General features: G+C 60.5%; 97 protein-coding genes and 2 pseudogenes (1 of these 99 only partly in view). 50 read left to right on the top strand and 49 right to left on the bottom strand.

The features are described 5' to 3' along the window. A protein-coding gene (locus tag FY528_RS06970) for a PorP/SprF family type IX secretion system membrane protein (protein ID WP_168681819.1) crosses the window boundary here: on the bottom strand, window positions 1-857 show its 5' portion. It extends 181 nt beyond the left edge of the window; the window shows 857 of its 1,038 coding nt (coding positions 1-857); the start codon lies at window positions 855-857; its stop codon lies beyond the left edge, outside the window. 161 nt (window positions 858-1,018) lie between these two features. Between FY528_RS06970 and FY528_RS06965 the strand changes: the two genes are divergently transcribed. Both FY528_RS06965 and FY528_RS06960 read left to right on the top strand, forming a co-directional pair. After that, a complete protein-coding gene (locus FY528_RS06965) occupies window positions 1,019-4,072 on the top strand; it encodes an AsmA family protein (RefSeq protein ID WP_149070272.1) in 3,054 nt (1,017 codons plus the stop codon). Between the two features lie 115 nt (window positions 4,073-4,187). Next, window positions 4,188-4,988: a DUF4382 domain-containing protein gene (locus FY528_RS06960; RefSeq protein ID WP_149070271.1), complete on the top strand. Its 801-nt coding sequence runs from the start codon at window positions 4,188-4,190 to the stop codon at window positions 4,986-4,988. Between the two features lie 75 nt (window positions 4,989-5,063). Here the strand turns inward: FY528_RS06960 and FY528_RS06955 are convergent, their stop codons facing one another. The 6 genes from FY528_RS06955 to fumC all read right to left on the bottom strand — a co-directional run bounded on the left by FY528_RS06955 (window position 5,064) and on the right by fumC (window position 9,444). Then, on the bottom strand, window positions 5,064-5,672 hold the full coding sequence (locus FY528_RS06955) for a thioredoxin family protein (protein ID WP_149070270.1): 609 nt from the start codon (window positions 5,670-5,672) through the stop codon (window positions 5,064-5,066). Window positions 5,673-5,772: 100 nt separating this feature from the next. Beyond that, on the bottom strand, window positions 5,773-6,276 hold the full coding sequence (locus FY528_RS06950; RefSeq protein ID WP_149070269.1) for a DinB family protein: 504 nt from the start codon (window positions 6,274-6,276) through the stop codon (window positions 5,773-5,775). A gap of 104 nt (window positions 6,277-6,380) precedes the next feature. Beyond that, window positions 6,381-6,851, bottom strand: a complete 471-nt coding sequence (locus tag FY528_RS21520) for a DUF6970 domain-containing protein (RefSeq protein ID WP_262383936.1) — start codon at window positions 6,849-6,851, stop codon at window positions 6,381-6,383. A gap of 93 nt (window positions 6,852-6,944) precedes the next feature. Further along, a complete protein-coding gene (locus tag FY528_RS06940; RefSeq protein ID WP_262383935.1) occupies window positions 6,945-7,343 on the bottom strand; it encodes a diacylglycerol kinase family protein in 399 nt (132 codons plus the stop codon). Then, window positions 7,336-7,932, bottom strand: a complete 597-nt coding sequence (locus FY528_RS06935) for a GNAT family N-acetyltransferase (protein WP_149070268.1) — start codon at window positions 7,930-7,932, stop codon at window positions 7,336-7,338. The genes FY528_RS06940 and FY528_RS06935 overlap by 8 nt, the downstream gene beginning before the upstream one ends. A 105-nt stretch (window positions 7,933-8,037) precedes the next feature. After that, window positions 8,038-9,444 (bottom strand): class II fumarate hydratase, encoded by a 1,407-nt coding sequence (gene fumC / locus FY528_RS06930; protein ID WP_149070267.1) that lies wholly within the window; start codon window positions 9,442-9,444, stop codon window positions 8,038-8,040. A 194-nt stretch (window positions 9,445-9,638) separates the two neighbouring features. Between fumC and FY528_RS06925 the strand changes: the two genes are divergently transcribed. Then, window positions 9,639-9,878: a hypothetical protein gene (locus tag FY528_RS06925; protein WP_149070266.1), complete on the top strand. Its 240-nt coding sequence runs from the start codon at window positions 9,639-9,641 to the stop codon at window positions 9,876-9,878. A gap of 91 nt (window positions 9,879-9,969) precedes the next feature. Here FY528_RS06925 and FY528_RS06920 read toward each other — a convergent pair whose 3' ends face one another. Then, a complete protein-coding gene (locus FY528_RS06920; protein WP_149070265.1) occupies window positions 9,970-11,259 on the bottom strand; it encodes an energy transducer TonB in 1,290 nt (429 codons plus the stop codon). Further along, a complete protein-coding gene (locus FY528_RS06915) occupies window positions 11,246-11,869 on the bottom strand; it encodes an RNA polymerase sigma factor (RefSeq protein ID WP_149070264.1) in 624 nt (207 codons plus the stop codon). Before FY528_RS06915 ends, FY528_RS06920 begins: the two co-directional genes overlap by 14 nt. A gap of 204 nt (window positions 11,870-12,073) precedes the next feature. Between FY528_RS06915 and FY528_RS06910 the strand changes: the two genes are divergently transcribed. Next, window positions 12,074-14,014: a vWA domain-containing protein gene (locus tag FY528_RS06910; protein WP_149070263.1), complete on the top strand. Its 1,941-nt coding sequence runs from the start codon at window positions 12,074-12,076 to the stop codon at window positions 14,012-14,014. A 450-nt stretch (window positions 14,015-14,464) separates the two neighbouring features. Here FY528_RS06910 and FY528_RS06905 read toward each other — a convergent pair whose 3' ends face one another. Further along, window positions 14,465-15,235 (bottom strand): porin family protein, encoded by a 771-nt coding sequence (locus FY528_RS06905; protein WP_149070262.1) that lies wholly within the window; start codon window positions 15,233-15,235, stop codon window positions 14,465-14,467. A 420-nt stretch (window positions 15,236-15,655) separates the two neighbouring features. Between FY528_RS06905 and FY528_RS06900 the strand changes: the two are divergent. After that, a pseudogene (locus FY528_RS06900) lies at window positions 15,656-17,257 on the top strand (vWA domain-containing protein). A 72-nt stretch (window positions 17,258-17,329) separates the two neighbouring features. Here FY528_RS06900 and FY528_RS06895 read toward each other — a convergent pair. After that, window positions 17,330-18,385 (bottom strand): tetratricopeptide repeat protein, encoded by a 1,056-nt coding sequence (locus FY528_RS06895; RefSeq protein ID WP_149070261.1) that lies wholly within the window; start codon window positions 18,383-18,385, stop codon window positions 17,330-17,332. Window positions 18,386-18,458: 73 nt separating this feature from the next. Further along, complete coding sequence (locus FY528_RS06890) at window positions 18,459-19,655, bottom strand: tetratricopeptide repeat protein (RefSeq protein ID WP_149070260.1); 1,197 nt, start codon at window positions 19,653-19,655, stop codon at window positions 18,459-18,461. A gap of 455 nt (window positions 19,656-20,110) precedes the next feature. On the opposite strand from FY528_RS06890, the gene FY528_RS06885 reads away from it, so the two are divergent. The 5 genes from FY528_RS06885 to FY528_RS06865 all read left to right on the top strand — a co-directional run bounded on the left by FY528_RS06885 (window position 20,111) and on the right by FY528_RS06865 (window position 25,921). After that, on the top strand, window positions 20,111-20,995 hold the full coding sequence (locus tag FY528_RS06885; RefSeq protein WP_149070259.1) for a prephenate dehydratase: 885 nt from the start codon (window positions 20,111-20,113) through the stop codon (window positions 20,993-20,995). A gap of 26 nt (window positions 20,996-21,021) precedes the next feature. Then, window positions 21,022-22,212 (top strand): pyridoxal phosphate-dependent aminotransferase, encoded by a 1,191-nt coding sequence (locus tag FY528_RS06880; RefSeq protein WP_149070258.1) that lies wholly within the window; start codon window positions 21,022-21,024, stop codon window positions 22,210-22,212. Next, a complete protein-coding gene (locus tag FY528_RS06875) occupies window positions 22,209-23,054 on the top strand; it encodes a prephenate dehydrogenase (RefSeq protein ID WP_149070257.1) in 846 nt (281 codons plus the stop codon). Before FY528_RS06880 ends, FY528_RS06875 begins: the two co-directional genes overlap by 4 nt. A 166-nt stretch (window positions 23,055-23,220) precedes the next feature. Further along, on the top strand, window positions 23,221-24,327 hold the full coding sequence (locus FY528_RS06870) for a chorismate mutase (RefSeq protein WP_262383934.1): 1,107 nt from the start codon (window positions 23,221-23,223) through the stop codon (window positions 24,325-24,327). A 202-nt stretch (window positions 24,328-24,529) separates the two neighbouring features. Beyond that, complete coding sequence (locus FY528_RS06865) at window positions 24,530-25,921, top strand: lysophospholipid acyltransferase family protein (protein ID WP_149070256.1); 1,392 nt, start codon at window positions 24,530-24,532, stop codon at window positions 25,919-25,921. A gap of 10 nt (window positions 25,922-25,931) precedes the next feature. Here the strand turns inward: FY528_RS06865 and FY528_RS06860 are convergent, their stop codons facing one another. The 9 genes from FY528_RS06860 to FY528_RS06820 form a co-directional block, all read right to left on the bottom strand. Next, complete coding sequence (locus tag FY528_RS06860) at window positions 25,932-26,585, bottom strand: hypothetical protein (RefSeq protein ID WP_149070255.1); 654 nt, start codon at window positions 26,583-26,585, stop codon at window positions 25,932-25,934. Beyond that, window positions 26,585-27,406 carry a metallophosphoesterase family protein gene (locus tag FY528_RS06855; protein ID WP_149070254.1) on the bottom strand — a complete coding sequence of 274 codons (822 nt, stop codon included), beginning with the start codon at window positions 27,404-27,406 and terminating at the stop codon, window positions 26,585-26,587. Before FY528_RS06855 ends, FY528_RS06860 begins: the two co-directional genes overlap by 1 nt. A gap of 236 nt (window positions 27,407-27,642) precedes the next feature. Then, window positions 27,643-29,298: an FAD-dependent oxidoreductase gene (locus FY528_RS06850; protein WP_149070253.1), complete on the bottom strand. Its 1,656-nt coding sequence runs from the start codon at window positions 29,296-29,298 to the stop codon at window positions 27,643-27,645. 344 nt (window positions 29,299-29,642) lie between these two features. Then, on the bottom strand, window positions 29,643-31,037 hold the full coding sequence (locus FY528_RS06845; protein WP_149070252.1) for a sensor histidine kinase: 1,395 nt from the start codon (window positions 31,035-31,037) through the stop codon (window positions 29,643-29,645). 75 nt (window positions 31,038-31,112) lie between these two features. Next, window positions 31,113-32,576 carry a T9SS type A sorting domain-containing protein gene (locus tag FY528_RS06840; RefSeq protein ID WP_149070251.1) on the bottom strand — a complete coding sequence of 488 codons (1,464 nt, stop codon included), beginning with the start codon at window positions 32,574-32,576 and terminating at the stop codon, window positions 31,113-31,115. Between the two features lie 36 nt (window positions 32,577-32,612). Continuing rightward, entirely contained in the window at window positions 32,613-34,052 is a 1,440-nt protein-coding gene (locus tag FY528_RS06835) for a phage tail-like protein (protein ID WP_149070250.1), read from the bottom strand. A gap of 58 nt (window positions 34,053-34,110) precedes the next feature. Further along, window positions 34,111-35,745, bottom strand: coding sequence for a phage tail-like protein (locus FY528_RS06830; protein WP_149070249.1), 1,635 nt, complete (start codon window positions 35,743-35,745; stop codon window positions 34,111-34,113). A 132-nt stretch (window positions 35,746-35,877) separates the two neighbouring features. Next, window positions 35,878-36,282, bottom strand: a complete 405-nt coding sequence (locus FY528_RS06825) for a helix-turn-helix domain-containing protein (protein WP_149070248.1) — start codon at window positions 36,280-36,282, stop codon at window positions 35,878-35,880. Between the two features lie 216 nt (window positions 36,283-36,498). Next, window positions 36,499-36,945, bottom strand: coding sequence for a DUF2846 domain-containing protein (locus FY528_RS06820; RefSeq protein WP_149070247.1), 447 nt, complete (start codon window positions 36,943-36,945; stop codon window positions 36,499-36,501). A gap of 252 nt (window positions 36,946-37,197) precedes the next feature. On the opposite strand from FY528_RS06820, the gene radA reads away from it, so the two are divergent. Next, window positions 37,198-38,589, top strand: a complete 1,392-nt coding sequence (radA, locus tag FY528_RS06815) for a DNA repair protein RadA (protein ID WP_149070246.1) — start codon at window positions 37,198-37,200, stop codon at window positions 38,587-38,589. Window positions 38,590-38,628: 39 nt separating this feature from the next. Here radA and FY528_RS06810 read toward each other — a convergent pair whose 3' ends face one another. Then, window positions 38,629-39,024 carry a T9SS type A sorting domain-containing protein gene (locus FY528_RS06810; RefSeq protein WP_149070245.1) on the bottom strand — a complete coding sequence of 132 codons (396 nt, stop codon included), beginning with the start codon at window positions 39,022-39,024 and terminating at the stop codon, window positions 38,629-38,631. Between the two features lie 56 nt (window positions 39,025-39,080). Between FY528_RS06810 and FY528_RS06805 the strand changes: the two are divergent. Continuing rightward, window positions 39,081-39,758: pseudogene (locus FY528_RS06805) on the top strand (IS1595 family transposase). Between the two features lie 123 nt (window positions 39,759-39,881). Here the strand turns inward: FY528_RS06805 and FY528_RS06800 are convergent. Beyond that, entirely contained in the window at window positions 39,882-40,517 is a 636-nt protein-coding gene (locus FY528_RS06800; protein ID WP_149070244.1) for a hypothetical protein, read from the bottom strand. Window positions 40,518-40,770: 253 nt separating this feature from the next. Between FY528_RS06800 and FY528_RS06795 the strand changes: the two genes are divergently transcribed. The 3 genes from FY528_RS06795 (at window position 40,771) to FY528_RS06785 (ending at window position 43,748) form a co-directional block, all read left to right on the top strand. Beyond that, entirely contained in the window at window positions 40,771-40,959 is a 189-nt protein-coding gene (locus FY528_RS06795; protein WP_187632033.1) for a hypothetical protein, read from the top strand. A 204-nt stretch (window positions 40,960-41,163) separates the two neighbouring features. Next, window positions 41,164-42,615, top strand: coding sequence for a TlpA family protein disulfide reductase (locus FY528_RS06790; protein WP_149070243.1), 1,452 nt, complete (start codon window positions 41,164-41,166; stop codon window positions 42,613-42,615). A 110-nt stretch (window positions 42,616-42,725) separates the two neighbouring features. Continuing rightward, entirely contained in the window at window positions 42,726-43,748 is a 1,023-nt protein-coding gene (locus tag FY528_RS06785) for an SPASM domain-containing protein (RefSeq protein WP_149070242.1), read from the top strand. 94 nt (window positions 43,749-43,842) lie between these two features. On the opposite strand, the gene FY528_RS06780 is transcribed toward FY528_RS06785, so the two are convergent. The 7 genes from FY528_RS06780 to FY528_RS06750 all read right to left on the bottom strand — a co-directional run bounded on the left by FY528_RS06780 (window position 43,843) and on the right by FY528_RS06750 (window position 48,545). Continuing rightward, the gene (locus FY528_RS06780; RefSeq protein ID WP_149070241.1) at window positions 43,843-44,184 is read right to left on the bottom strand and encodes a hypothetical protein; all 342 of its coding nucleotides are present in this window, start codon (window positions 44,182-44,184) and stop codon (window positions 43,843-43,845) included. 127 nt (window positions 44,185-44,311) lie between these two features. Further along, window positions 44,312-44,506 carry a FeoB-associated Cys-rich membrane protein gene (locus FY528_RS21205; RefSeq protein ID WP_168681844.1) on the bottom strand — a complete coding sequence of 65 codons (195 nt, stop codon included), beginning with the start codon at window positions 44,504-44,506 and terminating at the stop codon, window positions 44,312-44,314. A 105-nt stretch (window positions 44,507-44,611) separates the two neighbouring features. Next, on the bottom strand, window positions 44,612-45,409 hold the full coding sequence (locus FY528_RS06770; protein ID WP_149070240.1) for an inositol monophosphatase family protein: 798 nt from the start codon (window positions 45,407-45,409) through the stop codon (window positions 44,612-44,614). Window positions 45,410-45,411: 2 nt separating this feature from the next. Next, window positions 45,412-45,762, bottom strand: coding sequence for a hypothetical protein (locus tag FY528_RS06765; RefSeq protein ID WP_149070239.1), 351 nt, complete (start codon window positions 45,760-45,762; stop codon window positions 45,412-45,414). Beyond that, window positions 45,759-47,444, bottom strand: a complete 1,686-nt coding sequence (gene lnt / locus FY528_RS06760; RefSeq protein ID WP_262383933.1) for an apolipoprotein N-acyltransferase — start codon at window positions 47,442-47,444, stop codon at window positions 45,759-45,761. The genes FY528_RS06765 and lnt overlap by 4 nt, the downstream gene beginning before the upstream one ends. After that, window positions 47,431-48,159: a 16S rRNA (cytidine(1402)-2'-O)-methyltransferase gene (gene rsmI / locus FY528_RS06755; RefSeq protein ID WP_149070238.1), complete on the bottom strand. Its 729-nt coding sequence runs from the start codon at window positions 48,157-48,159 to the stop codon at window positions 47,431-47,433. The genes lnt and rsmI overlap by 14 nt, the downstream gene beginning before the upstream one ends. 83 nt (window positions 48,160-48,242) lie before the next feature. Further along, complete coding sequence (locus tag FY528_RS06750) at window positions 48,243-48,545, bottom strand: 4a-hydroxytetrahydrobiopterin dehydratase (protein WP_373281607.1); 303 nt, start codon at window positions 48,543-48,545, stop codon at window positions 48,243-48,245. Between the two features lie 57 nt (window positions 48,546-48,602). On the opposite strand from FY528_RS06750, the gene FY528_RS06745 reads away from it, so the two are divergent. Further along, on the top strand, window positions 48,603-48,860 hold the full coding sequence (locus FY528_RS06745; RefSeq protein WP_149070236.1) for a hypothetical protein: 258 nt from the start codon (window positions 48,603-48,605) through the stop codon (window positions 48,858-48,860). On the opposite strand, the gene ybiA is transcribed toward FY528_RS06745, so the two are convergent. Next, a complete protein-coding gene (gene ybiA / locus FY528_RS06740) occupies window positions 48,850-49,419 on the bottom strand; it encodes a riboflavin biosynthesis intermediates N-glycosidase (RefSeq protein ID WP_149070235.1) in 570 nt (189 codons plus the stop codon). The genes FY528_RS06745 and ybiA overlap by 11 nt on opposite strands. A 119-nt stretch (window positions 49,420-49,538) precedes the next feature. On the opposite strand from ybiA, the gene FY528_RS06735 reads away from it, so the two are divergent. The 7 genes from FY528_RS06735 (at window position 49,539) to rpiB (ending at window position 57,169) form a co-directional block, all read left to right on the top strand. Further along, window positions 49,539-50,039 carry a hypothetical protein gene (locus tag FY528_RS06735; protein WP_149070234.1) on the top strand — a complete coding sequence of 167 codons (501 nt, stop codon included), beginning with the start codon at window positions 49,539-49,541 and terminating at the stop codon, window positions 50,037-50,039. 70 nt (window positions 50,040-50,109) lie between these two features. After that, entirely contained in the window at window positions 50,110-50,322 is a 213-nt protein-coding gene (locus FY528_RS06730) for a hypothetical protein (RefSeq protein ID WP_149070233.1), read from the top strand. Between the two features lie 78 nt (window positions 50,323-50,400). Continuing rightward, entirely contained in the window at window positions 50,401-51,105 is a 705-nt protein-coding gene (locus tag FY528_RS06725) for a metallophosphoesterase family protein (RefSeq protein WP_149070232.1), read from the top strand. Between the two features lie 533 nt (window positions 51,106-51,638). Continuing rightward, window positions 51,639-54,131 carry a T9SS type A sorting domain-containing protein gene (locus FY528_RS06720; RefSeq protein ID WP_149070231.1) on the top strand — a complete coding sequence of 831 codons (2,493 nt, stop codon included), beginning with the start codon at window positions 51,639-51,641 and terminating at the stop codon, window positions 54,129-54,131. 159 nt (window positions 54,132-54,290) lie between these two features. Beyond that, window positions 54,291-55,583: a serine hydroxymethyltransferase gene (glyA, locus tag FY528_RS06715; protein ID WP_149070230.1), complete on the top strand. Its 1,293-nt coding sequence runs from the start codon at window positions 54,291-54,293 to the stop codon at window positions 55,581-55,583. Between the two features lie 147 nt (window positions 55,584-55,730). Continuing rightward, on the top strand, window positions 55,731-56,588 hold the full coding sequence (gene tatC / locus FY528_RS06710) for a twin-arginine translocase subunit TatC (protein WP_232066229.1): 858 nt from the start codon (window positions 55,731-55,733) through the stop codon (window positions 56,586-56,588). Window positions 56,589-56,737: 149 nt separating this feature from the next. Beyond that, window positions 56,738-57,169 carry a ribose 5-phosphate isomerase B gene (gene rpiB, locus FY528_RS06705; protein ID WP_149070229.1) on the top strand — a complete coding sequence of 144 codons (432 nt, stop codon included), beginning with the start codon at window positions 56,738-56,740 and terminating at the stop codon, window positions 57,167-57,169. 8 nt (window positions 57,170-57,177) lie between these two features. Here the strand turns inward: rpiB and FY528_RS06700 are convergent, their stop codons facing one another. Next, on the bottom strand, window positions 57,178-58,590 hold the full coding sequence (locus tag FY528_RS06700; RefSeq protein ID WP_149070228.1) for a hypothetical protein: 1,413 nt from the start codon (window positions 58,588-58,590) through the stop codon (window positions 57,178-57,180). Window positions 58,591-58,699: 109 nt separating this feature from the next. On the opposite strand from FY528_RS06700, the gene FY528_RS06695 reads away from it, so the two are divergent. From FY528_RS06695 to FY528_RS06680, 4 genes are all read left to right on the top strand, one after another. Further along, a complete protein-coding gene (locus FY528_RS06695; RefSeq protein WP_149070227.1) occupies window positions 58,700-59,128 on the top strand; it encodes a ribosome-binding factor A in 429 nt (142 codons plus the stop codon). A gap of 83 nt (window positions 59,129-59,211) precedes the next feature. Next, window positions 59,212-60,021 carry a class I SAM-dependent methyltransferase gene (locus FY528_RS06690; protein ID WP_149070226.1) on the top strand — a complete coding sequence of 270 codons (810 nt, stop codon included), beginning with the start codon at window positions 59,212-59,214 and terminating at the stop codon, window positions 60,019-60,021. Between the two features lie 127 nt (window positions 60,022-60,148). Further along, the gene (locus tag FY528_RS06685) at window positions 60,149-61,378 is read left to right on the top strand and encodes an ABC transporter permease (RefSeq protein ID WP_149070225.1); all 1,230 of its coding nucleotides are present in this window, start codon (window positions 60,149-60,151) and stop codon (window positions 61,376-61,378) included. 163 nt (window positions 61,379-61,541) lie between these two features. Then, complete coding sequence (locus tag FY528_RS06680) at window positions 61,542-64,511, top strand: DEAD/DEAH box helicase (protein WP_149070224.1); 2,970 nt, start codon at window positions 61,542-61,544, stop codon at window positions 64,509-64,511. Window positions 64,512-64,561: 50 nt separating this feature from the next. Here FY528_RS06680 and galK read toward each other — a convergent pair whose 3' ends face one another. Together galK and FY528_RS06670 are read right to left on the bottom strand one after the other, a co-directional pair. Then, complete coding sequence (gene galK, locus FY528_RS06675) at window positions 64,562-65,740, bottom strand: galactokinase (protein WP_149070223.1); 1,179 nt, start codon at window positions 65,738-65,740, stop codon at window positions 64,562-64,564. A gap of 309 nt (window positions 65,741-66,049) precedes the next feature. Further along, a complete protein-coding gene (locus FY528_RS06670; protein WP_149070222.1) occupies window positions 66,050-67,846 on the bottom strand; it encodes a glycosyl hydrolase 53 family protein in 1,797 nt (598 codons plus the stop codon). 333 nt (window positions 67,847-68,179) lie between these two features. Between FY528_RS06670 and FY528_RS06665 the strand changes: the two genes are divergently transcribed. The 4 genes from FY528_RS06665 (at window position 68,180) to FY528_RS06650 (ending at window position 71,531) form a co-directional block, all read left to right on the top strand. Then, entirely contained in the window at window positions 68,180-68,641 is a 462-nt protein-coding gene (locus tag FY528_RS06665; RefSeq protein ID WP_149070221.1) for an SRPBCC family protein, read from the top strand. A 427-nt stretch (window positions 68,642-69,068) separates the two neighbouring features. Then, window positions 69,069-69,290, top strand: a complete 222-nt coding sequence (locus FY528_RS06660) for a hypothetical protein (RefSeq protein WP_149070220.1) — start codon at window positions 69,069-69,071, stop codon at window positions 69,288-69,290. 114 nt (window positions 69,291-69,404) lie between these two features. Beyond that, complete coding sequence (locus FY528_RS06655; protein ID WP_149070219.1) at window positions 69,405-70,592, top strand: class I SAM-dependent rRNA methyltransferase; 1,188 nt, start codon at window positions 69,405-69,407, stop codon at window positions 70,590-70,592. Window positions 70,593-70,778: 186 nt separating this feature from the next. Further along, on the top strand, window positions 70,779-71,531 hold the full coding sequence (locus tag FY528_RS06650) for a hypothetical protein (RefSeq protein WP_149070218.1): 753 nt from the start codon (window positions 70,779-70,781) through the stop codon (window positions 71,529-71,531). 18 nt (window positions 71,532-71,549) lie between these two features. On the opposite strand, the gene FY528_RS21200 is transcribed toward FY528_RS06650, so the two are convergent. The 3 genes from FY528_RS21200 to FY528_RS06640 form a co-directional block, all read right to left on the bottom strand. Next, entirely contained in the window at window positions 71,550-71,723 is a 174-nt protein-coding gene (locus tag FY528_RS21200) for a hypothetical protein (protein ID WP_187632032.1), read from the bottom strand. Window positions 71,724-71,923: 200 nt separating this feature from the next. After that, window positions 71,924-72,814: a prohibitin family protein gene (locus tag FY528_RS06645; RefSeq protein WP_149070217.1), complete on the bottom strand. Its 891-nt coding sequence runs from the start codon at window positions 72,812-72,814 to the stop codon at window positions 71,924-71,926. Next, window positions 72,798-73,052, bottom strand: a complete 255-nt coding sequence (locus FY528_RS06640) for a hypothetical protein (RefSeq protein WP_149070216.1) — start codon at window positions 73,050-73,052, stop codon at window positions 72,798-72,800. The genes FY528_RS06645 and FY528_RS06640 overlap by 17 nt, the downstream gene beginning before the upstream one ends. 275 nt (window positions 73,053-73,327) lie before the next feature. On the opposite strand from FY528_RS06640, the gene crtD reads away from it, so the two are divergent. The 3 genes from crtD (at window position 73,328) to FY528_RS06625 (ending at window position 76,225) form a co-directional block, all read left to right on the top strand. Then, entirely contained in the window at window positions 73,328-74,824 is a 1,497-nt protein-coding gene (gene crtD / locus FY528_RS06635; protein WP_262383932.1) for a 1-hydroxycarotenoid 3,4-desaturase CrtD, read from the top strand. 15 nt (window positions 74,825-74,839) lie between these two features. Further along, window positions 74,840-75,532 (top strand): carotenoid biosynthesis protein, encoded by a 693-nt coding sequence (locus FY528_RS06630; protein WP_149070215.1) that lies wholly within the window; start codon window positions 74,840-74,842, stop codon window positions 75,530-75,532. Window positions 75,533-75,610: 78 nt separating this feature from the next. Continuing rightward, on the top strand, window positions 75,611-76,225 hold the full coding sequence (locus tag FY528_RS06625) for a TetR/AcrR family transcriptional regulator (RefSeq protein WP_149070214.1): 615 nt from the start codon (window positions 75,611-75,613) through the stop codon (window positions 76,223-76,225). 120 nt (window positions 76,226-76,345) lie between these two features. Here FY528_RS06625 and FY528_RS06620 read toward each other — a convergent pair whose 3' ends face one another. Both FY528_RS06620 and FY528_RS06615 read right to left on the bottom strand, forming a co-directional pair. After that, on the bottom strand, window positions 76,346-76,588 hold the full coding sequence (locus FY528_RS06620) for a DUF6952 family protein (RefSeq protein WP_149070213.1): 243 nt from the start codon (window positions 76,586-76,588) through the stop codon (window positions 76,346-76,348). A gap of 11 nt (window positions 76,589-76,599) precedes the next feature. Further along, window positions 76,600-76,917 carry a thioredoxin family protein gene (locus FY528_RS06615; protein ID WP_149070212.1) on the bottom strand — a complete coding sequence of 106 codons (318 nt, stop codon included), beginning with the start codon at window positions 76,915-76,917 and terminating at the stop codon, window positions 76,600-76,602. Between the two features lie 187 nt (window positions 76,918-77,104). On the opposite strand from FY528_RS06615, the gene FY528_RS06610 reads away from it, so the two are divergent. The 3 genes from FY528_RS06610 to FY528_RS06600 all read left to right on the top strand — a co-directional run bounded on the left by FY528_RS06610 (window position 77,105) and on the right by FY528_RS06600 (window position 81,568). Next, on the top strand, window positions 77,105-77,683 hold the full coding sequence (locus FY528_RS06610) for an arylesterase (protein ID WP_149070211.1): 579 nt from the start codon (window positions 77,105-77,107) through the stop codon (window positions 77,681-77,683). Window positions 77,684-77,818: 135 nt separating this feature from the next. Beyond that, on the top strand, window positions 77,819-80,320 hold the full coding sequence (locus FY528_RS06605) for a TonB-dependent receptor (RefSeq protein ID WP_149070210.1): 2,502 nt from the start codon (window positions 77,819-77,821) through the stop codon (window positions 80,318-80,320). A gap of 105 nt (window positions 80,321-80,425) precedes the next feature. Next, a complete protein-coding gene (locus tag FY528_RS06600) occupies window positions 80,426-81,568 on the top strand; it encodes a PepSY-associated TM helix domain-containing protein (protein ID WP_149070209.1) in 1,143 nt (380 codons plus the stop codon). Window positions 81,569-81,629: 61 nt separating this feature from the next. Here the strand turns inward: FY528_RS06600 and glgP are convergent, their stop codons facing one another. Continuing rightward, a complete protein-coding gene (gene glgP, locus FY528_RS06595) occupies window positions 81,630-83,279 on the bottom strand; it encodes an alpha-glucan family phosphorylase (RefSeq protein WP_149070208.1) in 1,650 nt (549 codons plus the stop codon). 265 nt (window positions 83,280-83,544) lie between these two features. Here glgP and FY528_RS06590 point away from each other — a divergent pair, with 265 nt between their 5' ends. The 6 genes from FY528_RS06590 to FY528_RS06565 all read left to right on the top strand — a co-directional run bounded on the left by FY528_RS06590 (window position 83,545) and on the right by FY528_RS06565 (window position 92,947). Beyond that, entirely contained in the window at window positions 83,545-84,981 is a 1,437-nt protein-coding gene (locus FY528_RS06590; protein WP_149070207.1) for a hydrolase, read from the top strand. A gap of 463 nt (window positions 84,982-85,444) precedes the next feature. After that, the gene (gene pgmB, locus FY528_RS06585; protein WP_149070206.1) at window positions 85,445-86,113 is read left to right on the top strand and encodes a beta-phosphoglucomutase; all 669 of its coding nucleotides are present in this window, start codon (window positions 85,445-85,447) and stop codon (window positions 86,111-86,113) included. A gap of 40 nt (window positions 86,114-86,153) precedes the next feature. Further along, on the top strand, window positions 86,154-88,457 hold the full coding sequence (locus FY528_RS06580; RefSeq protein WP_149070205.1) for a glycoside hydrolase family 65 protein: 2,304 nt from the start codon (window positions 86,154-86,156) through the stop codon (window positions 88,455-88,457). 132 nt (window positions 88,458-88,589) lie between these two features. Next, the gene (locus tag FY528_RS06575) at window positions 88,590-89,297 is read left to right on the top strand and encodes an SDR family oxidoreductase (protein WP_149070204.1); all 708 of its coding nucleotides are present in this window, start codon (window positions 88,590-88,592) and stop codon (window positions 89,295-89,297) included. A gap of 134 nt (window positions 89,298-89,431) precedes the next feature. Beyond that, window positions 89,432-91,270, top strand: coding sequence for an alpha-amylase family glycosyl hydrolase (locus FY528_RS06570; RefSeq protein ID WP_149070203.1), 1,839 nt, complete (start codon window positions 89,432-89,434; stop codon window positions 91,268-91,270). Window positions 91,271-91,324: 54 nt separating this feature from the next. Next, complete coding sequence (locus FY528_RS06565) at window positions 91,325-92,947, top strand: MFS transporter (RefSeq protein WP_149070202.1); 1,623 nt, start codon at window positions 91,325-91,327, stop codon at window positions 92,945-92,947. A gap of 79 nt (window positions 92,948-93,026) precedes the next feature. On the opposite strand, the gene FY528_RS06560 is transcribed toward FY528_RS06565, so the two are convergent. Continuing rightward, window positions 93,027-93,440 carry an STAS/SEC14 domain-containing protein gene (locus FY528_RS06560; RefSeq protein ID WP_149070201.1) on the bottom strand — a complete coding sequence of 138 codons (414 nt, stop codon included), beginning with the start codon at window positions 93,438-93,440 and terminating at the stop codon, window positions 93,027-93,029. A 305-nt stretch (window positions 93,441-93,745) separates the two neighbouring features. On the opposite strand from FY528_RS06560, the gene FY528_RS06555 reads away from it, so the two are divergent. Next, entirely contained in the window at window positions 93,746-96,811 is a 3,066-nt protein-coding gene (locus FY528_RS06555) for a M16 family metallopeptidase (protein ID WP_149070200.1), read from the top strand. A 277-nt stretch (window positions 96,812-97,088) separates the two neighbouring features. After that, window positions 97,089-100,166 carry an excinuclease ABC subunit UvrA gene (gene uvrA / locus FY528_RS06550; protein WP_149070199.1) on the top strand — a complete coding sequence of 1,026 codons (3,078 nt, stop codon included), beginning with the start codon at window positions 97,089-97,091 and terminating at the stop codon, window positions 100,164-100,166. Between the two features lie 77 nt (window positions 100,167-100,243). Here uvrA and FY528_RS06545 read toward each other — a convergent pair whose 3' ends face one another. Next, complete coding sequence (locus FY528_RS06545) at window positions 100,244-100,909, bottom strand: DUF4142 domain-containing protein (RefSeq protein WP_149070198.1); 666 nt, start codon at window positions 100,907-100,909, stop codon at window positions 100,244-100,246. A 49-nt stretch (window positions 100,910-100,958) separates the two neighbouring features. Further along, entirely contained in the window at window positions 100,959-101,552 is a 594-nt protein-coding gene (locus FY528_RS06540; RefSeq protein WP_187632031.1) for a DUF4142 domain-containing protein, read from the bottom strand. 160 nt (window positions 101,553-101,712) lie between these two features. On the opposite strand from FY528_RS06540, the gene FY528_RS06535 reads away from it, so the two are divergent. After that, window positions 101,713-102,561, top strand: coding sequence for a hypothetical protein (locus FY528_RS06535; protein ID WP_149070196.1), 849 nt, complete (start codon window positions 101,713-101,715; stop codon window positions 102,559-102,561). A gap of 74 nt (window positions 102,562-102,635) precedes the next feature. On the opposite strand, the gene FY528_RS06530 is transcribed toward FY528_RS06535, so the two are convergent. The 3 genes from FY528_RS06530 to queA form a co-directional block, all read right to left on the bottom strand. Continuing rightward, window positions 102,636-103,436, bottom strand: a complete 801-nt coding sequence (locus FY528_RS06530) for an enoyl-CoA hydratase-related protein (protein ID WP_149070195.1) — start codon at window positions 103,434-103,436, stop codon at window positions 102,636-102,638. A 54-nt stretch (window positions 103,437-103,490) separates the two neighbouring features. Next, window positions 103,491-104,216 (bottom strand): 2-C-methyl-D-erythritol 4-phosphate cytidylyltransferase, encoded by a 726-nt coding sequence (locus FY528_RS06525; protein ID WP_149070194.1) that lies wholly within the window; start codon window positions 104,214-104,216, stop codon window positions 103,491-103,493. A gap of 124 nt (window positions 104,217-104,340) precedes the next feature. Next, window positions 104,341-105,390: a tRNA preQ1(34) S-adenosylmethionine ribosyltransferase-isomerase QueA gene (gene queA / locus FY528_RS06520; protein ID WP_149070193.1), complete on the bottom strand. Its 1,050-nt coding sequence runs from the start codon at window positions 105,388-105,390 to the stop codon at window positions 104,341-104,343. Between the two features lie 187 nt (window positions 105,391-105,577). On the opposite strand from queA, the gene FY528_RS06515 reads away from it, so the two are divergent. The 3 genes from FY528_RS06515 (at window position 105,578) to FY528_RS06505 (ending at window position 109,320) form a co-directional block, all read left to right on the top strand. Beyond that, window positions 105,578-106,840, top strand: coding sequence for an ABC transporter permease (locus FY528_RS06515; RefSeq protein ID WP_149070192.1), 1,263 nt, complete (start codon window positions 105,578-105,580; stop codon window positions 106,838-106,840). A gap of 231 nt (window positions 106,841-107,071) precedes the next feature. Continuing rightward, a complete protein-coding gene (locus FY528_RS06510) occupies window positions 107,072-107,935 on the top strand; it encodes an LOG family protein (protein ID WP_149070191.1) in 864 nt (287 codons plus the stop codon). Window positions 107,936-108,126: 191 nt separating this feature from the next. After that, window positions 108,127-109,320, top strand: coding sequence for a lycopene cyclase family protein (locus FY528_RS06505; RefSeq protein WP_187632030.1), 1,194 nt, complete (start codon window positions 108,127-108,129; stop codon window positions 109,318-109,320). Window positions 109,321-109,342: 22 nt separating this feature from the next. On the opposite strand, the gene FY528_RS06500 is transcribed toward FY528_RS06505, so the two are convergent. From FY528_RS06500 to FY528_RS06490, 3 genes are all read right to left on the bottom strand, one after another. After that, entirely contained in the window at window positions 109,343-110,086 is a 744-nt protein-coding gene (locus FY528_RS06500; protein ID WP_149070189.1) for an ABC transporter ATP-binding protein, read from the bottom strand. Between the two features lie 77 nt (window positions 110,087-110,163). Then, the gene (locus FY528_RS06495) at window positions 110,164-110,385 is read right to left on the bottom strand and encodes a DUF2795 domain-containing protein (RefSeq protein ID WP_019948259.1); all 222 of its coding nucleotides are present in this window, start codon (window positions 110,383-110,385) and stop codon (window positions 110,164-110,166) included. Between the two features lie 120 nt (window positions 110,386-110,505). After that, window positions 110,506-111,822, bottom strand: a complete 1,317-nt coding sequence (locus FY528_RS06490) for a DUF349 domain-containing protein (RefSeq protein ID WP_149070188.1) — start codon at window positions 111,820-111,822, stop codon at window positions 110,506-110,508. Window positions 111,823-112,151: 329 nt separating this feature from the next. On the opposite strand from FY528_RS06490, the gene ettA reads away from it, so the two are divergent. Next, window positions 112,152-113,819, top strand: coding sequence for an energy-dependent translational throttle protein EttA (gene ettA / locus FY528_RS06485; protein WP_149070187.1), 1,668 nt, complete (start codon window positions 112,152-112,154; stop codon window positions 113,817-113,819). Window positions 113,820-114,471: the final 652 nt, after the last annotated feature.

The following is a 114,471-nucleotide window of genomic DNA, read 5'->3' as shown; positions in this document are numbered from 1 at the left end:
CCGACGATGGTGGTGAGAACAGCCGCAGGCCTGGGTGCGCCGGGCAAAGGAATGCCCCGGTACACCAGCCCCACCGTGAGCGGCGTGATGGTACCGTAGATACCAGCTTCGGCCCGCTGGCTACGGCCCTGGCGGGTGTAGGCAAGCGTGGGCGAAATGCTGGCTTCGCGGTAGTGCTGTTTAACGGTAGTTTCGGAGAAAAAGTGCTTTACTCCAGTGGTAAAAGTGAACCGCGTGGGCAAGGTTCCGGCAGCCTGAGTTCCCAGATTGGGGCGGTTGAGGTGGTAGGTGCTTAGCCCCACCCAGGCGTTTTTGGTGTAAAGCAGTCCTCCCAGGCCCACGCTCAGGTAGTGCACCGGGTCGAAAGGCACGGCTTCGGACGTGGGGCCGGTCGTAATTCCTTCGTCGGATAGTTGGTCGCCAAACACCAGGTTACTGTAGCTAATGCGTTGATTGCCATATGTAACCTGCGCGCCCCCACTCAGGTATACGCCGGCCGACAGGCGGGCATGGTAGGCATACAGCGCCGCCGCCTCCAGCCGGGTGTAGCCGATAGCGCCCAACCGGTCAAGATTCAAAACCACTCCAACGGCGCTACGCTGCTCGTTGAAGCGGTAGTCGGCGCCGAGGTGGGAGCTTTGGAACGAGCCAGCCAGGGAGGGGAACTGGTCGCGGTAGGCCAGCGTAATGCCGTAGTCGTGCTGGAGGCCCGTGAAAGCCGGGTTCAGCTGCAAACGGGTAGCGTAGGGCTGCGAAAAATACAAGTCCTGGGCCCCGGCCGATGCAACGCTAGCCGCCCATAAGCTCATCGTAGCCAGGAGCAGGCGCAGGCAAAGCATCGGGGGCAGTGGCATCATGGGCCATTCTAACGGCATTGGGCCTGATTTTGGTGTACGCGCCAGTGGCCGGCGGCTCGAAAATGGGGAAATCCCGGCATCTTTACCGGGTCGGGCGCCCCGCTTACGTACCTATACCAGCTCCCGATTCGTTTTGAGTTTTCTTTTTCAGCTGTACGGTTATGCGAAAAGTTCTTTTAGGAGCGCTGATTTTTCTGGTCGTGCTGGTGGCCGCGGTGGCCCTGGCTCCGGTTCTGTTCAAAGACAAAATAAAGCAGGCCCTCGATAAGCAACTGGCCCAGCGGGTGGCCGCGAAAGTGGAGTACAACCCCGACAATGTGAGTCTGAGTTTGCTCCGCTCCTTCCCCGATCTGTCCCTGGGCATCGATGGGTTGCGCATCATCGGGCAGGATTCGTTTTCGCGCGACACGCTGGCCTTTCTACCCTCCTTCCGGGTGGGGCTGGACTTGATGAGCGTGGTGCGGGGCGATGAAATCAAGATCAAAACCATCCAGCTCGACCAGCCCGACCTGAGTTTGCGGGTGCTGAAAAGCGGCCGGGCCAACTGGGACATTTTCCTTTCCGACTCGGCGGCCGCGGCCAAGGGCCAGGACACCAGCCAGGTGCGGGTGGCTATTAAGGGCTGGGAAATCAACGGGGGCAAGCTGCGCTACGAAGACCTGACCATTCCGTTTGCCATGCAGCTGCGCGGCATCGACCACACCGGCTCCGGTGACTTCGAGCAGAACGTGTTCGACATGGTCAGCCAAACTACGGCCCAGAGCTTTTCCATGCAGTTCGACGGTACCGAGTACGTGACCAACAAAAAGCTGACCGGCAACGTGACCCTAGCCATGGACCTGGGCAAGATGCTGTTCACCTTCAAAGACAACAAGGTGCAGCTGAACGACTTTCCCGCCGCTTTCCAGGGCACCATTGGCCTGCCCAACGACACCGACATTACCTACGACCTCACCTTCAAGGCCCTTGAAACCGACTTCAAGAACATCCTGAGTTTGGTGCCGGGCGCCTACAACGAGCAGTTCAAAGACATGGAGGCTACCGGCAAAGTGGCCTTTGATGGTTACTTCAAGGGCGTACAGAATGAGGTGAAGATGCCCGGCTACGGCGTGAACCTGCAAGTGAAGAATGGCACTTTCCACTACCCGCAGCTGCCCCAGGAGGCCCGCAACATCAACGTGGACATGCAGGTAGACAACCCCTCGGGCTTTACCAACAACGTGAAGGTGAACGTGAAGCAGTTTCACCTGGACCTGGGCAAAAATCCCATTGACGGCAACGTGCTGATTGACGGGCTGGAGCCGATGAAAGTGGACGGGCGCGTGAAAGCCAACGTGGACCTGGCCGAGATGATGAAAGTATACCCCGTGCAGGATTTGATCCTGCGCGGTTTGCTGGCCGTAGATGCCACTGCCAAGGGCACCTACTCCAAAACCCAGATGCCCGTGACCCAGGCGGCCCTGCGCCTCACCAACGGCTACGTGAAAAGCAAGCAGTTCCCGGCCCCCATCGAAAACCTGACCCTAAACGGTACCGTGACCAACACCACCGGCCAGGTAAACGACACACGCATCAACATTCCGCAGTTTCGGATGCTGCTGGACGGGGAGCCGCTGGAAGGCCGCATAGCCGCCCAGAACCTCGAAAAGCCCGTATTTGACGCCGACGTAAAAGGCATTATCGACCTGACCAAAATCACCAAGATCTTCCCGCTGGAAGGCATGACGGTGACGGGCCGCCTGAACGGCAACGTGGCCGCCAAGGGCAACATGGCCGATGTGGAAGCCGGCCGCTATCAGAACATTGTGGCCTCGGGCACGGTGCAGGCCAAAAATGTAACCTACAAAAGCACCGACCTGCCCCAGGGCGTGAAAGTCACCCAGGCCACGGCTACGTTCAACAACGCCAACATCGTGCTGAAGGACATGCAGGGCTTCGTGGGCTCGTCGGACATTGCGGCGTCGGGCACCATCAGCAACTACATGGGCTACCTGTTCACGCCCGGCCAGCCCTTGCGCGGCAACCTCACGGTGAACTCCCGCCGTTTTAACGTGAACGAGTGGATGGTGGACGAGGTGACGGCCAAGCCTACCGCAACGGCCAAAACCGCCGCCCCCGCCGAGGCCCAGGGCGTGCTCCAGATTCCCAAGTTCTTCGATCTGACCCTGAACTCCAACGTGGGCGAGGTGCAGTACGACAACCTCAAGCTCCAGGACGTGAAAGGCACCGTGGTGGTGCGCGACGAGGCTGCCCGCATGGACGGCCTGACGTTTAACACCCTGGGCGGGGCCTTTGCCACCAACGGCTCCTACAGCAGCAAGGACCTGCAGCACCCTAAGTTCAACTTCGGGCTGAACATCAAAAACCTGAATTTCCAGAATGCTTTCCGGGCGTTTGAGTCGGTGAAGAAGTTTGTGCCGCTGGCCTCGCAGGTAGAAGGCATTTTCTCCACCAACTTCAACGTGAGCGGGGAAATGGGACAGGATATGCTGCCCGTGTACAGCTCCCTCACCGGCAAGGGCGTGTTCGAGGTGGTGCGGGCCGCCGTGGGCAACTCCGGCGTGCTCAACAAAGTGAGTAACCTCACCCAGCTAAATGAGCTGAAGAAGTTTGTGGTGGAAAACAAAGACGTGGCGGCCGAGATGCTGAACGGCAACTTCATCGTGAAGCCCTTCGACTTTACGGTGGGCCAGATCAAAACCACCGTGGGTGGCTCCAGCAACGTAAATGGCAGCCTGGAATACGTGATGGCGCTGGATGTGCCCACCGGCAAAGTTGGCAACGCCCTCAACGCCAAGCTCACTCAGCTCAGCGGCGTGCAGGACATCAAAGGCACTGAGCGCGTGACCATGGGCCTGAAAATAGGCGGCAGCCTCACCAACCCCGACGTGAGGCTGACCACTGCCGGCGCCAAGGCCCAAGCCAAGGACTTGGCCAAAAACCTGGTGACCAGCGTGGTGCAAAGCAAGGTAGACGATGCCAAGCTCAAGCTGGCTTCCAAGGCTAAAGTAGCTCAGGACAGCCTGCAGAAGGAAGCCCAGCGCAAGCAGCAGGAACTGGCCGACAAGGCCCGCCTGGAGCTGGAAAAGAAGCGCCAGGAAACTCAGACCAAAATACAGGACAAGGCCAAGGATAAGCTCAACGGTATCCTATTCGGCAAAAAGCCCAAAGCTCCCGCCCCGGAACCAGCCAAAGCCGACACCACCAAACCATAGGACAAAAACCCATACAATAGGAATCATCTAAGCCCCGTTGGTGTCTGTACGGTACGTTAATTGCTTGGCATTCTACGCTCCTTAATCAGTCGTTTTTCTTCAATTTCCCCTTTCTATGAAATTTCTTCGTTTTCTTCCTTTAGCGCTGGCCAGCCTGGTTTTCACGGGCTGCAACGACAAGGATAATGCCTCTGATGCCGCGGGCATCCAGGTACTGCTCATAGATGCCCCCGGCGACTACAAAGCCGTGAACATTGACTTGCAAAAAGTGCAGGTAAATGCCACCGACGCCGCTGGTGAAGAAGGTTGGCAGGACCTCGACGTGACAGCCGGTAAATACGACCTACTTAAGTTGGTAAATGGCACCTATGCACCAATTGTTGCCGGCCAAAACTTTCCGGCTGGCCGCATCCAGCAGATTCGGCTGGTACTCGGTCCCAACAACACCCTGACGCTGAAAGATGGTACAACGGTAGACCTGAAAGTACCCAGCGGTCAGACTTCGGGCCTGAAAGTCAACGTGAATGAGGATCTGCAGGTCGGCACCTACTACACGTTTGTGCTGGACTTCGACGTAGCCAAATCGGTGGTGGCCCGTGGCAACGGCGAGTACAACCTCAAGCCCGTTATTCGGGCCGTGCCTTTCGCTCTGACTGGCAACATCGTAGGTAAGGTGATGCCGCTGGCGGCCCGGCCCCAGGTAATGGCTATCCGCACCGATATTGCCAATGGCGATACTGTGAATACCTACACCGATGCCACTGGCGGCTTCAAGCTTCTGGGCGTGAAGGTTGGTACCTACCGGGTAGAGTTTAAGGCCGCTGCTCCCTACAAGGACACCCAGCGGGAAAACGTGACCGTGGTAGCTAATTCCAGCCAGCCAACCGATCTGGGCCTGATTACCCTCACGGAGTAGCTAGTCCTCTTTTCTGGTTTACACAAAAAGGGCCTTCTGCTGACAGCAGAAGGCCCTTTTTGATTGCAACGAAACCTAGCTCAGCTGCCGGATCAGGGCCAGCAGCTCTGCCTGGGTAGTGCGGGTTTTATCTTTGGCGTACCAGGCGTGCACCTGCTCGGCGTAGGCTTCATGGGAAAGTCCCTGGCCTTTCAGATCCAGAAAAAGGGCCTGCGCAGGCGCCGGCCTGGGGCCCCAATGGGCTACTTCCTCTAGGGTAATAGCATCAAGCATAATAAGCTTGGGAATGGCCCGGCCGCCATTGGTGAGGTAGCGGTCCATAAGGTCCAGGTTTTCGTCGCGCAGCAGGTAGCGGGTGGTGAGCTGGCCCTGGCTGGCCTGCGCTACGGCTTCCAGCGTCGGCACAATCTGGGCCGCGTCGCCGCACCAGCCCTCCGTGAGCACCAGCCATACATAGGGGCGCGGCAGCTCCTGCGCGGCTACCAGTAGCTCCGGCAGCACCTGTACGGTCTTATCTATCCGCTCCATGCGCTGCACGTTCAGGCGGGCGTAGTGCGTGAGGGCCTCCGACTGATTTGGACCAGTCGTAAGCCCTTGAGCCAGCAGCTCGTTGATGAGCTGACGGTAGGCCGGGTAGGAATACGCCGCGCTTAGGCGCTCAGCAGAAAGAACAGACAGAGCCATAAGAGAAAATTCAGAAGGTAGAATGAAGCACGAAAAACCCTTTCCGGCAGCAGATGTTTGCGCCGGAAAGGGTTTACGGAAAGCAGACTAACGTCAGGCGTTACAGGCTGGGTACGTCGGCCGTAGCTGCCTTGGCGGCCAGTTCGCGGCAGTAGGTGATGAAGTCGGTGTTGATGGGCTCCAGGCCGTGCTGGCGCAGGTCACGGGCTACCTGGGCGCGGTGGTAGTTGGCGTGCACGGGCACGTGGGTGAAGATGTCAGCTACTTGGCTGGTGTATCCCTCCCCGATGGAGTTGGTATAGGTAATCAGGCGGTTCAATTCATTTTCGTCCGCCGTGGCTACGTAGTCGTAGAAGCGGGCCGAGGTTTGCTCGTGCCAGTGATGCAGACCGGCCAAGTCGTGCTCCTGCCACACTTTTACAGGGCTGGGCGTGGCGGTGAGGCGGCCCAGCCAGATGGCTTGGGCGTTAAGCACGTGGCTGAACAGGCGCAGGCTGCTGGCCGGGAGGGTAGCGCCGGCGGCTACGAGGCCATCGAGATGACGGAGCAGGGTTTCGTTGGCCCACACGTTGTAGGCCCCCAGCTTTTCGTTGGTGTTAATCATAGGTAAAAAAGGAAACAGGACTAGATGAGTAAACCAGAGCGCGAAGGTGCTACGGCCGCGTAAGCGCCCCAGCCATCAAACGGCCTGATCTACACTTTCAAACGCTAGCGGGGGTCTTCCCACACGAGACGCTCCTCGGTGCGGCTCTTCTCAAAATCGGGGCATTTGCCGTCGCCGCGGCCCGTAAAGCCCCCATCGGGGTGGCAGAGCACGGTGCCCTTGGCGGAGTACAGCGTGGAGTACTGGTCGCAGCAGGGAGCGTTGAAATAGTACACCAGTTGGCCATCCAGGCGGTAGCTCAGGATGCGTGCCTTGGGGTTCTGGGGCTTTTCGGAAGCGCCCAGTTCGGCGATGCGCTTTTGCAGCCAGGCCGGGCGGGCAGTGGTGTCGAACATAGCCACGGTGGAAGAAGCCGGTCGGGTGGTGGTAGGATTCACGGTAGACGGCGACGAAGTGGCCTCCGATTGTACTTCCCGGGGGGTGTCGTTGGCGGGCGTACTCACCTCGGGGCGGCGGGTGCAGGCGCCGGCCAGCAGCAGGGCACCTAGCGGAGCAAGCGAAAAGATCAGGCGCATAGGGAAGAAAAACAGAAACGAGGGGCGAAAGTAAGGAAGAGCCGCCAACTTACGGGCTTACGCCAAACCAGCAGCGGAGTTGGCCTCGGCTGGCTACCAGCCCAGCAGCGCCCCTATGCGGGGCCCAAATACCAGCAGGCCTACCGCCAGCGCCGCCACGGCTCCCACCAGCACGGCTCCCGCGGCTACGTCCTTGGCCCGGCCCGCCAGGGGGTGGTACTCCGGCGACACCAAGTTTACTACCGCTTCAATGGCCGTATTCACCAGCTCCAGTGACCAAACCAGTCCTACGGCCAGCGCCACCAGGGCCCATTCCCCGCGAGTAAGTTCAAAGTACCAGCCCAGCCCCAGCACTACCACCGTGGCCACGGCATGAAACTGCAGGTGTACCTCGGTACGCATAGCTGCTGCTACCCCCCGGAAGGCGTAACCAAAGCTGGCGGCGCGCTGGCGCAGCAGGGCCGGAAAGCGGCGAGGTTGGGGGTCAGCCACGGTTGGTATCGAAAGCGCCGAAGATGGTTTGCCGCAGGGCTGCCCACTCCGGCCGGATGATGCTGAAGATGATGGTGTCGCGCCGGATGCCGCCCTGGGTGGGGCGGTGGCTGCGCAAGGTGCCTTCCTGGGAGGCGCCCATCTGCCGCATAGCGTTCTGCGACTTGTGGTTCCGCGCATCCGTTTCCAGCTCTACCCGCTCGTAGCCCAGCTCATCGAAGGCGTAGCGTAGCAGCAGGTGCTTGGCGGCCCGGTTGAGGCCCGTACGCTGAAAGTCGGTACCGATCCAGGTGTACCCGATGCTCAGGCGCTGCTCCTCCGGTACCACATTATAGTAACTGCTGCTGCCCGCGGCTTGACCCGTTTGCTTGTCGATAATGATAAACGGGTAGCGCCGGGCCTGCTCCCGACCAGCCAGCGCAGCTTCCACGTAGGTTTCCAGCTCCGGGCGGCTGTCGGCACGGGTGAGGGTATACAGCCACAGCGCCGGGTCGGCGGCGGGTTCCTGCAGCAAGTCGATGTCGGTGGCCAAGAGGGGGCGCAGCAAAGCCCGGTCGTTTTCGAGCAGAATGTCGCGGGTGAAATCCATGCAGGCAGGGGAAATACAGTATAACGCGTAAAGATGCCCGAAAAACCACAACGCCGCTGCTCCGGGGCGGAACAACGGCGTTGAAAAGCAATCTGCTAGCTAGCGCTACTTCTTGATTTCGCCGACCATGTCTTCGGGTTTCAGCCACTCGTTGAACTGCTCTTCGGTGAGGTAGCCAAGCTGGAGGGCGGTTTCCTTCAGCGTCGAGCCGTTTTTATGGGCTGTTTGGGCAATTTCGGCGGCTTTGTAGTAGCCAATGTGGGGGTTGAGGGCCGTTACCAGCATCAGCGAAGAGTCCACGTGCTTCTTGATGTTGGCTTCCAGCGGCTCAATGCCCACGGCGCACTTGTCGTTGAACGACACGCACACGTCGCCAATCAGGCGGGCCGAGTGCAGGAAGTTGTAGATCATGACGGGCTTGAACACGTTCAGCTCGAAGTGGCCGTTCATGCCGCCAATGTTGATGGCCACGTCGTTGCCCATCACCTGGGCCGCTACCATCGTCATGGCTTCGCATTGGGTAGGATTTACTTTGCCGGGCATGATGCTGGAGCCGGGCTCGTTATCGGGAATGTGCAGCTCACCGATGCCGGCGCGCGGGCCCGAAGCCAGCAGACGGATGTCGTTGCCGATTTTCATCAGCGAAGCCGCTACCGTTTTCAGGGCGCCGTGGGCTTCCACAATGGCGTCGTGGGCGGCTAGGGCCTCAAACTTGTTTTCCGCCGTTACGAAGGGCAAACCCGTCAGCTCGGCAATGTGCTTGGCCACGTTCTCAGAGTAGCCGGGAGGCGTATTGATACCGGTGCCCACGGCGGTACCGCCTAAAGCCAGCTCCGAGAGGTGCGCCAGCGTGTTTTTGATAGCGCGCAGGCCGTGGTCGAGCTGCGACACGTAGCCCGAAAACTCCTGTCCTACCGTCAGCGGGGTAGCGTCCATGAGGTGGGTGCGGCCGATTTTGACGATGTGCATAAACTGCTCCGACTTGCTTTTCAACGTGTCGCGCAGCTTCTCGATGCCGGGGATGGTGGTTTCTACCAGGATCTTGTAGGCTGCAATGTGCATGGCCGTCGGGAACGTGTCGTTGGAGCTCTGGCTCTTGTTCACGTCGTCGTTGGGGGCCAGCACCTTCTTCTCGTCCTGGAGGCTGCCGCCCTGGAGCACGTGGCCGCGGTAGGCTACTACCTCGTTTACGTTCATGTTGCTCTGGGTGCCTGAGCCGGTCTGCCACACCACTAGGGGAAACTCCTTGTCGAGCTTGCCTTCCAGGATTTCGTCGCACACGCGGCCAATCAGCTCAGCCTTGTCGGCGGGCAATACGCCAGCGTCGCGGTTGGTAAGGGCGGCGGCTTTCTTGAGGTAGGCAAAGGCACGGATGATTTCCTTGGGCATCCGGTTGATGTCCTGGGCAATCTGGAAGTTGTCGATGCTGCGCTGGGTCTGGGCGCCGTAGTAGGCGTCGGCCGGCACCTGCACGGTGCCCATGGTGTCTTTCTCGGTGCGGAACTGCGTCATGCTTCTGAACGTGGGATGAGAAGAGGAAATAACGGCGAAACGGGCCCCAGCCGGGGCTGCGGGGCAAAAGTACACAACCCCGCCCCGCCAGCTACCGAAATCCCCAAATTCTGCGGAGGCTGCCAGTGGCTGCGGGCGGCGCGGCTGCGTATAGCCTCTACTTGAGTATCTCACCTGCACTTTTTGCCTGCACCATGAAAAAGACCTTCGAAGACGAGTCCGACGCCTTATCCACTTCCCCAAGCACCCCCACCACGGCTCAAAACGCCGCTACTTCGCCTACCGCCGAAAACGCGCCCCCGGTGCCTACCGCTGGCAATGGCGCCCCCGACTATAGCCAGGTACACCTGAACACTGACCCTGGCCTCCCTGCTCCCGATGGACCCGGCGGCAGCGCCACGGCCCCCGAAAGCGGCGGCGGTTATAGCGGTTAGCAGGTGTAATTGAATAGCCATTTACCATGCAAAAGGGCCCCGGCAACCAATTGAGTGGTTACCGGGGCCCTTGTCTTCAGGTCATGTACGGTTATTCCAGCGGGTTGAAGGTGACGGACACGCGCATAACCGTGGGCACGCGCTTGCCGCGCACAATGGCGGGGTACCAGGCGGGGCCCTCCTTGAGCAGACGAATGGCCTCCGCATCGCACGCTTCCGACACCGGGCTGACGACTTTTATATCCTGCAAAGAGCCATCTGCAGCCACTACAAAGCGTAGCTTCACCACGCCTTCTACGCCTTTGGCCCGGTCAGCTTCGGGGAATTTCAGTTCCTTCTTGAGGTAGCGCCGGAACGCGGCGTGGCCTCCCGAGGGTACGGAGGCCAGATCCGGAGAAGGAGGCATCCGCATGGCTGAGCGGCCTTCGGCACTGGTTGCCGACTTCACAGGCGCCAAGGCCGGGGAACTGCTGGCGCGGACCTTATCACCCGGAATGGCTACTTCGGCCGCCTCCGTGGGCGTATCGATGCTAGCCAGTACCACCGTAGATACGGGTACTGCCGCTAGCACCGGGCTGGGCAGTTCTTTGGTTTCCAGAACTGTACTGGCTCGGGGAGCCATGGCCGTTACAGCATCCGCTGTGGTGGCGGGTAGCGGAGAGGTTTCGGCGGTACTACTTGTGGAAGCAGAAGCAATTGGGGTAGCAGTAGCGGCAGAGGCAAGTGTAGGAGAAGAAGATGAAAGTCCGCTGGAGATGGGCGCGGCTGATTGCTTAGTGGTAGCTGCCCGGACGGCAGCTGCTACCGCCACCCTGGCTGGCTGCGCAGAAGGCCGGTAAGTGCCTTGCGCAGGTGTAAGCCCGGTTTCAGCTCCAGCGGCACGGGCCGCCCCGGAGGTTTCCCGTGCTGCCGACGCTAGCGGCTTGGTTGGCCCGGCCTGTACCTGATCAGGAATAGGCGCGGAATCGACGGGTGGGGCGGCCTTGGGGGCCGCGGCCGAAGTGGCAGCCACCCGATTACGTTGTTGCGGCGGGTGCTGCAGATTCAGCCAGAACACACTGGCCGCTACCGTGAGCAGCAGCAAGGTGGCGGCCACGCCGGCCCAGGCGGCATAGCGGTGCGAGTGACGAGCCGCATCAATGGCCAGGCGGGCGTGCAAACGGCCCTGCACTGTGCGCAGCGCCGTTTCGGTAGTAGCGTAGTCTGTAGCGGAAAGGCCATCCAGTATTTCACCACAGTAGGCACAGTCGATGGTGTGCGCCTCCACGAGGTGCTGTTGGGCGGGCAGCAGCGTGCCGGCCGCGTATTGACGCAGCTGCTCTACCGATATGTGCTGATCGGGGGTGGCCGGGGGCACAAGCGAGAGGTTACGAGGCGGCATCGGTGGGGTAAGATTCAAGCATGCGTTTCAGGTTGCGTTTGCCATTCTGCAGGTAGCTTTTCACCAGACTAAGCTCATACCCGGTAGCATCGGCAATGTCGCGGTAGCATTTCTGCTGGAGGTAAAACATTTCCAGGCACTGGCGCTGCCCGTCCGGCAGTTCGGTAAGGGCGTGCTCCAAGTGCCGGAGGCGGGCTTCGGTAGAGGCGGCTTCATCAGGGTCATCGGAGGGTAGATGCCGACTGGCCGCCGATTCCATATCCGTGGCATCAGGAAAATGCAAAATAAGGGGCCCACCGTCGGGACTCGTCCGTTGCCGGGCCCGCAAGACCATCAGGCAATGGTTGCGGACGGTAGTGTGCAGCCAGGCCGTGAAGTTGCCTACCTCGTGCTTTTGCAGCTTGTCTACCAACTGCTCAAACAGCTGCATCACGGCGTCCTGGGCGTCCTCGTCGGGGCGCAGGTAGCGCCGGCAAATGGCAAATACGGCCGTCAGGTGCCGCTCGTAGAGCACGCCCAGGTCCTGCACGTCGCCATACTGGCGGTAGCGCAGCAGCAGTTCCTCATCGGAAAGCTCAGCGGGCAGCGTAGGACGGCGGCGAAAAAACATAGAACCCAGGGCCAGGCATAATCTTTCCTAAGCTACGGTTTTCGCTGGTAAAAAGAATATTCGTCTAAAAATCAACTTATACCCGGCCGCCTTCGCCGCGCGGAGGTTACCAGCGCGGTGGTCTTAACAATTTGGGTCTGGCAGTGTGCAATTTGACGAGAGGCGGCATCAACAGGGTATCCGTTCACCTTAGCCCATGTTTGTATGAAATGCCACTATGTATTGCTGGTTGCCAGTCTGCTGGCCGCCGCGCCCACGCTGGCCCAGTCGGTAGTGTCACTGGGTCCTGCTGCCCCCACCGTGCCGGCCACTTATTCCGTGCAAGGGCGCGTTACGGAGGCCGCCGGGAAAAAAGGCGGGGGCCTGCCGGGCGTGACGGTGCTGGTGAAAGGCACGACCATCGGGACCAGCACCGCCGCCGACGGGCGCTATACGCTGCAGGTGCCGGCCGGAAGCAAAGCACTGGTTTTTAGCTTTGTTGGGTACGTCACAAAAGAAATAAAGCTGACGGGGCAGACCGTGGTGGATGTAGCCCTGGTGCCGGACACCCGGCAGCTCAGCGAAGTGGTGGTGACTGGCGGGAAGGGCAAAGTGGCGGGAGTAAGAATCAGGGGAGTTGCTGCGGGGCCGCCGAGCAAACAACACCAAATAGGAGCCTACAAGAGCTACGATGCTGCCGGGTACCTGCCTCCGGCGCCCGAGCCTGGGGCCGGCGAAACCTACGCCGCTATTGCCGAGAATGGCTTCCGCGCCGTGGGCAAAGAGCCCCTGAGCACGTTCAGCATTGATGTGGACGCGGCCAGCTACAGCAACGTGCGGCGCTTTCTGCAGCAGGGGCAGTTTCCGCCCCGCGACGCCGTGCGGGTAGAGGAAATGCTCAACTACTTCCAGTACAACTACCCCCAGCCGGCGCCAGCTGCACCGGAACCCTTCTACCTCATCACCGAACAGGCCCAGTGCCCCTGGAACCCAGCCCACCAGCTGGTGCAGGTAGCGCTGCAGGCCCGCAAAGTGGCTACTGAGAAGCTGCCCCCCGCCAACCTGGTTTTTCTGGTGGATGTGTCGGGCTCCATGCAGGGCGAAGACCGCCTTGGCTTAGTGCAGCAGGCGTTGCGTCTGCTCGCCAAGGAGCTGCGCCCCCAGGATAAGGTAGCTCTGGTAGTCTATGCCGGTGCGGCTGGTACAGTATTGCCGCCTACGGCCGGCAGCAAGCGCGCCGATATCCTGGCCGCCATCGAGCAGCTGGAAGCCGGGGGCTCTACGGCCGGGGGCGCGGGCCTGCGCCTGGCCTACCGCGTGGCGCGGGAAAATTTCAACCGCGAAGGCAACAACCGCGTGATTCTGTGCACCGACGGCGACTTCAACGTGGGCGAGCAAAGCGACGAGGCCATGGAGCGGCTCATCACCGAGGAGCGCGAATCCGGCGTGTTTCTAACGGTGCTGGGCGTGGGCCAGGGCAATTACCAGGATAAAAAGATGGAGCTGCTGGCCGATAAGGGCAACGGCAACTACGCCTACCTCGACAACCTGGACGAGGCCCGGCGGGTGCTGGTGCAGCAGTTTGGCGGTACGCTGTTCACCCTGGCCAAAGACGTAAAGCTGCAGGTGGAGTTCAACCCGGCCCGGGTGCGCGAATACCGCTTGGTAGGCTACGAAAACCGCCTGCTGGCCGCCGAGGACTTCAACAACGACCGCAAGGATGCCGGCGAGCTGGGCGCCGGACACACCGTAACGGCCCTCTACGAAATCGTGCCCGTGGGCGCTCCACCCACCGTCGATCCGCTGAAGTACCAGCCGGCCCCACCCATAGCCCCGGCCGCAACCGCGGCCGAGCTGCTCACCGTGAAGCTGCGCTACAAAGAACCCCAGGGCCTCACCAGCAAGCTGCTGACTCACTCCCTCGACGGCGCCGCCCGCCCGATAGAAAAAGCCAGTGAAAATCTGCGGTTTGCGGCGGCGGTAGCGCAGTTTGGAATGCTGCTGCGGCAAAGCGACTACCGGGGCACTGCTACCTGGGACGCTACAGCTCAGCTGGCCGGGCAGGCCAAAGCCTTCGACCCCGACGGGTATCGGGCAGAGATGGTGCGCCTTATCCGGCTGGCGGAAGGAATTCGGTCCGCCCCCACCGACTACGGCAGCCGCTAAATCGGAACCTCAAAAAAATAATTTAAAAAAATTGAGCGGCGCGTGTGGAATCGTCGGTGGGCCGGCATCTTACCAAGTACCAGCGCCTGCATAAGGCAGCTAGGAGCTCATTTGCTACTTATCACCCCCGCGTTAAAGGCATGCGGTACCGGCTGGGTAACACCCGGTTGGCGCCGGGGCAGGCCGGGAAACTCGCTCACTCACCGACCTAGCCACCGTTTCAAAGCGTCTGTTTGCAGATAGATGCTTCCCCTTACTTGAAACGGTGGCTCCCGGTCTGTCCTGCTTAGTTTATTTTCAGGTATATAGCTAGTTAGCCGTATGTGTTAGTCGTTAGGATTATATCCAAGGGGCCGGCGAAAGCAGGAGAGGCGGAGGCCGGCCTCTGGAACCGCGCAAAAAAAGCCCGCTACAGCTGTAGCGGGCTTTTTTGTAGGGAAAAAGGGAGAGTTAGAAGGAGAAGTTGAGGGCCGCCTTAATCACGCGGTTCTGCGCATCGAAGCGGTTGTTTTTATCCAGGGACGACAAGCCGTAGTCATAGCCGGCGCTCAGGCCGAAGCCGCTGTCGAACTGGTAGCCCAGGCCGCCGGTTACGGCAAAGTCCACGGGACGGAACTGGCTTTTGATGTCGAAATCATGCTGATAAGCCGAGAAACCGAGGGCGCTGGCTTCTACGCGGGCCTTGTTGCTGAGCAGGACAGACGCCTGGGGGCCGGCATACAGGTACAGGCCGGGCGTGAGGTGGGCTTTGGCAATCAGCGGAATATCGAGGTAAGCCATGCGGGCCGTGGCCGTCACCTTAGCGTTCAGGAAGTCGAGCTGCTCGAAGGGCAGGGTGCCCGTCAGGCGCATGCCCTTCTCGGAATACTGTACGCCGGGCTCAATGGAGAACTTGTCGCCCAAGGGCAGGGTGGCATACACCCCGGCGTGGAAACCAGGCTTCATTTCACGGGTCACGCTGCCTTGGCTCAGATCGGCCAGGTTTTGCAGGCTTTCCACCGCGTCTCCCGACCAGTCGGCTACGTTCAGGCCCGCTTTGATACCAAACTTAACCCCGGTACTGGTGCCAGCCGATGAATACGTAGAGCGGGCCGCCGGGCGGGGAGCCGGGTAGCCGACGCGGTGGGTTTGTACGGGGCGGGTCTGGGCTTCGGCGGCGGTAAAGGAAGCCGCAACAAAAAGGCAAGCAGCGGCCAGGCGGCCGAAAAGACGCGTGTTCATGGCAGTAAGATCTAGGAGTTCCGGGGAAGTGGAAAAGCGCCGGGGCCGCGTGTGCACGAGCAGCCGGTCGGCGTCGGATAGGTACTAATGGAAAACCGTGCCAAAAATGAAAAACCGCCTCGGCGAAGGTAAAACCGCTATAACAGCTTGAATAGTCGGGTAACGAGCAAAAGAAGTTAAGAAAACCGGGTTACGTAACCGGGGCTGCGGTATGAAAGAAACCGGAAGCGCTACCGCAGTACTTCACTTTAGCCGGACGTTTGGTAAGTCCGCTTGTTTGCCGGAACGGCTTGTTTTTCAACGCGAAGAAAAACACCGTCGGCCTGCCTTTCCACACTGTCGCGAGTGGGGCCGGAGCTTGGCCAGGGGCAGACATCCGTGAAGCCTTTCCCGTTTCACCCTCTTCTTTCTGCTACTCTTATGAACCGCTTGCTGCCCCTGTGTGGGCTGCTGGCTGGCGCGTGGCTATTGCCCGCCTGCTCCCAGCAGTACTCTACCGAAGACCAGAACCAAATTGCGGCGGCTCCTGCCTACCCGGAGCTGCAACAGGACGCCGAAGCAGTAGCCCCGCCCGCCGAGCCGCCCGCTGCCCCTCGCGACAACTATGCCGTCGTGCACGAAAATGCCTTCCAGGAAGCCCGACGCAACCCGCTCAGCACCTTTGCCATTGATGTAGACCCGGCTTCCTACGCCAATGTGCGCCGTTTTCTCACCCAGGATCGGCAGCTGCCTCCCGCCGACGCCGTGCGACTGGAAGAACTTGTCAACTACTTCCATTACCGCTATCCGCAGCCTACCACGGGGCCGGCTTCCCTGAACGCGGAAGTTGCCCAATGCCCCTGGAACCCGGCGCACCAGCTGGTGCTGGTAGGCGTGCAGGGACGCGACGTGCCCACGGCGCAGCTGCCGCCCGCCAACCTGGTATTTCTGCTGGATGTATCGGGCTCCATGAACGAGCCGGATAAGCTGCCCTTGCTGAAAGAATCGGTGCGGGCGCTGGTGCAGGGTGCCCTGCGTCCGCAGGATCATGTGTCTATTGTGGTTTATGCCGGGGCTGCCGGGCTGGTGCTGCCGCCTACGTCTGGCGCGGAGCCCGAGAAAATTCTGGCCGCGCTGGATGGCTTGGAAGCCGGGGGCTCTACGGCCGGGGGCGAAGGGCTGCGCCTGGCTTACCGTATTGCCCGGCAGCACTTCCTGCCCGGGGGCAATAACCGCGTGATCCTGGCCACCGATGGCGACTTCAACGTGGGCGAGCAGAGCGACGCCGATATGGAGCGGCTTATCACGCAGGAACGCCAGTCAGGCGTGTTTCTGTCGGTGCTGGGGTTTGGCCGTGGCAACCTGCAGGACAGCAAGATGGAGCTGCTGGCCGATAAGGGCAACGGCAACTACGCCTACCTCGATAACCTGCGCGAGGCCCAACGGGTGCTGGTGCAGCAGTACGGCGGCACGCTGTTTACGCTGGCCAAGGATGTGAAAATTCAGGTGGAGTTCAATCCGGCCCTGGTGTAGCAATACCGCCTCCTGGGCTACGAAAACCGCCTGCTGGCCGCCGAGGACTTCAACAACGACCAGAAAGACGCCGGCGAGCTGGGCGCCGGTCAGCAGGTAACGGCCCTCTACGAAATAGTGCCTACCGCGAGCCGGCCCGAGCAGGCTTCCTCCACTGACGCCCTGCGCTACCAGCAACCCGCCGTTGCCTACGCCGCTACCGATGAACTCCTGACGGTGAAGCTGCGCTATCAGGAGCCGCAGGGTAGCCCCAGCCGGCTACTTACCCTGCCCGTGCGGGGTGTACAGTTCACAGAACCCATTGAACAAGCATCGGATAACCTACGGCTGGCAGCCTCAGCGGCTCAGTTTGGCCTGCTGCTGCGGCAGTCTGCTTACCGCGGCTCGGCCTCCTGGCAGAATACAGCAGCCCTGGCTGGCAGCACACAGCCAGACCAAGACGGCACCCACACCCAGTTTCGGGAGTTGATAGCCCAGGCTGAGGCCCTAAGCCAAGCTAGTAAGCAATAGCTAAGCAGCTGCTTGCCTTCGGTAAGGTGGTAGTCTCCTGTTCCAGAAACAACTTCCTGCGCGAAGGAGCCGCTACTGTTCCCGTACACGGGCTGGCAGCAGCATAAACCCGGTAGCCGGAGGTGCGGCCGGAGTTGGCGCGGGAGCTTCCGAGGCCGGCCGCAATGGCAGCACCTGCGGGTAGCGGGTGGGCAGTTGAGTTGTATCAACCGACTGGGGCAGCCGTGGCTCGAGTGCTTCTACCGAATCGGGCTGGAAGCGCAGCTCGGGTACCAGCAACCGCACCGAGCCGGGCTGCAGCGAACTAATGGCCTGCACGGCCGAATCGGCGGGCGGGGCAACTATGGCGGCAGGAGTAGCAAGGCGGTGTTCCAACTCGGCCAGCAGAAACTCGGCATCGGCGCGCAGCTGGGGCTGCTTGAACTGGGCCACGGCCAGGCGGGCCTGGTTGCGGGCGTCGGGCAGGCGTTTCAGCTCCAGGTAGTCGTAGGCCAGCTGAAAGTGGGCCAGGGCGTAGTCCTTGCGCAGGGCAATGGACCGCTCGTAGGCGGTGGCGCTGGCCGGAAAGTCGCCGAGGCGCATGAGGGCGTAACCCAGGGCATAGTAGGAGAGGTAGTCGCCGTAGCCGTGGCCATGCGCCACGCGGTAGTGGCTTACCATGCGCTGAAACAGCTCATCCTCCGAAAACTCTTCCTCCGAGCAGGCGCACTGCTGCAGCTCGAAGTAGTAGTCGGCCAGGGCTTTTTCTACCTTATAGTTCTCCGGGAAGCGGCGGTGCAGGGAATCGAGCACCTGGCCTACCGGAAACTGGTAGCCAACTGAGTCGGAGGCATGGCGGCGCAGGGAGTCGAGCGACTCCGTGAGCGTCAGGTCCTTGAAGTTGAAGGCGCGGAAGTTCTGCTGCTGGGTGTGGTAGTGCAGGGCAATGTCGGCGGCTCTGAGGGCTACGGCCGGCTGGCGGTGCCAGGGGTCGAACACCTGCAGGAGCTGAAACGCGGCTTCGTACTTGCGCCAGGCCAGCAGCGCATCGGCCTGCTTGAGCACAGTAGCCTCGGTGGGCTCGGCCTGAGCCCACGCGGCCCCGGAGGCAGCCATCCAAACCAGAAAACACAGAAAGCCGGAGCGCATCAGAAACCAACGAATAAGCAGCCGAAGATACGCCGTGCCCGCCGGAAACAGCTAGTCCTGCCGGTGTATCGTGCTAGGGCCGGGTTTCCTTCAACCCTTTTTCAATCAACTCAAACATGGGGTTATCGGGCTTGGCTACTTTGCGCAGCTGTGTTTGGGCGGTCAGAAAATGAGGCCGGGCTTCCTTAGGACGCTGCAGCTGCATGTTCAGAATAGCCAGGTAGAAATGCAGCAGGCCCTGTGCCGCCGGGGTTTTGGGCGCCGTGGGCAGCTGGCTCCGAAAAACGGCCTCGGCTTCGGTCCACTGGTTGGCGGCCTGGAAGGTGTCCATGATGTCAACGAACATCTGGTCGTCGGCCGGGTCGAGTTGGTAGAGGCGGGTGGCCAGTTCCGGGGCTGTGGGGCTACGCTCGGCTACGGCCAGCTGCAGCAGCTGTAGCAGCGAGGCATAGCTGCGGGGCTGCAGGTCGAGGCTTTGCTGCAGAGCGACTTTGGCTTCGGCCGGCTGTTTCTGCTGCAGGTAGAGGTGGCCGAGCAAGCGGGCGGCATCCGCTTTCAGCTCCGGGTCGGGGTAGAGGCGGTAGGCGGCCTGGGCGTGCGGGGTAGCGTCAGCCCAGCGGCCCAGCTGCGCCTGGGCGAAGGCCAGGTTGTAGTGCGAAGTCGGGTACTCCGCGTTCAGGGCAATGGACTGCTCAAACGCGGCCAGACTGGGCTCGGGCTTTTTCTGCATTAGCAGCGCGTAGCCCACGGCGTAGTACGACATAAAATCCCCGACGCCGTGGGCGTGGGCCGAACCGTAGTAGCGCAGCACCAGGGCCAGCAGCTGGGCATCGGTCTTATCCCGCTCGCCGCAGTGGCACTGCTGGGCCTGGTAGTAATAGTCGCCCAGGCCTTTGCTGAGGGCATAGTTCTGCGGGGACTTCTGCTGCAGGCGCTTTAGCTCCTTCGGGATATCGAGCAGGTGCATGCTGTAAGGGCCTTTCTGGCCGCGCAGCTGCGCCACCGTTTCGCCCGGCTGCAGGTTTTTCAGCCCAAAGCTTTTGTAGTTGACGCTGATGAGATAGTAGCTGAGCAGGAGCTTTTCTTTAGCCAGCACCACGTCCGGCTGCTGGTTTTGAGGGTCGGCCTTGTCCAGCAGCGCGTACGCCGCCTCATACTGCTGGGCGGTAGTTAGCTTATCGGCCTGCGTGAGGACGGAGGCCGTGGGCGCGGTTTGGGCCCGGGCCGCAGCGGAGAGCAGCAGGGCCGCCCCTAGAAAGTAACGATACATCAACCTTGGAATCAGTAGCAAAAAACAACAGAATGCACCGCTAAAATGCTGATTCTCCACGTAACCCGGGTTCGGAGAAATGAAAGATTTCCTGCTTCCTTATTTGGAATTGTCGGAATCAGCGCCCACCTTGCTCCTGCAAAGCACCTGATCCTCATGCCTCAGCCGACGAGCCGCTTCTTTTTTAGCTTTTATTTCTACTACGCCCACGCGTAGTCGAGCGGCCCCTCTGTAGCTTTTCCTCCCCGAAACTTCAGCGCCTCTCGACCAGTTCGAGAGGCGCTTTCTTTTTGACTTTGACTGATGCCCGCTTCTTCCACCAGCTTCTGTTTCTACGGCTATTACTGCTTCTTTTTTAAGAAGCAGCCGGCCCGCTGTTGCTGATGACTTGCCAAGCGCATCAACTCTCAACAACCAGGGCCCCGCACCACGGAGGCCCTTTTTTCTTGCCCACTATGTCGTCCAACCCGCTTTCCGCCATTGCTATCCAGGGCTACGCCGGTTCCTTCCACGAGCAGGCTGCCCGCCTGCACTTCGGGGCCGCGCCCGCGCTGCAGCCCTGCGCAACCTTTCAGGAAGTGGTGCAGCGCGTAGCTGATGGCCGCGCGTCGGCTGGGCTGATGGCCATTGAAAACACGCTGGCCGGCAGCATTCTGCCCAACTACCTGCTGCTGCAGCAGGGCACCGTGCGCGTGACGGGGGAAATCTACCTGCCCATCCGCCAGCACCTGTTGGCCTTGCCGGGCCAGACCCTGGCCGACATCAAGGAAGTCCACTCCCACCCCATGGCCCTGCGCCAGTGCGGCCCTTTCCTCGACCAGCACAGCTGGCGCCTGGTAGAAACCGACGACACCGGCCGTAGCGCCCAGCGCGTGCGCGACGAGTTGCAGTGGGGCGTGGCCGCCGTGGCCGGGGAGCAGGCGGCCCACCTGTTCGGGCTGGAGCTGCTGGCCCCCGACATCCACGCCGACCCCGGCAACTACACCCGCTTCCTGGCCCTGGCCCCGGCCAGTACCGAGGCACCTGCTTTGCCCCAGGCCGATAAAGCCTCGCTCTACTTCCACACGGCCCACGCCCCGGGCACGCTGGCGCGGGTGCTCACCCGCATTGCCGGCCACGGCCTCAACCTCACCAAGCTGCAGTCGAGCCCCCGGCCGGGTCAGCCCTGGCACTACTCCTTCCATATCGATGTGGAGTTCGACAACGTGTATCATCTGCACGAACTGCTGGCCGAGCTGCCCGAGCTTACCGAGGACCTACAGGTGCTGGGCATCTACCACCGCGGCGAAATGAACGAACTGCTACCCACGCCCACTGAATCCACGGCCGCCTGTTACTAATGCCTGCCTGAATTGGTTATCTACCCATGAACGTGACTCCCGCTTCCCGCCTCCGCCACACCGGCGAATACTACTTCTCGCAGAAGCTGCGCGAGCTGGCGGCCATGCAGCAGGCCGGTGCCAGCATCATCAACCTCGGCATTGGCTCCCCCGACCTGCCCCCGCACCCGAGCGTGACGGCGGCCCTCACCAGCTCGGCGGCACTGCCCACCGCCCACGGCTACCAGGGCTACCAGGGCACGCCCGCCCTACGCGGGGCCATAGCCGAGTGGTACGGCGCCAGCTACGGCGTGCTGCTCAACCCCGCCACCGAAGTACTGCCCCTGCTGGGCTCCAAGGAAGGCATTATGCACGTAGGCATGACGTTTCTGGAAGCCGGCGACACGGTGCTGATTCCGAACCCCGGCTACCCTACCTACCGGGCCGTGGCCCAACTCTGCGGGGCTACCGTGCGCGAGTACGACCTCACCGCCGACGCCGGCTGGCTGCCCGACCTGGAGGCCCTAGCCCAATCGGACCTGACGGGCGTGAAGATGATGCTGGTGAACTACCCCCATATGCCCACCGGTACCCGCGCAGACCTGCCATTCCTGATGCGGCTTGTGAAATTTGCCCGGCAGCACCAGATTATGCTGGTCCATGATAACCCGTACAGCTTCATCCTTAACGATGAGCCCACCAGCCTGCTGGCCGTGCCCGGGGCCCGCGAGGTAGCCCTGGAATTGAACTCCCTGAGCAAAAGCCACAACATGGCCGGCTGGCGCGTGGGTATGCTGGTAGGCCGTGCTGACTGGCTGCAGGAAGTGCTGCGCTTCAAGAGCAACATGGACTCTGGCATGTTTCTGCCGGTACAGCAAGCCGCCGTAGCCGCCCTCCGCCTCGACGATGAGTGGTACGCGGAGTTGAACGCTGTGTACCGCCGCCGCCGTACCTTGGTGCTGGAACTGCTGCAGGCGCTGGGCTGCCAGACCGACCCTGAGCAAACCGGCCTATTCGTATGGGCTGCCGTGCCGGCTTCGGCAGCCGATGGCTATGCCCTGAGCGACGAAGTGCTGCGTGAAACACACGTATTCATTACTCCAGGGGGCATCTTCGGCTCGAATGGCAACGGCTACGTGCGCGTGAGCTTGTGCCAGTCGGAAGAGGTGCTAAGCCAGGCGCTGGAGCGCATTGCGCAATGGCAGCAGCGGCAGCCCGCAACCGCCCTCAGCCGATGAAGACCGTTACGATAATCGGGCTAGGGCTAATTGGTGGCTCCCTTGGGCTTAGCCTGCGCCAGCTAGGGCTAGCGGCGCACATCATCGGCGTCGACTTAAACGCTGACAACGCCCGTCGGGCACAGGAGTTGGGTTTGGTAGATGAAACCACTGCCGACCTGGCCGCCGCCGTCCGCCGCGCCGACTTGGTGGTAGTTGCTGTGCCCATGGATGCCATGCTTACGGTGGTGCCCCAGGTGCTGGACGAGGTAGCGCAGCAGGTCGTCATCGACGTAGGCTCGACCAAGGCCACGCTATTGACGCACCTGCAAGAACACCCACGCCGGAGTCGCTTTGTGGCGGTGCACCCCATGGCCGGCACCGAGTACTCGGGCCCTGAGGCGGCGGTGCCGGATTTGTTCACCGACAAAACCCTGGTGGTCTGCGATGCCCAGCACAGCGACGCGGACGCGGTGCAGCTCGTGGAGCAGGTATTTCAGGGCCTGGGTATGCATCTGCTGTTCCTGGACGCCGCCGACCACGACCTGCACGCCGCCTACGTCTCGCACATTTCGCACATCACCTCCTTTGCCCTGGCCCTCACAGTGCTGGAAAAGGAAAAGGAGGAGCAGCGCATTTTCGATTTGGCTAGCGGGGGCTTTGCCTCCACGGTGCGCCTGGCCAAAAGCTCCCCGGCCATGTGGGTGCCCATCTTCCGCCAGAACCGCCTCAACGTGCTCGACGTGCTCGACGAGCACCTTCACCAGCTCCAGAACCTGCGCAACCTCATTGCCCGCGAAGATTTCAACGGCCTGCACCACGCCATCGAGCAAGCCAACCACATCCGCAAGATTCTGCCTTGATGCCAGTAGAAAAATATCCGTCATGCTGAGCGCAGCCGAAGCATCTTGGTAGTGTAGTAAACTCAAACGAAGCGGTAGAGATACTTCGACAAGCTCAGCATGACGGCCTGGAACAAACCGACACAACATCAAACACTCCACTCTCAGACATTCAACCCTCAATAATATGAACTCCCAAACCGCAACTCCGCAAACGCCCGAACCGATGCAGTCGGCCCTCTTCAACCGCCAGCCCAACGACAAGCCCTACCTGATTTCGGGGCCGTGCTCGGCCGAAACCGAGGAGCAGGTACTCGAAACCTGCCAGCGCCTGGCCGCCACCGGCAAGGTGCAAGCGTTGCGCGCCGGTATCTGGAAGCCCCGCACCAAGCCCGGCGGCTTCGAAGGCGTAGGCACCAAGGGCCTGCCTTGGCTTAAAAAGGCCAGTGAGCTAACGGGCCTGCCAGTGGCGGTGGAAGTAGCCACGGCCAAGCACGTGGAGGACTGCCTCGCCTTCGGGGTAGACATCATGTGGGTGGGTGCCCGCACCACCGGTAACCCGTTTTCGGTGCAGGAAATTGCCAACGTGCTGCGCGGGGTGCAGGTGCCCGTGCTGGTGAAAAACCCGATTCACCCCGAGCTGGAGCTGTGGGTGGGCGCCGTGGAGCGCCTCCAGAAAGCCGGCCTGGAGCAGGTAGGCCTCATTCACCGGGGCTTCTCGAGCTACGGCAACACCGACTTCCGCAATGCGCCGATGTGGCACCTGCCCATCGAAATGAAGCGCCGCTTCCCCGATATGCCCTTGCTCTGCGACCCCAGCCACATCTGCGGCCGCCGCGACACGCTGTTCGGCGTAGCCCAGCAGGCCCTAAACCTGGGCTTTGATGGCAACATGATTGAAAGCCACATCGACCCCGACAATGCCTGGAGCGACGCCAAGCAGCAGATTACGCCCGAGGTGCTGGGCCAGCTGATTGAAGACCTGGTGTGGCGCCACGAAACCACCGACCAGCGCGAGTTCCTGACGGCGCTGGCCGGCTTCCGGGAGCAAATCAACCAGCTCGATGCCGAGATTATTCAGCTGCTGGGCCGCCGCATGGGCATTGCCGAGAAGATCGGGCAGTACAAAAAGGAAAACGACATCACCATTCTGCAAACCAACCGCTGGAACGAAGTGCTAGAGCGCAGCCTGCGCCAGGGCGCCTCGGTGGGCCTGACGCCGGAGTTTGTAGAGCAGTATCTGGCCGCCGTACACCTGGAGTCTATTACCCACCAGAACAAGGTAATGGGCTAAGATTTTAGGTGTCTAGCATTAGTTGACAGTTGTTTGTCAGCTGTTATGCTGAGCAACGCGAAGGACCTTTTTACGTCAGAACGACCTCGTATTAACGACAGTCGCGCGGGCGTGAGAAGGTCCTTCGCGTTGCTCAGGATGACAACAACTCGGAATGCAAAACCATCACCCGGAAACCAGAAACTAGAAACTACCTTGCATCATGCTCTTCTATACCGTGATGAAGCCCCTGGTGCAGGTGGCGCTTCGTGTCTTTTTCCGTCAGCTGGAAGTTCGCAACCCCAAGCGGCTGCAGATGCCCGGGCCGCTGCTGATTGTGGGCAACCACCCCAATACGCTGATGGACCCGCTGGTAGTGGCCATCAACCGCCGCGACCCTATTGCCTTTCTGGCCAAGAGCACGTTTTTTCAGAACCCCATCGTGAAAGCCATTATGGAATCGGGCAACTCTATCCCGATTTACCGGCGGCAAGATGTGGAAACCGGGGCCGAGAAGCTCACGCCCGAGCAGCTGGCTGCCCAGAACGAAGCCATCTTCGGGCGCTGCTACGACTACTTCGACCGGCGTGGCACCATCATGATTTTTCCGGAGGGCAGCAGTATTCAGGAGCGGCGCCTGCGGCCCCTTAAAACCGGGGCCGCCCGCATTGCCCTGGGCGCCGAAGCCCGCCGCGGCTTTCAGCTGGGCCTGCAGATTCTACCCGTTGGCATCAACTACTTCGACCCGCAACGCTTTCGCTCCGATGCGTTTCTGAACGTGGGGCCGCCCATTCAGGTGGCGGATTATGCCGCTCAGTACCAGCAAGACCCCGAAGCCGCCGCCGATGCGCTGACGGAGGAAATCCGCCAGCGCATGGAAGTGCGCCTGGTGATTACGCGCGACGCGGCCGAGGATGAGCTCAGCCAGCAGGTGGAGCGCACGTTTGGCTCCCACCTCAACCCCGACGACGACCCCAATACCCTCTACGACAATTTCCAGCTGAGCCGCACCGTGCAGCAGGGCATCCTGTACTTCGAGCAGCACGACCCTACCCGCCTGGCCGAGGTGCGCGGGCAGCTCTCAGCCTACCTCCAAGAGCTGCGCCAGCTGGGCCTGACGGATGAGGCCCTGGACGCGAGTCGGCAGCGGACCGGCAACCGGCTGTCGAGGGCGGCGGAAGCCACGCTGCGGCTGGTGCTGGGCTTCCCGCTTTACCTCTACGGGGCCATCAATAACTACCTGCCCTACAAGCTGCCCTCGATGGTAGCGCGTCGGGCCACCAAGGATGCCGAGTTTGTGGCGCCCATTATGTTGGTGACGGGCATGCTCACCTTCAGCCTGGGCTACGTGTTGCAGACCATGCTGGTGCACCATTTCACCCAGGACTGGCGCTGGACGACGCTTTACGCCCTAAGCCTGGCCCCCACTGGCTTTTATGCGCTGAGCTACTGGAACAACTTGGCGGCGCGGTTGCGCCGGCTGCGGGCGTTGCGGCTGCTGCAAAAGCAGCGTCCCCGCATGGAGCAGCTGCACCAGCGGCGCAGCCGCATTCTGCAGCTCCTGAATGAAGCCCGTGAAGCCTATTTGACCGCGCGTAAAGCCAAGCGGGCCTGATCGGTAATCCTTAAAAGTCGAGCTTGAGGCCGAGGCTAAGCACTAGGACATCCGCGGGGGAAAGGCCGCTGCGGTTTTGCGCGTAGCTGATCAGGTATAGGTCGTTGCTGCTAAGCTCATAGTAAGCAGAAAGCAGGCGGGAGCGGCCGGAGGGCGTTTCCGGGAGCCGGTAGCCAATGCGGCTGCCCAGCAAGGGCCCTACCCGCGTGTCGGTGGAAAACCAGTAGTAGCCTTTGGTGTACTGCCCGGCCTCCTCGTCGTTGATGGTGCCGTGGGTGTAGCTGAAGTACGCGCCCACCATCAGGGGGCGCACCTGCCACTTTTCGCCCACCGGCAGCACCCAGGGCGAGTAAAGGAACTTGGCCGAGGCCAGGGAAAGGGTGGACCCGGCGTACTTCTTCGGGACGTAGCCCACCAGAATATCCAGGTCGGCGTGGTCGCGCCAGAACGTGTAGCCGGCTCCGGCGGCCACCATGCCCAGGCCACCGCCGGTTTGCAGCACCAGATGGCGCGGGCGGTACCAAGCAGTAGGGGGGGCCGAGGCAGCCTTCCCGGCCAGAGTATCCGGAGCCGCTTGCAGTACCTCAGTATCCGGGGCGCCGGGAGCAGCCAGCGCCGGAAGGGGCATGGCCGCCAGGGCGGCCAAAAATAGACGCTGTATCATTAGAACTGCACGCGTTTAAGCCGAAATTCCTTGTCCCCCCATACCGTCATTACCACATATTCCCGCTCTTCGAACGCGGCGGAGTTGACGTAGGTAACGCCATCATTGAAGGGCTGGCCGATGCTGAAAGAATGGCGGTGGCCGTTCATCTCGAACACCAGGCGCGGGGCTTCCCGCAGCGCCTGAACGTAGCCGTCGCGCAAGGCGGGGTCGAAATCCCCATCCTGGGGCGGCACGTGGGACACAATGATCTGGCGGCGGGTAGAGTTGTCGGCCAGCTGCTGCTGCACCCAGGGCAGGTCCGGCACGAGGCCGTTGAAGTTGTACTCGCGGCCGTTCGTGTCGGTCATGATGAACCGGGTGTCGGCGTACGTAAAGGCGTAGTTGAGGGGGCCAAAGATGTGCTGGTAGGCTTCCCGGCCGTTGCCCACCTGGTCGTGGTTGCCGATGACGGTGAGATACGGCACGTTGAGCTTGCGCAGGTGGTCGTCTACCCAGCGCATTTCGCGGCCCAGCCCAAAGTCCGAAATATCCCCCGCCACCACCATAAACTGGATGCCGGGCTGCTGGTTCACGCTCTTCACCAGGTCTTCGGCATCGTCGTAGAAGCGTTGGGAGTCGCCGGTGAACACGAAGCGCAGCGTATCCTCGGTGGGTGGCTGCTGCTGCAGGCGGGCCAGGTTTTTGGCCGTGAGGTCTTGCTGGTCGCCGGGGGAGCGGTAGTCGTTGGGACTGAATTCCAATAGGTCGGAGCAGCCGGTGAGCAGCAGCCCCAGGGCAGCCGGAACAAGCGGCCGCAAAAAAGGTAAAGAGAGGGGCATAGCCACAGCACAAAAATCACAAAACCGCAGCCTCCCGGGAGGCCACAGACGCGGTATATACCGGTCGGCGGATGTAATAGTTGGGTTTTGTAGCTCAGCCGTAGTGCGTCATCGGCGGCGCGTTTCCGAAAAAAAGCCGCAGATGAAGATCTTAGCGCCTATCTGGGAAGGAAAAGAAAAAAGGCGTTTCCGAGTCGTGGGCGGTACTCGCCGACGCGTGGGAAAGCCTGGTCTGGTTACTCGTCCAGGTATTGATGCACAAACTTGATGGCCATGCTGCCCTCGCCCACGGCCGAGGCTACGCGGGCCATAGCGCCGGCGCGGCTGTCGCCGGCCGCGAAGATGCCGGGAATGCAGGTTTCCAGGGCGTAGGGTTCCCGCTGGCGCTTCCAGCTGCTAGCGTAGCGCGGGTCCTGCACCAGGTCGCGGCCGGTGAGCACGTAGCCCCGCCCATCGCAAATCACCTGTTCGCACACCCACTCGGTGCTGGGTCGGGCCCCAATGAACACGAAGAGGGCCCGCGCGGGCCGCGCCTCTTCCTCTCCGTTCCGGCTGATTACTACGGTTTCGAGGTGGTCCTGGCCCCGCACGGCGGCTACCTGGGTGTGCGGCAAAATCTCAATATTGGGGGTGCGCCCGATCTGCTCAATCAGGTAGGCCGACATGCTGGCCGCCAGGGACTCGCCCCGGATGAGGATGTACACGCGCCGGGCATACGTAGCCAGGTACATGGCCGCCTGCCCGGCCGAGTTGCCCCCACCCACGATGTACACGTCCTGCTCCTGGCAGGAGCGGGCCTCGGTGCGGGCCGCGCCATAGTACACCCCGGCCCCGGTCAGCTGGTCGATGCCGGGGACTTCCAGAGTACGGTAGCTCACGCCCGTGGTCAGCACCACCGCCCGGGTGCGCACCTCGTTGCCATTGCTGAGGGTCAGTACTTTATAGCCGTCCTTCACGCAGAGGTTGGTTACTTCTTGCGGGGCCAGAAACTCGGCCCCCAGCCGCACCGCCTGCGCCCAGGCGCGGTGGGCCAGCTCGGTGCCGCTCAGGCCCGTCGGGAAACCCAGGTAATTTTCGATGCGTGAGGAAGTGCCCGCCTGTCCACCCGGCGACTCCCGCTCGATAATGAGCGTCTTCAGGCCTTCGGAGGCGCCATATACGGCTGCGGCCAGCCCGGACGGCCCGGCCCCAATCACCACTACATCGTACAGCTCCTGGGTGGCGGCAATGGCCAAGCCCATCTTTTCGGCTACGGCGGCGCGCTCGGGCCGGGCCAGGGCGGTGCCGTCTTCAAACACCACTACGGGTAGGTCGGCGGTGGTGAGGCCTACGCGGGCCAGCAGAGCCGCGGCCTCGGGCTGGGCCTCGAAGTCGAGCCACTGAAACGCCACCATGTAGCCCGCCAGGAAGTCCTTGAGTGCGTGGGAAAGCGGCGACCATTGAAACCCGATCAGGCGGATGCCCTGAAACCGGGGCTGGTGCGTGGCCTGCCAAGCGCTTAGCAAATCGTGCAGGGTAGGGTAGAGCAGCTGCTGGGGCGGGTCCCAGGGCTTCATGAGGTAGTAGTCGAGGCGGGCGTGGTTGATGGCGCGGATAGCAGCCTCCGTGTCGGCGTAGGCCGTGAGCAGCACCCGCCGCGCCTGGGGAAACAAAGCCCGCACCTGCTCCAGCAGCTCCACGCCTTCCATCTCGGGCATGCGCTGATCGGCCACTACCAGGGCCAGGGACTCGTTGCGAACCTGCAGCTCGCGCAGGGTGGCCAGGGCTTCGGCCCCGGAGTTGGCCCGCAGCACCCGGTAGTCGCGCCGAAACTCCTGGCGCAAATCCCGGTCGATGGCGGCCAGCACTTGGAGGTCATCATCAACGGCCAGGATAACGGGTTTCTTTTCCATGAGTTAAAGTGATAAGGCAACGGGGAGTTGAGGTGACAGGTAGTCAGGAGGCATTGACCAGATTAGTGTGCTCGGCATATGCGCACCAGACCAGGAGAAGGAGGATTTTGCATACAATAGTAAGGCTGATTGGGCTGTTAGCCCTACTTCCCAGAGGACTTTGCCCTATTATACCGCAGTAGCTCTGTGAGCTTGATTTTGTACAAAAAGTAAGGTCAATGGGCCAGGGTAAAATATGCCGGTTTTTAGAAGGCTTCACCGAAAGCACACCGAACACACTCCGAACTGTCCTTGCATTCGCTCAAAAGTCACCACCTGAGAAAATTACAATCTGCCAGCATGCCTTAGCTCAGCACCGGCAGCCAAGCGCAAAACTCGGTTTGGCCGGGCTGGGAGCGGAGCTCAAGCCGGCCGCCGTGGTCCCGGATAATGCGCTGGGCAATGTCGAGCCCCAACCCCGTGCCTTCGCCGGCCTGCTTGGTGGTGAAGAACGGTTCAAAGATATGCGGCAATACCTCAGGCGGAATGCCGGGGCCATTATCGATGATGTATACCTGTACAAAGCTGCCCTGCTGCCAGGTGCGCACCTCCAGGCGCCCGCCTAGGGGCAGCACGTCCAGGGCGTTGTCGAGCAGGTTGGTCCACACTTGGTTGAGGGAGCTCACCTGCCCCCGGATAGGGGGAAGCTGGGGCGCAAAGTCGCGCACCAGTTGAATCTGCCGCTCGCGCAGGCGGTAGCTCAGGATGTTGAGGGTGCTTTCGAGGCCAGCCTGTACGCTGAGGGAGGCATACTCCGCGCCCCGGTCCATGTGGGAGTAGGTTTTCACGTTGCTCACCAGCGTGCTGATGCGCCCGGAGGCCTCTTGCACGTCGCGCAGCAGGCAGCGCGAGGTCAGCTGGCTTTCCAGCCAGGCCAGGGCTGCGGGCCGGGCCTCGGGAGGCAAGGAGGCTGCCAGCGGCTCCAGCTCTTCGCGGGTGCGGCCCGCTTCCAGCAGGGAGGCGGCCAGCCGGTAGCCGTCGGGCACGCCCTGGGTTTCCAGCCAATCGGCCAGCAGGTCTTCCTCATCGGCGCACTCCAGGGCCGTAAAGCCTCCCCGGTTTTCAGTGCCGGCGGGCTCGGCCAACGCTACGAGGGCCGCCAGGGCTTCCGGCGAAGGGCAGTGCTGCACCAAGGCAGTCAGCAGGGCCGGCTGCTGCTGCACCCGGTCGGTGAGGGCCTGAGCTGCCCGCCCGATGGCCGCGGTAGGATTGTTAAGCTCGTGGGCCAGCCCGGCTGAGAGCTTGCCCAGGGCGCGCAGCTTCTCGTCGCGCTCCTGGGCGCGGGCCTCGTCGCGGGCCCGGTCGCTCATGGCACTTACCAGACGCTGCACCAACTCGGGGCTCACCTGCTCCAGCTCCGGGAACAAGTTACGGTGCAGCACAAACAGCACCGTGGGTCCAGTGGCTACGCCGTACCCGCTGATGGTGCGCAGGCGGGAGTAGGGCAGTACGCCGCTGATCTGGCCGGCTTCCAGCCGAAACCCCGGCTCCCGCTGCCCATTTACCATCCGAAAAAACTGCAGGCCCCCTGCCAGAATGGCCATCATGTACTCCGCTGGCTCGCCGGGCCGGGTAATTTCTTGCTGGTCGGCAAACGTGCGCCGCTCACCGTGGGCGAGCAGCCAGTCGTACGTGGCAGGGGGCAGATCTGCCAGCAGGGGCAGGCGGGCGAGGTCGGCGGGCGTAAGGGGAGCAGGCATAGCACGCACAGCAGGAGTAGGCCGTGTGGCTACAACTACCGAACTACGAAGCAAGTTTGCAAGCCCGGGAGCAGCTTACTCGCGCTCCAGCTTCAGGGTGCGCCGGCCACTGGGCGTTTGCACCGTCAGCACGTAAAGGCCCTTGGGCAGGTTGTCGAGCTCGGCCAGCGTAACATCGTGGGCCCCGGAGGGTAAAGTCCGCTGCCGGCGCACTACTTCCCGGCCCACGGCATCGTGCAGTACAAACGTAGCTGGTCCGCCGACCGTGCCGGCCACGCGCACCACCAGGCTGGAGCCGAAGGGGTTGGGGTAAGCCTGCACGCTGTAGGCCGCCGGCACGCTGTAGGCTACCGGACGCACTTCCGAAAGGTGGACGCTTCCGTCCTCATCTACCTGCCGAAGGCGGTAATACACTACGGGAGCCCCATAGCGGCTGAGGTTAGCATCGGTGAAGGCGTACTCGTGGCGCTGAGTAGTAGTGCCGGCTCCGCGCACTGTACCAATAGCGCGGAAGCTTAGCCCGTCGGTGCCGGCTTCTACCTCAAACCGATTATTGCGCAGCTCGGAGGCGGTAGCCCAGCGCAGCACCGCCGCCGGGCCGCGGCGCTCGGCCGTAAAGCTCAGAAGGCTAACGGGCAGCGGATTGGCCGTGTTGGAGATGGTGAGGTAGCCGAGGCTCTGGCCCGTAGCGGGAGCAGTAAACGTAAGACTGCGCACCAGCGTGGTGGCATCCTGGGTGGCTGGGGCACTGCTGCCAGCGGGTACCCACGCGGTGGGGCCGCTGGCACTGTACCAGCCCTGAGCGTTGCTGAAATCGGCCAGGCCGTTGTCGTCGTCGGGTAGCCACTGCAGGGTGATGGCCAGGGGCCCGGCTGGCTGAGTGGCAGTGACCACGTTCCAGATCCGGTCGATGCCCTGGAGGCTGGTGTTGGCCGCGTTTACGCCGTAACTCAACCCTGCCGTTTGCAGGCCGGCCGTGCGCGTCACCACCACTATGCCCAGCGAGGTGCGGTCTAGGATAAGGCCATTGCCGAAGTCCTGCAGGCCAGAGCCGTTGTTGTCCACCACGCTCAGGTTGCCCTGCACGTAGCGGCCCACGGCCTCGCCCGAAAGGGTAGCCCCATCGGCTAGCGTAATGGCCGAGGTGGCGCTGGTGCGTACCATGCCTTGCGTCAGCAGCAGCTGCCCGCCAACGGTGAGGTTGGTGGGCACGCTCAGGATATTGCTGCCGGCCGCGCCCGTGTTGCTCACGGTGAGGTTATCGACGGTGGCCGTGCCGGGGGTGAAGGTTTGGTTGGCCGCGCCGGCAAACACCAGGGTACCCGGCGAGGTAAGGGCCCCGGTATTTGTCAGGTCGCCGGTCACGTGCACCGTGCCCGCGTTGGTGAGGGTGCTGGCTGTCTGGTTGTCGAGGCTGCCACTTACGTACAGCGTTGCCCCGGCCCCCACCGTTAGCTGGGCACCGGCATTGGTAAGCGTTTGTGCAGCGACTGTGCCAGCAAGCAGCAGTAGCAGTGAAAGAGAGGAAACGTGTTTCATACAACGGCGCGCTACGAATAATCGAAGATAAGAATACTAATGACTTAGCGTGGGTTGCTTGGCATCAGCCTGCGGGCTCAGCAGGCTTTCCAAGGCCCGCAGGCGGCTTTCCAGCGCGGCCGTACTTGCCTGGGCCTGGGCGTGCAGATGGCGGTTGGCGGCTTCCAGACGCAGGTTGGCCGCTTTCAATGCCTCTACCTCTCGGATCAGGGCCTGAATAGCAATCAGGTTTACCCCGTCGAAGTCGGCCTGGTTGATGCTGGTGGGGTTGCCCACGCGACCTACGCCGTCGTGGCCGAAGGCGGCGTAGAAGTCCTGAGCCATGGGGCCGTAGTGGCGCATGGTGTCGGTACTCTGGCCTTTGTAGTTCCAGGAGCCCAGGCGCATCCGGCTGATCTTTTGCAGAAACGCGGCCCCGTCGGCCAGCCGGACATGCTCCTTGCGGGTAGAGTCCGATACCGTTTCCCAGGCATTGCCCCCGGCAGCCACTTTCACACCGGTAGTCAGGCCGGTGTTGGTGTAGAGAAAATAGCCGTTGACAAAGCGGGCGTTAAAGGTGTTAGTGGTCGTAGCAGTCAGGTAATTGTACGTTGTAAGGCCCGTATTGGCATCGTATACAGCGCCTGTTACGCTGTTGTCAGCGAATACGAACGAGCCCCGGCGGGCACCGGTATGGGCGTAGTAGCCTAAAGCCACGGATGTGTAACCCGTGGCTACATTTCCCTCCCCTATAGCCACCGAAGAGGTTTGGGCAGCGGAGCTGCCGTTTCCGAGGGCAACACCGTAGTCGCCTGAGGCGCGGTTGTTATAGCCTATAGCCACTGAATAGAGGCCAATATTGGCCCCGTCCCACTGAGTACCATTGACATACCCAGCTCGGAAGGCGGCTTTAGCCGGGTACCACAGCAGGCGGGCGCCGCTGCCTTCCTGGGGCGGATCGGCAGCGGTGTTGCCCACAAAGTTGCCAGTGGCCAATAAACCATGGTTACTGTGTACTTCGAGCCCGGCGTAGGACGTATTGTTATAGCTGTCGAGGGTGCGCAGAGTGCCCACGCCAACCTGGCCGTCTGAGTACACCCGCAGCCCGGAAGTACCTACAGCATCGGTGGTGCTATTCTGCCCAACGAGCACCTTATCAGCCAGATTCAGGTTCTGGGTAGCGGTGTGGTTGCCTAGGTTGTCGCCGGTGGTCTGGGTGGTATTGGGCAGCAGGCTCCAGCTGGAACCGCCGTAGAGGTAGAGCCCAGGCGTTTCGTCGGTCTGATAAATCAGCAGGCCCGGTGCCGGGTTCTGAATAGCGGTGCGTTGGGTCTGCGTCAGACGGGGCAGCAACAGGCCTTTGGTCGTGGTGCTCAGCTCCAGCAGAGCCGAGGCATCCGGTGTGGTGGTGCCGATGCCGACGGAGCCGGCAGTTTGAGCCCGGGCGGCGGTGCCTAGGGTTAGCAGTCCGGCTAAGGAGAGGGTAAGCAAGCGCATAGGCAGCAGAAGCGGAGTTATAAGAAAGGGTAGGGTAAGCGCCTTTAAAAGCAGGGCCTTAGCGACTGAGTACAATCCAATCGGTGCCGTCGCTCTGCACGGTCAGGCGGGTATAGGACTGCAGGCTGCTCACCGTAACCGACGCGGTGCCGGGGTTACCAGGGGTGGTGTAGTCGGTCACAAAGGCGTCGTCCTTTACCGTGCCGCTGGTGCTCACCGTGAGCGGCAGCACGGCGCTTAGCGCGTTGATGATAGTGTACACGCGGCCCACGCAGGTGCCGGGCTGTGGCAGCTGTACGCCGGTGCAGCTGGTGCTAGTACGGCGCAGGGTGCGGTGGGCGCCGGTCAGCGCAAACACCCCGCTGATGGTGCCCGTCGTGACGATAGACTTGGCTTCGGAGCCCGCTACGTGCAGGGTGCTGGTGGGGGTGACGCCCACGCCCACCGCCCCGCCGCCGGGGTTGAGGCTGAGTGCGCCGGCCGAGTTTTCAACCACGGTGGTGCTACCGCCAGCCGTGGCGGGGCGTACGGTCAGGTTAGAACCAAAATGTTCGAGCTTAAGGGAGTTAGCGGCGGAGTTGCTACCGCTCAGCCGCACCTGCAACCCGTTTTCGCTGGCACTGCCAGCCGCCACGGTCAGGCGCGAGTTCGAGGGGGAGGAGCTGATGCCTATTCCCAGCTGCCCATTGGTGAAAGCCAGGAAGTTATTACCCTGATCGACGGTGGTAGCTTGGCTCAGGGTACCGCCCAGCTGCACCTGCGTGCCGCTCAACGTTAGGCCGTTACCGGCCGTGGTGATTTCGGCCGTATTGCTGGGCAGCTCCACGGAGCCGCCGCCCGTCAGGCTCAGGGTCTGGCCGCTCAGGCTCAGCTGCTGGGCATCGGCGGGCACGGCCGTGCTGCCCAGGTTGCCGCTGGCGTCGGCGGTGACCATGCGCGTGTCCGTGCCGGCCAAGGCCTCAATGCGGGCATCGCCGGCCACGTGAAACATGGCCTGTGGGCTAACGGTACCCAGACCCATGCGGCCGTCGGAGCGAAAAATAGCCCGCACGGCCGAATTTCCCGCGTCCCGGATCAGCAAATGCCCAGCTCCTTCACTGTTAAAGATACCGCTCGAAATAAGGTCCCACTCCCGCCCAGTGTTGTTCGTGATTTGCAGCGACGTGCCGGCTGGATTGTAGCTGAAAAATGACGCTGCCGTGGTGCCTACGGCCTGCAGGGTGAGCGGGGAAACCCCTGTTCGATTGTAGACCTCAATGCGTGAGGCATTGGTGCCATATAGCAGGTTGCCGTTCAGGTTGAGGGTGGAAGTAGCCGTGTGGTTGCCCAGGTTGTCGGCTACGTTGGTTTTATCAGGCAGGTATAGCCACTTGCCCGTGCCGGTACTACCCGCTGCGCCGGTGGCGTACCAGAAGCCTACGGAGTCGGTGGCTACGGTGGCCGTGCCGGTCTGAAAAACCATCAGCCCCTGGGGTGGGTTGAGAAGGGCCCGGCGCTGGGCCTGGGTCAGGCGCGGAATCAGCAGGCCCTTGTCGTTGGCCGGCGCGGTAATTTCCAGGGCGGCCTTGCTGCTGGGGGCAGTAGTACCGATGCCTACTTGGGCCCAGGCCGCCCCGCTGGCAAGGCCAAGCGCGGCCAGGAGCAGAAAGAAACGGGACGGGCAAACAGAAAAAGCAGATAAACGTGCAGTCATATCGGGCGTAAAAGCAGAATAAAGGGCCTTGATTAAGCCCGTAAAGCTACTTTTGCCTTGAGCGCAGCCCTAGTAAATTTCTGCCAATTTGCTTTTGCGCCAGGCTTGTTTGTTTGCTTGAATCTGGCTGTTTCAGGTAGTGGCCGGGCGCACCAGTTCGCTGGCCCGCTGGCCATAGTGCCGGTAAAACACCCGGGCAAAATAGTCGGTATCCTCGAAGCCTACGGCGAAGGCGGCGGCGGCTACGGTGGCCGCTTCCCCGGAGAGCAGCAGCTCCCGGGCGCGGTCGAGGCGGAGCAGGCGCAGATAGGTGGCCGGCGTGAGGCCCGTGAGTTCCTTGCACTTGCGGTAGAGCGTCCGCTCACTGAGCCCGATGAGCCTGGTGGCGCTGGCAATGGTGCTGAAGGGATTGGCCATAACCTGGCCCGCGACCTGCCGGAACTGGCGCAGCAGCAGCAGCTCCTCGTCGGAATACTCCCGGCCCTGGGTAGAAAGCAGCAGCAGTGAAGACGAATCCTTACGGGCTTTGGCAGGCATCGGCAGAAGGAAAATACGTGGCCGCAAAGCTCGCCGGGCCTGGTGGGGAGGACTAGTAAATTTCTGCCAATCCCGCCTTAGCAGGGAGTAGCAGCCCGCCTACGCTTAATTTCTACTCCTTCTCCGCTAAAACAGCTTGGCTCTTCCCCGGTGCAGGCCACCGTAAAGCACGACCAGCATCGGAGAAGAGCCAAGGGGAAAGGCCGGCGTGGTCGGTTACTTGCTTTCTGCGGGCGCGGCAACCTCGCAGTTATCGGGTTTCAGGTCGGCGTTTTTCTTTTTGTAGGTCGACTCGGTTACTTCCGTAAAGACCATTTTCACGGTCATCAGCCGGGTTTTTACGTCGCCCTGGATGTAGTAGACCTTGCCAGCCTCCAGGTTCAGGTCGAACTTGTCCTGGTCGGGGATGTTGAGCCCCCCGGCTACGGAGGTGAAGGCCGTTTCGCCGGGTTTGAGCTTGGCCACGAAATAGCGCTTGTTGCTGAGGCGGCACAGCTCGGCCCCGTTAGCGCGCACGGTAAAGTTGACGCCGGCCTGGGCCAGCATGGGCGGGCGGTAAAACACCACGGTGGCCATATCGGGCGTGGGTTCGGGCAGGGCGCCCTGGGCATAGCTGGCACTGGCGGCGGCCAGCAGCAGGCCCGTGCAAAGAAGGTAACGCATACAGGGGTAAAAGGGAGAAGGGTTGGTAGATGAGCTCAAGGTACAGAGTCAGGGTGGATGCGCAAAGGTTGCCTGGCCGCAGAGGTCCCCGAATAATTCTGGCGGGGTTCCGGCTAAGTACTTAGGGCGCTACGGCGTGAGGCCGCTCACCCGGGGGCGCGCGGAAGCCCGCAAAAACTCCTTTCTTGCTAAACTTTTTGGCCGCCGTTTGCCTTCTGTCTTTTTGCCCCTGTCTTTCCCTCCTATACCGCTATGGCTAAAGTAAAAACCCTCTTTTTCTGCCAGAACTGCGGCGCCCAGAGTGCCAAATGGATTGGCCGCTGCCCCAGCTGTGGGGAGTGGAACACTTACGTGGAAGAGGTCATCGAAAAAGCCGATACGGCCACGGCCAATACGGCCTGGAAAGCCTCCACCACCGTGGGCAGCTCGCCCACGAAAGCGGCTAAGCCCAAGCCCCTGGGCGAAATCCTCTACGAAGAAGAGTCGCGCCTCGACACCCACGACGGGGAACTGAACCGCGTGCTGGGCGGGGGCCTTGTGCCCGGCTCTTTGGTGCTCATAGGAGGTGAGCCCGGCATTGGCAAAAGCACGCTCATGCTCCAGATTGCCATGCACCTGGGCCGGCTGAAGGTGCTGTACGTGAGCGGGGAGGAAAGTGAGCAGCAGATTAAGATGCGGGCCGAGCGGTTGGGCCAGCAGCACGCGGGGCTCTACATTCTCACCGAAACGGGCACGCAGAACATCTTCCGCCAGATCGACCAGCTCCAGCCCAACGTGGTCATTATCGACTCCATCCAGACCCTGCACTCCTCGCTGGTAGAAGCCGGGGCGGGCTCGGTGAGCCAGGTACGGGAGTGTACCCAGGAACTGCTCAAGTACGCCAAGGAAACCGGGGTGCCCGTGCTGCTCATCGGCCACATCACCAAGGACGGCTCCATTGCCGGACCCAAAATCCTGGAGCACATGGTGGACACGGTGCTGCAGTTCGAGGGCGACCGGCACCTGACCTACCGCATTCTGCGCACCATCAAAAACCGCTTCGGCTCCACTTCCGAGCTGGGCATCTACGAGATGCAGGGCTCGGGGCTGCGGCAGGTGAGCAACCCCTCCGAAATCCTGCTTTCCCAGCGCACCGAAACGCTCAGCGGTATTGCCATCGGGGCTACCCTGGAAGGCAACCGCCCCCTGCTGGTGGAGGTGCAGGCCCTCGTGACGCCCGCCACCTACGGCACGCCCCAGCGCTCGGCCACCGGTTTCGACGCCAAGCGCCTGCAGATGCTGCTGGCCGTGCTCGAAAAGCGCAGCGGCCTGCGCCTGGGCCAGCACGACGTGTTCCTGAACATTGCCGGCGGCCTGCGCCTCGACGACCCCGCCCTGGACCTGGCCGTGTGCGCCGCCGTGGTGAGCAGCCTGAACGATATTCCGCTGGCGGGCGAAATCTGCCTGGCGGCGGAAGTGGGACTTAGCGGAGAAATCCGGGCGGTGAGCCGGCTGGACCAGCGCCTGAGTGAGGCCGAGAAGCTGGGCTTTGCGGAAATGTACATCTCCCAGTTCAACGCCCGTGGCCTGGACCTGAGCCGCTACGGCATCCGGGTGCACCCCTCCGGCCGCCTCGACGAAGTGCTGGCGGGTTTGTTTGGGTAGAAGCGGGAATATGGTTGACAACAAGCCGGGGCAACCAGATTAGTCCTGGATACTCAAGGTGTAGCGGAAGGTAGAGGAGCCTTGCTTCACCTGCACATAGTACATCCCCAGAGGATACAAGCTAGTGTCCAAGCGGAGCTTTCCGACGGTCGTCTGCTCATGCGTTAAAGCCCGGCCGAAGGAATCGTATAAGGTTATGTCGAACTTCTTGTATTGAATTGACTTCTGCGCTTCCAAGGGCTTGTTGGCATTGGGCACCCCGGGCTCTACTGCCACAAAATGCACCTCAGAACGGGCCGGGTTGGGGTACATCTGAATTAGCAGTGGACAGTCCTCTTTGATGAGCTTGAAGAGCGACGTATTGGCCGTCAAGGCAGGAGCGGTGGTACAGGCGCTACTTACCGTTACGGAGAGGGTGTAGCTGGGCTCAGCCATATTGAGAAAGGGGCTTAGGAAGCAAAAGTAGTATTGAGGTGGTGTAACTTTCTGTTATGCAGCCCGCTAACCGTTACTACAAGTGCGCAAAAATTTCGGAGGCCAAATTTCGCTACTTGCTGCGCCTGTTTGCCCTGAATTTAACCGCGTCGGACACGGCCCGCCTAACGGGCTTGAGCGTGCGCTCGGTCAACGACTTGTACCTGCGCCTGCGCCGCCGTTTGCAGCACCTTTGTCCCGTGCCGGCGGACCTGGACGGGGCCATTGAGCTGGACGAATCCTACTTCGGTCCGCGCCGCGTGCGCGGCAAGCGCGGGCGCGGAGCCGGGGGCAAAACCATCGTCTTCGGCTTGTTCAAACGCGGTGGGCAGGTGTATACCGAAATCGTCCCGAATTGCCAAAAAAAGACCTTGCAAGCCATTATCCGGGGCAGAATCGACGTGTCGGCGATGGTCAACACCGACGGCTGGCGCGGCTACGACGGCTTGGTGGACGTGGGCTATGACCGCCACTTTCGCGTGCGCCACGGCTAGGACGAGTTTGTCCAAGGAGCTTCGCATATCAACGGCATCGAGTCCTTCTGGAGCTTTGCCAAAGCCCGCCTGCAACCCTTCCACGGCGTGGCCAAAGATACGTTTGAGCTGCACCTAAAAGAGCGCGAATTTCGCTTCAACCACCGCCAGCAAGACCTCTACAAGCTCCTGCTTAAATTGCTTCGACAACAGCCCCTCTGACTGGGTTTGCTTCCTAAGCCCCTAATTTTTTCATACGTAGAGGAATATGATTACTGAAAAGGCACGCGAAACAGACGTCATCTTTACCAATGAAGGGTTTGATTTGGAAAGATTTGCTGGCTGCTAGTAGTGAATGTCCACTACTGCTGTATCCATTTCGGGTACAGAATAAGGCTCGAATTTATCCGCATTATGCTGTGGATGGTAGATAGTGAGCGTGTCCCAGAAAATTTGCCCCGACAGGCTGTATACTGGCTTAACAATGACAGTATCACTGGGTACGGGGGAGATATTAATATCAGAATTTCCCATACCCCATACTAGTAGCTGAGAATTCTTGGAGTAAGGAGGGGCATCCACGAGGTGGATTTTAAGCCAGGCGGGCAGGCGCACGGACACCTGCACCTGCTTATTTTTGCGCCCGCCTCTGAGCTTGGGGGCTTCAATGATGGCCGTGGTGCCCCACTGCGACTCGGCCACCAGCACGTAGTCGTAGTCCCCGTCGGCCTCGAAGGCAAAGGAGAACTGCCCGTTGGCGTCGGTGTCATGCCACTGGTCGGCGGCGGTGTAGTAGGTGGTGAGCGTGGTGGCCTTGGCTTGGTAGGGGCGCACTTTCGCCACGCCCTTCAGCGGCTGGCCGCTGGAGTAGGCCACCACCTGACCTTCTACCGTGGTACGGCCACTTTCCGTCAGTGCCCCGCAGCTGGCAGCCAGTAGCAGGGCGGCTACCCCGGCAATTACCCGGCAAATAACGCGCATGAATAACAGGAAAAAATTGGTGTACTAAAGGAAAACCTGCCTCCGGCTACAGAGGGGAGACTATACGTTACCACTGCAGCCGGCTTGCACAAGCCGGCTGCAGTGTGGCAGACACTTACAATAGGTAAAGGCAATAGAGTAGCGTAAAACAAAAGTAAGAAAAAAGTAGAGCATAACAGGATTTATTTTCTCCCTATCCTGCAGCCAGGGCTGCCGACCTGGGCCGTCTCTGGGTTGGGGTACGGCCGCTGAGGTGGGTCTGAGCGAGGAAATCCGGGCGGTAAGCCGGCTGGACCAGCGCCTCTCGGAAGCCGAGAAGCTGGGCTTTGCGGAAATGTACATCTCCCAGTTCAACGCCCGCGGCCTGGACCTGAGCCGCTACGGCATCCGGGTGCACCCCTCCGGCCGCCTCGACGAAGTGCTGGCGGGTTTGTTTGGCTAAGCGGGCTAAAATCGGCCCTGGAGCGGTGGGTTACGAAAAAATTATGTCCTTGGATTGGACTTTCTGAACCTGAATGCCGTATCTTCGGTATAGCAATTGACTTTTCCCGCGAAAAGGGGTGGAAAAGTTGGGTTGCTTTCAGGTGCCGAAAGTAGCCGTGCGCCGTGCCTGCTCCGTGTAAAATCCTCCGATACTGCTTTTTCGATGACTTCAGTTTTCCGCCTGACTGCTAGTTGCCTTGTGGCGGCGCTGCTGAGCCCGGTGCTTGGCTGGGCCCAGGGTACCGTGGTGCTGACTGGCAAAATCAGCAACCGCACCAGCGACTCTATTGCCGTAGCAGTGCGCGAAAATCCCCTCGAAGCTCACGAACAGCTTACCTACGCTCGCGTCAACGACAAAGGAGAGTTTCGGCTGGCCGTGCCGGTAAGCGGCCCCACGAAAGCCGACCTGGTGTACGGCGACGACGCCACCCAGCTGTTTGTGGAGCCCGGCAACACGTTGGATATCCGGTTTAAGGGTTCCGATCTGGTGGGCACGGTGAAGTTTAAGGGCACGGGCGCCGAGGCCAATACCTTTCTGGCTGAGATGGACGAGCGGTTCGTGGAAAACGACGGTTTTCAGGTGCTGCCTGACAATATCATGCTTTACGAGCCCGGCTTCCTTGATTTTCTGGACTACCGCCGCAAGCACGAGCTGAAATTCCTCGAAGAAAACCAGGAAAGCCTGACGCCTACTTTCCGCAACTACATTAAGGCGGAAATTGACTACACCTACGCCAACGACCGGCTCACCTTTCAGGACCTGCGCGAGCAGGTAGTAGCCACCGAGCCCCGTCTGAAAATGACCCCGACGTTCTACGACTTCCTCAACGACGAGAAGCTCGTGAACAACCCCTCGGCCATTGGCAACGAAACGTACCAGGAATTCCTGCTCAACTACATTCACTACCAGGCCGTTATTCAGAATCACCGCCGCACCGACCCGGATTTTTTCCAGGTGTGCTACGAGCTGGCCAAGACCAAGCTCAGCGGCCCCATTCGTCCTTTGGTGATGGGCCGCGTGATGCAGGAGTCGTTCCGGTTTGGCCATGTGAAGGTGTCGCAGGCCATGCTCAGCGACTTTGTTGCCATTGAAGGCGCCAAGAAGTACGCGCCCGCCCTGCAGGCAGATTTCGACGCGCACAAGGCCTTTTCCATCGGTGCGCTGGCTCCCGATTTCAAGCTTGTGGCCGTGAATGGAGATTCGGTTTCCCTGCGCAGCTTCGCTGGCAAGCTGGTCTACCTCAACTTCTGGAAAAGCACCAGCGGCCTTTGCCTGCGCGACCTGCCTTACGCCGCCGATCTGGCCAAGAAATTCGACGGCAAAAACATTGTTTTCCTGAACATTGCCCTGGACGAAAACGAGCCGGCCTGGAAACAGCTGGTTATCAGCAAAAAGCTGCCCGGGGTGCATGCCCGCGCCGTGGGGGGACTGCGCTCGGCCCTGGCCAAAGCCTACGCCCTCGACAACGTGCCGGCCTATTTCCTGCTGGCCGAGGATGGTACCTTCCTCAATACTAAGCCCAAGCGCCTGAGCAGCCACGCCGCCGTGGATGAAATCAAGGATTCGTTTGGCAAAGCCGCGCTATATACCAGCACGGCTGAAATCAAAAAGTAGCCTTTAGGGTTTTAGCTTGGCCGCCGCCTCCCGGAACCCCGGGAGGCGGCGGTGTTTACAGCGGGTCCGTAGCGGCTGGCTGGGTTTCCTTGCCGACCTTTACCCCTCAGATGGCTTCCTTACTTACCGATTCGCTCAACTTTCTTTCTAAAGCCACGCCGCGCCGCCTTTGGAACGCCGCGCAGGTGACGGGCGGCTATTTGCTAAGCAAGGCTACGGGCAAAGCCCGGCACTGGGGCCTGCCCGTGGCGCTGTCGTTTGAGCCCACCACCAGCTGCAACCTGCGCTGCCCGGAGTGCCCCAGTGGACTGCGCTCTTTCACGCGCCCCACCGGCATGCTGCCCGACGAGCTGTTCCGGCAGACGATTGATGAGGTAGCTTCGCGGCTGTGGTATCTGATTTTCTACTTCCAGGGGGAACCCTACCTGCACCCCAACTTCCTAGACCTGGTACAGTACGCCTCGAAAAAGGGCATCTACACCGCAACCAGCACCAACGCCCATTATCTCAACGATAAAAACGCCCGGCGCACCGTAGAGTCAGGGCTCGATAGGCTGATCATTTCCCTGGATGGGACCACCCAGGAGGTGTACCAACAGTACCGCGTGGGCGGCAAGCTCGATAAAGTACTGGAAGGCACCCGCAACCTCATTAAGTGGCGGCGGGAGCTGAAGTCGCAGACGCCGCGGGTAGTGTTTCAGTTTCTGGTGGTGCGCCCCAACGAGCACCAGATGGCCGAGGCGAAGCAGCTGGCCCGGGAGCTGGGCGTGGATGACGTGTGGTTTAAAACGGCTCAGATCTACGACTACCAGCAAGGCTCCCCGCTGATTCCGACCATTGACTACTACTCGCGCTACCAGAACAACCAGGACGGCACCTGGAGCATCAAGAACCGGCTGCTCAACCACTGCTGGAAGATGTGGCACTCCTGCGTGGTCACCTGGGACGGGCTGGTGGTGCCCTGCTGCTTTGACAAAGACGCTGAGTACCGCCTCGGCGACCTGAAAACGCAAACCTTTCGCCAGCTCTGGCACGGCCCCAAGTACCGCCAGTTCCGCGCCTCCCTCCTCAAAGGCCGCGACCAGATAGACATGTGCCGCAACTGCACCGAGGGTACCAAGGTGTGGGGGTGATGAAGAAGGAGGAATGTAGAATTGGCCGTCCGGCCGCTAAGTAAGCGTTCCGGAACAGCTAATTCTGCATTCCTCCTTATCAATTACTAATTACCTACTTGTGGCTTTTATGCAGGTTTTTGCCGAGGTCTTCTACCTGCTTCAGAAAGTCAAGCGCGTCGGAGTCGCCGTAGGTGCCGTAGGCCGAGGAAATGGTGCCGCGTACTCCGTCGCTGGTTTCCAGCGCATACAGAATCGACATATCATCGGGGTCCGATTCGCCCTCAAAGCGGTAGAAATCAACGATGGTCACCTGCTCCGGGCCGTAGGTTTTGCTGGACTCCGTGCTGATAGTGCACAGGCGGCCACCTTTCACCTGAAAGTCCTGGGTGAAGCCATCGGCCGATAGTTTCTTCTCAACGTTGATAAGGGAGCGTTCTTCTTCTTTGTCTTGCATGGCGAAAGGGGCGTTGGATGTGGGAGAGAGTCGGGAGTAGGGAGGCGCTAAAAAGACGAGCCCCCGTCCCGGCTATACGAGGCCAGGACGGGGGCAGGTTGTCGGAAATTAAAGCGGAGTTAAGACGCTAGCCTACGGGCTGCCTGCTTGCGGCGGCTTCGATGGTCCGCTGCAGCCGGTCTACATCAATGGTAGAGCAGGCTCCGCAGCCCTTGGCGCAACCGGCCGCGCTTTTGGTGAAGAAGGCGCGCCAGAAAATGCGGCCTACGTAAAACGCTGCTCCCGCGAAAAGCAAGGCAATGATGAGGTATTGAATCCACATGATGGGTACAAAACTACGAAGCAGGCGTTTTCGTTTTCCGGTGCTGGATTTTTCTTGTCGGTCAGCTACAGCACCAAGCCAGACACCAGGGCAGCAGGCCGCGGCCTACGACCAGAACTCGCCGATTACCTGCTGCATTTCGGCGTGCACGGCGGTATTCGTAGCCAGCACCTCGCGCCCGAATACCGGGTCGCCGTCGTGCAAAAACTGCGTCACGTGGCCACCCGCTTCCCGCACCAGCAGAATGCCGGCCGCTACGTCGTAGGAGTTGATGTTGAACTCGAAGTAGCCATCGAAGCGGCCCGCCGCCACCCAGGCCAGATCAACGGCGGCCGAGCCCACGCGGCGGATGCCATTGGTGCGGCGCATAAACTCCTTCAGGATGGGCAGATAGGTATCGACGCGGGCGAAATTGCTGTACGGAAAGCCCGTAGCGATAAGGGAAGAGTTTAGCTCGGCGGTGCCCGATACGTGAATGCGCTGCTCGTTGCAGAACGCTCCACCGCCGCGCACGGCCCGGAAGCACTCGTCCTGGTTTACTTCGTACACCACGCCTACTACCAGCTCATTGCCCTGCAGCAGGGCTATGCTCACGGAGTAGCAGGGCAGGCCGTGAATGAAGTTGGTGGTGCCATCCAGCGGGTCGATAATCCAGGTAAACTCCTCGGCCCGGCTGGGGGCACCGGCGGTACCTTCCTCCGTGATAAAGCCGGCCTGGGGCAGCAGCTCCCGCAGCCCCGCCACCAGCAGCTTCTCCGACTCCTGGTCCACGTACGATACCATATCGTGCAGGCCCTTGTGCTCCACGCGGCTGCGGTCGAAACGGGCTGCCTCCTGGCGAATAAACTGACCGGCCCGGCGGGCTACCTCGGCGGTTTCGAGGCTGAGTTGAATGAAGTCCATAGTTAGGGTTTAACGGGCCATAAATCTACCCATTCATTGTTCACAAGTTTTTCGAAATGCCCCCACTGCGGCTGACCTTTTACGCGGCCTTTTATACGTACTGGCTCAATCCAATCCTGTTGACAATGCTCGTGTAAATCAGGTAAAGGATGCCAAGAGTTGGACGCAACTTTAAATTCTTCCTCAGCTGCTGCTTCGGCTATAGCAACTGTTTCATACCACTCATCTGAAACAGATGACGCATCATCGAGCGTGTTATATCCAGATAGATAAACACCACTTTCTGCATCGTCATGGATCATCAAGCGGACGATTTCCGTCGTGGGAGCGAGAACGAGGGCACCTTTTCTCATGCAATTACTTTCGGCTGCATAAATCTTCTCGCTACTACCGACACCAGCAGCAACACTGCCAGCACCTGGCAGGCAGGGCCGATCAGCTCACCGTAGCGCACGTAGAACGTTTGCTCGGTATTGAGGCGCACGGTGGCCCGGCTGACGGTTTGCACCCACCAGCCAGTGCGCTGGATGATTTCACCTTTCTGGTTGATGAAGCCCGAAATACCGGTGTTGGCCGAGCGCGCTATGTCGCGGCGGGTTTCGATGGCGCGCAGGGTGGCGTACTGCAGGTGCTGCTGGTGCCCAGGTGAGTCGCTCCACCAGCCGTCGTTGGTGATGATACCGATCAGGGAAGCTCCTTTGCGCACGTAGTCGCGCACGAAGTCGCCGTAGATGGATTCGTAGCAGATAACCGGGGCCACGCGCAGGGCTGGCGTCTTGGTTTGGTACACCGTGCGCTCGGGCTGGGAGCCCAGGCCCCCGGCTGTGCCGCCCAAGTCAATAACGAAAGCCGACAGCCACGGCGGCACGCCCTCCACGCCCGGCACCAGCCGCGACTTATGGTAGAACTCGGGGGCACCTACTGGCCCCGCCAGGTGCACGGCCGTGTTGAATATGTCGTAGTACCCCAGGTCTTCGCGGAAGCGGGCCGTGGGGCTGGCCTCTTCTTTGGTGGGGTAGCGGCCCACGCTGGTTAGGCCCGTGATGAGCTCTACGCCGGGATGCTGCCCCAGCCACTGCCGGATGCGCTGGATCTTGGGGTTGCTGTCGAAGGAGTCCTCAAAGTAGATTTCGTCCAGCGACGTTTCCGGCCACAGAATCAGCTTAGTCTGGGGCGTTATATTTTGCTCGCTGAGCGTGAGCAGGCGGGTGAGCTGCTCATCGAAGGAAATGAACTTGCTGCCACTGGCAAACTTCTCGTTGAAAGGGTCGACGTTGGGCTGGATGGCCAGGATTTCGGCCGTATTCCCCTTCTCCTGGTAGGTGCTGCCTATCAGGTAAGAAGCGCCAATGGGCAGTAGCGCCGCCAAAGCTGGCCAAACCCAGGTGAGCCGGCGCCGGGCCGTAGAGGCTGTGCCCCCCGCTGCCGCCGAACGATGCTGCAGGCCAAACCAGGCCCCAAACACGAGGATATTCACCAGCCAGACCCAGACGGAGCCGCCCAGGAAACCGGTGTACTCGTACCATTGTACCCACTGGTTGGCCTTGGCAAACCCGTTGCCCAGCGTGAGCCAGGGCCAGGTCAGAAACCAGTGCAGGTGCAGCTGCTCGAAGGCAATCCAGTAAATGGGGAGAGAAATGTAGCCCAACGTAGCGCCCAGGCGCTTTTTGGTGTGGTAGAATGCCATAAGCGGCGCGCTCATCATCAGGGCATTGCAGACCACGGCTGTGATGCCCCCACCCAAGGTGCTGTAGCTCACCCAGTAGGTAGTAAACAGGTTCCAGAGCAGCAGGAGCAGGTAAGAATAGCGCCACACCTTCCAGCCGCTAGCCGCACGCTCCGTGAGCAGCTGCTCCAAGCGCAGGTAGGGCACCCAGCCTACCAGCAGCAGCAGGGCCAGCGGCGCCGGGTGCACGGGCCAGCCGGCCCACAGCAAAAAGCTGCCCAGCCAAGCCAGCAAAAACGGGAGGCCTACGGCCAGCCTCCTTTTCGGCAGGGCGGGGGCAGGAGTAAGGGTGGAATCAGTCGTCGGCACGGTGGTCTTCTTTGATGCGTTCTTCTTTGCGGCCCTGCACCACCAGCACAATTTCGCCTTTGATGGCCGCGCGGGCCGCGAAGTTGGCGGCCAGCTCAGCCAGGGGTAGGGTCACGGTTTCTTCGAACAGCTTGGTCAGCTCCCGGCTCACGGAGGCCGGCCGCTCGGGGCCCAGCACCTCGGCCAGCTGCTCCAGGGTTTTCACGATTCGGTGCGGCGACTCGTAGAAAATCATGGTGCGGGTTTCCTGGGTTAGCTCCCGCAGGCGCGTCTGCCGGCCTTTCTTTACCGGCAAAAAGCCTTCGAACGTAAACCGCTCCGCCCCAAACCCCGATTTCAGCAAGGCGGGCACCAGGGCCGTGGGGCCAGGTAGGCACTCTACCTTGAGGCCGCGGGCCAGGCACTCCCGCACCAACAGAAAGCCGGGGTCAGAAATTCCGGGGGTGCCGGCATCTGAGACCAAAGCCATAGTCTCGCCTTTCTCCAGCCGCTCGAGCAGGCGCTGCACTTGCTGGTGCTCGTTGTGCAGGTGGTAGCTAAGCATGGGTTTCTTCAGGCCGAAGTGCTGCATAAGGCGGCCGCTGGTGCGCGTGTCCTCGGCCAGCACGGTATCTACCTCGCCAAGTACTCGAATAGCCCGCAGCGTAATGTCCTCTAAGTTGCCGATGGGGGTGGGCACTAGGTAAAGCAGGGTGGGAGCGGGAGTTTCAGCCATAGCCACAAAGGTAGACCACAGATGCTGACGGATGCAGGAACGGATAAAAACGGATGGCGTGGCAGGGGCCCGCGCCCCGGCCTCTACGCGCTGGTGGCTTTATACATTTCCGCCAGCTTATCAATGGCTGCGGCCAACTGGTGGTCTTTGGCGGTGATGCTATTACCCGAATCGTGCGTCCGTAGCCGGAAGGTTACCACATTGTACTCATTGCTCCACCACGGGTGGTGTTCCTGGTATTCGGCTTCCTCGGCCACGTCGGTCATGAAGCTGAACGCGGTTTGAAAGTCTTTGAAGCGGAAAGAGCGGGTGAGGGCGTTGTCTTGTTCGAGCCACATAGAAGAATGTAAAAGAAGCTGGTATGGATATTCTGCGACGAAGCCCAACCTTATCCAAAAACGACGGGCAGCGTAAATTCAGGTAACAACCAACCTCGCCAAGCTATGCCACTGCACCGCCTGCTAGACCAGAAACTCAGCAAACTATACGAGCCCTCTTCGCGCATTGATGACGTATTCAAGGGGTACGACATCACCTTTATTACGAACGAGCACGGTGAGCCGGTAACGCTGTTCTTCGGCAAGCGCCGGCCCGATGGGGCCATAGCCGGGGAACGGTACACGCGCACCATCAAGCGGGAGCCGGGCAGCCTGGTTGTGAAATCGAGCCACTGGGACCTGCGCGGTAAGATTATGCGCTAAGCCGCGCCCGCACCTCCATCAAGGCAAACCCCAGCAGGTTGAGGCCTGCCCACTCGGCTGGGTCGGCGGCTTTTGGGTCGTCTTGAGCAAGGCCAATTCCCCAGATGGGGTCTACCGGGCTAGCTTCTACCAATACCCGCTGGTCAGTGGTCAGCAAATACTCCAGCAGGGCAGGGTTCTGGCTGAACTTAGCTTCATTGCCCCGCACAACTACTTCAAACCGGGTAGCATTCCACCGGGCCTCGTCGAAGTGCTTGATCTGACGGCCCAGCTTTTTGGCCTCATTTGGGTGCCGGGCGTGCAGGATAGCTTGGCGGGTAGTTTCATCGTCGAAAAGACGCGCCTTTTCAGCCATCATGTAGTGCTCCGCGGTGGCATATGTTTCGTTAGCTACCGTGAAAGCAGCTGGGTACCACTGGCTGAAGCACTCTTTCCCAACGGCTGTATCGGGTTTGCCCGTGTGGCCCCAGAAGTACAAATACTTTGCTTGGTAGCCTGCTGCCAGGTGAGCGAGCAAGCTTTCAACAGACCGAATTTGGGGAGTTGCTTTAAGAGCCATAGCGCAGGAAGAAGCCGGGATTTTGTGCGGGTAAGCAGGGCATCAAACCTAAACCTAAATCTGCAAACGGCAGTACACCCTAAGCAAACACCTTTCCCATTCCAAGCGCTGACCTTCCTATGGCTATTGACCCCAACAACCGCCCCGTGCGCGTTATCAACGACGACACCACCGACCAGGAACTGGAAGCCGGGCACATCATTCCCGGTGCCGACCCACCCAAGAACGAGGACGCCCGCGGGGGCTTCGGCAACCGCGACGGCAAGGAAGGCTTCGGCACCGACAGCGGCTCGGGCATCACGGCCGTGTCGGTGAACGAGAATACCGACGACCTGCAGCTGCCCAAAGACAACATTCGCAGCACCGACGAAGGCCGGCCTGACCGCCCCAACCAGGATTTGCCCGCCGACGAAGATCCTGACCTGGAAGCGCGCCGGCCCGTGGACGAACTGGATGCGGACGATGACCGCCCCGGCCGCGACGAGATGCGCAACCCCAACTCCCGCGTAGGGATGGGCCAGATGGAGCCGCGCACGGTTGACAACTCGGAGCTGGCCCGCCAAGGCACTAACGCCGACCTGACCGACCCGAACGCCACCGATACGGCCATCGACCAGTAGCCTTTTACCCGGCTTCCTATCCTTATGAGGGTAGGAAGCTGTTTTTTCTCACGCTAACCCAACTTCTGCCATGCCTTACAAAAGCAATAACACCAACCAGCAGTCGAAGGAAAACCACGGCAACCCCACCGGCGCCGGCCAGCCCAAAGCCGAGTCGTTGCCGGTAAACCAGCACGACCCCGAGTTGGAGGACCGCTTGGAGCAGGATGCGCTTGACGCGCCCCAACGCCACCCCAACCGCAACCTCGACAAGCCAGAGCTTGACAAGCCGGCCTACAGCTAATAAGCCAGTAACGTACTTTCAAGCACCTTCCGGTTTCGGAAGGTGCTTTTTTGTGCTACCTCCCGTTCAGAATTCCCAATGGCCCGCTACGTTACCACGGATATTCATGGCTGCCTGCGCACCCTGCGTCGGGCGCTGGAAGAGGTTATTCAGTTTACCCCGCGCGACGAGCTGTACGTGCTGGGCGACTACGTAAATAAAGGTCCCGACAGCAAAGGCGTGCTCGACTACCTGATACAGCTGCAGGCCCACGGGCTGGCGGTGCATTGCCTGCGCGGCAACCACGACCAGGAGTTGCTGGATGCTGCGCAAGGGCGCACCGCCGCCCTGTGGGCCTCTGCCCCCGACCGGGCGCAAACCCTGCGGAGCTTCGGCGTGCCTACGGCTGCGGCTATTCCAGAGGTGTATATCCGCTGGCTGGAAGCCCTGCCCTACGAGGTTGAGCTGCCCGATTTTGTGTTGGTGCACGCCGGCTTCGACTTCCGGCAGCCGCCTGAGCAGATGCGCCAGGACCACCACACCATGATGAACATCAAGCACTTCACCTTCGACGCCTCCCGGCTGCAAGGCAAACGGCTGGTACACGGGCATGTGCCCACTCCTGCCGCCGAAGCTAAGCGCCTGGCCCAGACCCACGCCCAAGTACTGAGGCTGGACACTGGTTGCGTATACCGGCACAACCCGGAGCTGGCGCAGCTAAGCGTTTTGAACCTGGATACCTATACGCTTCATCAGGTTCCTAATTGTGAGCTGCCCTATCCCATAGCTCGCCGCCCTGCTTGAGAACCGGCCCAAGTATGAGGGCTGTGCCGGGATAAAACAAGGCGGATTTGACGCTATTTGTGACATTGGTGGAAATAAGGTCAGCAAGAAAATTTATAATTGATATTCCCTGCGCAAACTGGAATATTCTGAGTAAAATTTCCTTTTCAACTGTAGCGCTGAAAAGGTTAAGTAATCTATTATTTGGGTTAAAAGACTTATAGTCATAAATTTGAAAATATTTTTTTCTTAATCAACTATCTGGATGAAGTGTGTTTATACATGGCTTTACACCAGAATTGACATGTGATTTTCGTTGGCTATATTTGTAAAGTTACATTTGGTTGATGAAGCCAACTGACTTGCCGTTGATTAGTGGATGGAGTTGTAATGCCCTGATTCTTTCTGGTGGCTCTTGAGCCTGCCGACTAGTGCTGCGCCCCGGCAGCTACCAAGCCTGATGCTCTGATTCTGAAGCGCGTTTTCCGCGTTTCCTGGCCTCCTGTTGAGTTTTTTGGCCGATTTTTTCCCGTTTTCACCCTTTTTTCTGAGTCATGAAACAGCTCTCCGCCCTTAAATCCACTCCCCAACTGCCGGCGCATCCGCAGCCTACTATGCGGTGGTTGCTGCTGGCCGGACTCCTGCTGTTCTTATTATTGGTGCATACCAGTCGGGCGCAGGCCCAGGTGGTGCGCACCGTGGGCAGCGGGGGCGAATACGCCACCCTGGCCGAAGCCCTGCAGGGTCTTTCAAGCACTGATGCATACGAAATCCAGCTCCTGAGCGGCACATTTACCGAGGACGTTACCATTACAGGTGCGTTTCCGGGGGCGGCAGCCCTGACCATTAAGCCTGGTGCGGGCAGCATGGTAGTGTGGGAAGGCACCCTGAAACTGGAAGATGGGGCTGTAAATGTGACAGTAGACGGAAACAACGGTACCACGGCCCGGGCCCTCACCCTGCGCCAGCCCGATGCCGCCCGCTCAACCGTTCAATTCGCCGATAACGCCCAGACGGTAGTCCTGCGTGACCTGATTATTCAGGGTAGCACGGCCAGTGCCGGAAGCGGGGTCGTTGTTTTTGGTACTCGCAACCGGAGTATTCAGCTATTGGGCAACCAGATCGGCAACGTACCCGGGGCTGCCCTACCCGCCAACCTGGTGTACACGGCCAGCACCACGCCTGCCACCCTCAACGAGCAGATTACCCTGCGCAAAAACGAGCTGTTTAACTTCTCCGCTACCGGTGTTCAGGTGGGCAGTGGCAATGGCGGCGGGTGGCTGATCAGCGAAAATAACTTCTACTACAACCAAACGCCGGCCCCCGCTACGGCCCAAACGGCCATCGACTTTCAGCCGGGCGCTACTTCGGATGGAAACACCATCACCTACAACACCATTGGCGGCCGCAACGTCACGGCCAGCGGCATCTGGGAAAATACCGGCGCTGACGACTTTCAGGGTATTGTAGTAAGCTGCGGAACGGGTACGGGTGCTTTAGTAAACACGCTCAGCAACAACGTTATCCGCAACATCAGTCTTACCCGCCAGAACACCAGCCAGGCCCTGACGGCCCTGCTCGTCGAAGCCGGTCGCGTGGAGCTGACGGCCAACACCATATCCGGGGTAGCCAACACGGGCTCCGAAGGGGTAAACAGCCTCGTGGCCCGGGGCCATGTGGTGTTGAGCGACTTCACCGTGAACAGCGGCCAGATCATGGCCGTAGAGCGTGGCTTGCTGGACGTGCAGAACAACCTGACCAACAGTGGTATTCTCAACCATACCGGCGGTAACATGCTGGTGCAGGGCAACTTCACCAACAACGGCACCTTCGCCCAAACCCAGGGTGACCTGGAAGTGAAAGGCGACATGGTGAACCGCAACATCTTTAACTGCACCACGGGCGCCGTGAAGCTTACCGGCAACCGCGACCAGAAAGTAAGCGGCGGCTCCTACTTCAACCTGGAAGTGAATGGCACCGGCACCAAAACCCTCACTGGCGGCCTCATCGTGTACAACGGCATTCAGATGACGCAGGGCATCCTCAACACCGGGAGCTTCCGCATCAGCCTGGGCTTGCTGGCCAACGTAGTGGAAACCGATGCCAGCTACATCCTGGGCAAGGTGGAGGCCTCGGGGCGGGCTCCCGAGGAAGGCAAAGCCGAGGACTTCGGCAACATTGGCCTGATCTTCACTCCACAGACGGGCGCTACCCTGCCCGGGTACATGATGGTGGTACGCACCACGGGCACAGCTGTGACCGGGCAGATTCAGCGTTACTTCGACCTGGAAGCCGACGTTATGACCGATTTGAAAGCGTCGATGGTCATCAAGTACCTTCCCCACGAGGCCCTGTTTCTGAACCTGGGCCGGCTGGAGTTCCTGCGCTCTACCGACAATGGGGGCACTTGGACGCCCGAGGGTATTACCAGCCGGGGTACCAACGTGGCCGAGCTGGGGTTGGTGACGGGCCTGGGGCGCTGGTCGCTGGGCGTGTTTGATAAGCCCCTGCCCGTAACCCTGACGGCCTTCCAGGTCCGCGCCGAGGGTGCCAATGCCGTAGTGACGTGGACTACCGCCACTGAAGTAAACAACCACGGCTTTGGGGTAGAAGTATCGACTGATGGTCGCACGTTCCGCACCCTGGGCTTTGTGCCCGCCGCGGGCCGGGGCCAGCAGTACCGCTTCGTGGACACCGAAAAGCAGAAGGCCGGCCTGCGCTACTACCGCCTGCGCCAGCAGGACGTAAATGGGCGCAGCACCCACACCGAAGCCCGCACCGTAGCCTTCGGTCCCTTGCGACTGGCGCTGGCCGCCTACCCCAACCCCTTTGCCGGTAATCTGGACCTTACTGTAACGACCCCCGCCAGCGGCGTGGCTACGCTCCGCCTCGTAGATGCCCTGGGCCGCACCGTCTGGACCAGCACCCAGCGCGTGCAGCCGGGCGCCACCCAGCTGGTGGCTGCTCCGGAATGCCAGGCCGGTACATACCTGCTCGAAGCGACCCTCAATGGCCAAGTGCTGCGCCAGCGCGTGGTGCGCCGGTAAATTTGGTTGCTGGGTTTTTCAGAAAATCAACCAGCAACTGGAAACCCAAGACTAGAAACTCACAATCAAACCCGCCTGGTACTTCCGGGCGGGTTTGTTGCTTTCAGGCAGATGCCAAGCCAGTTGGCAGTTCCCGGGCCCCGCCTTACCTTTGAAGCTATGGAAACCAAAGCCCCCGCACTAGCTCAGGACACGGCCGTGTTCGACCTTATTCGTCAGGAAAAAGAGCGCCAGACGCATGGTATTGAACTCATTGCTTCCGAAAACTACGTTTCGGAACAGGTAATGCGGGCCCAGGGCTCCATCCTCACCAACAAATACGCCGAGGGCCTGCCCGGCAAGCGCTACTACGGCGGCTGCGAAATCGTCGACCAGATCGAGCAGCTGGCCATCGACCGGGCCAAGGAACTGTTTGGCGTGGAGTGGGTGAACGTGCAGCCGCACTCCGGGGCCCAGGCCAACGCCGCCGTAATGCTGGCCATTCTCAACCCCGGCGACAAAATCCTGGGGTTCGACCTCTCGCACGGCGGCCACCTCACGCACGGCTCCCCCGTCAACTTCTCGGGTAAGCTCTACCGCCCCTCGTTCTACGGCGTGGAGCCCGAAACCGGCCTCATCGACTGGGAGAAGGTGAAAGAAACGGCCCGCCGCGAGCAGCCCAAGCTCATCATCTGCGGGGCCTCGGCCTACTCCCGCGACTGGAACTACCAGGCCCTGCGCGAAGCCGCCGATGAAGTAGGTGCCCTGCTGCTGGCCGATATTTCGCACCCCTCGGGCCTGATTGCCAAAGGCCTGCTCAACAACCCTTTCGATTACTGCCACATCGTAACCACGACCACGCACAAAACCCTGCGGGGGCCCCGTGGTGGCCTCATTATGCTGGGCAAGGACTTCGAAAACCCCTTCGGTTTGAAAACGCCCAAAGGCGAGCTGCGCATGATGTCGGCCCTGCTGGACTCTGGGGTGTTCCCCGGCACCCAGGGCGGCCCCCTGGAGCACGTGATTGGGGCCAAGGCTGTGGCTTTCGGCGAGTGTCTCAGCGACGCTTACACGGAGTACACCCACCAGGTTATCCGCAACGCTCAGGCCCTGGCCAAAGGCTTTACGGACCGGGGCTACCAGCTTATTTCCGGCGGCACCGACAACCACCTCATGCTGATTGACCTGCGCAGCAAGGGGCTGACCGGCAAGCTGGCCGAAAACACGCTCATCAAGGCCGACATCACCATCAACAAAAACATGGTGCCCTTCGATGACAAGTCGCCCTTCGTAACCAGCGGTATGCGCATCGGCTCAGCCGCCGTTACCACCCGGGGCCTGCGGGAGGCTGATATGGGGCGCATCGTGGAGTTTATTGACGACGTGCTGATGCACCACGCCGACGAAGCGCACCTGCTACGGGTGCGCCGCCAGGTAAACGAGTGGATGCAGCAGTACCCGCTCTTCGCCTAGTTTCGATGGGGGAATGGGGGAATGGGTGAATAAGCGTAGGAAAACTGTGGGGGCAACATCCCAGGGCAGTTCATTTCCGTTTGTTTGTTCGGCCCATTTGCATTCTGCTGGCTCATTCACTCATTCACTCACTTACGCACACTTTCATTGAATACTGAACCATCCCGGCTGGGCGACCACCAGGAAATGTCCTTCATCGACCACCTGGAGGCCCTGCGTTGGCATATTATCCGGGCGGCTATTGCCGTGGTAGCCTTTGCTACGGCCGCTTTCTTCGCCAAGGACTTTCTGTTTCACGACCTGATTCTGGGCCCGTCGCGCGCCGACTTCTGGACCTACCGTATGTTCTGCCGGTTTGGCCAGTGGGTGGGCGCCCCCGATCTGTGCATGGATAAAATCGGGTTCGTGATTCAGAACCGCGAAATGAGCGGCCAGCTGACCATGCACATCAGCACCTCGTTTATTGTGGGGCTGGTGCTGGGCTTTCCTTACCTGTTCTGGGAGCTGTGGCGCTTTATCAAGCCGGGGCTGTACCCGCACGAGCAGGCCAACTCCCGGGGGGCGGTGTTCTTCGTGTCGATTTTGTTTGCCATTGGGCTGCTGTTCGGCTATTACGTAGCGGCCCCGCTCAGCATCAACTTCCTGGCGGGTTACGTGGTGGACCCTACCATCGAAAACCAGATTGACATGCAGAGCTACCTGAGCACGCTCACCACCATGAGCCTGTCCTGTGCCTTCGTGTTTGAGCTGCCCATGATTGTATTCTTCCTAGCCAAGGCCGGGCTGATCACCCACGAAATCATGCGCATGTACCGCAAGCACGCCATTGTGGTCATTCTGGTCGTAGCGGCCGTCATCACTCCGCCCGACGTGTCGGCCCAGATTATTGTGACCATTCCCATCATCCTGCTTTACGAGTTCAGCATTCATATTGCCCGCGTGGTGCGCCGCAACAGCACCCAGCGCCTCAACGAGCAGCTAGCCCAGAACCAAGGCATCAGTTAAATGTGTGGTAAATGTGCTAATGTGACAAATGTGGTTGAATGTGCTAATGAAAGAACAACCATTAGCACATTCAACCACATTTGTCACATTAGCACATTCTTCACATTAGCAAAGCGCAGCACATTCAAATCACACTAGCCCATTCAACGATGAAAACCCTTGCCATTGGCGCCGACCACGCCGGCTTTGCTTACAAGGAAATGCTCAAAACCTGGCTCGCGGAGCAGGGCTACACTGTGCGCGACTTTGGGACCCACTCTGCCGACTCTGTAGACTACCCTGATTATGTGCATCCGCTGGCTACGGCCATCACGCAGGGTGAGTTTGAGCAGGGGATTCTGGTGTGCGGCTCGGCCAATGGCGTGTGCATTACGGCCAACAAGCACGCTGGCATCCGGGCGGCTATTGCCTGGGAACCAGAGCTGGCTGCCCTGGCCCGCCAGCACAACAACGCCAACGTAATTTGCCTGCCCGCCCGCTTTGTGAGCGAAGAAGCCGCCCGCGCCATCGTAGCACAGTTCCTGACAACCGACTTCGAGGGCGGACGCCACCAAACGCGGGTAAATAAGATTAACTGCTAAATAGCCAGTCACTTCAATTGATAAAGTCCCGGCGTGGCGGTGCGTGTATAGCGCCCGAACACGGCCGGGACTTTGTATTGCAGTTCCGGCATCAGGCGGGCCTGGTCGATGATGTAAGCCGGGGGCTGCGGACCAATGTTGCGGGCCAGACGGAACACGGCTGCGTACTGATCGAGGTGACCAAAGTCTACCTGGGCCAGCTGCCAGTCGAGGTAAGGCGTGGCCAGCTGGTTTTGCAGGTACGGGCGCCGGTCGGGACCCAGCACCAGCAGCCGCTGGTTTTGCAAGCCGGCGTAGGTAGGGTTGGGCTGGGCGGCATATTCGGCCTCCAGGGGCAGCGGCAGCACGTGGTCGAGTAGCAGCACGCCCCGGTAGCGTACTACCTCCACCACGGCCAGCAATACCAGCATGAGCAGGCCCGGCACCCAGCTCCGCTGGGACTTCTGCCAGAGAAACAAGCTGAAGTAGGATAGCGGTGCCAGCACCAGCGCCAATGACCCGGGCGCCGTGCCCCGCGTGAGCAGCAGCAGCGCCAGGGCCTGCAGTAGCCATACCAGCATCAGCTGCAGAAACTTCGCCTGAAAAACCAGCCCCAACGACGTAGTAAAGGTGCGGGCCAGGCTGGCCAGCAGCACAAGGCCGGGCACGATTAGCAGTCGTAGCTGCAGGTCGCGGGGCAAGCCATCCTGGGCGGCCGCCAGGCCCCGCATCATGGGCTCCAGGTGAAACTGCGCGAAGCTGGGCAGGGCGTCGGCGTAGAGGTAGAGCGTGGCTACCGCCGCGTAAGGAAATAGGAAGCCGCAGACCAGCAGCAAAAAGCTCCGAAACGAGTTGGCCGCGAAGATGATAACGGCGAACAGCCCCACCACCAGAAACAGCGCCAGGGGCAAGAAAGCCAGGGCCCCCAGACCAATCAGAAAGCCCGCCCGAAACAGGCGGCGGTTGTCGTAGCCTTCCCGCAGGGTGGGCAGCAGCGCGCTCAGTGAGAATACAATGCTGGTTTGGCCCAGCAGGAGCGGGGAGAGGGTGTCCAAATCAGTGCTGACGCTGGCTACCAACAGGTAGGTAAGCGCCACGATATAGCCCCGCTCGGGGTGTACGCCACTGCGGTTGAGCACAAAGTTGAAGCGCAAGGCCTGTGCCAGCAGGGCCCCAAAGGCCAGCAGCCGGTACAGCCACACCGGCCGTGAGGCTATGGCATCGAGCCCGCCCAGGAACCAGGCGACCAGGGGCGCGGTGCTGTCGTACAAGTCGCGGTAGGGCAGGGCACCCTCGTGCACCCGTTCGCCCACAAGCAGGGCGTGCAGCTCGGCTGGGGTGAGCGGGATACCCAGCGCGTGCAGCGGCAGCCGCAGCGCCAGGATAAGCAGCAGCAGCGCCAGCAGCCGGCTGGGAAGCGTGCTTTTAAAGAATTGGAGCACAGGACGAGAATGGAAACCTAGATGCGCAAAGGTACGCGTACCGGCTTATGCACCATTGCGCCGGCCGCTGCCCATACAACCCCCCAACTCCCTATCTTTGCCAGTTCTTATGGAAAGCAAACGACAACAGAAATTTGCCAGCTTGTTGCAGCAGGAGCTGGCTACCGTTTTTCAGCGGGATGTGCCCCACCTGTTTACGGGCCTGGCGCCGGGTATCAGCGCCATCCGGGTTTCGCCCGACCTGGGCTCGGCCCGCGTGTACCTGAGTGCCCTGCTGGCCGGCAGCGGCGAGCAGATGCTGGAACAAGTGCGCGATAACGAAAAAGTTATCCGCCTGGCCCTGGCCAAGCGCGTGCGCCAGCAGGTGCGCGTAGTGCCCGCCCTGCAGTTTTTTCTGGACGATAGCGCCGCCTACGCCGCGCGCATGGATGAGGTGTTTGGGGGGCTGAGCATACCGCCCCCGCCGGCCGACGACAAGGCCGAGCAGCCCGATGCCCCCAAGCGCCCCCGCCTATACTCCGACGAAGACGAAAAGTAAGTGCGCGGGAAAGTGAATGAGTGAAATGCTTGCTCGGTCACTTTTGCCATCTGTCACTCATTTCGTCATTTACTTATTTCACAGTGCATTACGACCCGATTAAGAAAACGCTGGGCCAGGTCTTCAACCGCACCCCCTGGCTGCGGCGCGTGTTTTATCACTTGCTCGACTTGCTGCTGCTGCGTACCTGGCACGTGCACCGGGAGCTGCGGACGTGGGCCAAAGGCCGCACGGAGGAGCCGCTCGTAATCCTCGATGCCGGCTCCGGCTACGGGCAGTACACCTACTGGCTTTCGGGCCTGAGTCGTAAGTGGCAGATTCTGGCCGTGGATGTCAAGGAAGAGCAGATAGCCGATTCCAACCAGTTCTTCCGCCAGATTGGCCGGCCCTACGTGCAGTTTGCGGTGCAGGACTTGGTGCTGTACCAGGAGCCCAACACCTTTGATCTGGCCTTGTCAGTAGATGTGATGGAGCACATTCTGGAAGATGTAGAGGTGTTTCGCAACATCCACGCCTCGCTCAAGGACGGTGGCATGCTGCTCATCTCCACCCCTTCCGACCAAGGCGGCTCTGATGTGCACGGCGACGGGGAGTCCTCATTTATTGAGGAGCACGTGCGCGACGGGTACAACATTCACGAAATTCAGCAGAAGTTGCGCACGGCGGGCTTCGAGCGGATTGAGGCCCGCTACAGCTACGGCGAGCCGGGGCAGATTTCCTGGCGCCTGAGCATGAAGTACCCCATTCAGCTGCTGGGCGTGTCGCGCTGGTTTTTCCTGCTGCTGCCGTTCTACTACCTCGTTACTTTCCCTTTCTGCCTGCTGCTGAACTGGCTTGATGCCAGCCGGGTGCATGACTCCGGCACGGGCCTGATTGTGAAAGCCTGGAAATAGCTGTTTCGGTACGGGTCCCGTATCTTAGAGCCATAAAAAGTAACAAAGCGTCCGGAAAAATTCATGCGCTGGCTCCGTTCCTCCGTATACCGCCTCACACCCCGTTTTTAGTTTTTCCGCGCCCTGCATGAACGTTCCGTTCCTCATTGCCCGGCGTTATTTTCTCTCGAAGAAGAAGCGCAACATCATTAGCATCATCTCCAACATTTCGATGGTGGGGGTAGCCGTGGGCACCATGGCCCTGATTATTGTGCTGTCGGTTTTCAACGGCCTGGAAGACTTGGTGCGCTCCTTGTACGGTAAGTCGGACCCGGATCTGAAGATTGCGGCGGTTGAGGGCAAGTCCTTCGTGGTAAATGAGCAGCTGCTGAACCGCATTCGGCAGGTGCCCGGCGTGGCCCTGGTAACGGAGGTAATCGAAGACAATGCCCTGCTGCGCTACCACGACCGCCAAATGGTGGTGAAGATGAAAGGCGTCACGGAAAACTTCTTTGCCCAAAGCAACATCGACTCGGCCCTGGTGCAGGGTGACCACCGCCTGCTGAAAGACGGTGCGGAGTATGCCCTCATTGGGGCCGGGGTGCAGCACGAGCTCAGCATTGCCCTCGACAACCGCCTGGCGCCCCTGCAGTTGCTGTACCCGCGCAATACGGGCAAGCGCACGTTGTCCTTTAACCCCGAAACGGCCTTTAATGAGCAGCCCATTCTAGCGGGGGGCGTTTTTCTGATTGAGCAGCAGATCGACGACAGCTACATTTTCGTGCCCCTGAGCTTTGCCCAAAACCTGCTGGGCTACGGCAACCGCCGCACCAGCCTGGAAGTAAAGGTGAGCGACAGTTGGGAAGTAGACCAGGTGCAGGAAGAAGTGAAAAAGGCCCTGGGGGCTAAATTCTCGGTGTTCAACTCCGATGAGCAGCACGTGAGCCTGTTGAAGGCCATTAAAGTGGAGAAGATGTTCGTCTTCATCACCTTCGCCTTCATCCTGCTTATTGCCTCCCTCAACATCTTCTTCTCCCTATCGATGCTCGTCATCGACAAGCGCAAGGATGTGGCCGTGCTGCAAGCCATGGGCGCCACCAGCCGTACTATTCGCAATATTTTCCTGTTTGAAGGGGCTATTGTGGCCCAGGTAGGCGCTATTACCGGCTTGGCTTTGGGCATCACCATCTGCTGGCTGCAGCAAACCTTCGGGCTGGTATCCATGGGTATGGCTACAGCCGTGGTGGACTCGTACCCGGTGAAGATGCAGGCCTCCGATATTGTCCTGACGGGTATTGCCATTGTGTGCATCACCATTGCCGTATCCATCCGGCCGGCCCTTAGTGCCTCCCGCCTCGACCTACGCGACAACCTCTAAGATGAGGGGCCAGCAGGTAAGCAGCAACTTGCTTACGGTTAGTTGGGAGTAGCATAATTCAGGAAGAACATTATGACTATTTATAGATAAAACTTGGCTTTGTGCCGAATTATTCGGTATATGGCATTTGTTATTACTTTCGATGCCGCTTCCGGCTATTGTTATGAAAGTCTCCACGGCGCAGCCATTTCAAATAGTATACTCCCTGCTGGAGCACGAGTTCCTGGGGTATCTGTTTGAGTCGTACGTGGTCCAGCGCAATAGCCGTGGTCAGCTTACCCTCCAGCACCAGAGCGTATCGGCCAAGAATGCCGCCGAATTTGCCGATGGTTTAGACCCCCTTGACTTCGAAATCATTGCCCTGACGGACCAGATTCAGCAGGACACCGTCATCAAGGAGTTCTGGCCGAAGAAAATCAGCCCGGCCGATTTCTTTTTCAAGATCTACGACCCCGAGAAGGGGGATAAAGGACTGCAGGACCGGATTTGCCAGTATGTGCAGCACCGCATGGGCCAGATTCTGGCGCGGCTGGCGGGCAAGTGCGTGTTTATCATGGGCAAGGACGGGGAGCCTACCTGGCGTGAAATTGACCTGGCGCCCGAGCCCGCCTCGGTGCTGTTTCACTTCCGGCGCAACGAAGACAACACCCACTATTTCCCCACCATCAAGTACCAAGGCCAGCGGCTGGACTTTCAGTTTAAAAATGCTGTGATGGTGTGCAGCCAGCCCGCCTGGATGCTGCTGGAAGGAAGGCTCTATAGCTTCTGCAACGAGGTAGACGGCCGCAAGCTGCAGCCTTTCCTGCAGAAGAAATTTATCGTGATTCCGCGACAGGTAGAGGAAAGTTATTTCCAACGCTTTGTAGCGCCCTTGGTCGAGTCGTTTGACGTGCACGCCCGGGGCTTTGATATTCGCTCGGAGCGCTACGTGGGCAAGCCCCATCTTACCTTCTCCGACGTGCCCGGCCCGGAACTGGTGGTCGAAGAGCGGCCGGTGGCCCGGGCCGCCCGCGGCCGCGCCGCCAGCGAAACCAGCGCCGTAGCGACCCTGGCGGCCCCGGCCGAGCATATCCACTTCGACTTGTCGTTTCGCTACGGGAGCCATACCGTGCACAACAGCTTCGACAAGCGCGTGTGCGTGAAGCTGGAGAAAACCAACGGCAACTACATCTTCCACCGGCTTATTCGCAACCTTGACCACGAGCAAGCCATCATCGGGGAGCTGCGGGAGCGGGCCCTGGAGGTGCGCAACGGCCGGGCCGTACTCGAAAAGGCTACCGCCTTCCGCTGGCTGCACCACTACGCCGAGGACCTGGAGCGCCTGGGCTTCACGGTGGAGCAGGGAAGCCATTCGGGCAAAGACTATTTCATCGGAGCCGTTACCGTGCAGGTGGGCATCACCGAAACCAGCGACTGGTTTGACGTGCACGGCACCGTGCGCTTCGGCGACTACGAAATTCCCTTTATCCGGCTGCGGCCCTACATTCTTAACCGCCGCCACGAGTTCCGGCTACCCAACGGGCAGATTGCCATCATTCCTGAGGAGTGGTTTACGGAGTATCTGGAGCTGTTTGCCTTTGCCGAGGAGCACCACCACTCGCTCACGCTCAAAAAGCACCACGTAGCCCTCATCAGCGACCTGCAGAACGGCAACCTGGCCAAGGTGACGATGAGCCGCAAGCTCGAAAGGCTCCGCAGCTTCGAGGCCGTGGAAGACCAGCCCATTCCGGCCGGGTTCCGGGGTGAGCTGCGGCCCTACCAGAAGGCGGGCTACAACTGGCTGCACTTCGTGCAGCAATACCACTTTGGGGGCTGCCTGGCCGACGACATGGGGCTGGGCAAAACCATTCAGACGCTGGCCATGCTGCTGAACCGCAAGGAAAGCGGGGCGGCGGGTGGGGCAGCTTCCCTGCTGGTGATGCCCACTTCCCTGGTGTATAACTGGATGACGGAGGCCTTTAAGTTTACGCCGGGCCTGCGCCTGCTCATCTACACGGGCACCTACCGCGACAAGGACGTCACCCAGTTTGCCGATTACGACGTGGTGCTGACCAGCTACGGTATCGTGCGCCTCGACGCCGACCTGCTGAAGGACTACCACTTCGACTACGTGATTCTGGATGAGTCGCAGGCCATCAAAAACCCCAGCTCTACCACGTCGCAGGCCGTGCGCCGCCTCAACTCCCGGCACCGCCTTATCCTGACGGGCACGCCGGTAGAAAACAGCACCATGGACCTCTGGTCGCAGATGTCCTTTATCAACCCGGGCCTGCTGGGGTCCCAGGCTTTCTTCCGCAAGGAATTTCTCAAACCCATTGAGAAAGAGAAGGATGAGCAGAAAACCCGGCGCCTGCACTCCCTCATCAAGCCCTTTATTCTGCGGCGCCACAAGGCGCAGGTAGCCCGGGAACTGCCGGAGAAGATTGAGCACCTGAGCTACTGCACCATGACGGAGGAGCAGGCCCAGTGCTACGAAGAAACCAAGAGCTTCTACCGCAACAAGATTCTGCAGAACATTGAGGAGCACGGCACGGCGGGCACCCAGTTTATGCTGCTACAGGGCCTCACCAAGCTGCGGCAGATTGCCAACCACCCCCGCATGGCCGACGAAAGCTACGAGGCGGAGTCGGGCAAGCTGCGGGAAGTAGTGCGCATGATTCGAAGTGTGGTAGCGGAGGGGCACAAGGTGCTGGTATTTAGTCAGTTCGTAAAGCACTTGGACCTGGTGCGGTCCTCCCTCGACGAAAAGCAAATCAAGTACGCCTACCTCGACGGCAATACCCGCGACCGGGCCCGCGAAGTAACCCGCTTCCAGGAAACGGAGAGCCTGCGCGTGTTCCTGATTTCGCTGAAAGCCGGGGGCGTGGGCCTCAACCTCACCGCCGCCGACTACGTCTTCATCCTCGACCCGTGGTGGAACCCGGCCGTAGAAGCGCAAGCCGTAGACCGGGCCCACCGCATTGGGCAGCAGCGCACCGTGTTCACCTACAAGTTCATCAGCAAGAACACCGTCGAGGAAAAGATCCTGGCGCTGCAGGCCAAGAAGATTCAGCTGGTAACCGACCTGATTACCACCGACGAGGCCATCATCAAGAGCCTGACCAAGGAGGATATTGAGGAGCTGCTTGGTTAAGTAACTTGGCAAGAGCTGCTCGCTCAACGAGTCAGAGAAAAAGCAAGGCGCTACTGGGCCGCGGCCAACGAGGGAACGGCTGACACGCCCGCCACAATGGTGGCTTGGTACATTTCGAGCGGACGATTGAACCGGGCGCTGAAGCCAGCCGCTACGGCCGCTTGGAAGGCGGGCACGTGCGCTGGCTCTATCAGATTGATGGTGCACCCCCCAAAGCCGCCGCCCATCATGCGGGCGCCAAATACACCGCGCTGCGCACGGGCCAGGTCTACCAGCACGTCCAGTTCCTGGCAGCTTACTTCGTAGTCGTCGCGCAGGCCGGCGTGTGAGGCGTACATCTCCTGCCCAAAGGCGGCCAGGTTGCCCGCTTCCAAGAAAGCGCAGGCCGTCAGCACTCGTTCGTTCTCGGCTATTACGTAGCGGCAGCGGCGGTATACTACCGCGTCCAACGCCGCGCGGTGCTCTTCCAGCATCGTGCGAGTAACATTGCGCAGGGTTTGCACCTGAGGGTAGTGTTGCCGTACCACGGCTACGCCCTGCTCGCACTGGCCGCGGCGGATGTTGTATTCCGAGTCGGCCAGGTTGTGCTTCACGCCGGAGTTGCAAAGCACTACCTGAGCGGCGGTAGTATCGAAAGGGAAGTACTCGTACTGGAGGGAGCGGCAGTCGAGGCGTACTACGTGTCCGGCCCGGCTCATCAGGCTGGCAAACTGGTCCATTAATCCGCACTGCACCCCGGCGAAGGTGTGCTCGGCTTGCTGCGCTATCTGCGCCAGCGCCAGGGGAGGGAAACCGAGGTTATACATCTGGTTCAGGGCAAACGCCAGCCCGCATTCTACTGCTGCCGAGGACGACAAGCCGGCGCCCATGGGAATGTTGCCCCCAAAGACGCAGTCGAAGCCGCCTACCTTGGCCCCGCGGGCTTGCAACTGAGCTACTACGCCCAGCAGGTAGTTGGCCCAGGGCACGGGGCCCGGTTTCAGGTCTTGCGTAAGCGCCACTTCGTGCCTTTGGTGCTTGTCGTGAGCCACCAAGCGGATGCGGTTAAGCGCGTTGGGGGCCACTGCAAAGTAAATTTCCTTGTCGATGGCGGCGGGCAGCACAAAGCCCCCATTGTAGTCAGTATGCTCCCCGATCAGGTTGACGCGGCCGGGGGCCCGCACCAGTAGCTCGGGAGCATGGCCAAACGCTTCTTGAAACGAACTGCTGACGGCATTCACTAGGCTCATGGCTGGAAAATTCTGGTGTTCAAGGGAAGCGGGTGCCTCCCACATGCAAGAAAAAACAGGCGATACTGCTCGGTTGCACTTAGTGAGCGGGGCGGGCCTAGTTCCAGGACAGTATGGCTGGTACTACGGTTTCGATGCACACTAGGCCCGCAGGCGGCAGTGCGGCCCCTATCATTCGGCTGTCTTTTTCTGTACGGCAGGCGCTGAGTCGCGGTTGAATAGCTTGACGAAGCGTAGTCGCTCGTTTTGTATAACCCTGGACGACCAAACGGGTGTCAGCTGGTAATTGCACGTCGCACCCGGCGGCTATTATTGTTTGATGAATTGCTGCGTTACGTGTTGGCCAGCCCGTTCTAGCTGCACCCGGTAGCTACCAGTTGCCAAGCCCGATACATCTACCCGCGGATTGGAAGCACTGCTTAGCTTTTTCGTCAAGACGAGCTTCCCCGTGGCCGTGTAAATGCGCACGGTAGTAGCCAAGGGGCCAGCCGGTAGCTTAAGCATTAGCATGCCACTAGTAGGGTTGGGGTAAATAGCGGCATCCACTGCCGCATCTTCGGGGCGCTGGCGAGAGGATGTAACCGCCGCTGCGAAAAGCTCCACATTATCCAGGCTGCACCAGTTGCCCGCATTGGCATCCGACCACAGCCCAACTTCGCACTGCCCATTCGTGACCTCAATATTAGGTAGTTGAATCTGCGTCCAGGCGCTGGTAACCGGCAGGGCAAGGTTCTTCTCCGGGCCACCGTAGTTTTTCGCGTACAGCTGGCAGGCTTTCTGGCCCCCGCCGTTCAGTACCCAAGCTCGTAAGGTGTAAGTGCCGTTGGGCAGGCCAGTTTTCAGCTGATAGGTGCTGGCCTGGTAAGCGGTGCCCAGCCAGTGTGTTAGGCGGTAGGTGCTGGCCTGGCCCCCGGTTTCGGTTTTGTCGGCGGCATAGTTGGCGGGGGCGTTGGCCCAGCTTGTCCAGCTGGAGGGCGTCTGGGTTGCGGCGCCGTTGGCTTCAAACCCGGGGTTCGTCAGCAGGTTGGTAATGGGCGTAACGGGTGGGGGCGTGGTGGGCGTTGCCAGAAAGGCATTCAGGGCCGGGGAAGGCTTGCCGTCGTTGTCCCAGGCGCTAAGCTGGTAGCCACTGAAGCTGCGGTAGCCTTCGGGCTCCCAGTAAAACACGCCCAGGCCTTTACCCTCCGGCACCGCAAACACCGCGTTCTGGACGGCCACCAGCATGTCGTACACGTTCTGGGGGGCGTTGGCGCAGTCGCCGCCTACCTCGGCCACTACTACTTCCTTGCCGTAGCGGCTGGCCATATCGTTCAGGTTGTACTGCAGGCCGCTGATGGAAGCCGTGTAGTCCTGGTTGAGCCAGTAAGGGTAATACGAGAGGCCAATCACGTCGTACTTGCCCCCATGGGCCGTGAGCTGGTCGAAAAACGAGCGGAAAGGAGCGTTGTCATTGCCCTTGTCGAGGTGAATGACCACCTTGGCCGTGGGGCTCACAGCCTTCACGGCCTCGTAGCCTCGGTTGAGGAGCTGCGTGAGCTGGGCGAAGTTGGCGGTGCTGCCTTCCGGCCACAGCAGGCCGTTGGATATTTCGTTGCCTACCTGCACCCATTCCGGGGTTACGCCGTTGGCTTTCAGGGCAGTCATCACGCTGAGCGTGTGGTCGTACACATCGGCTTGCAGCTGGCTGAAAGAATGCTGGGCCCAGGCCGCGGGTTTGGTTTGCTGCCCGGGGTCGGCCCAACTGTCGCTGTAGTGAAAGTCAATCATCACCCGCAGGCCCATGTTCCTGGCCCGCATGGCCATCGTCACCACTTCGGCGGGGCTGCAGTGCCCGTTCACCCAATCCACCATCGAGGGGTTCACCCACACCCGCAGCCGGATGGAGTTGATGCCTTTCGCCTTCAGAATAGCAAAGCAGTCCTGCTCTACGCCCTGCTCATCGTAGAACTTATAGCCGTTGGCCTCCATCTGCTGCAGCCAGCCGGTATCTGCGCCTTTGGCAAACGACTGGGCCAGTGCCGACGAAGAAAAAAGGCCAGCGGTGCACCAAACAGCACCCACCAGCAGCGCCTGGCGTAGGGCAAACGAGGAAATTCGGGTCTTCATCGGGGTAGGTTTTGAGGGCCGGCCTGGGGCTGCGCGGCCCGTTTGGGCGAAGCGGTTGGGACCCAATAGGTGCTGGCGCGTACGCAGGACGGGCCTCAGCAAAGCTAGCGGCTTACTCCGTGAAAATCAGGTTTCAACACTGCGGTTTTGCGTTCTGATCCTGGCTGCCTGCCCCATAACTGGGGCGTTGGCTCGGCGGGCAAGCCGCGCGGCTGCCAAACCGTGAGCTGCCGAATCCCCGATGGTCAGGATAAGGAGAAGAAAGACGGCAGGCCTTGGCCGGGAAATAGGACCAGGGCGAACAATGCGCCGCCGCTCGGGTTAGCACAGCCTATGCACCTCCTTCTTCGCACGCACGTAGCCGCTCCGCCCGCTCAGGTCTGGCAGGGCTTTACCCGGGAGCTGTTTCTGGCCCTGGCCCCGCCGTTTCCGCCCATGCGCCTGCTGCGCTTCGACGGCTGCCAGCGCGGCGACGAAGTGGAGATTGAGCTGGGCGGCGGACCGCTGCGCCGCCGCTGGACCTCGCTCATCACCGAGCACGGCGTGCAGCCCGATGGCACCTATTTCTTCGTGGATGAGGGCCAGGAGCTGCCCCCGCCGCTGGTAGGCTGGCGCCACCGTCACCTGCTGCAGCCCTCCGCAGATGGGGGAACCATCATCGTAGAGGATATCACCTACCACACCCGGTTTGCCTGGCTGGATAAGCTGATGTACCCCGTCATGTGGGCGCAGTTTGCGGTGCGCGGACCCGTGTACCGCCGGTGGTTTGGGAAGCCAGGGCCCACTGGGCGCTAATTGAACTCCGGACCCCGTAGATAACCGGCAGCGTAGTTGAGTTGATTGCCGTACAAGCACCACGTCAACGGGTATATTGCCGTTCATCCTGCTTTGGGTTATGCTTGATTCTACTTTTTTTGCGCGGCCTCGGCTGCGGCAGTTACGGCAGTACGTCGTGGTGTTTGTGGGGGCGTTGGGGCTGGCCGGATGTGCCGGTACGCGGGCTGCCTACCAGTTTCAACCCGCGGCGCAGCGTGCTTCTGCTGCTGATACGCCAACGGTGGTTAGCTCCCCGACTTCCGTATCACCCTCTAAAGGTCAGATTAACACTGCTTCCGTCAGCTTTTCACAACCCGCTCCCTCAATCCGACGGCCGCGTCGTCGGGTGGCCCCTGTAGCGCGCCGACAGATGATGGCCATAAGCCAAGCGCTAAATAAGCGTCCTGTGTTAGCCCGATCGGCCGCGCAAGCTGCCAAGAAGCACTGGGCTAAGCCAACGCAAGCTGAGGAAGTGGGCCTGGGTACTACTGTGCTGGGCGTATTGGGGCTAGTGGTGTTTCCACTCAGCCTCATTGGTCTGCTGATCTGGGGCGGGCCGGTGTGGGCGGTGCTGGCCGGGCTGGCCGCACTAGCAGTACTCATTGCCTGGCTCGACCCATTTGCATAAGCGGGTAGCCACTCGCCCGTTACAGGCCTTGTAAGTGGGCGTGCCTGGTAAGGGTCGTCAATCCTGCGCCCGGATGGCTACCTTTGTTGTCCATTTCTCTTGCTACTCGCTGCTATGCCTGCTTCTGTCACGCTCAAACCCGGTAAAGACCAGTCCCTTCGTCGCCTGCACCCGTGGGTGTTTTCCGGGGCCATTGGCCGCATGCAGGGCGAAGTGGTAGAAGGCGAGCTGGTGGCCGTACACGCCGCCAACGGCGAGCTGCTGGGCGTAGGGCACTACGCGCCCGGCTCCATAGCCGTGCGGATGCTGGCTTTCGGTACTGAGGCCCAGTGGCCCGATGCGGCTTTCTGGGAAGAGAAAATCCGTAACGCCTACCAGCTCCGCCAGGGTTTGGGCCTCACGGGCACCGGCAACACCAACGTGTACCGCCTGGCCCACGCCGAGGGCGACGGGATGCCCGGCCTCATTATCGACGTGTACGGCGACACGGCCGTGGTGCAGGCCCACAGCGCCGGCATGTACAAGGCCCGCCCCCTCATTGCCGAGGCACTTCAAAAAGTAATTCCTGGCCTACGGGCCATCTACGATAAAAGCGCCGAAACCGTGCCGGCCAAGGCTGCGCCCGATGCCCAGAATGGCTACCTGTTCGGGGAAAGCAGCGGCCAGGAGCACATTGTGCAGGAAAACGGCCACCCGTTCGCCGTAGACTGGGAAACGGGGCAGAAGACGGGCTTTTTTATCGACCAGCGCGACAACCGCAGTTTGCTGGCCCGCTACGCGCCCGGCCGCCGTGTGCTCAACACGTTCTGCTACACCGGCGGCTTCAGCTCCTACGCCCTCATGGCAGGAGCCGAACTGGTGCATTCCGTCGATTCTAGCAAGAAAGCCATTGAGCTGACCCAGCGCAACGCCGCCCTCACCGGCCACGATGACCGGCACGAGGCGTATGCTCAGGATGTATTCACCTTCCTGAAAGACCGCCACAACCAGTACGACCTGATTGTGCTGGACCCACCGGCCTTCGCCAAGCACCTCTCAGCCCGCCACAACGCCCTTATGGGCTACAAGCGGCTGAATGCGGCCGGTATCCGACAGATTGCTCCCGGTGGTTTGCTGTTCACGTTTAGCTGCTCGCAGGTAGTGAGCATGGAGCTATTTGAGGGCGCGGTGCTGGCCGCCGCTATCGAGGCTGGCCGCCCCGCCCGCATCCTGCACCGCCTTACCCAGCCAGCCGACCATCCCGTAAGCCTCTTCCACCCCGAGGGCGAGTACCTGAAAGGCTTAGTGCTGGCCGTAGAGTAGGGGGCTCAACTGCAGGAAATGTAGTATTGTTGAGTAGGCGGTGCTTCCACTGCCTTACCCCCAATGCGTAGATTTTCGTGTTTGCTGCTGACTGTCCTGCTGGGTGCTTGTGAGCAACGTCAGCCAGTTTCTACTGCCCCAGGAAATCCTCTGGCAGTATCCTCGGATAGTAACCGTTCTGTACCCGTGCCCGCTGCCCAGCCCGATACAACGGATGCCAGCCGAACCGTATTCGGTTACCGGGAAGGCCACGATACCACGTTCCTTATTGGCCGGCAGCGGTACCGCCTGCTACTGCGCGCCGAAACCGATTCAACGCAGCCACTCGTTACTACCACGGAGGGGATAGTAGGCGGGGCTTTTGCCGACGATACCACCACTTTTGCCCAAACCGGTCGGGTGCGCGGCTACGCAGGCCGCCAGATCATTACGCTGCTGGACTCAGCCGGGCGGCGGGTATTCCGGCGGGTGCTGCATAAGCCCGACTTCTACTCGGTAGCCAGCCGCGACATCATAACCGTGAGTAACCCGGCGCGGCCCGCTTTTATCGGCTATCAGGCGGCCAGCCAAATGCTGGGCTTCACGCTGCCTATCGGCATACCCTACAGCGACGTATGGCAGCAGGGCCTTATCCTGCTGGGACTCGACGGACGCTTAAAGCGCTTGGCAACCACCTACAGTTCTAGCTGGGACGCGCCCGACTGCGTCCCCCGCCTGCTGCCCGATGGCACCGTCCTGACTTGTGAGGAACTGCTGCTACCCAACCAGCAGCGGATGAGCCTGCTCAAACCTCAAGCGCAGCTAGTAGCCGCCTTGATGCTGACAGACACAACTTTGTGCACCATGTACCGGTACGGCCAATACAGGAGTCAGCCGGCTCTTACAGCCAGTGAGTCCGATGAAGAAGATCTTAGTGCAGACTTCCAAGGTCCGGAGTAGGTAGCGGATAAGCGCCGCCTAAACAGCCCCAATGCCTTTGTCCTCAATACCCGAGGGCAAGTACGCCAGTCGTTTCGCTACCATGGCTACCAGGGACAAATTGATTTCCAGGTGCCCCGGCACTACGTCTGGCAAACGCACACCTACTACCTGCTCGATGAAGAACGTGGGCTGACGGCACTCGATAAGCATAATGCCAAAAGCATAGCAACCATCTCGTTTAAGGAGATGCAGCCTTTTCAACCGCCCCGGTTACCAGGGGAAGTTCGTTTCCAGATGAAGACAGAAGGGCACAACTTCACGTTCTACGTTGACCCCACCCAGCCTCGGCGGTTGCGCTACCAGCGTCTTCCTCGCCGGGACGGCTAAGCTGACCCAGTTGGAGGTGGACGTTACTTGGCTGCGCCGGGTGCGGGGAGCTGCATCAGAAACTGGCCGCCGCTGCCGCCGGTGTAGGTGGGCACGTTGCTGCCCCCTTTCTCCCAGGCCTCAATCCAGCGCATCTGCACCAGTAGGGGCGTGAGCGACTGTTGCTGCTTCTGGTTGGCGTAAGCCTGGGCGTCGGCAGCAATGCGGATGGCTTTGGCCTGGCCCTCCGCCTCGGCAATGTTGATGCGGGCCTGGGCCTCGGCTTGGCGGATGCGGTTTTCCGTCTGCAAGCCGGTTTGCACGGCCGTGTTCTTGGCGTCGATGGCGGCTTTCAGGCTGGCGGGTGGTTCCAGCTTGGTGGTAATCTGCTGCACGGTAAAGCCCATGCTCTGGAGCTGGCTCAGGAGGTTGGCCTTCACCTGCGCCTCGTAGGAGCCCCGGTTGCTGATGAGCGAGTCGGCAGTGTAGCGGTTGGTAGCCACGCGGTAGGCCTCGTACACGGCCGTTTTCAGGAAGCCATTCTCGATGTCAGTGAGGGGGCGGCGGTACTGGCGGAAGATGTCGTCGACCTTGTCCGACTGGATAAAGTAGTTGAGGCTGGGGGCCACGCCAAACCCCGAGCCGTCCTTGCTCTGCACCTCAAACTCCTCGTACTCCTTGTGCTGAGTGTACACCGGAAACTCATACACGGCCGTGCTCAGGGGGCTGTAGAAAACCCAGCCCGTAGCGTAAGTAATGTCGTCGACGCCGCGGGCCGTGCCAGCCAGGTTTACCTTAATGCCCACGTTGCCGGCATCAATGCGCTCTACTTTGATTAGGCTGCAGCCACCCACCAGGGCCAAAATCAGCAAACCCAGAAAGATCAGGGGCTTCAGCCACGAGCGGCCGGGAACGGAATTAAAGGGAAGGGCCATCGGAGGGAGGAGTAAACGACTTGGAAGAGAAATACCGCGTGAGCCAGCGCCCTGCCTGGTACAGCGACAGCACTACCCCGGCTATCAGCAAAGCTAGGCCCGCAGTGCCCCAGCTCAGCCACCAGTTGGAGGCCCGGCTCATCCAGTCGAGGCAGCGGGGCAGGGCATAGGGTAGCAGGCCGCCGTAGAACAGGAGCCAGACCACTACCCAGCCGTAGGAAATGCGCGTTGCCGCCATAGCGTAAGGAGGTCCGCAAGGTACGCGGCCCGGCTCAATATCTGAACAATACGGCATTCCGGCACCACGCAGCGGCAGCGAGTTGGCTTGTTGTACTTTTGTCCGAACGGGAGCAGCCTATGGGCCCGGCAAACCAGCCTGTCGGGGGCTTTGGCCGCGCCGCTGTACCAACGCGGGCCTAGCCAGCCCGGCCGGGCAGAAGCTTTTTCTTTGTTGTTGCTGAAGCCATCCGCCGCCTTTCCAGGTTATAGCTACCACACCAAGCGTATTTGCCCGTGAGCCTGCCCCAGCCTCGTTCGTCCTCCCTTCCTTCGGCCGCTATTGTGGGCGCCGGTATTGCCGGCATTGCCACGGCCGTGCGGCTGGCCGTGCAAGGTTACCGCGTTACCGTATTCGAAGCGCAGGAATCCTTCGGGGGCAAGATGCACCAGCTGGAGCTACCCGGCGGCTACCGCTTCGATGGGGGTCCTTCCCTTTTTACGCTGCCGCACCTGGTAGATGAGCTGTTTGAGCTGGCCGGCCGCAACCCCGCCGACTACTTCCGCTACGAGCGGCTCGACCCTATCACCGAGTACTTTTTTGCCGATGGCACCCGTCTGACGGCCTGGGCCGAGGAGGCGAAGTTTGCCCGGGAGATAGAGCAAAAGCTGGGCGTGCCCGCCGCCGATGTGCTGGCGTTTTTGCGCCGCAGCGGCCAGGCCTACGCGGGTACCGCCGACACCTTTCTGCGCCGCTCCCTGCACAAGGCCGGGACTTACCTGCGGCCCGAGGTGCTGAAGGCGGTGGCCGTGCTGCCCCAGCTGGGCTTGCTCAGTACCATGCACCAGCGCCACGCCGCCGCCTTTGCCGATGCCCGCGCCGTGCAGCTCTTCGACCGGTTTGCCACCTACAACGGCTCCGACCCTTACCAGGCCCCGGCCACCTTGTCGCTGATACCGCACCTGGAACACGGCCTGGGGGCCTACTACCCGGAAGGCGGCATCTACGCCATTGCCGAAAGCCTGGTGCGCCTAGCCGAGGAGCTGGGGGTGGAATTCCGCTATCAGGAACCCGTACTGGAAATCCTGACGGCCGGCCCGCAGGTGAAGGGCGTACGTACCAGCCAAGGAGTCTACGATGCGGAGGTGGTGGTCAGCAACATGGACGTGGTGCCCACCTACCGCCGCTTGTTGCCCCACCTGCCCGCACCCGAAAACACCCTGCAGCAGCCCCGCTCTTCCTCGGCTCTGATTTTCTACTGGGGCATCGGGCGGTCGTTTCCGGAGCTGGGCGTGCATAACATTTTCTTTTCCGCCGACTACCGCCGCGAGTTCGAGGCCATTTTTCAGGAGAAAACCATAGCCGACGACGTTACGGTATACGTAAACATTACCTCCAAAAAAACGCCCACCGATGCGCCTGCAGGTCATGAGAACTGGTTTGTGATGGTGAACGTTCCCCACGACCAAGGGCAGGACTGGCCGCAACTGGTAGCGCGCACCCGCCGCGCGGTACTAGCCCGGCTGCAAAAAGCGTTAGGCGTTGATGTAGCCGCCAGCATCCGCGCCGAGCACGTGTGGGACCCGCCGGGGATTGAGGCCCGCACCTCCTCCCTGGGCGGGGCACTCTACGGCAGCTCCAGCAATAATATGCTGGCAGCTTTTCTCCGGCACCCAAACTTTTCGCGTAAACTCAATGGCTTGTATTTTTGTGGAGGCAGCGTCCATCCCGGTGGCGGTATTCCCCTGTGCCTGCTCTCGGCCGCTATTGTAGCCGACCTTACTTCTGCCTGATCTACTGCCCTGCACATGCCCACTACCGATTTCATGCCCCATCCGCCCGCGGCCCCGCCCGCCGTGCCCGCGCCTGGCAGCCGCCAGCGCCTACGCGTGGCGCAGGGCATCATTCTGCTGTTTCACGTCACCGGGTTTATCGGGCTGGGCTTTTCGCAGGCCCCCAGCTTCTACCTGCGTTTTGTGCCGCTGAACCTGCTGCTCACGGCTGCCTTGCTGCTGGCCTTTCAGCCCAATCGTTCGGGTGGGTTCTACGTCTTCTGCCTGGTAACGATGCTGGTGGGCTTTGGGGTGGAAGTGCTGGGCGTACAAAACAAAATCATCTTTGGCAACTACGAATACGGCCCGGTGCTGGGCTACGCGGTGCTGGGCGTGCCGCTGCTCATCGGCCTGAACTGGCTGATGCTTACCTACATGGCCGGGGTGCTGGCGCGCTACCTGCCCTTGCCCAACATTCTGCGGGCGGTGGTAGCCGCTCTGCTGATGGTGGGCATGGATGTGTGTATCGAGCCCGTAGCGGTACAGTTCGACTTCTGGCGGTGGATGGCCGACGTTATTCCCCTCCAGAATTTCAAGGGCTGGCTGGCAGTGTCCTTTATCCTGCAAATCTTTTTCAACCGGAGTCAGTTTGAGAAGCGCAACGAGCTGGCGCCCTTTGTTTACCTGGTACAGCTGCTTTTCTTCTTCGGACTGGGCCTGTTGAGCTAGCCTTCCGTTGTTCTATGTGCTAGCTTGCCGGTCCGGCGGCGAGGTCCTCGCCTCTACAGCCAGCTTATAGCAACGTATATGACTACACCTTCTCTGCAGCAAACGTTACTGGAAGAAACGCAGCAGCTGTTTCTGCAGCATGGCATCCGCAGCCTTTCTCTGGAGCGCATCATTCAGCTGCTGAACGTGTCGCCGGCTACCTTCCAAGGTATGTTTGCCGATAAGGATGATTTGGTGCTGCAGGTAGCCCGCCAGGATCTGCAGCGCCAGCGCAACGAGCATGCCACCTTGTTTACCCAGGTCAGCAGCCCGGTGGAGCGCATCCTGGTCCTGTTGCAGCACGGCATCGGGGAAATGCAGAAAGTGCCCGGCACCAACTACCTGGAGATTCAGCAGGAGCACCCCGCTACCTGGGAGTTGCTGATGGACCACCTGACCACGTATTCCTACCCCCAGATTCAGGGCCTGCTCAACGACGGTATCCTGCAAAAGCAGTTCCGGGGCGACATCAACATTGAGCTGGTTACGAAGATCATTCTGGAGCAGCTGCACCTGATTCTGAACCCCGTAGTATTTCCGCCCAGCCGCTACAACCTGGCCGAGGTGTTCCGCAGCGTGTACCTCTACTACATCCGCGGCCTGTGCACCGAGGAGGGTATCCAGGTGGCGGCGGCGCACTTTTCGCGCCTGTAGCCCGCAGTAGGCAGTTGCCTGGCTTCAATTAAGCGAATAAGCAAAAGCCCCGGCTGCCAATGTTGGCAACCGGGGCTTTTGCTATAGGGATTTTCGTGCCGACCCAGGTCAGCAGCCGGGTTAGTTCAGCGACACGCGTACTTTTTTGGTATACTCGCGCAGGGCCTCCTTAAACTCCATCTGGTGGTCCTGCATGTGGTTCAGGATAAAGATGGCGGCCAGCACGTGCGTGAGCTGCTCGCCTTCATCCTCGCCGGGCACCTCGAAAGCGGGAGCCTGCTCTTCCAGAATAGCTTCTTCGGCGGCTACCAGGTCGGGCAGTGTTTGGGTCTCTACCAGTTGCTTGATGGCTGGAATCTTCATTAACTACAGGCTTAGTTGAGGCGGTTGATAAGATTGGCTACGGCTTCTTCCTTGCTGGCCGATACCGTATCGAGCAGCTCCCCATCCTTGAAAATAGCGAAGAAAGGCAGCGTGCTTACGCCCGCCAGCTTGCGGGCCTCGGGGCTGGTTTCGGCGTTTACATCCAGAAACGCAATGTCCTGGTTTTGCTCTGCCTCCGAAAGGCGCTTGTATTTAGGCGAAAACAGGCGGCAGTTGCCGCACCAGTCGGCGTAGTATTTCACAACTACTTTTTCATTCGAATCGAGCAGCTGGCGGAAATCCGCGTCGGTTGCTTTAGTAACAGGCATGGTCAGAAACAAAAAATGGACGGGCAAAGATACAAGCCAGAGAAGAATGATTCTTATCTGCCGAGGGTCTTAACCGGACGGAGCGCGAAATGGTTGCCCGCAGAAAGCAAATTTTCGGGCATCAACCTTCGCCCCAGGCCCTGCGTTTGCCCTAGCGGCCCGCCCTTTCAGCGGGGCCAGAAGCTGTATGCAAGACCTGATTTTTTTTGGCGACTCCCTCACGGCTGGCTACCAGCTGCGCGCCGCCGATGCCTTTCCCGCCCTGTTGCAAACCCGTATCGACGCCCTGGGGCTGCCCTATAAAGCCTATAACTACGGGGTAAGCGGCGAAACCAGCGCCGGCGGCCGCCAGCGCGTGGCCTCGGTGCTGGCACGGCACCCGGTAGCCGTGTTTGTGCTGGCTTTGGGCGCCAACGACGGACTGCGGGGCATTCCCATCCGCGAAACCGTCCAGAACCTGCAGGATATCCTCAACCAGGTGCGGCAAAAGTACCCGCAGGCGCGCATAGTGCTGGTGGGCCTGGAGTTTCCGTTTGACCTGGGCCCGTTGGGCGGGCACCGTTTTGGGCAGTACGCCACCGAGTTTAAAGCCCTGTTTCGGGCGTTGGCGGAAAAGAACAGCCTGCCCTTTGTGCCCTTCCTGTTGCAAGGCGTGTTGGGCCAGCGCCACCTCAACCTGCCCGATGGCGTGCACCCCAACGCGGCGGGGCACAAGCTACTCGCCGACAACGTGTGGGCCATACTGGAAGGCGTACTGAAGAATTGAGGCATCGCAAGCTTATTAAGAAAATTTCTAAATAGGCTTGTGCAGTGCCAGTCCGGCTGGTACTTTTGGCGCAGTTTAGATTAATTCTAAAAAGCCGTTGGGAGTTCCCCTTCGGTTTTCTGCCGCCAACTTCCTATGACGCACACCTTCACCACCGGACTGGTCAGCTCTCTTAAAGCGTTTGCTGCCCTGCTTCTTCTGCTTGTTACCGCTCTGCTTCCCAACTCGCTGCTGGCGCAAACCAACGGCATCATTCGGGGCACCGTGCGCACCGCCGATGCCCAGCCCGCCGAGCAGATAAACGTAGCCCTGGAAGGCACTGCCCGCGGCACTGCCACCGATGCCCAGGGCGCCTATGTTCTCCGAGGGGTGGTGCCCGGTAGCTACACCCTGGTGATTTCGCTGCTGGGCTACGAGCCGAAGCGGGTGCCGGTAGAAGTGAAAGCTGCCGAAACCACCCGGGTACCGGAAATAGTGCTGGCCGAAAGCGCCCAGCAGCTGCGCGAGGTAGTAGTGAGCGGCAACCGCACCAATAAGTTTGCCCGCAAGCAGTCGGTAGACGTAAACAAGATGCCGCTTGATAACCTGGAAAACCCGCAGGTATACGCCACCGTGGGCAAGGAATTGCTGACGGAACAGCTGGTATTTTCGGTGGATGAAGCTACCCGCAACGCCCCAGGCCTGCAGAAGATGTGGGACGCTACCGGCCGGGGCGGCGACGGGGGCGCCTTTTATGCCGCGCGGGGCTTCGTTACGCAAAGTCAGCTGCGCAACGGCGTGGCCGGCAACGTGACCGGCAACATCGATGCGGCCAACCTGGAGAAGCTGGAAGTTATTAAAGGCCCCTCGGCTACTTTGTTCGGCTCGGCGCTGACTTCCTACGGCGGCCTGCTGAACCGTGTCACGAAGAAGCCCACCGACACTTTCGGCGGCGAAATCAATGTGGCAGCCGGTTCCTACGGCTTCCACCGCGTGAGTGCCGACGTGAACTTGGTGGATCAGAGCACCCCCGCCGACCAACCCAAGACCCTGGGCTTCCGCCTAAACACGGCCTACACGTACGAAGACAACTTCCAGAACAAGGGCTACACGGGCTTCAACAAGAACCTGGCCGTGGCGCCCAGCCTGCAGTGGCGCCCCACCGACCGGCTGACGGTCAACTTGGATGCAGAAGTTTTTAACGGCCGGGGCACGGGCAACCAGTTTATCTTCTTTTACTTCCCGTCGGCGACGCTGGGCTTCGACCGGGCCGACCAGTCGCCGTTCGATTACCGCCAGTCGTATCAGGGGCCGGGCCTGATTCAGGAGTCGCGCAGCACCAACCTGTTCGGGCAGGTACGCTACAGTATTTCGCCCAGCTTCACGGCCACCACTTACCTGACCAGCAGCAGCAGCTACTCGGACGGCAACTCGGCGTACTTCTACCTAACGCCTTCTACCCCAGGCTTCCGCCTCCGCCACCCCGAACTGCCCGCAGCCGACAACTACCTGGTTCGGGCCGACCAATCGACCGACAACAGCCGGCGGCAGCTGTGGGAAGCGCAGCAGTTGTTCAACGGCGACTTCCAGGTAGGCAGCTTGCGCAACCGGGTGGTGCTGGGCCTGGATTTCCTGCGCGTCGACTCGGATATCAATTTCATCGGGGGTAACGCCGATACCGTGGCCTTGTCCTCGCCTCGGCCCGTCCTGGACCAGTTCAACGGAACCAACATGAATGCCGTGTACGCCCGCGGCGGCGGTGGGCGCTACCTGGTTACGACCAAGTCGAATACCTATAGTGCCTTCGTATCGGATGTACTGAACCTGACGGAGCAGCTAAGCGTGCTGGCCGCCCTGCGCGTAGACCACGTCAGCAACACCGGCGGGCTGTTTTACTCGCCTGTGGCGGCCTATAAGCAGACTACATTTTCGCCGAAATTCGGGATGGTGTATCAGCCGGTGAAAGACCGGGTGAGTGTGTTTGCCAACTACCAGAACAGCTTCAACAACCTGGGTATCTACCTGGCCGAGGACGGCCGCCGCCCACTGGCCCGGCCAGAGCGGGCCAACCAGTGGGAAGGCGGGGTGAAGCTGGATGCCGCCGCCGGCCGCCTCAGCGCCACGGTGAGCTACTACGACATTCGGGTGCAGGACCGGCTGCGGCTGCTGGGCTACGCGCCCACCACGTTCGAAGCCGTCAATGCCCAGGATGCTACCCAGCGCAGCAAGGGCGTAGAAGTTAATATCACTGCTAACCCCATAAGCGGCCTGAATGTAGTCGGGGGCTTCTCCTACAACGACTCGAAGTTTGAGAACTCGCCCGAAGACGTGAACGGCCGCCGGCCCAACACCGCTTCTTCGCCCTACCTGGCCAACGTTTGGGTAAGCTACCGTCAGGCTGAGGGCGCGCTGCGTGGCCTGGGCGCGGGCTTTGGCGGCAACTATGCCAGTGAAAACCGCGTGTTGAACACGAACACCAACGTGTTTACCCTGCCCAGCTACACGGTGCTCAACGCCAGTATCTTCTACGACCAGCCTAAATACCGCATTTCAGCCAAGGTGGATAACCTCACCGACAAGCAGTACTGGACGGGTTATACCACCATGAATGCGCAGCGGCTGCGCAGCGTGGTGGGCAGCCTTGCCTATAAGTTCTAACGCGTAAACTGTCATTCCGAGCAAAGCGAGGAATCTGGGCTTCGTCAACCAGTACGCCAGATTCCTCGCTTTGCTCGGAATGACAGCCTTTTCCAGTCTCTCTCCATGACCCCATTTAAGAAAGCTGTTGGCAAGCTCCACCTCTGGCTCGGGCTGGCATCGGGGCTGGTGGTGTTTATTGTGAGCATCACCGGGGCCATTTTTGTGTTTCAGGACGACATCCGGGACCTGACGGAGCCCTGGCGCAAGGTGGCCGTGCAGAACACCGCGCCCGTGCTGCCCTCGCGCCTGCAGGCCGCGGCCCTAGCCGGCCACCCCGGCATCAAAGCCGCCGATACCTGGACCACTTACTTCGGGCCTGAGCGGTCGGCTACGGTGTTCTTCATGGCCAAAGATGGGGCCCTGATGCTCGTGTACCTGAACCCTTACACGGGGCAGGTGCTCCATAAGCAGGACCTGCGCACGCACTTTTTTACCATCATCCAGGAAATTCACATGCACCTGCTGCTGCCCGAGGCGGTGGCCAAGTGGGTGGTGGGTGGCGCCATCTCCATTTTCGTGGTGCTGCTGCTCACCGGCCTGGTGCTGTGGTGGCCCAAGCGCCAGCAGGAGCGTAAGCAGCGGTTCACCATCAAGTGGGGCGCGCGGTGGCGGCGCGTCAACTACGACCTGCACAATGTGCTGGGCTTCTACGTAGCCAGCATTGGGCTGGTGCTGGCGCTGTCCGGGCTGTTCATGATTTTTCCCGGGCTGCTCCGGTCGATTGTGTGGGTAGTAGACGGGGGCAAGCCGGCGCCGCCGGAGCTCATGGAAGCCAGGCTCGACTCGCGGCAGACCGCAACGGCGGCCAATCAGCCTTTGTCCGATATCGTGTACCGCACCGTGCGGCGGCTTTCGCCCGCCAACGAAATGGTGCTCATTGGGCCCACGGGTGCGGGCCAGGCGCCCGCGTTTTGCTGGACGTATAAAAAGGCCCTGCACTACTACCACCGCGACGAGTACGCCTTCCACCCGGTGTCGGGCCAGCTGCTGGAGTCACGTTTCCACGCGACCAAAAGCGCCGGCACCAGGTTTTCCGATATGAACTACGACCTGCACGTAGGGCAGATTCTGGGCTTCGGGGGCAAGCTGGTAGCCTTCTTGGCCAGCCTGATTTCGGCCAGCCTGCCCGTGACGGGCACCATCGTCTGGTGGGGGCGCCGCAGCAAAACCAGGAAAAAAGCCCGGCAGCTGGTAGCAGCCAGCTAAAAACCAAGCGGCCCCAACCATCCAATGTGGTTGGGGCCGTTGGCTTTCAGACCGGTAACCGCTACGCGTTGTAGAGCTTCTGGTAGTACTCCTGCGCCATCCGGCCCGACTCAAAGGTGGGCTCAACGTCGCGCATGGCGTTTTTCTGGATTTCGAGGAACCGCTCGGGCTGGCCGTAGTACACGGGCAGAATTTCCTGCTCCAGCACGTCCAGGATGCCGGTGGCTTCGAGGTCGTCCTTCACGTGCTCGGGCTCGTTAATGTTGGCCAGGGGAATGAGGAAGCTGTTTTCGCCCTCGCGCACAAACTCCGGAATCCAGCCATCGGCAATGCTCAAACTCACGCAGCCGTTCATGGCCGCCGTCATGCCGCTGGTGCCCGAGGCCTCGCGGGGGAAGCGCGGGGTGTTCAGCCAGATGTCGGAACCCTTTTTCAGGGCCGCCGACAAGGCCAGCTCGTAGCCCGTGAGCACCGCGCAGTTCTTAAAGCTCCGGGTTTTCTGGATGATGTCGTTGAACATGCCAATGGCGCCGTAGTCCTTGGGGTAGGGCTTGCCGGCCCAGATAACCTGCACGGGCCGCTCGGTATTGCTGATGAGCTGCACAAACCGCTCGAAGTGGCGCAGGATGAGGTCGGCGCGCTTGTAGCCGGCAAAGCGGCGGGCCCACACAATGGTCAGCACCTCGGGGTCGAAGATGTTGCCGGTCTGGTCGGCCACGATGTCGAACAGCTCCTTTTTCAGCTCCCGCTTGCGCTGGCGCAGGGCGGCATCATCGTTAGCCCCTAAGGCTTCGTGCAATTTGGCGTCGCGCCAGTAGGTGCCGTTCTGGGAGTTGGTAATGTAGGTGATGGGGCAGATGCCGGGGTTGGCGCCCCACATCTGATTCGCCACATCTCCGTGCACCCGGGAAACCCCGTTGGCTATGCGCGCCATCCGCAGGGCCGTGAGCGTGTAGTTGAGCCGGTCGTGTTCTACCCCCACCAGCTGCCGCACCTCACTGCCCGAAAACTTCCCGAAGAACGTCATATCCTCCAGCAGCTTCATGGGCTGCTCCTCGTTGCCGGCCAGCTCGGGCGTGTGGGTGGTGAACACCAGCCGCTTCTGCACCTCGGCCAGCTGGCGGCCGTGCTTTTCGTAGAGGTAAAACGCCAGGGGCAGGCCGTGGCCCTCGTTGAGGTGGTACACATCAACCTGGTGGCCGAGCAGGTCGAGGAGGGTGCCGCCCCCGGTGCCCAGCACCATGCTTTGCGCCACCCGGGCGGCCTGGTCGGCGTCGTAGAGGCGGTGGGTGATGGTGCGGGAGATGTAGTCGTTTTCGGGAATGTCGGTGGTGAGAAAGAACATGGGCGCCGTGCCGAACACCTCCGGGGCGAGGTACAGGGCCTTTACTTTTACCTCGGCGCCGTGAATGGTGATGGGGAACACCAGGCCCGTATCCTGCAGGAAGGAGTAGGCCTTGTGGCGGTAGTCCACGCGCATGGTCTGGTCTTCGTTGCGCGTCTGGTCGTAGTAGCCATCCGACCACAGGATGCCAATGCCGACCAGGTTCTGGCGCAGCTCGTAGGCCGAGCGCATGTGGGAGCCGGCCAGGAAGCCCAGGCCGCCGGAGTAGGTTTTCAGCGCCTGGTCAAGCGCAAATTCCATGGAGAAATAGGCCGCGGCGGTGCTGTACTCGGCCGCAGGCTGGTAGAAGGAGAACGTGAAAGCCATCAGAGAGTTGGAAGGGGAAAAGGCAGGAAAAGCGCGGAACGCTATGCAGCCGGGAAGGTGCAAAATTCCGGGGAGAAGTTACAGTGCTAGCGGCATTTCCACGCTATACGCCGGGTTTCTGTACGTTCTGCCCGGCCGGACCGATGCTGGCTTCCCGGTTTTTTATAACAATACCTTAATATTACCATGCGGCAAACGCTGGTTCTACCCCGCTAGCTTTGTCACCTCTCTTACTTCTTTTTTTTCACCACCCCATCTTTCCTTCATGCACATTGCCCGTTTGCTTACCGCCAGCCTGCTCGGCGTGGCCCTCGCCTGCACGTCCATCCAGGACCCCACGCCCCAGGCGCCCGTAGCCGCTGCGGCTGCCCAAAACGTCAGCGCCGCCGGCTTTCCCGAAGCGTTTGAGAGCGGGGTGAAGACCGCCTACACCACCGGCTCCGTCACGCTCGGCTCGGGCTCCTGGACGCTGAACGACGCCCTGCTCGGCAACACCACCGCCGACCGCAAAACCGGCACGCAGTCGGTGCGGGTGCGCAACGTGGGCTCCCTGAGCATGAACTTCAACACGACTACCGGCGCGGGCGTCATCACGGTGCAGCACGCCGTGTACGGCACCGATGGCAGCTCGCAGTGGGAGTTGTGGGCCAGCACCAACAGCGGCTCCTCCTACGCTAAAGTGGGCAGCACCATCACCACCAGCAGCACCAGCCTGAATACGGCCTCCTTCACGGCCAACCTCACCGGCAACGTGCGCCTGCAGATCCGGAAAATTTCGGGGGGCACCAACCGCATCAGCCTCGATAACGTGACCATTGAGCAGTACGGCGGCACTACTACCCCGCCCCCCACCGGCACGGCCAAGAAATTCCTCTTCGATGGCTCGCACGGGGAGCTGGCCGGCAACGCCGACTGGGTGCTGGACGTGAACAGCGGGGTGGCGTCGGCCATTCCTACCCCGGCCCAGAGCGGTATCACCAGCACCACCCCGGAAACGTACTGGACGGGCGCCATCTCGGCCTGGGGCGTGGCCCTGGTGAAGCGTGGGCACACCGTGGAGCAGCTGCCGGCCGGGGGCCGCATCACCTACGGCGACGCCAGCAACACCCAGGATTTGAGCAAGTACAGCGTGTTTGTGGTGGATGAGCCCAACGTGGTGTTCACGGCGGCCGAGAAAACGGCCATCCTGCGCTACGTGCAGAACGGCGGTGGTCTGTTCATGATTACCGACCACATCATCTCCGACCGCAACAACGACGGCTGGGACTCGCCCGAAATCTGGAACGACCTGATGCAGAACAACTCGGTGCAGGCTAATCCCTTCGGCTTCTCGGTGAATTTCGATAACATCATAGAAGACAGCAACAACGCCCTGGTGAGCAGCACCAACCCCATCATGAACGGGGCCCTGGGCACGGTGTCGCAGCTCTCGTTCCACAACGGCGCTACCATGACGCTGAACCCCACGGCCAACGCCACCGTGCAGGGCCTGGTGTGGCGCCTGGGCGCGGGCCAGGGCACCAGCAGCGCCATGGCCGCTTCCAGCACCTTCGGGACCGGCCGCGTGGTCATCATCGGCGACTCTTCCCCCGCCGACGACGGCACCGGCTCGCCCGGCAACACCGTGTACGACGGCTGGAACGAGAACGTAAGCCACGCCCGCCTGCACCTGAACGCCTCTCTGTGGCTGGCTAAGCTGTAGGAGGAAAGCGTAGCGTTTTAAAGCTCCCCGGGCCGTGCACTGCCTGGGGAGCTTTCTTATGTTGGAGTAGGCGCAGAAAGCAAGCAGGAACCCGTTGCTCGATTCGCTCCCCGGGCAAAAGTAACCCCTCACTTTCCCAGCGAAAGAGGCTTGCTTAGCGAATAGGATTTAACCCCGGCCAACGCCCGCGCCCCGCAAGTGGCGCGGGCGTTTCAGTATGGCGGTTTTAGCCCTCTGAAGCGAAATTTCGCCGTTTTTGCGACCCCAGGAATTGCGCCGTCGTTTTTGGATACTGGCAATTGAGCCGATATCTTGCCACTCATCCCACTGCCAAAATCCCCGGATGACCGGCTCTTCTCTGTTCTCCGGGGCGTTTGGTCGGGACCGGCTGGTTGGCCCGGCAGCGCTGGCCCGAACCCGGACTGCCCCCAACGAGCAACGAATATTTAGTAACTGCTAACGAATGCCTCAGCCTACCCTACGCGCCTGTATCTTCGACCTCGATGGCGTCATCGTAGATACCGCCAAGTTTCACTACCAGGCCTGGAAAACGCTGGCCCACGGCCTGGGCTTCGATTTCACGGAGCACGACAACGAGCGGCTAAAGGGCGTGAGCCGCATGCGGTCCTTGGAAATTATTCTCGAAATCGGCCAGCAAACGTTACCGGAAGACCAGAAGCTGGCCCTGGCCACGCGCAAAAATGAAGCATACCTGGAAGACGTGCACCGCATGACCGAGGCCGACGTGCTGCCCGGGGTGCGCCGCTTCCTGGAAGAGTGCCGCGCCGCCGGCCTGAAAACCGCTCTGGGTTCCGCCTCCAAAAACGCCCGCCTCATCCTCGACCGGGTAAACCTGCTGCCCCTCTTCGACGCCATTGTGGATGGCACCGACGTGGCCAATGCCAAGCCCGACCCCGAGGTGTTTCTGAAAGGGGCGGAGGCCCTGGGCGTGGAGCCGACTCACTGTGTGGTGTTCGAAGACGCCGTAGCCGGCCTCGAAGCGGCCCGCAACGGCGGCATGCACTGTGTTGGTGTCGGGGATGTAACTATCTTAGCAGAAGCCGATTTTGTGATTCCCGGCTTTGAAGACATGACGGTGGCCCGCCTCCAGGAATTAGAAGTCTGCCACTAACCCCTCCCCCGAAAACTCTCCCCTTACTTTCCCTTATCCAATGAAAGATTACATCAAAATAGACGAGTGGCGGATTATTGAAGAAGGCTTCGACCCGCACCTCAACAAAGTGTCCGAAAGCATTTTCTCGTTGGGCAACGGGCGGATGGGGCAGCGCGCCAACTTTGAGGAGCAGTACTCGGGCCCTTCCCTGCAGGGCAACTACGTGGCCGGCGTGTACTACCCCGATAAAACCCGCGTGGGCTGGTGGAAAAACGGCTACCCCGACTACTTTGCCAAGGTGCTGAACGCCGCCAACTGGATAGGCATTGGGGTGGAAATCGACGGAACGGAAATCGACCTGGCCAAGCTGCCCGTGGAGGACTTCCGCCGCGAGCTGAACATGCGCGAAGGCTACCTGCTGCGCACCTGCACCGTGGTGCTGGAAGAAGGCCGCAAGCTGAAAATTGAAGCTAAGCGCTTCTGCAGCATCGTCGACGACGAGGTGGGCGCCATTCGCTACGCCATTACGCCCCTGGGCTTCTCGGGCAAAGCCACACTCACGCCCTACATCGATTTCGACGTTAAAAACCAGGACGCCAACTACGACGAGAAGTTCTGGGAAGAAGTAAGCCGCGAAATGGAAGACGAGGCCGCCTACGTGACGGCCCGCACCCGCAAAACGGGCTTCGACGTGTGCACTGGCATGACCTTCGCCCTCACCCAGGCCGGTACGCCCGTCACGCCCCGCACTATTCCCATCGAGAGCGAGAAGTACACGGCCCACATCTTCACCGTCAGCATCCTCGACGGGGAAGAAACCGTGCTGACCAAGTTTGCCGCCAACATTTCCTCCGAAAACCACGACCGGAGCCTGCTGCAGGACGTTTGCCAGCGCGCCGTGCAGCAAGCCCGCGCCAAGGGCTTCGACAAGATGGTAGAAGAGCAGGCCGCCGCCTGGGCCGCCAAGTGGGCCGAGAGTGACATCATCATCGAAGGCGACGTGGCCGCTCAGCAGGCCATCCGCTTCAACATCTTCCAGCTCAACCAGACCTACACTGGCGAAGACCCGCGCCTGAACATCGGCCCCAAGGGCTTTACGGGGGAAAAATACGGCGGCAGCACCTACTGGGACACCGAGGCGTACTGCCTGCCCTTCTACCTAGCCACCGCCGACCCGCAGGTGGGCCGTAACCTGCTGCTGTACCGCTACAAGCAGCTGGGCAAAGCCATTGAAAACGCGCAGAAGCTGGGCTTCACCGATGGAGCCGCGCTCTACCCCATGGTGACCATGAACGGGGAGGAGTGCCACAACGAATGGGAAATTACCTTTGAAGAGGTGCACCGCAACGGCGCCATTGCCCACGCCATCTACGACTACGTGCGCTACACCGGCGACGAAAGCTACCTGGCCGACTACGGCGTGGACGTGCTGGTGGCCATTTCGCGGTTCTGGGCCCAGCGCGTGAACTTCTCCGAGGAGAAAGGCCAGTACGTGATGCTGGGCGTAACCGGCCCCAACGAGTACGAAAACAACATCAATAACAACTGGTACACCAGCACCATTGCCCTCTGGACGCTGAACTACACCCTGGAGGTGCTGGCGAAAATCAAGGCTGAAAACCCGGCCCGCTACGCCGTGCTCGACATGGAGCTGGGCCTGGAGGAAGGGCGGGAGTTCGGCACCTGGCGGGCTATTATCGACAACATGTTCCTGCCCGAGGACCCCAAGCGCGGCATCAAGCTGCAGCAGGAAGGCTACCTCGACAAGGAGCAGATTCTGGTGAAGGACCTGCCCGCCTCGGAGCGCCCCCTCAACCAGAAGTGGAGTTGGGACCGGATTCTGCGCTCCTGCTTTATCAAGCAGGCCGACGTGCTCCAGGGCATGTTCCTGCTCGAAGATCAGTTCGACCTCGACACTATCCGCCGCAACTTCGAGTTCTACGAGCCGCGCACCGTGCACGAGTCGTCTCTCTCGCCCTGCGTGCACGCCGTGCTGGCGGCCCGCCTGGGCATGGAGGAAAAGGCCTACGAAATGTACCTGCGCACCGCCCGCCTCGACCTCGACGACTACAACAACGACACCGAGGACGGCTGCCACACGACCTCTATGGCCGGCACCTGGATGGCCGTTGTGCAGGGCTTCGGGGGCATGCGCGTGCGCGACGGGCAGCTCCACTTCCGGCCCATGCTGCCGGCTAAGTGGTCGGGCTTCAGCTTCCGCATTCGTTTCCGGGGCGCCGTAGTGAAGGTGCACGTGGGCCGCAACGGGGTGCAGATTGAAGCCGACAAGCCGCTGACGGTGTTCGTCAACGACGAGGCCGTAGCCGTGGGCCAGACCCCGGTGACGGAACTGGTAGGTTAAGGGTTTAGTTCAGCGGTTAGCGGCTGGCTATTAGCTGTTGGCTTTGTTCAGGAGGCCAGCCGTTTGACAGGGGCACATCAGGCTCTATTTGAACAGCTAATAGCCAGCCGCTATCAGCCAAAAGCTAAAAATATGACGGATCTGACCAACCAGGTAGCCATTGTCACCGGCGCCAGCCGGGGCATCGGGCGCGCCATCACGTTGCTGCTGGCTATGCAGGGAGTGCGCGTAGTCGCCCTCGCCCGCGGGGCCGAGGAGCTGGACGATGTAGCGCAGTCGGGGCAGATTTTGCCTTTGGCAGCTACCGTCACCGATGAGGCCGATGCCCAGCAGGCCGTAGACATTGCCTTACAGCATTTTGGCCGGCTGGATATCGTGGTGTGCAACGCTGGTGTGGGGTCGTTTAACCTGCTGGAAAATATTGCGGCCACCGACTGGGACCAGATGTTTGACGTGAACGTGAAAGGCACCTTCCTGCTGTGCAAAGCGGCCGTGCCCCACTTCAAGGCGCAGAAGCGCGGCCACATCGTGGGTATTACCTCCGACGTGGCCCGCCGCACCTTCGAGCATGGAACCGCCTACGGAGCCAGCAAGTACGCCCAGGATGCCCTGCTGGGCTCGTTGCGCAAGGAAGTGCGGCCGTTTGGCGTCAAAGTCAGCACCATTTACCCCGGCTTGGTTGATACCTACTTCAACAACTCCCGGCCCGGTAGTGCTGAGGCCGAAGCCACCCACCTGCGCCCGGCCGATGTGGCTCAGGCCGTGCGCTACGTGCTGGAAGCCCCAGCCCATGTGGTGATAGATGAGCTCATGCTTCACCCGCTTAGCCAGGAGTGGTAGGATGGGAGGAAGACTGCATGGGAACCCGGCATTAGCGCCTTCGGTTTGGCAGCCATGCCCCTCTGTGTAGGTTCGCTGAATCGACCACTAAAAATACCGCCTCTAACCGGCAACTGCCTATCTTAGGCCACCCTATGAAGAAGTTCCTGCCGGCTGCCGGCGTTTTCCTGGCATTAGCCTCTTTTCAATCTGTTTCTCCGGCCGATTCGGCCCGTGCTGTGTCTACCGTTTCTTTCTCTGACCCCAATACCACCAACGAAGTCCCGCAGGACAACAAGATCATCATCTACCAGATGATGACGCGCCTGTTCGGGAACAAGTCCACCACCAACAAGCCCCACGGCACCATTGCCGAGAACGGGGTAGGCAAGTTCAACGACATCAACAGCACGGCTCTGCAGGCTATTAAGCAGCTGGGCGCCACCCACGTGTGGTACACCGGGGTGCTGGAGCATGCCACCATGACGGACTACACCAAGGACGGCATTCCGCTGGACGATGCCGATGTGGTGAAAGGCCGCGCCGGCTCGCCCTACGCCATCAAGGACTACTACGATGTGTCGCCGGACTTGGCGGTGAACGTGAAAAACCGCATGCTGGAGTTTGAGGGCCTGGTGAAGCGTACCCACGCCAACGGCCTTAAAGTCATTATCGACTTCATCCCCAACCACGTAGCTCGCACCTATAAGTCGGATGCCAAGCCCCTGGGCGTGGTGGACCTGGGCGAGCGGGACGACAAGACGAAGGCCTTTGCGCCCAACAACAACTTCTACTACCTGCCCGGCCAGAGCCTGGTCGTGCCGAAAGCCAACAACCCGCTGGGGGCGGCTCAGGGCCCGAAGGAAGATGGCAAGTTTGCGGAAATGCCCGCCAAGGTGACCGGCAACGACGTTTTCTCGGCCACGCCCAGCATCGACGACTGGTTTGAAACCATCAAGCTCAACTACGGGGTCGACTACCAGAACCACCGCCAGCTACACTTCGAGCAGGTGCCCGACACCTGGGTGAAGATGCGCGACATTCTGGTGTACTGGGCCAAGAAAGACGTGGATGCCTTCCGGTGCGACATGGTGGAAATGACGCCCGTGGAGTTCTGGGCCTGGGTGATTCCGGAGGTGAAGAAGGTGAAGCCGGACATCCTGTTCATGGCCGAAGCCTACAATCCCAAGGAGTACAAGACCTACCTCGAAAAAGGCCACTTCGATTACCTCTACGACAAAGTAGGCCTCTACGACGGGCTGCGCCGCCTCATGCGGGGCGAGGGCAATACCGAAGACATTACCCGCGTGTGGCGCGAGGAAAGCCGCGGCTTCTCTTCTCACATGCTGCGCTTCCTAGAAAACCACGACGAGCAGCGCATTGCCTCCAAAGACTTTGCCGGCGACCCCCGCACCGCTATTCCGGCCATGACGGTAACCGCCACCCTGGCCTCGGGCCCCGTGATGGTGTACTTTGGCCAGGAAGTAGGGGAGCCCGCCCACGGCGCGGAGGGCTTCTCGGGCGAGGACGGCCGCACCACCATCTTCGACTACTGGGGCGTGCCCTTTCACCAGCGCTGGGTGAATGGCGGCAAGTTCGACGGGGGCAAGCTCGACGAGGGCCAGAAGGAGCTGCGCAGCTTCTATGCCCGCCTGCTTAACCTGACCGGCTCCAGCGACGCCATCCGGCGCGGCAAGTTCTACGAGCTGCAGGACGCCAACAACCTGGGCCGCGAGTACGACCAGAAGCAGGTGTACAGCTACCTGCGCTACACCGATAAGCAGAAGCTGCTGATTGTGGTCAACTTCAGCCGCGACAAAACCCTGCATCCTACCCTGCGCATTCCAGCGGAAGCCCTGAAGGCCATGGGCCTCGACCCCAACCGCGTGTACACCTACACCGACGTGCTCAACAATACCCCCGCCGTTACGTCGCTGGCCCTCACGCTGGCCCCGCTCAGCGCCCACGTGTTCGAGATTCAGCCGCGCAAATAGGCCGGTCTTTTTTATTCTCTGATCTTTCCCCCTTATTCTTCCACGCATAAGCGAATGGCAACGACCGTAGCGCCCGTTAGTACCCGTGAAAAACCCCGGCTAAGCTTCTGGCAGATCTGGAACATGAGCTTTGGCTTCCTGGGCATCCAGTTTGGCTTTGAGCTGCAGAACTCCAACGTCAGCCGGATTTTTGAAACCCTGGGCGCGAACAAAGATGACATTCCGATTCTGTGGATTGCGGCCCCGCTCACCGGCCTGCTGGTGCAGCCCATCATTGGCTATTTCTCCGACCGCACCTGGCACCCATTCTGGGGCCGGCGGCGGCCCTACTTCTTCATCGGGGCTATCCTGGCTACGCTGGCGCTGTTCGTGATGCCCAACTCCTCGGCCCTGTGGATGGCCGGCGGCATGCTCTGGATTCTGGATGCCAGCATCAACATTTCCATGGAGCCCTTCCGCGCTTTCGTGGGCGACAAGCTGTCGAGCGAGCAGCGCACCAAAGGGTTTGCCATGCAGAGCTTCTTTATCGGGGTGGGGTCGGTTATTGCGGCCCTGCTGCCCTGGGTGTTCACCAACTGGTTTCACCTGAGCAATACGGCCGCCAACGGCGAGATTCCGCCCTCGGTCAAATGGTCGTTCTACGTGGGGGCGCTGGCCTTCCTGGCCGCGGTGATGTACACGGTGTTTACCACCAAGGAGTTTCCGCCGGAAGACATGGAGGAGTTCCGCAAGGAAAACGCCCAGGCCGGCATCTGGGATGGGATGAAGGAGTCCTTCCTGGGAATATTCCGCATGCCCGTGGCCATGCGCCAGCTGGCCCTGGTGCAGTTCTTCACCTGGTTTGCCCTGTTCTCCATGTGGATTTACGCCACCAACGCCGTCACGAGCAACATCTACAACATGCGCGTGACCACGCCCCTCTACCAACGCATTACCAGCTACATTGCTACGGCCGCCCAGCAGGAAACGGATGCGAAAAAAAGCAAGACGCTGGCTTCCCTGCAGAAAGACATTGACGAAATCAACCAGTTTCAGGCCGGCAGCGCCGACAAGACCCTCACCCTGAACCTGGCCAACTACTACCTCGACAGCGCCAAGCCAACCGGCGCCGATGCGGCGGATCTGCAGCGGGTAAAGCAGCAGTACAACGATGGCGCCGACTGGCTGAGTTTGGCCTCGTCGGTACGCAACGGGGTGGCCGCCATCTTCGCGTTTATCATTCCGCTCATTGCCAGCCGCACCAGCCGGCGCCGCACCCACATGCTGTGCCTGCTCACGGGTGGGGTAGGGCTGTTATCGTTGAAGTTTATTCAGAACCCCGACCTGATCATGGTTTCTATGGCCATGGTGGGCGTAGCCTGGGCCAGTATCCTGTCTATGCCCTACGCTATTCTGGCCGGCTCCCTGCCCGCCAACAAAATGGGGTATTACATGGGCGTGTTCAACTTCTTCATTGTAATTCCGCAGATTGTGGCTGCTACCATCCTGGGCTATTGCACCATGCACTTCTTCCACGGCAATACCCTCAACACCCTAGCTCTGGGTGGCGCCTCCATGATTCTGGCCGGCGTGCTCACGTTGTGGGTGCGCGACGACGAGAACGGGGCCAAGGCTGCGCTGCTGCCTGCTGATGCTCCCGGCTACGATACGCCCACAGTAGTGGTGCCGCGTACCTGAGTACGCTCCTGCGCAAGCACAACGCCCCGTCGATATCTGTTTCGGCGGGGCGTTGTGTGTTAATAGGAACAAGCAGGGCTTACGCCTGCAACCATTCCAATGCCGTATGCTCTTCCGTAAAAATGCGGAAGGCTACCGCCGTACGCACGGCGGCAGGAATATCGGGCTCCAACTCCGCGAGGCGGCCCAGGATAGTAGGCGCGTTGTTAGGCGTGACGAGGTAAGCAATGCGGTGCTCGGCCCCGGCAACGCCCTGCGCCAGCCGCGCCCGTACGTCGTGCACAATCCAGGCGAAATCCGCGGGGTCGGCCAGGCTGCGGCGGCGCAGGTCGATAAGCCAGCGGCCGGCCTGCTCCTGCCGGGCTAGCTCCAGGGTTTGGTCATAAGCCGCCCGCAGCTCCTGCGAAGTGGTTTGCCGCGTCCAGCGCAAAAACAGTACGCGCAGATCGGGGCGGTAAGCCAGGTCCATGTACGCGGGGGAGAGGTTGCTCATGCAAGGAGAGGACGTAAGAGTTGGGGCCGCGTCATCAAGGAGTGTGCCCGAATAGAAAAAGAGGGGCGCCGCCGGGAAAAAGTAGCGCCAATTCTGTTTTTCCGGGGCACCAGCATCCCACCGCCGAGGCCTTCGGGCCAGGGGCTGCCAGAAAGCCCGACCGTAAAACCAAATTCAATGCAAAAATGGCAGCCAGCCCCGGAAAAAATTAGGGCAATGCGTGGCGCTCAGCCAACCTCGGCACGCGTGGTGTGTCTGTTGTGCTTACATTCACCCCATCCATTCTCTTACCTCTTCCCCTTCGTATGAAGCTAAAACAGTTAGGCTTGCTCGGGCTAAGCGTGGCGCTGGCCATGCCGGCCGCTCTGGCTCAGCAAAAAACCGCTCCCAAAACCACGACCACCAAAGCCACCGGTGGCACGCGCCTGGTGGAAAAAGTAACCGCCAAGCCCGGGGAAGTGGTTATTCCCTACGAGAAGTACGTGCTGCCCAACGGCCTCACGCTGGTCGTGCACGAAGACCACTCCGACCCCATTGTGCACGTAGATGTGACCTACCACGTGGGCTCGGCCCGCGAAACCATCGGCAAGTCGGGTTTTGCCCACTTCTTCGAGCACATGATGTTCCAGGGCTCCGACAACGTGGGCGACGAGCAGCACTTCAAGCTGGTATCGGCCGCCGGGGGCACGCTCAACGGCTCCACCAACCGCGACCGGACCAACTACTTCGAAACCCTGCCCAACAACCAGCTGGAAACGGCCCTGTGGCTGGAAGCCGACCGCATGGGCTTTCTGCTGGATGCCGTAACGCAGACCAAGTTTGAAAATCAGCGCTCCACCGTGAAAAACGAGCGGGGCCAGAACTACGACAACCGCCCCTACGGCCTGGCCGGCGAGATGGTGTCGAAGAACCTGTATCCCTACGGGCACCCCTACAGCTGGATGACCATCGGCTACCTCGAAGACCTGGACCGCTCCGACGTAAACGACCTCAAAAACTTCTTCCTGCGCTGGTACGGCCCCAACAATGCTACCCTGACGGTGGGCGGCGACGTGAAGCCCGCTGAGGTGGTGAAGCTGGCCGAGAAGTACTTTGGCTCCATCAAGCGCGGCCCGGCCGTGCAGAACATGAAGCTGCCCGCGCCCAAGCTCACCCAAGACCGCTACGTGAGCTACGAGGACAACGTGCGCTTCCCCATGCTGCGCATGGTGCTGCCCACCGTGCCCCGCTACCACCCCGATGAAACGGCCCTCGACGCGCTGGCCGAAATCCTGGGTGGCGGCAACAACTCCCTGCTCTACCAGAACCTGGTAAAAAACCAGAAAGCCATTCAGGCCAACGCCTCGCACCCCACGGCCGAGCTGGCCGGCGAGTTTTCCTTCACGGCCGTGGGCTTCCCCGGCAAAGGCCTTGACAGCCTGGAGATGGTGGTGCGCCGGTCGTTGACGGAGTTTGAGAAGCGCGGCGTAACCGACGAAGACCTCCAGCGCTTTAAAGCCACCCGCGAAGCCCAGATCATCGACGGCCTGGCCAGCGTAAGCGGCAAAGTATCGGAGCTGGCCGCCGCCCAGACGTTTTCCGGCTCGCCCAACCGCATCACCCAGGACCTGAAAGAGCTGCGTGCCCTCACCAAGGCCGACGTGCTGCGCGTGTACAACCAGTACCTCAAAGGCAAGAAGGCGGTGATTCTGAGCGTGGTGCCCAAAGGGGGCAAAAACCTCGTGGCCCGCACCGACAACTACACCATTTCCAAGGAGGGCTTTACCATGCCCAAGGACGAGTACGCGGGCCTCACCTACGTGAAGCCTACCGACAACTTCGACCGTAAGCAGCAGCCCAAAGCGGGCACCAACCCCGTGGTGCAGGTGCCGGCGTTCTGGCAGCAGACGATGCCCAACGGGCTGAAGGTAATCGGCTCCCGCAACGCCGAGATTCCGAAGGCGACCATGCAGCTGACCATTCCCGGCGGCCACCGCCTGGCCCAGCAGAACCCCGGCAAAGCCGGTCTGGCGGGTCTCACGGCGGCTATGCTGGGCGAAGGCTCGCAGAAATACACGCCCGAGCAGTTTAGCGCGGCCCTGGAAAAGCTGGGCAGCTCCATCGACGTAGTGGCCGGCGACGACAACACGACCATCTACGTGGAGTCACTCACCAAAAACCTTGACGCCACGCTGGCCTTGCTGGAGGAAAGCCTGCTGCACCCCCGCTTTGATGCCCAGGATTTTGCCCGCGTGAAAAAGCAGACCCTGGAAGGCATTGCCAACCAGAACGTGCAGCCTGTGGCCATTGCCAACAACACCTTTGCTCGCCTGATTTACCCCAGCGGCGACATCATGCGCGTGCCCACCAGCGGCTCCGTGGCTACCGTGCAAGGCCTCACGCTGGATGATGTAAAGCAGTTCTACCAGCAAAACTACGCCCCCAACATCTCGAACCTGGTAGTGGTAGGCGACGTGGCCGAGGCGCAGGTACTGCCCAAGCTCAAGTTCCTGCAAACCTGGGCCAAGAAGGACGTGGCTCTGCCCGCCCCCGCGGCGGCAGCTATGCCCACCGAAAAGACGCGCATTTATTTCGTGAACAAGGACGGCGCTGCGCAGTCGGAAATCCGCATTGGCTACCTGGGCATGCCCTACGATGCTACCGGGGAGTACTACCGCGCCGGTTTGGCCAACTACCTGCTCGGTGGCGCCTTCAACTCGCGCATCAACCTGAACCTGCGCGAAGACAAAGGCTACACCTACGGGGCCCGCTCGGGCTTCCGGGGCAGCAAGTACGCCGGGCCATTCACGGCCCAGGCCGGCGTGCGTGCCGATGCCACGGCCGCCTCGGTGAAGGAGTTCATGAAAGAGCTGCAGAACTACCGCAACGGAATCTCCGACGAGGAACTGCAGTTTGTGCAGGCCTCCATCGGGCAGAGTGACGCCCTGCGCTACGAAACCGGCCGCCAGAAAGCCGCTTTCCTGGGCCGCATCGTGGAGTATAACCTCGACAAAGGCTACGTGCAGCAGCAGAGCGACATCCTGCGCAACCTGAAGAAGGAAGACGTGCAGGCCCTGGCGCAGAAGTACCTGCCTACCGACAACATGTACATCGTGGTAGTTGGCGACCGGGCCAAGGCTTTCCCCGGCCTCAGCGAGCTGGGCTACGAAGTAGTGGAGCTGGACCTGGAAGGTAACCCTGTGGCTTCGGCCGCCCCGGCTGCCGGCCCGGCTGCCGCTCCCGCTGCTGCTCCTGCCGCCGCCCCGGCTGCCGACCCTTCGACCACCATCAAGAAGGCAAAAAGCAAAACCAAGGACGAAGACGGCAGCAAGAAAAAGCGCAAGCAGAAAGCTGACGAAAACAGCGAAAAAATCAAGGAGAAGAGCGAATAGTTAATCGGCCTTCCACTTATTTGACAGCCCGGTTCCGCGAAGGAAACGGGCTGTTTGCATGATGGTTATAGCAGACTGCCAAGCGCCGCGCCGCCAAACCGTGTCTTGCGTTGTTTAGCAATTCTCTCCCCTCTAAAGTTACGTGTTCAGCACCTATGTTCCGGGGGCCTTTCGCGCTGTTGGGTTTCCTCGTGCTTCCCACCAAGGTCTTTCGTGATTGGCTAGCCGCCGGGGGCTGATTTACGTACCTTTGCAGACTTATTCGCTTCGCTTTTGCATGGCTAAAAAATCAACGGCTACTTCTTCTGTTTCTTCTTCGGTTGCTGCCAAGCCCAAGTCTGCTCCCAAGGCAGAACGTGCGGCAAAAACGGCCAAGCCTAAAAAAACGGCCGCTGCCGTGGCCGATAACGCCACTGAGCAGGCCACGGCCGCTGTGCAGGCGGTGCCCCTGGCCGAGCAGGTAAACGAAACGGTAGTGGAAAACTACGTGGCCACCCGTGGGCAGCTAACGGGACCCGCCGACCTGGAAGCCCCTTACATTGAGGTGTATGGGGCCCGGGAGCATAACCTGAAGAATGTTTCCGTTCAGATTCCGCGAGGGCGGCTGGTGGTGTTTACCGGCATTTCAGGCTCAGGTAAGTCCTCGTTGGCTTTCGATACGATTTACGCCGAGGGCCAGCGCCGTTACATGGAGACGTTTTCGGCCTATGCCCGCTCCTTTATGGGCGGCTTGGAGCGCCCCGACGTCGATAAGATTGAGGGCCTGTCGCCGGTGATTAGCATCGAGCAGAAAACGACCTCGCGCAACCCCCGCTCCACGGTGGGCACCATCACCGAGATTTACGACTTCCTGCGCCTGCTCTACGCCCGCACGGCCGAGGCCTTCAGCTACGCCACGGGCCAAAAGATGATCCGGCAGAGCGACGACCAGATCATCAACTACATCCTGAAAGAGTACGACGGCCGCAAGCTGGTGGTGCTGGCGCCGGTAGTGAAGGGCCGCAAAGGTCACTACCGGGAGCTGTTCCAGCAGGTAGCCAAGCTGGGCTTCACCAAAGTGCGTGTGGATGGCGAGCTGCTCGACATCACGCCCAAGATGCAGGTGGACCGCTACAAGATTCACGACATCGAAATCGTCATCGACCGGCTCGTGGTGAAAGAGGAAGACCGGTTCCGCCTTTCCGGCTCGGTGCAGAATGCACTTACCCAGGGCAAAGGCACCATGCTGGTGCTCGATGCCGACAAGAAGAAAGACAACACCCAGTTCTTTTCCCGGTTCCTGATGGACCCGGCCACCGGCATTGCCTACGATGACCCGGCGCCCAACACGTTCAGCTTTAACTCACCCTACGGCGCCTGCCCTACCTGCAACGGCCTGGGCGAGGTGCAGGAAATAACCGAGGACTCGGTGATGCCCGACAAGAGGCTGAGCATCAGCCGCGGCGGCATTGCGCCCCTGGGCGAGTACCGCGACATCTGGATTTTCCAGCAGCTGGGCCTCATCGTGAAAAAGCACAAAGCCAGCCTGAGCACGCCCATCGAAAAGCTGCCTGCCGAGCTGGTGGAGCGCCTGCTACACGGGGTGCCCGAAGAAGAAGACGCCGACCCCAAAAAGGCCAACTACGCCGAGCCCTTCGAGGGCATCATCCCGTTTCTGCGCCGCCAGATGGAGTCCGACTCGGAGAATATTCGGGAGTGGATTCAGCAGTACACCCAAGCCCAGGAGTGCCCTGAATGCCAGGGCTACCGCCTCAAAAAAGAGTCGTTGCACTTCAAGATTGCCAACCACCACATCGGGGAGCTGTCGGTGATGGACCTCAGCGACCTGGCGGCTTGGTTTGAGGGCCTGGAAGCCCGCCTCTCCGAGCGCCAGAACCTGATTGCGCGCGAGCTGCTGAAGGAAATCCGCAAGCGCATCGGCTTCCTGCTGGAAGTGGGCCTCGACTACCTGAACCTACACCGCTCGGTGCGCACGCTCTCTGGCGGCGAAAGTCAGCGCATCCGGCTGGCTACGCAGATTGGTACCCAGTTGGTCGGTGTGCTCTACATTATGGACGAGCCCAGCATTGGCCTGCACCAGCGCGACAACGAGCGGCTGATCAAGGCTCTGCAGCACCTGCGCGACCTGGGCAACTCGGTGATTGTGGTGGAGCACGACAAGGATATGATCATGCACGCCGACCACGTGCTGGACATTGGCCCCGGCGCGGGCATTCACGGCGGGCAGATTGTGGCGGCCGGTACGCCCACGGAAATCTTCAGCAGCGGCTCCCTCACTTCCCAATACCTCAGCGGGCAAAAGCACATTGAGCTGCGCAAGAAGAAGCGCACGGGCGAAGGCAACGAGCTGGTGTTGCGCGGGGCCAAAGGCCACAACCTCAAGAACGTGACGGCCAAGTTCCCCTTGGGCAAGCTCATTGCCGTGACGGGCGTGTCGGGCTCGGGCAAGTCGAGCCTGATTCACGATACGCTGTACCCCATCCTCAACCAGCACTTCTTCAACGCTAAGCGTGAGCCGCTGGCGTATGAGAAGATTGAGGGGCTGGAGTTCATTGATAAGGTGATTGAGGTAGACCAGTCGCCGATTGGGCGCACCCCGCGCTCCAACCCGGCTACGTATACCGGCGTGTTCACCGAAATCCGCCAGCTGTTTTCTTCGCTGCCCGAGGCCAAAATCCGCGGGTATGGGCCGGGCCGCTTCTCCTTCAACGTGAAGGGCGGACGCTGTGAAACCTGCGAGGGCGCCGGCATGCGCACCATCGAAATGAACTTCCTGCCCGATGTGCACGTGCCCTGCGAAACTTGCAAAGGCCGCCGCTACAACCGCGAAACGCTGGAAGTGCGCTTCAAGGGCAAGAGCATCACTGACGTGCTGGACATGACGGTGGAAAAGGCCGTGGAGTTCTTCGAGTTTCAGCCTCGTATCCTGCGCAAGATTCAGACCCTAAACGAAGTCGGCCTGGGCTACCTTACCCTGGGTCAGCAGGCTACTACGCTGTCGGGCGGCGAAGCCCAGCGCGTGAAGCTGGCGACGGAGCTCAGCAAGAAGGATACCGGCAAGACATTCTACATCCTCGACGAGCCCACCACCGGCCTGCACTTCGAAGACATTAACCACCTCTCCGTGGTCCTGCACAAGCTCGCCGACAAGGGCAACACCGTCCTCATCATCGAGCACAACCTCGACCTCATCAAGGTTGCCGACCACCTGATTGACATCGGGCCGGAAGGCGGCGCCGGCGGCGGCACCATTGTAGCCCAGGGCACGCCGGAACAGGTTGCCAAGTCGGGGAAAGGTCACACCAGCCGCTTCCTGGCCGAGGAGTTGAAAATAAGTAAGTACGCTGAAGCATAACCACGGCTACAAACACAGAAAACCCGCCGGAGAGCTTCTCTCCGGCGGGTTTTCTTATTATCCAGCAGGCGGTCAGCTTACATGGCCGCGTGCTGCTTGAACATGTTCAGGTGGCTCTGTACTACCGGCGTTACCTTCTGGATAAAGCCCTGCAGGTCCGCGTCCTTGGTCATCTGGGCATGAGCCTGCAGCGTGTTGAAGGTCTTCTGGTGGTCGGCCAGCATCTGCTCCATGTACTTTTTCTCGAAGTCCTTGCCCGAGAGCTTACGCATATCGGCGGCTATGGTCTTGTGCTCGGCGTCCATGTCGGTGGGTAGCGTCACGTTTTTCTTCTGGGCAATGGGCTTCAGGTCCGCCGTCGACTTGGTGTGGTCCTTAATCATCATGTTGGCGTGGTCTTTCACCATGCCCGTCACGCCTTTTTCAAGGGCCAGCTTGCTGAGCTGAATTTCGTTCTGGTCGCTGTGCGCCGCCGACTGCATAAACTCGGGGTCGGTGGAGTGGGGGGCCGTAGGGCCCGCAGCGGCAGCGCCAGCTGAGTCGGTATCGGCCGTCACGGTGGGGCCGGCATTGTTGTCGATAACGGTGGCATCGGCCTGGACGCCGCCGTCTTCTGCGGCTTTGTCCATATCACTCACGGCTTCACCGGCTGTTCCATCGGTGCGGTTGTTGGCGTCGCCGCAGCTGGTGTTCAGGGCTAGCAAGGCTACCAGGGGCAGCGTAGCAAACAGGGTCTTTTTCATGTTGGTTGTGTTGTGGTTGGAGGTAGAATAAAAGAGAAAGAGTAAGGCGCTAGGGTAGCTTTTCGGTCTGATCTACCAGTTGCTTGGCCTGGGTAAGATGGTCGTTCAGCAGGGGGTAGTACTTAGCGGCAAAGCCGCGGATGTCCCCATCATAGGCATCTTCGCGCATGTCATCGAAGGCATCTTCCTGCTTTTCGTGCAACTCGGTCAGCAACTCGGCATACTGCTTATCGAAGGCCGAGCCGGACGCGGCCGTCAGCTGCTGGTACTCTTCCTGCTGCTCACTGCCGAGGGCCTGGGGCACCGTAATGCTTTTTTGCTGGGCTACCGTCTGCAGGCTTTGCGTGACGGCTACGTGCTCTTTCAGGAGCTTGGCCGCGAAGTCGCGCACGGCCGGCACGGTGGCTTTTTGCTGGGCCAGACGGCTGGCCTCCGTGATAAGCTGGCCACGCACCGCCGCTGTTACCAGAAATTCGGCGTCCTGCTCCTGCTTGCGCGTCACGTCGGCCTCGCCAATGCGGCGTTCATTCTCGAAGCGGGCCGCCGCCACGGGGTCCTGCTGGCTGCTGTTGGAGGAACACGCTCCCACCAAAGCCAGGCTGGCCAGGGCTACAAGCGCGTGCGCAGAGCGGCGCGTTAGCATAGGTAGATGATACAACATGAGCTCCTATACGCGCTGGCTGGCTGGTTGTTATTTTGGAGCTTTGGCGGGAGGTAAGAAAATTCGGGCAGGGTGATTAAACCAACTCGCCTGGTGTCATTCCAAAGGCCGAAAAAAGTTCCTCACTCCTAACCTTTTGTTTATGAAACTGCTTACGCTCCGCGCCGCTCGTTTCTCGGCCTTCGCCGCTGCACTCCTCCTTACGGCCAGTTGCGCCAAAGACAGCGACCAGGCGGCGCCGCTGGAAAGTACCGTTTCGGCCGAAGACCAGGGAGCCGCCGAAGAAAGCGCCGCCGATTTGCTGAATTTGGTAAATGCTGCGGCCCCGGAAACTGCCGCCAGTGCCACCGGCACCGAGGCGGAAGCCGGCGACCTGGCCCGCGTAGCCGGCAACTGCCTTACCCGCACCTACGACCCCGCTACCCGCACCCTCACCCTCGACTTTGGCTCGGTGAACTGCGCCGGCCCCAACGGCCGCCTGCGCCGCGGAAAAATCGTGGCCGTGTTCAGCCCCCAGCTGCGCCAGGCAGGTGGCACCATCACGGTTACGCTGGTTGATTACTACGTAAACGACCGGCAGCACACTGGCACACGGCTGTACACCAATTTAGGCCAGGGCTCCTACTCCCTGGATGTGCAGGGCGCCAGCATCATCACGCCGGAAGGCACCGCTCAGTGGACTTCGCAGCGCACGTATACCCGCACGGCTGGCTTCGGCACCCGCGCCCTGCGCGATGATGCCTACTCTGTTACCGGCACCGCCACTGGCACCAACCGGAAGGGCGTGAGTTACACGGCCACTATAGAGCAGCCCCTGATGAAATCATTTGCCGAAGGCTGCGCCCGTCACTTTGTGGCCGGCACCGTGCGCATCACCAACAGCAAGGGAAAGGAGCTGCTACTAAACTACGACCCGGCTGGTACTGCCACCTGCGACAACCAGGCCAGCGTAACCGTCAACGGCCAGACCCGCGTGATTACACTGCCCTAAGCACCATACCGCGTGCATTTACCCACAAAAAAGGCTCCCGCAGGAGCCTTTTTTGTTTGGTTGAAGCTTTAGGACTACTGGCCCTTGAAAGCGGGCTTGCGCTTTTCGGCAAACGCCCGCACCCCTTCCTGGTAGTCCTCCGATTCGCCGGCAATCTGCTGGCACAAAGCCTCGTAGTCCAGCATCTGATCCAGGGTAGCGGCTCCCGATTTATTCAGCATCTGCTTGATGAGGCCAATGGATTTGGTAGGAGCCGAGGCGTAGCGGGCGGCCAGGCCGTAAGCCGCCTCATCCAACTGGTCGGCCGGCACTACCTGGTTTACGAGGCCCAAACGCAAGGCTTCATCGGCTGGGACTTTGGAGCCCAGGGCGCAGAGCTCAAACGCTTTCAGCGAGCCAACCAGCCGCGGCAGGAAGTACGAAGATCCGGAGTCGGGCACTAGGCCGATATTGATGAACACCTCAATCAGGGAAGCTTCAGCCGAAGCGACAATGGCGTCGCAGGCCAGGGCCAGGGAGCAGCCGGCGCCGGCGGCCACGCCGTTGAGGCGGCAAATGATGGGCTTCGGCAGGGCCCGCATGGCCCGAATGATGGGGTTGTAGCGCTTGTGCAGCGAGTCGTAAAACGAGCGTTTTTCGCCGCTGGTCGCACTTTTCAGATCCTGACCCGAGCAGAAGGCCCGGCCGGCCCCAGTCAGCACCACCGCCCGCACGCGCGCATCGCGGGCCACTTGCTTAAGCGCATCCTGCAGCTCATAGCTCTGCGGGTCGTTGAAGGCGTTAAAGACATCGGGGCGGTTTAGGGTGATGGTGGCCACGCCGTCGGGACGGACGTCGTAGAGCAGGCAGGTATACGTGGGCAGGGTGTCGGGCATGGGTAGGAAAGAGTGTGGAGCCGGCAAAATACGCCGAATAGCTTAAACCCGCCGCTACTCCGTCGGCTGCTCGGCCCGCAGAATGGCCTCCGCCACCAGCAGGTCCTCCGGCGTCGTGATTTTCAGGTTGCGGTAGTCGCCCTCCACCAAGTAGATGGGATGTAGGTCTTCCACCACGCTGGCGTCGTCGGTGAAAGTCGTTAGCTCGGGCAGCTGGTAGGCGCGCTGGAGCAGCTCCAGGTCAAAGCACTGAGGCGTCTGGACCAGGCGCAGTCGGGCCCGGTTCAGGGCATAGGAACCCTGCTGGTTCAGGCCTCGCACCGAGTCTTTGGGCACTACGGCGGCCACAGCGGCTCCGTGGTTGTGGGCAGCCTGAAATGTAGCTTCAATAACCGAGCGGGGCGTGAGGGGGCGCACTCCATCGTGTACCGCTACCACGCCGGCCGGCTGCCCCGTCAGGTGGGCCAGCCCATTGCGCACCGAGGCCCAGCGGGTAGCTCCCCCGGCCACGATGGTGTGCGGAATCTGCACCTGGTGCTGGGCGCAGAGCTGGTGCCAGGTGGTAAACTGGTCCTGCGGCAGCACCAGCACGCACTGCTGGATGCCCAGCGCGTGCTCCGAGAAGCGCCGCAGGGTGTGCAGCAGCACCGGTTCCCCCAGCAAGTTCAGAAACTGCTTGGGCTGGCTGGCCCCCATGCGCGTACCGCTGCCGCCCGCCACCAGGATGGCATATCTCGGAGGCTTGGAATCTTGGGATCTTGTGGTCTTGGGGTCATTCATACCGGGCGGGAAGACTGAAGGAAGGTTCGTGTAATGATAGGGCAATAAAAAACGCCGGATGCGCTAATGAAAGAGCATCCGGCGTAATCAGTAAGCCAAGTAAAACCTACAGCTAAGTCCCCTACTACAAAATCAGCATGGCGTCGCCGTAGCTGAAGAAGCGGTATTTTTCCTTGATGGCCAGCTTGTAGGCCTCAATGAGGAAGTCGTAGCCCGCGAAGGCGGCCGACATCATCATGAGCGTGCTTTCCGGCGTGTGGAAGTTGGTGAGCAGGCAGTTGGCAATCTTGAAATCATACGGAGGGAAGATAAACCGGTCGGTCCACCCTTCCGTGGGCTTCAGGCGCGCATTGGCCGACACCGACGACTCCATGGCACGCATAGAGGTGGTGCCGATGGCGCAGACCCGCTTTTTGTTGTCGAGGGCCCGGTTCACGATGGTGGCCGTACCGGCTGGCACCACAAAGTTCTCCGAGTCCATCTTGTGCTTGGTCAGGTCTTCCACGTCCACGGGCCGGAACGTACCCAGGCCCACGTGCAGGGTTACCGGGGCCATGTCTACCCCCTTGATTTCGAGGCGCTTCATCACCTCGCGGGTGAAGTGCAGGCCAGCCGAAGGGGCCGCTACGGCGCCGGTGTTCTTGGCATAGATGGTCTGGTACCGCTCCTTGTCGGCGGCTTCCGTATCCCGCAAAATGAACTCCTTGGGAATGGGCGTCTCGCCTAGGTCGTGCAGAGCCTTGTAGAACTCTTCGTCGGAGCCATCGAACAGGAACTTGATGGTGCGGCCGCGGGACGTGGTGTTGTCGATTACCTCCGCTACCATGTCCGACTCGCCGAAGTACAGCTTGTTGCCCACCCGGATTTTACGGGCGGGGTCAACGAGTACGTCCCACAGGTGAATTTCCTTGTTAAGCTCCCGCAACAGGAATACTTCAATTTGTGCCCCGGTCTTTTCCTTGTTGCCGTAGAGGCGGGCCGGAAAAACCTTGGTGTCATTCACGACCATCACGTCGCCATCCTCAAAATATTCAATGATATCTTTGAATACCCGGTGCTCGATTTTGCCCGTGCTGCGGTGGAGCACCATGAGGCGCGATTCGTCGCGGTTTTTGGTAGGATGCTGGGCCACGAGGGCCTCAGGCAGGTCAAACTTGAACTCGGACAGTTTCATGGGCCAAAAAGGGCAATAGGAGGGGAACCTAACGAAAAATTTGAGGGTGCGAAAGTACACACAATGGCTGGATAAATCGTTACTTTCCGCCCGAAAACGCTGAAATGGAGTAGGGGCAAAGCGGAGAAGTTATATTCTGTTGTCCAGCACCGCCCATTTCGTTCTGCACCCCCGCCACACGCCTGCTATGAAAACCATACGTCTGACATTTGAAAGTTTCCGGTTTGCTTGGCAAGCCCTTCGCGCCAACCTGCTGCGTACGGTGCTGTCGTTGCTGGGCGTCACGGTGGGCATCTTCGCCATCATTGCCGTGTTTGCCGTCGTCGATTCGCTGGAGGCCAACGTGCGGCAGAGCATGAGCTTTGTGGGCGACAAGGTGATTTACGTGCAGAAGTGGCCCTGGGCGTTTGGTGGCGACTACCCCTGGTGGAAGTACTTCAACCGGCCCAATCCGTCCGTTCAGGAGTTTCGGGAGCTGCAGCGGATGCTGTCGACGGAAAACCAGCGGGGCGTGGCCCTGTTTGCGGCCCGGGGTGGCAATACGCTCAAGGCCGGCAACAACAGCGTGGAAAGCATTGCCCTGCAGGGCGTCACCTTCGATTACCGTCTGGTGTCGGATGTGCCCGTGCAGGAAGGGCGCTACTTTACGGCGCAGGAAATGGATGCGGCGCGCAACGTGGCCGTGGTGGGGTACGATATTGCCCACAACCTGTACCCCAACGGCTCGGCCCTGGGCAAGGAGTTCCGCACCCACGGGCAGAAGTTCAACATCATTGGGGTGATGCAGAAGGAAGGCAAAAAGCTGCTGGACACGCCCAGCAACGACACCAACTGCCTGGTTCCGCTCTCAGCGTTTACGAAAATATTTGCCCTAAGCATCGGTAACTCGGGTGGGGCCCAGGCCACCATCGGCGTGAAAGGCGTTGACACCGACCCCGGCATGCTGAACCTGGAGTCGGAAATCCAGGGGGCTATGCGCACCATCCGGGGGCTGAAACCCCGCGAAGAAGACAACTTTGCCCTGAACCGCCCCGAAATGCTGGCCAATGCCATTTCCCAGCTGTTCTCCATCATCGGGGTGGCCGGGGCCGTTATCGGCTCGTTTGCCATCCTGGTGGGGGGCTTCGGCATTGCCAACATCATGTTCGTGTCGGTAAAGGAGCGCACCAACATCATCGGCATTCAGAAGTCCCTGGGGGCCAAGAATTACTTCGTACTGTTCCAGTTTCTGTTTGAGGCCATATTCCTGTGCCTGCTCGGCGGGGGCGCCGGTATTCTGCTGGTGTACCTCATTACGCTGATTCCGCAGGACGCCATGCCTATCTTCCTCTCGGCGGGCAACATCGCGCTGGGCCTCACCGTGTCGGTAGTAATCGGGGTGCTGGCGGGTATTATTCCGGCGGTGCTGGCCTCCAACCTCGACCCCGTTATTGCCATCCGCTCGAAGTAATTGGCTGGCCTGGTACGTGGCCGGGCCAGCGTAATAATTTGATGATTGTGCTAGCGTGATGTTAACAAACTGTTAACTTGCGGGTCGCTACTTTTGGTCGCCTTCCTTCCGTGAGGCGGCTTTTTTTTGCCTTTTTCTTTTTCCATTTACCGGGTGCCGGCCATTTCCCCCCTGCCGTTCCGAGCCGTTGGCCGGTGGCAGCCGGCACCTTATTTCCCCTTTGTAGCTCCTATGGCGAAGCTCAAAAAAACCAGCAGAACCAAAATAGCTGACCAGGTGCTGAATGCCGGCAGTGGCCAGACCATTGTGCAGCCCAACGTCAACGACAACAAGGTTAAAACCATCAGTGATATCCGGGAGCAAACCCACGGCAAGCGCACGGTGCAGGTCGACGACGAGCAGCGCATCCGAAAGGCGTTTGTTGATAAAGACTGGAATGAAATCAAGATTGCAGACTCCTGGCAGATCTTTAAAGTAATGGCCGAGTTCGTGGAAGGCTTCGAGAAGCTGACCAAGATCGGGCCCTGCGTATCTATTTTCGGCTCGGCCCGCACCAAGCCCGAAAACCCCTACTACCAGATGGCCGAAGAAATTGCGGCCAAGTTGGTGCGCCACGGTTACGGCGTGATTACGGGCGGTGGCCCCGGCATCATGGAAGCCGGCAACAAGGGGGCTCACTCCGAGGGTGGCAAGTCGGTGGGGCTCAACATTGAGCTGCCCTTCGAGCAGTTCAACAACATCTACATCGACCCCGACAAGATCATCAACTTCGACTACTTCTTCGTGCGCAAGGTGATGTTCATCAAGTACGCCCAGGGCTTTGTAGGCATGCCTGGCGGCTTCGGCACCCTCGACGAGCTGTTTGAAGCCATTACGCTCATTCAAACCAAGAAAATTGGTCGTTTCCCCATCGTGTTGGTGGGCTCGGCTTACTGGAATGGCCTATTTAAGTGGATTGAGGAAGTGATGCTGCACGAGGAGCACAACATCTCGCCCGAAGACATGGAGCTGGTGCAGATTGTGGACGATGCTGAGTCGGCCGTAAAAATCATCGACGACTTCTACAGCAAGTACCTGCTCTCGCCGAACTTCTAGGGTTGCTTTGGCTGCAGGCCATCTTGCTACACGTGGTATCCTCAACAGCCTAGCTAACGTCAAAAAGCCGCCTCCCAGGAAGCGGCTTTTTTGTTTACAACTGCTGAGACAGTTTGATATAAGAATTGTTAATCCTGCGGGCTGTATCATGCTGTCGTGTAGCTTCGCTCAACGAACTGTCCCTGGAATCCGTGCAATCCAATAAAACAGAGCCAAGCCGTGAGTATGACTACCTCATTGTAGGCGGCGGCGCGGCGGGCCTGAGCCTGGCCTACCACATCAGCCAGGCCCCGGCCCTGGCCGATAAGCGCGTGCTATTGCTCGAGCCCGAGGCCAAAAGCCAGAATGACCGGACCTGGTCGTTCTGGGCCGATGCGCCTACCTTGTTTGATGGAATTGTGGCGCACGAGTGGGAACAGCTGGCGTTTCGCAGTCCGGGCTTCGAGCAGGTTTTTCCTCTGCAGAACTACCGCTATAAGATGATTCGGGGGCTGGATTTCTACCAGTTTGTGCAAGCGGCCTTAGCTGGCAATTCCCAGTTTACCCGCCTGCAGACTACCGTAGAGCACCTAGAAAACACGCCGGATGGGGCCCGGGCCACCACTGCCCTGGGCACATTCACCGCCCGCTACGCCTTCGACAGCCGGCCTCCTAACCTAGCGCAGCAGAAACAACCAGAAAGGTACCGCTACCTGCTACAGCACTTTGTGGGCTGGGAAGTGGAAACGGAGCAAGACGTGTTCGACCCGGCAACGGTGGAGTTTATGGACTTTCGCGGCGAGCAGCGCCAAGAGGCTCGGTTCATGTACGTGCTGCCGTTTAGTCCCCGCCGGGCCTTGGTGGAGTACACGCTGTTTTCGGCCGCGCCGCTACCCAAGGCTGAATACGAAGAAGCCCTTCGGAATTATCTACGCGATACGCTGGGCGTTACGGAATTCCGCATTGAGGCCGTAGAAATAGGGGCCATACCGATGACCGACCACCCGCTGCCAGCACGGGATGGGCCGCATATCATCAACTTGGGTACGCGGGCGGGGCGGGCCAAACCCAGCACAGGGTATGCTTTTCAGCGCATTCAGGCGCACTCGACGCGGTTAGTAGAGGGGCTTGTTGCTACGGGCCAACCTCCGCGCGACCCAACCGGCGACCAGTGGCAGTTTCATATGTTTGATACCTTGCTGCTCGACATCATGCAGCGGCAGGGCGAGCAAACCCGCGCCATTTTCACCGAGCTGTTTCAGCGCAACCCCGTCGAGCGGATTTTTCGTTTTCTGGATGAGCGCACGTCCGCCTGGGAAAACTTTCAGATCATGAATTCGGTAACGCCCTGGCCCTTTCTGCGCTCTATCTGGCACGTGGTGCGGGGCCGGCCGGGGCAAAGATGAGTTGAGGGTAGAAGACACTCCTTCACCCGTGTGCCGCGAGGCTTTCTTCGCTTTCCAGAAACGCCCGCTCTGCCTCCACCACAGCCGCCGACAACACCTGTAGCGAAGGCACGGGCCGCGACAGGTTCAGCACGTAACCCGACAGAGCCGCGAGGTTATCCAGGTCGTGGGTGATGCAGAGAATGGTTTTCTGCTGTTCCACCACCCAGCGATGCAGGAGGGAAAATACCCTTCGCCGGTAGTACACGTCAAGCTGCTGGGTGGGCTCGTCGAGCAGGTACACATCGGCATCCTGCAAACTCAGCTGGGCCAGCCATACCAGCTGCTGCTCTCCGCCGGAGAGCAGAGTAAAGTCGCGGTGGGCGAGGTGACCAGCGCCTACGCCTGCTAGGGCTTCAGCGGCCAGGGCATAGTCGTGAGCGGAGTAGCCACCCAGGAAACGGTGGTGGCGGTAGCGCCCCATCACTACCAGCTCGCGCACCGCAATCGAAAAGCCCACCACATTGCGCTGGGGCAGGTGAGCAAGCAGCCCCGTAGCCGCCGGGCGCCGCAGGGTACGCAGGTCGTGGCCCGCCAGCTGCACGGTACCCTGGTACGGTAGCTGGCCGGTGAGCACGCGAAAGAGCGTGGTTTTGCCGCAGCCGTTGTGGCCGATAACGGCCACGAAGGCCGGCTCGGGCAGGCACAAAAAAAGGTTGCGGAGCAGAACACGCTGTTCATACCCCGCAACCAGATTTTCAATCTGTAGAACTGAGAGCTTAGACATCAGAACTGAGAATTAGGATAAAAGCACCTTCGACCAGATGGTCTAAGGTCTAAGCTCTTAGTTCTAAACTCTTATTTCTAGTATTCGTCTTCGTTGAACATGAAGTCTTCTTTCGTCGGATAGTCAGGCCAGACTTCTTCGATATTCTCATACGGTTGACCGTCGTCCTCCAGCGCCTGCAGGTTTTCTACCACTTCCATCGGGGCTCCCGAGCGGATAGAGTAGTCAATCAATTCGTCCTTGGTGGCGGGCCAGGGTGCGTCTTCCAGATATGAAGCCAGTTCCAGCGTCCAATACATAGTCGTGTGTGCTACAAAAAAAGGGTTGGCAAAAGAAGAAGTTCGTAAGCAGCTTCCTAACGGAAGGTAGGGGTTTTTGCTGCTTAACGACGACAACGTAAAATAACGTGCAAAGTTGGACTATGCAACCAAGCGCTGCCGCAACAGTTCAATTAACTCAGTCTTGGTGCGGATTTTTCGCTGGAAGGTGCGGATTTTACCCTGCAACATCGTGCGGAAGGCGTCGTTGCCGGGGGCGTTGCTCAGCTTGTCGAGGTTTTGCTCCAGCACTTCCTGCTCCTGCTTGTCCGACTTGATGAAGTCGCGCAGGGCCTGGACCCGCACATTGTACTGCTCTTCGGGCGTGCTCACGTCGAGGCCGCTGGCCTGGCGCTTGCGCACGAAGTGCTCCAGGGCGCTGAGCTCAAACACCTTGTCGCAGGCGGCCAGGAACTGCTCCCACACACGGTCCGACTCCTCGCCCCGCACCGGGCCTACTTGTTTCCAGGCAGCCTGCAGCTCCTTGGCCCGCGTCACGGCCTGGGCCATGGGCTGGTCCAGCAGGGCCGTGGCTTCGGCTACCAGGGCGCGCTTGCGGGCCAGGTTGTCTTCGGCGCTGCCGCTCAGGGCGCCGGTGGCTGCTTCGGGGCGGCGGGTGTTGATGTGCACCTTTAGGCGCTCGAAGAAGTGGTTGTGGGCGGCCCGGAAGCGCGTCCACAGGTCGTTGGCCTGCTTGCGCGGCAGGGAGCCTTGCACTTCTTTCCACTCCTGCTGCAGCTGCTTGAGCTTGCGGGTCGTTTCCTCGAAGTCGTTGGAGTTCTGCAGGGCTTCCGACTTGTGAATCAGCTCCTTGTACTTGTCGTACACGCGGTTGACCATGGCCTTCTTCTCGGCCTGGAACTGCTTGCGGGCAGCAAAGAAAGAATCAACCGCCGCCTGGAACCGGGTTTCCAGCTCTTCGGTGTGCTGCTTTTCCACCGGCCCGGTCTTGATCCAGATCTGGCGCAGCTCCTTCACCTTCTCGCTGGCACCGGCCCAGTCCACGGTGTTTTTCAGCTCCCCGGCTTCCTGAATCAGGTTGATTTTGGTGGCCAGGTTTTTCTCGCGGTTGCGGTTCACGGTCACCTTCACGCCTTCCTCGGCCTCGGTGAGGCGGCGGTGCAGGGTCTCAAAGTCGCCGAGGGCATCGTAGCTGGCTACCTGCTCTTTCAGGTGCTGGGCCTTCATCAGGAAGGAGCCTTTGTTTTCGGCTTCCTCTATTTTCTGAAGCAGGTCTTCCACCTTGCTCCGAAACAACTCAAAGCGCTGTGCAAAGTAGACCAGCGAAGCGTCGGCCGACTCTTTTACCTGGCCTACGCGTCGGGCCGGGAGCTGCATAAAGGGGCGCAGCCACACTTCCTCGCCTTCAACGTAACCGTAGCGACGTGCTTCGGCCAACAGGTACTCTTGTGATTCCATAAAGGGGGACTGAAATAGCGCGCGGGCGTATAGGTGGGTGTTCGGGAGTTCAGGGCAAAAAGTACTACAAGTTTACGGCTTGCCGCGCAAAGTCGGTGCGCAAGCCTGGCAGTAGCCGGTCTGGGAAAGCCGCCGGGGCCTGCCTACCTTTGAGCTACCGGGCCCGCGGACCCGGTAGTCTCGGCTGGTAGCTCCTGCCTCTGCTACGCGCCCGGTGGGCCGGCGGTTATGCCCCCGGCCGCCGGCTGCCGCTACCAGAGACGCATTTCAGCCAGCTAATCGTTGCAACGACCCGCCGCAAGGTCCATGCTTTTTGTTCTTCTTTCGCTATGTCCGACCAGCCCACCATCATTTTCTCCATGGCCGGGGTCACCAAGGTGTACCCGCCCCAGAAACAGGTTCTCAAAAACATCTACCTCTCGTTTTTCTACGGGGCCAAAATCGGCGTGCTCGGCCTCAACGGCTCGGGTAAGTCCTCCCTGCTGAAGATTATTGCCGGGGTGGACAAGCAGTTTCAGGGCGAGGTGGTATGGTCGCCGGGCTACTCGGTGGGCTACCTGGAGCAGGAGCCCCAGCTCGACGCCACCAAAACGGTGCTGGAAGTGGTGCAGGAAGGCACCGCCGAAACCGTGGCCCTGCTTAAGGAGTTCGACGAAATCAACGAGGCCTTCGGGGCCGAAGATGCCGACTTCGACAAGCTGCTGGAGCGCCAGGGTACCGTGCAAGAGCGCCTCGACCAGCTCGATGCCTGGAACCTGGACTCCAAGCTGGAGCGCGCCATGGATGCCCTGCGCACCCCCGCCCCCGATGCCCTCATCGGCAACCTCTCGGGCGGGGAAAAGCGCCGCGTGGCCCTCTGCCGCCTCCTGCTCCAGGAGCCCGATGTGCTCCTGCTCGACGAACCCACCAACCACCTCGACGCCGAGAGCGTGCTGTGGCTGGAGCAGCACCTGCAGCAGTATAAAGGCACCGTCATTGCCGTGACGCACGACCGGTACTTCCTCGACAACGTGGCGGGCTGGATTCTGGAGCTGGACCGCGGCGAGGGTATTCCGTGGAAGGGCAACTATTCGTCCTGGCTGGAGCAGAAGGCCTCGCGCCTGGCCCAGGAAGAGAAAACCGAGAGCAAGCGCCAGAAAACCCTGCAGCGCGAGCTGGAATGGGTGCGCATGGCCCCCAAGGCCCGCCAGGCTAAGAGCAAGGCCCGCCTCGCCGGCTACGACAAGATGGTGAACGAGGATGCCCGCGAGAAGGAGCAGAAGCTGGAGCTGTTCATCCCCGACGGCCCGCGCCTGGGGGCGCAGGTGATTGAAGCCGAGGGCCTCACCAAATCGTTTGGCGACAAGCTGCTGTTCGAAAACCTGTCGTTTAATCTGCCGCAGGGCGGCATTGTGGGCATCATCGGGCCGAACGGCGCCGGCAAAACCACCTTGTTCCGCCTCATCACCGGCCAGCTGGAGCCCGACGCGGGCACCTTCGTGGTGGGCCCCACGGTACAAACGGCCTACGTAGACCAGCAGCATGACACGCTGGAGCCCAACAAGTCGGTGTTTGAAACCATTTCGGGCGGCACCGAAACCATGCTGCTGGCCGGCCGCCAAGTAAACTCCCGGGCCTTTGTGAGCAACTTCAACTTCCGCGGCGGCGACCAGGAAAAGAAAGTCGGCTCGCTCTCGGGCGGGGAGCGGAACCGGGTGCACCTGGCTACCACCCTCAAGCAGGGCGCCAACCTGCTCCTGCTCGACGAACCCACCAACGACCTGGACGTGAATGCCATCCGGGCCCTGGAAGACGCGCTGGAGAACTTTGCCGGCTGCGCCGTCATCATCAGCCACGACCGGTGGTTCCTCGACCGCCTGGCCACCCACATCCTGGCCTTCGAGGGCGACTCGCAGGTGGTCTGGTTCGAGGGCAACTTCTCCGACTATGAGGAAGCCAAGAAGAAGCGGTTAGGTGACGTAGAGCCTAAGCGCGTGCGGTACCGGAGCTTGAATTAAGCGCATCGTGTAAATTGAAACGCGCCGCCGGAATTGTTTCCGGCGGCGCGTTTCAATTTATCCTAGCTAAGCAACACCACGTCGTTGCAAAGCTGAAGCAGCATTGCAAGGTTTAAATAGTTGCATTGGCTTCTGAAGGCAGGATATAGTCCCTGTTGCAAGTTGCTAAACGATATTGACGTACCGAGGAAGTAGAAGCAAGTATGGTATCTTTTATGGTTGAAAGAAGATGTAGTGTAGCGAGAAATACTTTCCTGTTGAAAACTGAGAAACCGTAGTCTTTTCTGGCTTTGCATAAAAGGGGCCGCTTACAGCGTAGGCTTGGCTGAGCCGGTCAACATAACCACATGCTACGCCAAAATCCAGCAGAAACTTATGACTTCTACCTAGCACTAGCCCACCTCCTGCCATCAGCCGAGGACGCACTTTATCCGACACTGCCAATCCAGGGCCAAAGCCAACGTGCCCCCCAAGCCAGCTGACCTCCTCCCAATTGCTGGACCGGCTAGAAGTAGAGCATCAGGCGGTTTGACCTCCTCCCAATTGCTGGACCGGCTAGAAGTAGAGCATCAGGCGGTTTGAAGCTCGACAGTAGCGGCGGCCGCCATTGCCTGATCGGGCGTTAAATTCTGTAACGAACTGTGTGGCCGGA

The sequence above is a fragment of the Hymenobacter lutimineralis genome, assembly GCF_008271285.1.
In the GTDB taxonomy this organism is placed as follows: domain Bacteria; phylum Bacteroidota; class Bacteroidia; order Cytophagales; family Hymenobacteraceae; genus Hymenobacter; species Hymenobacter lutimineralis.
Note: the sequence above shows the minus strand (reverse complement) of the source record. Positions and strands in the feature narration are given on the sequence as shown.

Coding starts and splice junctions, on each gene's coding strand:
- FY528_RS06835 (WP_149070250.1), bottom strand. CDS start 34,052: ATGCGCTTGCTTACCCTCTCCTTAGCCGGACTGCTAACCCTAGGCACC.
- FY528_RS06615 (WP_149070212.1), bottom strand. CDS start 76,917: ATGCCTGTTACTAAAGCAACCGACGCGGATTTCCGCCAGCTGCTCGAT.
- FY528_RS06920 (WP_149070265.1), bottom strand. CDS start 11,259: ATGCCGCCTCGTAACCTCTCGCTTGTGCCCCCGGCCACCCCCGATCAG.
- FY528_RS06730 (WP_149070233.1), top strand. CDS start 50,110: ATGCCTTACAAAAGCAATAACACCAACCAGCAGTCGAAGGAAAACCAC.
- FY528_RS06490 (WP_149070188.1), bottom strand. CDS start 111,822: ATGGAATCACAAGAGTACCTGTTGGCCGAAGCACGTCGCTACGGTTAC.
- glyA (WP_149070230.1), top strand. CDS start 54,291: ATGGAAACCAAAGCCCCCGCACTAGCTCAGGACACGGCCGTGTTCGAC.
- FY528_RS06790 (WP_149070243.1), top strand. CDS start 41,164: ATGACTTCAGTTTTCCGCCTGACTGCTAGTTGCCTTGTGGCGGCGCTG.
- glgP (WP_149070208.1), bottom strand. CDS start 83,279: ATGGCTTTCACGTTCTCCTTCTACCAGCCTGCGGCCGAGTACAGCACC.
- FY528_RS06935 (WP_149070268.1), bottom strand. CDS start 7,932: ATGGATTTCACCCGCGACATTCTGCTCGAAAACGACCGGGCTTTGCTG.
- FY528_RS06905 (WP_149070262.1), bottom strand. CDS start 15,235: ATGAACACGCGTCTTTTCGGCCGCCTGGCCGCTGCTTGCCTTTTTGTT.
- FY528_RS06770 (WP_149070240.1), bottom strand. CDS start 45,409: ATGGACTTCATTCAACTCAGCCTCGAAACCGCCGAGGTAGCCCGCCGG.
- FY528_RS06965 (WP_149070272.1), top strand. CDS start 1,019: ATGCGAAAAGTTCTTTTAGGAGCGCTGATTTTTCTGGTCGTGCTGGTG.
- FY528_RS21205 (WP_168681844.1), bottom strand. CDS start 44,506: ATGTGGATTCAATACCTCATCATTGCCTTGCTTTTCGCGGGAGCAGCG.
- FY528_RS06530 (WP_149070195.1), bottom strand. CDS start 103,436: ATGCCCGACACCCTGCCCACGTATACCTGCCTGCTCTACGACGTCCGT.
- FY528_RS06610 (WP_149070211.1), top strand. CDS start 77,105: ATGCAAGACCTGATTTTTTTTGGCGACTCCCTCACGGCTGGCTACCAG.
- queA (WP_149070193.1), bottom strand. CDS start 105,390: ATGAAACTGTCCGAGTTCAAGTTTGACCTGCCTGAGGCCCTCGTGGCC.
- FY528_RS06565 (WP_149070202.1), top strand. CDS start 91,325: ATGGCAACGACCGTAGCGCCCGTTAGTACCCGTGAAAAACCCCGGCTA.
- FY528_RS06725 (WP_149070232.1), top strand. CDS start 50,401: ATGGCCCGCTACGTTACCACGGATATTCATGGCTGCCTGCGCACCCTG.
- FY528_RS06925 (WP_149070266.1), top strand. CDS start 9,639: ATGAAAAAGACCTTCGAAGACGAGTCCGACGCCTTATCCACTTCCCCA.
- FY528_RS06845 (WP_149070252.1), bottom strand. CDS start 31,037: ATGCCTGCTCCCCTTACGCCCGCCGACCTCGCCCGCCTGCCCCTGCTG.
- FY528_RS06600 (WP_149070209.1), top strand. CDS start 80,426: ATGACCCCATTTAAGAAAGCTGTTGGCAAGCTCCACCTCTGGCTCGGG.
- FY528_RS06825 (WP_149070248.1), bottom strand. CDS start 36,282: ATGCCTGCCAAAGCCCGTAAGGATTCGTCTTCACTGCTGCTGCTTTCT.
- FY528_RS06810 (WP_149070245.1), bottom strand. CDS start 39,024: ATGGCTGAGCCCAGCTACACCCTCTCCGTAACGGTAAGTAGCGCCTGT.
- FY528_RS06960 (WP_149070271.1), top strand. CDS start 4,188: ATGAAATTTCTTCGTTTTCTTCCTTTAGCGCTGGCCAGCCTGGTTTTC.
- FY528_RS06745 (WP_149070236.1), top strand. CDS start 48,603: ATGCCACTGCACCGCCTGCTAGACCAGAAACTCAGCAAACTATACGAG.
- FY528_RS06670 (WP_149070222.1), bottom strand. CDS start 67,846: ATGAAGACCCGAATTTCCTCGTTTGCCCTACGCCAGGCGCTGCTGGTG.
- rpiB (WP_149070229.1), top strand. CDS start 56,738: ATGAAAACCCTTGCCATTGGCGCCGACCACGCCGGCTTTGCTTACAAG.
- FY528_RS06575 (WP_149070204.1), top strand. CDS start 88,590: ATGACGGATCTGACCAACCAGGTAGCCATTGTCACCGGCGCCAGCCGG.
- FY528_RS06895 (WP_149070261.1), bottom strand. CDS start 18,385: ATGCGCTCCGGCTTTCTGTGTTTTCTGGTTTGGATGGCTGCCTCCGGG.
- FY528_RS06860 (WP_149070255.1), bottom strand. CDS start 26,585: ATGATACAGCGTCTATTTTTGGCCGCCCTGGCGGCCATGCCCCTTCCG.
- FY528_RS06780 (WP_149070241.1), bottom strand. CDS start 44,184: ATGCAAGACAAAGAAGAAGAACGCTCCCTTATCAACGTTGAGAAGAAA.
- FY528_RS06865 (WP_149070256.1), top strand. CDS start 24,530: ATGCTCTTCTATACCGTGATGAAGCCCCTGGTGCAGGTGGCGCTTCGT.
- FY528_RS21520 (WP_262383936.1), bottom strand. CDS start 6,851: ATGCGCCTGATCTTTTCGCTTGCTCCGCTAGGTGCCCTGCTGCTGGCC.
- FY528_RS06695 (WP_149070227.1), top strand. CDS start 58,700: ATGGAAAGCAAACGACAACAGAAATTTGCCAGCTTGTTGCAGCAGGAG.
- FY528_RS06570 (WP_149070203.1), top strand. CDS start 89,432: ATGAAGAAGTTCCTGCCGGCTGCCGGCGTTTTCCTGGCATTAGCCTCT.
- FY528_RS06665 (WP_149070221.1), top strand. CDS start 68,180: ATGCACCTCCTTCTTCGCACGCACGTAGCCGCTCCGCCCGCTCAGGTC.
- FY528_RS06870 (WP_262383934.1), top strand. CDS start 23,221: ATGAACTCCCAAACCGCAACTCCGCAAACGCCCGAACCGATGCAGTCG.
- fumC (WP_149070267.1), bottom strand. CDS start 9,444: ATGACGCAGTTCCGCACCGAGAAAGACACCATGGGCACCGTGCAGGTG.
- FY528_RS06875 (WP_149070257.1), top strand. CDS start 22,209: ATGAAGACCGTTACGATAATCGGGCTAGGGCTAATTGGTGGCTCCCTT.
- ybiA (WP_149070235.1), bottom strand. CDS start 49,419: ATGGCTCTTAAAGCAACTCCCCAAATTCGGTCTGTTGAAAGCTTGCTC.
- uvrA (WP_149070199.1), top strand. CDS start 97,089: ATGGCTAAAAAATCAACGGCTACTTCTTCTGTTTCTTCTTCGGTTGCT.
- radA (WP_149070246.1), top strand. CDS start 37,198: ATGGCTAAAGTAAAAACCCTCTTTTTCTGCCAGAACTGCGGCGCCCAG.
- FY528_RS06820 (WP_149070247.1), bottom strand. CDS start 36,945: ATGCGTTACCTTCTTTGCACGGGCCTGCTGCTGGCCGCCGCCAGTGCC.
- FY528_RS06765 (WP_149070239.1), bottom strand. CDS start 45,762: ATGAGAAAAGGTGCCCTCGTTCTCGCTCCCACGACGGAAATCGTCCGC.
- FY528_RS06680 (WP_149070224.1), top strand. CDS start 61,542: ATGAAAGTCTCCACGGCGCAGCCATTTCAAATAGTATACTCCCTGCTG.
- FY528_RS06910 (WP_149070263.1), top strand. CDS start 12,074: ATGAAATGCCACTATGTATTGCTGGTTGCCAGTCTGCTGGCCGCCGCG.
- FY528_RS06850 (WP_149070253.1), bottom strand. CDS start 29,298: ATGGAAAAGAAACCCGTTATCCTGGCCGTTGATGATGACCTCCAAGTG.
- FY528_RS06590 (WP_149070207.1), top strand. CDS start 83,545: ATGCACATTGCCCGTTTGCTTACCGCCAGCCTGCTCGGCGTGGCCCTC.
- FY528_RS06580 (WP_149070205.1), top strand. CDS start 86,154: ATGAAAGATTACATCAAAATAGACGAGTGGCGGATTATTGAAGAAGGC.
- FY528_RS06620 (WP_149070213.1), bottom strand. CDS start 76,588: ATGAAGATTCCAGCCATCAAGCAACTGGTAGAGACCCAAACACTGCCC.
- FY528_RS06785 (WP_149070242.1), top strand. CDS start 42,726: ATGGCTTCCTTACTTACCGATTCGCTCAACTTTCTTTCTAAAGCCACG.
- FY528_RS06515 (WP_149070192.1), top strand. CDS start 105,578: ATGAAAACCATACGTCTGACATTTGAAAGTTTCCGGTTTGCTTGGCAA.
- FY528_RS06560 (WP_149070201.1), bottom strand. CDS start 93,440: ATGAGCAACCTCTCCCCCGCGTACATGGACCTGGCTTACCGCCCCGAT.
- FY528_RS06500 (WP_149070189.1), bottom strand. CDS start 110,086: ATGTCTAAGCTCTCAGTTCTACAGATTGAAAATCTGGTTGCGGGGTAT.
- FY528_RS06625 (WP_149070214.1), top strand. CDS start 75,611: ATGACTACACCTTCTCTGCAGCAAACGTTACTGGAAGAAACGCAGCAG.
- ettA (WP_149070187.1), top strand. CDS start 112,152: ATGTCCGACCAGCCCACCATCATTTTCTCCATGGCCGGGGTCACCAAG.
- FY528_RS06630 (WP_149070215.1), top strand. CDS start 74,840: ATGCCCACTACCGATTTCATGCCCCATCCGCCCGCGGCCCCGCCCGCC.
- FY528_RS06495 (WP_019948259.1), bottom strand. CDS start 110,385: ATGTATTGGACGCTGGAACTGGCTTCATATCTGGAAGACGCACCCTGG.
- FY528_RS06535 (WP_149070196.1), top strand. CDS start 101,713: ATGAAACTGCTTACGCTCCGCGCCGCTCGTTTCTCGGCCTTCGCCGCT.
- FY528_RS06645 (WP_149070217.1), bottom strand. CDS start 72,814: ATGGCCCTTCCCTTTAATTCCGTTCCCGGCCGCTCGTGGCTGAAGCCC.
- galK (WP_149070223.1), bottom strand. CDS start 65,740: ATGAGCCTAGTGAATGCCGTCAGCAGTTCGTTTCAAGAAGCGTTTGGC.
- FY528_RS06855 (WP_149070254.1), bottom strand. CDS start 27,406: ATGCCCCTCTCTTTACCTTTTTTGCGGCCGCTTGTTCCGGCTGCCCTG.
- FY528_RS06880 (WP_149070258.1), top strand. CDS start 21,022: ATGAACGTGACTCCCGCTTCCCGCCTCCGCCACACCGGCGAATACTAC.
- FY528_RS06555 (WP_149070200.1), top strand. CDS start 93,746: ATGAAGCTAAAACAGTTAGGCTTGCTCGGGCTAAGCGTGGCGCTGGCC.
- FY528_RS21200 (WP_187632032.1), bottom strand. CDS start 71,723: ATGCTTATCGAGTGCCGTCAGCCCACGTTCTTCATCGAGCAGGTAGTA.
- FY528_RS06605 (WP_149070210.1), top strand. CDS start 77,819: ATGACGCACACCTTCACCACCGGACTGGTCAGCTCTCTTAAAGCGTTT.
- FY528_RS06685 (WP_149070225.1), top strand. CDS start 60,149: ATGAACGTTCCGTTCCTCATTGCCCGGCGTTATTTTCTCTCGAAGAAG.
- FY528_RS06655 (WP_149070219.1), top strand. CDS start 69,405: ATGCCTGCTTCTGTCACGCTCAAACCCGGTAAAGACCAGTCCCTTCGT.
- FY528_RS06640 (WP_149070216.1), bottom strand. CDS start 73,052: ATGGCGGCAACGCGCATTTCCTACGGCTGGGTAGTGGTCTGGCTCCTG.
- FY528_RS06540 (WP_187632031.1), bottom strand. CDS start 101,552: ATGCTAACGCGCCGCTCTGCGCACGCGCTTGTAGCCCTGGCCAGCCTG.
- FY528_RS06800 (WP_149070244.1), bottom strand. CDS start 40,517: ATGCGCGTTATTTGCCGGGTAATTGCCGGGGTAGCCGCCCTGCTACTG.
- pgmB (WP_149070206.1), top strand. CDS start 85,445: ATGCCTCAGCCTACCCTACGCGCCTGTATCTTCGACCTCGATGGCGTC.
- FY528_RS06735 (WP_149070234.1), top strand. CDS start 49,539: ATGGCTATTGACCCCAACAACCGCCCCGTGCGCGTTATCAACGACGAC.
- FY528_RS06955 (WP_149070270.1), bottom strand. CDS start 5,672: ATGGCTCTGTCTGTTCTTTCTGCTGAGCGCCTAAGCGCGGCGTATTCC.
- FY528_RS06545 (WP_149070198.1), bottom strand. CDS start 100,909: ATGAAAAAGACCCTGTTTGCTACGCTGCCCCTGGTAGCCTTGCTAGCC.
- FY528_RS06510 (WP_149070191.1), top strand. CDS start 107,072: ATGGCGAAGCTCAAAAAAACCAGCAGAACCAAAATAGCTGACCAGGTG.
- FY528_RS06720 (WP_149070231.1), top strand. CDS start 51,639: ATGAAACAGCTCTCCGCCCTTAAATCCACTCCCCAACTGCCGGCGCAT.
- FY528_RS06885 (WP_149070259.1), top strand. CDS start 20,111: ATGTCGTCCAACCCGCTTTCCGCCATTGCTATCCAGGGCTACGCCGGT.
- FY528_RS06890 (WP_149070260.1), bottom strand. CDS start 19,655: ATGTATCGTTACTTTCTAGGGGCGGCCCTGCTGCTCTCCGCTGCGGCC.
- FY528_RS06915 (WP_149070264.1), bottom strand. CDS start 11,869: ATGTTTTTTCGCCGCCGTCCTACGCTGCCCGCTGAGCTTTCCGATGAG.
- rsmI (WP_149070238.1), bottom strand. CDS start 48,159: ATGGCTGAAACTCCCGCTCCCACCCTGCTTTACCTAGTGCCCACCCCC.
- FY528_RS06525 (WP_149070194.1), bottom strand. CDS start 104,216: ATGAATGACCCCAAGACCACAAGATCCCAAGATTCCAAGCCTCCGAGA.
- FY528_RS06830 (WP_149070249.1), bottom strand. CDS start 35,745: ATGACTGCACGTTTATCTGCTTTTTCTGTTTGCCCGTCCCGTTTCTTT.
- FY528_RS06840 (WP_149070251.1), bottom strand. CDS start 32,576: ATGAAACACGTTTCCTCTCTTTCACTGCTACTGCTGCTTGCTGGCACA.
- FY528_RS06950 (WP_149070269.1), bottom strand. CDS start 6,276: ATGATTAACACCAACGAAAAGCTGGGGGCCTACAACGTGTGGGCCAAC.